The sequence below is a fragment of the Nonomuraea mesophila genome (genome assembly GCF_004352805.1).
Lineage (GTDB): Bacteria > Actinomycetota > Actinomycetes > Streptosporangiales > Streptosporangiaceae > Nonomuraea > Nonomuraea longispora.
The window spans coordinates 1-112,218 of record NZ_SMLD01000003.1 but is presented as its reverse complement, the minus strand read 5'-3'; the positions used below and the strand labels follow the sequence as shown (position 1 = coordinate 112,218).

Below are 112,218 nucleotides of genomic sequence, written 5' to 3'. Positions count from 1 at the left end.
GACGGGCAGGTTGCCCAGCAGGAACTCGCCGATCAACGGCGACAACAGGAAGAGCCCGAGCGCGGGCGCGATACGTCCAGCCATGCCTCCAGCCTCGCCAGGCCAGAGCGTGGCCGGTAGTGACGTTCGTCAGAGCCCGTCCTCGAAGCGGTCGTCAGGGCCGGTCGTCAGGGCCGGTCGTCAGGGCCGGTCCTGGGAGTCGCTCTCAGAGCCAGCCCTTCGACTCGGCGGTGCGCGCCGCCTCCGCCCGGTTGCGTGCGCCGAGCTTGCCGATGGCCGACGACAGGTAGTTGCGTACGGTGCCGTCGGACAGGTAGAGACGGCGGGCGATGTCGGCGATGGTGCCGCCCTCGTTGGCGGCACGCAGGACGTCGCGTTCGCGGCCCGTGAGCGGGTTCGACCCGGCGGAGAGGCTGGCGGCGGAGAGCTTGCGGTCGAACACCCGCTCCCCGGCGTGCACCCGCCGGACGGCGTCCGCCAGTTCCCCGGCCCGGGCGTCCTTGACCACGTATCCGGAGACGCCGGCGTCCATGGCCCGCCGCAGATATCCGGGGCGGCCGAAGGTGGTCAGGATGATCACGCGTACGCCGGTGAGCCCGGCCGCGGCGCTGAGACCGTCGAGGCCCGGCATCTCGATGTCGAGCAGTACGACGTCCGGACGGAACCGGGCGACGGCGCCCGCCACCTCGTCGCCGCGGCCGACCTGGCCGACGACCTCGAGGTCGGGCTCCAGGCCGAGCAGCGCCGCCAGCGCCTCGCGTACGAGATGCTGATCGTCGGCCAGCAGAACCCGGATCATGTCACCTCCGCCACACCCGCCCGCCGGCCGCGCTCGGAGCGATCACCATACTCACCGCGGTCACCGTGTCCGTCGCTTCCGCCGTGTCCGTCGTTTCGGCCGTGTCCGCCGTGGTCATCGTGGCCATCGTGTCCGTCGAATATGGGCAGCCGGGCGGTCAGCAGGAAGCCGCCGCCCTCCGCGGGGCCGCAGTGAAGGGCGCCACCCGCCACGTGGACGCGTTCGGCGAGCCCGCGCAGCCCGTTGCCGCAGGCGTCCGGGGTGCCAGGGGTGTCCGCGGGTCCGCGGCCGTCGTCGTACACCTCCGCGTACGCCTGCCCGTCCTCGACGCCGAGGCGGATGCGGCAGTGGCGGGCGCCGCTGTGGCGGACGACGTTGGTCGTGGCCTCCCTGACCACCCACGCCAGGACCGGCTCGGCGTCGGCGGGGACTGGGCCGGCCCCCACGTCCAGCCGCACGCCCGCGGTGCCGAGCGCGCGGCGGGCGCCGTCCAGTTCTCCGGGCAGGGACGGCTCCCGGTAGCCCCCGATCGCTTCACGCACGTCGGACAACGCCTGCCGGGAGAGCTCCTCGACCTCCTCCATCTCCGCTCTGGCCCGTTCGGGGTCGGCCGTGGCGAGCCTGGCCGCGAGCTGGCTCTTCACCGTCATCACGGCCAGTCTGTGACCGAGGAGGTCGTGCATGTCGCGGGCGAAGCGCAGGCGCTCGTTGTCCACGGCCAGCCGCTCGACCTCGACGTTGGCCTCGCTCAGCGCCTTGTTCGCGGCGTTGAGCTGGAGGAAGGCGCGCATGGCCACGGTGAACACGACGGTCTGCAACGGCATCCACCAGAACTCGGCCGGCGACTTCCCGAGCAGCAGCAGGGCCGGCACGATGGCCACGACCACCGCCCCGCCCACCGCCGGCAGGGCCCGCACGGGCAGCGCCGTGGCCGCCGCGGTGATGAGGAAGTACGACGTCGCGAACACCCACATCTCGCCCAATACCGGCACCATCGCGGCCGCGACCAGGAAGAGCAGGATCAGGCTGTACGGCGTCGCGTTGCGGTGGGGGTGGTCCAGCGCCGTCCACACGACCCTCAGATAGAGGGCGGCGAAAGACGCCAGACCGGCGACCATCAGCCCGGCCGTGACGCCCGACGGGCCGGAGCCCAGGAACCCGGGCACCGGCCACAGCAGGACGACGAGATAGACGGAGGTCCACAGCCGGCCCTTCATGCGCCCCACCCTAGCCAGGTGCTCCTCCCACCGAATCCTGACGAATGTCACAATGTCGGCGCCTGGTCGCTCGCCCAGGACGGCCGGCGCCACTGTGCTCTGCTCGGGCGCAGACCCCTCTCCTGCGCAGTGGCCGGTCGCAGCCGACAGCGTCTTCCGGGATGAGCCGGGGGCGCCGGCGGGGAAGGGCGCCCCAGGGGTCAACCGGCCGTACTCACCTCATCCGAACGACTGCCAGGTGCCGGCGAGGCCCTGCTGCTCGATCCCTCGCGCCTTCCAGTCGCAGACCCCGCCGGGGAAGATCTTCCGCAGCCGGTCGAGCTGGGGCTCCGTCAGAGGAGTCCCGTACGCGGCGGGATCGACCGGCCGGAGCCGGCACTTGACGACGTCGCCCGCCATCGAGGCGCCCGCGACGAGCCGCGGCGAGGTCCACACCGGGTACAGCGTGTTGCAGGTGGTCGTGCCGTTGCCGGCGACCTGGCGTTCGGTGATCTTGCGGGGTTCGGGGTCGCGGGTCCAGCAGGCGTCCGTGAGCTCGCGTGGCTTGTTCCGCACCACCTTGTCGAGCGGGCGGCCGGGACGGTGGTCGGCGCCGATCGCGGTGAGCCACCGGTCCATCTGGGTCAGCGCGTCGAGCAGGACGGGGCTGTTGAGCGAGAACCCGCCGTACCGGTTGTCCTCGACGAGCATGACCTGGTTGGCGTGGGTGCCGTTCGCCTTCTGCAGCCGCTCCCGGGTGGAGAACGAGTGGAAGCGCATGTGGATGTCCCCGCCCTGCGCGTCGTCGGTGTAGGCGCGGTAGTCGATCATCGGCATGCGCGCCAGGCCGGCGCCGGCGTTGAGCAGCCGCCCGCTCCGGTACGCCGCCCGCGTCGCTGCCAGGTCGGCCTCCGTGCGCCCCGGCACATGGTTCGCGTCGGCGTCGAAACCGCCGATCCCCTCGTTGAGGTCGAGGAACTGCTCGACCGTGATCGCCTTGTCACGCAGGGCGCCGAGGCCGTACTGGATGCCGGTGTTGTCCAGCGGACGGCGGGCGAACCCGGTCTGCGGATCGCGGCCGTAGACGTTGACGGTGTGGTCGTACACGTCGCACCGGGCGCCGCCCGGGTTGTCGTCCGGGTGGTAGCGCGACGACTCGGGCAACTGGCCCGGGCAGAAGATCCGCGGGTCGATCCGGCCGCCGCCCCCGGCGAGGTTCGCGATGCTCTCCCACCGTCCGAAACCGGAGACGGCCTGCTGCTGCTCCTGGCTGAAGGCGCCGGGCGCGACCTCGCGGAAGTAGTGGTCGAGCAGGCGCGCGTCGGTGATGGTGTTGACCGTGGCGAAGCCGACCTCGGGGAAGCTGCAGCCGGAGACGATGCCGTCGAGCAGGCCGGGATAGTTGTCGCCGATCTGGTGCGTCTGGTACGACCCGCCCGAGCAGCCCCAGCCGATGGTGAACCTGGGAGCGCCGTACGCCTCGATGAAGCGTTCCTTGACCATGCTCATCGTCTCGGCGGCGAGGAGATCGTTGCAGTTGTTGCCGAAGACGTTGAGCGAGGAAGACGCCACGGCGTACCCCTGGCGCAACATCCTGTCGTCCATCACGGAGCCGGTGTTGCGCCCCTGGATGTACCAGCCGCTGGAGCAGCCGCCGCCGAAGGTGTAGATCAGCCGGCCGTTCCAGCCGGGCGAGCGCCGCCACGGATCCGGCTCGGCGGCCTCGGGGTCGGCCAGCATCGACATCTCGTAGACGGCCCGGTTGACGGTGCCGGTCTCCACCCGCACGATGTACGGCACCCGGCGGCCGTCGCTCGTCGTCGTCCAGGCCAGATCGGCCGGGCGCGTCCGGTCCGCGGGCAACGGCGCGAACTTCCCGGCCGTGGTGCGGTACACGTGGTCGACGCGGGTGGCGATCGAGCAGTTCTCGTCCGCCGGCGGGCCGAGCTTGTCCCCGGTCACCGTGGTGAACGCCTCGGTGTCGCAGACGAACGGCTGCTCGTGCGGTCCCGAGAACACCGGCCCGGTGACCGGATGGTCGTCGAGAACGATGTGCGCCGCCCGGACGCCACGCGCCGTCGCCGTGAGGACGTTGCGCCCGGTCCGCAGGTCGGTCACCAGTCCTTCCAGTGCGCGGCCCCGGTCGACGGCACGGAAGCTCGCGGTCACGTCCTTCCCGTCGCGCTTCACCCGTACCTTCTTGGCGGCGACGTCGTCGGGGATGTCGAGGCGGACCAGGGCGTTCCCCGCCGACACGACCTGCGGGCGCGACGAGAGCACGGTGAAGGCGAGCCCGTCGCCCCCCTTCGGGTCCGCGGCGGTCGCCGGGGCCGAGGCGAGGGCGGTCGCGACGACGACGGCAGCCGGCAGTGAGGATAACCGGCGTACAAACGATCTCATATGGGCTTTTTACGTCATAAACGATCAATGCGCCATAGATCCCGTCGGTCGGTCCCGACGAAGCTTCGGCTGAAGGGGGTCAGCGCCGGGGATCGATGTGGATCTTCGGGCCGGGACCGGCGCCGGAGGGACGGCGGCCCGCCAGGACGCCGGCGGTGCCGGCCAGGCCCACCGTGGCGGCCACGAGCGGGCGGGCGTCCACCGCGCCACGGGCGTAGGCGGCGATGGCGCCCTCCAGCCCGGCGGAGCCGCCCAGGATGCCGACGGCGGTGACGTCCTTGAGGACCAGCTCGCGCGTGTCGATCGTGGACGGAACGCCGGCCAGCCCGATGCAGACCACGCGCCGGGCGGGCTCCACGAGCCGCGCCGCGAGAGCGGGCAGCCCGGCCGCGTTGGAGGCGTCGACGACGGCGTCCCAGCGCAGTGGCGGAAGCGACGTACGGGTCCAGACGTGCTCGAAGCCCAGCCGGCGGACCGGCGACAGGCTCTCCTGGTCGCGGCCCATCAGATGGACCTCGATCCCCTGCGCGTCCGCGAACAGCGCCACGAGCAGGCCGATCGTGCCCGTCCCGAGGACCAGCAGCCGCTCACCGGGGTCGAGCACGGCGGCGCGGACCGCCCGCAGCGCGTTGCCTCCGGGCTCGACGAGCGCGCCGAGCGCGGGGTCCACGGTGTCCGGCAGGGGATGCAGGGCCGTGGCGGGCACCGCGAGCTGCTCGGCCAGCGCGCCGTGGCGGCCCCGGCTGATGCCGATCTCGGCCAGGCCGGCGCAGACGTGATGGCGGCCGTCGCGGCAGCGCTCGCAACTCCCGCAGCCCAGCATCGTGTCACCCGTGACGCGGCGGCCGAGCCAGCCGCCGTCCACCCCCGGTCCGACGGCGGAGACCCGGCCGCACCACTCGTGGCCGGGGCGCAGCGGGTACCAGGAGCGGCCGGTGCGCAGGTAGCTCATCTCTCCGGTGAACAGCTCGACGTCCGTCCCGCACACGCCGGCCCGCTCGACGTCCACGACCACTTCCCCGGGCGCGGCGGCCGGCGGCTCCACCTCGTGCACGGCGGTCTCACCCGGACCGGTCAGAACCAGCGCGCGCATCGGCGCAGCCCCGGGACGGTGACGTACGGCTGAAAGCTGTCGGAGCCGCGCGGGTGACGTGCGGGGCGAACGTGCGCACCCCGCGTCGCCGGTCTGGTGCCCACCATCTCCTCCAACCCGGTCGAGCGGGGACGCCGGGCGCCTGCGGGACCCGGCCACGTTCCGGACATTAGACCATCGTCCGGAACGCCGCGCCTCGGTTCCGGCGGCGCTGCGGCCCCGCAGGCCTGTCACTACGGCTGGTCGCCGGGCTTGTCGACGACCTCGGTCTCCATGCGTGCGCTCCACGTCAGAGGGGTGCCGGCGGTGACGGTACGCGGCGGGATTCCGGCAAGATGGAGGTCGTACGTGCGATCGGCGACGCTTTCGCGGTATGTGCCCAGGAGCCGGTAGTCCTGAGCGCTCACGATGATCTCGGAGCGCACCCACGTTCCCGTGTAGACGAATGCGATTCCGTGGCGGCCCGCCGCGTCGACCGCGTCCTGCTTGACGCTGGTTCCCTCAATCGTGGGCAGCGCCCGGAACAACGCGGCCCGCACGCCGGGGACCAGCGGCTGCTCGGCCAGTAGCTCGGAGATCCGCTGGAAGATCCGCTCCGCTCTGGTCGCGCTGATGTCGTCGAACTCGGTGACGGGGGTCGCGTCGACCACCGCCCCGACCCTGGCGATCATCTCCTCGGGAGTGACCGGTGCCCGGGCCAGGTCCTCGGCCGTCACGCCGGCGCCGGCCTTCTCGATGACGATCTTGCCGGTGCCGTCGTCGAGCGCGGTCTGCTTGCCGTCCAGGCTGTGCCACGTCTCCAGAGTCATCCGCTTGTCGCGATCCACCTCGGGGTCCGGTTCCTTGACGGGAGCGATGATCTGCTTCACATAGAGCCACCGGCCCGACGAAGGAGTGGTCGTGTACGGGTCGGTCTCGGCACGTTCGGCGGCCTTGTCGCCGAGATCCCGGACACTGGCGACCGGGGCCGTCGCAGGGGGTTCGCCCGCGCGGGTCAAGAGGACACCGGAGGCGACGGCCACCGCGACCGATGCGGCCAGCGCCAGCCGCCAGGCCAGGCGCGGCCTGCGCCGCGGCGGCGGGGAAACCGAACCGCGCGCGTCCGGCTCGCGCATCGCCACCTGCAACCGAGCGCGCGCCGACTCTCTCGCCTCGCTGGTGATCGGCGGGGTGGCGTGGAGGAACTGTCCGAACTCGTTCATCATGTGTCCTGTCTCGTCTCATGGCCGGTGCCGAGGGCGGCTTTCGCCTTCTTGCGGGCCCGGTGCAGGCGCGAGCGCACGGTCCCGACCGGGATGCCGAGTGCCTCGGCCACCTCCTCGTAGGCCAGTTCTCCCAACGCCACCAGCAGCAGCACGTCGCGATCACCCCTGGACAGGCCCGTCAGCGCCCCTGCCAGCCGGCGGTCCTCCTTCTGCGCGGCGACGCGGCCGATCACCGCGTCGGCCATCGGTTCCGCCGGCGGCTCCGCTCCGGTACGTGACAGCGCCCGCAGGAAGCGCTCCTCGTCGCGCCGATGCCGGGCGATGAGGTTGGTCGCGATGCCGTACAACCACGGCCGGGCCAGCGGCTGCGCGTGGTCGTAGGCCGCGCGGCAGCGGAAGGCGGTCAGGAACGTCTCCGCCACGACGTCGTCGGCCGCCTGCACGCCCAGCCGCCGGGCGACATAGCGGTGGATCTGCTCGACGTAGCGGTCGAACAGCCCGGCGAACTGCTCGGGATCGTCGATCGACCGGCGAATGAGGTCGGCGTCGTCCGCCTCGACCATCTCCTCCGGTGGTGTTCGTGTCATGCCTGCTGTTTCCCGATGGGGTGAATCGAGTTCTCGGCGGCCTCAACCTTGCCGTATGACCAGGCCGTCTGCTTCCTGACGTGCTGGGCATGAGACCTGTGAAGCCTGTCCTAGGTCGTGGGGCGAGGGGTCGTGAGGTGAGGGGAGCACGGGTCCACGGGGCGACGGGGTGACCGGCAGGTCGAGGAGGAGTCATGGGCATCGATGAGCTGAGGGCGCGACAGGTGATGAGCCGCGTCCTGGTGGCCGTCCGTCCCGGCGAGTCGCCGCTGATGGCCTGGGAGCTGATGCGCCGCGCCGGCGTGCATCACCTCCCCGTCGTGGAGAAGGACGACGTATGGGGCGTCCTGTCGCGTGAGGACCTGGCTGCGTCCTGGTCGTGCAGCTTGCAGGAGCAGTCGGAGCGGCACGTGGGCGACCTGCTGGCGCGGGACCGCAGGCCCCGCGTCTGCCCTGACACGCCGCTGACGCGGGTCGCCGCCGTCATGCTGGACGCGGGGTGCGATGCCGTCCCGGTGGTGTCCACCGGCGGCCTGGCCGGGCTCATCACCGCCAGGGACATGCTGAGGGCCGTGGCGGGCCGGGTCCATCAGGACGAGCCCCAGCCCGGCGAGGTGGTCACGGGCACGTTCCGCCTGGAGCCCGTGTCGCCGGCCCGGGGCTGAGCCCGGCGGGTGCGGACGGGACCGGAGTGACGTGCGACGAAAGGAGCACAGATCATGATCATCGTAGGAGTGGACGGATCCATGGCCTCACGAGCCGCCGTGGAATGGGCGGCCGACGACGCCTTCCGCATGCGGGTGCCGCTGCGGATCGTGCACGCGGTGGATCCGGGGCCGTACGCGATCGGCAGGTACTCGAAGATCGCCCTGCCCGAGCTGCTGTGGAGCGAGGGCCGCAGCATCTTGACCGAGGCGGAGGCGCTCGTCCGCGAGCGCCGGCCCGCCGTCGAGGTCACCACCCGGGTCGTCGAGGGCGGACCCGCCGTGGTCCTGCGCGAGCAGGCCGAGGACGCCACCGAGGTCGTGATGGGCAGCCGCGGCCTCGGCGGGTTCGCCGGCGCCCTGCTCGGCTCGGTCAGCACGCACGTGGCCGGGCATGCCCGCTGCCCCGTCGTGGTCCTGCGCGGCGAGAGCCGCCCGGCACGCGGGGAGGTCGTCGTGGGGGTGGACGACGCACCCCAGAACGAGCCCGCGCTCGCCTACGCCTTCCGGCAGGCGGAGCTGCGCGACGCCGCCCTCCGCGCGGTGCACGCCTGGCAACTGCCGGTGCACGCGTACGCACCGGTGATCGACTACGACATGGACCAGATCCGTACGGCGCAACACCAGGTCGTACGCGACCGGCTGGCGGCCCTCGCCCAAAGTCATCCCGAGGTGAAGATCATCGAGGACACCCGGTCCACGCACCCCGTGGACGCGCTCACCGGCGCGTCAGAGAACGCGGACCTGCTGGTGGTCGGCTCGCACGGACGCGGCATCCTGGGCTCGATGCTGCTCGGCTCCGTCAGCCGGGGCGTCCTGCACCACGCCCGGTGCCCGGTGGCGGTGGTACGCGCCTGACCAGCGCGAGTGCCGCATCACCCGGGCTCCCGCGTCCCCGAAGCGCCGTCCCCGTGGTCCATCACGAACCGGGCGCGCAGGCTCGCCGCCGCACCGGGGAGGAGGTCAACCGCCGGCGACCTCGCGTACGACCCGTACGAACTCGCCCAGCAGCGGGTTGACCGTGCCCTTCGGCCACGCCGGCGCGATCCGGAGCGGGTGGGCCACGATCGCGCCGTACAACGCGAGCAAGCACGCCGTCGCGTCGCTGACCAAGGCGGCGGCCCTGGAGTACGCGGCCGACGGCATCCGGGTGAACGCGCTGGCGCCGGGCGCCGTGGACACGCCCATGTTGCGGCGTGCGGCCGAGGCGTTCGGGGTGACGTACGAGCAGATAGCCCAGGACTATCCGATCAGGCGGATCGTCGCCGCCGAGGAGATTGCCAGAGTCGTCATGTTCCTCGCCTCGGACGATGCGAGCCCGGTCGTGGGCCACGACGTCGACGCCACCGGCGGTTATCTCGCCGGCTAGGACGAACGCCTCCCCGCGGTGGCACATGCCCTCTTGCGGCATGGTACCTCCCCGCATATCGTCCCGATGTATCAGGTCGATATATCAGTTCGATGGACAGCACGGGAGTCGCTGTGAGACGGATCGACTACGATAAGGAGCAGTACCAGGACTACGCGCGCGGCCGGGCGCTGTCCGGGCCGGAGCTGCGTACCTGGATCGCGGCCTTCGCGGCGGCGCTGCCCGCACGGCGTCCGCTGACGGGACTCGACGTCGGCTCAGGCACCGGCAGGTTCACCCCCGCGCTGGCGCGGACGTTCGGCCCGGTCACCGGCGTCGAGCCGGCGGACCGCATGCGCGAGATCGCGCAGGCGCGGTCCCCGCATCCCGAGGTGCGCTATCTGGCCGGCTCCGCCGAGGACCTGCCGGTGCCGTCAAGCAGCGCCGACTACGCTCTGCTGTTCCTGTCCTGGCACCACGTCCAGGACAAGCCGCGGGCGGTCGTGGAGCTGGGCCGGGTGATCAGGCCGGGCGGGCGGCTGCTCCTGCGCGCCAATTTCAGCGACCACCATCCCAGGCCGTGGTGGCTGGAGCACTTCCCCCGCGGTTTCGAGGTGGACGCCGCGCTGTTCCAGCCGCTGCACGAGGTCATCGAGATGTTCACCTCGGACGGATGGCGCGTCGCCGGCTTCCGTACGGTGACCGTGCCGTCCCACGGCACCTGCGGTGACATGCTCGAACGGCTGCGCCTGCGCACCCTGTCGTTCTTCGCCCAGCTCAGCCCCGACGAGCTGGAGGAGGGTTTTCGCCGCCTGGAGCGGTTCGTCGCCGCGGATCCCGGCGCGCCGGCACCCGAGCTCTCCGAGCCACTGCTCACGCTCGAACGGCCGTAGCCCGGCGCTGCCCGTCCCCGGACGGGGGCGGCCCGGCGCGGTGCCCGTCCCCGGACGGGGGCGGCCCGGTGCTCGCGGTTCTGGGTTATTTCTTCCGACTTATTGACGTAATTCACGTGTCTTCGGCAGACTTCCCGCATGCTGCACATCGGCGGCCCTCCCGCGCGGCCACGGCACGAAGGGACCGCGTCCCCGGGCCGCCACGCGGCGACCGGCCGCCGGGCAGAGGCCGACGTGAGAGGACATGACCGATGACCGACGCCGACGACGCATCGCACGTGGACCGGAGGTTCCTGCTGGCCGGAGCCGCGGGCGTACTGGGGACGGCTGCACTGCCCGCGAGCGCGGAGGCCGCCTCCACGCGCAGGCACCCGCCCAACTGGCCCGACCTCGAGCCCTACGGCCTCGCCGACACCCGCCAGGACCTGTGGCCGCGCCCGGACAACTCCTTCCTGCTCCCCCTCGAACTGCGCCCCCGCGACAGGGAGCTCGGACGGGTCTGGATGCGGGACACCTACGTGAACTGCTTCGTCGTCGACGGCCGTCCGGTCTACGTCGCCACCGGCACCACCCGGGCGGCCGGTGAGCAGGGGCCGGCCCCATGGAACGACGGCATCTTCGTCTGGGTGGCCTCCGACCTGCGGGGGCCGTGGAGGCTGGCCGACACCACGCGCGTCCGGCCCGGCGCCGAGAAGGGCAAGGTGTGGTCGCCCGAGTTCGCCGGAGAGAACCGGCCGGGACGCATGGTGGTCGCCCCGTGGCAGGAGTACTGGCACGACGAGCGGTTCGGCAAGCGCTCCGCGGCCTGGGCCCCGGAGGTGCACCACGTCCGCGGCAGGTGGTACATCGTGGCGTGCATGGGCGACCACTCCCGCAAGGTCGGCTCGTTCCTGCTCGTGAGCGAGGGCGGGGTCGAGGGGCCGTACCGGCTGGTGGAGGGCAACCACGACAAGCCCTTCGGCGACTCCTTCACCGGCGGGCCCGACTTCATCGAGCCGGGCGCGTACCACCACATCGACGGAAGCATCTACACCGAGGGCCGCGACGCCTGGCTGGTGCTGCACAACCACCTGTACGCCAAGTTCAGGGACGACATGGAGGACATCGTCCCGGTGACCGGCCTGCCGCAATTCCGGCAGACGCCGTACACGCCCGAGCCGTACCTCGAAGGCGCGTACGTGTTCAAGCACGCGGGGAAGTACTTCCTGCTGCACGCCGCCTGGAACCGCAGGTCGGCCAACCCCGACGGCAGCACCCGCCACGCCTACGAGCCGGCCGGCGAGGGCCGCGAACAGTACCACTACGACGCGGTCGTCGCCGTCTCCGACCGCTTCGAGGGTCCCTATTCGCGACGGTGGACCATGGGCGTCGGCGCCGGCCACAACAACATCTTCAAGGACCATCGCGGAGGGCTCTGGGCGACGTTCTTCCGCAACCCGCGTTTCGGCTACTGGGCCGACCCCGCCCGCAGGGACGAGGCCGCCGTGGCCGGGGTCGTCCGGCTGGAATGGACCGGCCCGCGTGGCCACCGCCTGTACGTCCAGCGCCGCGGCCACCGCTGACCCGGCCGCCGGGCGTGATCCGGCGGCTCGTTGATCACGCGCGCGTATCAGGTGTGCCCGCGCTCTTGCCCCGGTCCCACCGGGCCACCGATGGTGTGATGGTCGGGGAAGGAGAGCAGGCATGCGAGGGCCGCTGGTCGTCAAGCGGGCGCTCGGCGAACCGCTGCTCCTCCTGGCCGCGTTCTGCTCGATCCTGCTGACGACGACCGCGCTGGTGGCGCTGACGATGTACGCCTCCGCCATCGCCGGCGCGGGCGTGCGCAGAGCGATGGAGACGGCCTCGTACGGGCAGACGACCACCACGATCAGCGCCCAGGTCGACGCCGAGACCTTCCCGCGCTACGACCGGACGGTGCGCGGCGAGCTGGCCGCGGCCTACGGAGCGCCTCCGGCCGTCACCACCAGCCTGCGCTCGGACTCGTACGTCATGCCGGGACAGGACGGCGAGGAACTGCCGGAGCTGCTGCGGTTCGGCAGTCATGACGGGCTCGACCGGCACGCCAGGCCGGTCGAGGGCAGGTGGCCGAGGAGCGGCGGGCAGGTCGTCGAGGCGGCGATCTCGGAGCAGGCGGCCGAAGCCACCGGGTTCGAGCCGGGCGGGGAGTTCGTCACGAAGGAGCGGCTCGACGGCGACCCGGTGCGGGTCCGCGTCGTGGGCGTCTTCCGGCTCGACGACCCCGTGGCAGAGCGCTGGGCCGGCGAGGAGCTGCTGAGCCGGGGCGTGGAGCGCGGCGAGTACACCACGTACGGGCCGCTGATGGTGGCCAAGGAGACGTTCGTCGCGCGCTTCGCCACCGGGGTGCGGGCGCTGTGGACGGCCGAGCCGGAGCTCGGCGCGTTGACGCCCGAGCGGCTGCGCCCGCTGGCCGAGGCCGTGAGCCGGGTGGGGGAGCGGCTGGCGGAGGCCGGCTGCGCGAACTGCCTGACCGCCGGAGACCTGCCCGAGCTGCTCACCCAGCTCGCCACCGCGTCCCTGGTGGCCCGCTCCACGATGCTGATCCCGGTGCTGCAGCTGCTGCTGCTGGCCGGGTACGCGCTGATGCTGACCGCGCGGCTGCTCGCCGACCACCGGCGCATGGAGGTGGCACTGCTGCGCTCGCGTGGGGCCGGCACGGCGCGGCTGGCGGCGCTGGCGGGCGGTGAGGCGCTGCTGGTGGCGGTGCCGTGCGCGATCATCGCGCCGTTCCTGGGCCCGCCGCTGCTCGCGCTGATCGGCATGCTGCCCTGGATCCGTGACTCGGGAGTACGGCTGGCGCCGCAGGCCGACGCGGCCGCGTTCCTCGTCTCGTCCGGGGTCGCGCTGGCCGCGGCCGTGCTGCTGGCGCTGCCGGCGGTGGCGGGGGCGCGGCGCACGTACGTGGAGGAGCAGTCGGCGCGCGGGCGCGGCCGCCGGCGCGGACTGATCCAGGGCGCGGGCGCGGACCTGGCGCTGCTGGCGGTGGCCGCGCTGGCGATCTGGCAGCTCCAGCGCTACGGCGCCCCGGTCACCGCGACGGCGGCGGGCGGGCTCGGCATCGACCCGCTGATCATCTCCGGTCCGGCCCTGGCCCTGCTCGCGGGCGGCCTGCTGGGGCTGCGGCTGGTGCCGCGCGTGTCCCGGCAGGCCGAGCGGCTGACCTCGCGCCTGCCCGGTCTCGCCCCCGCGCTGGGCGCCTGGCAGGTCAGCAGGCGGCCGCTCACGTACGCCGGCCCCGCGCTGCTGCTGACCCTGGCGATCGCGATCGGCGTCGTCTCCATGGCCACCACCTCCACCTGGCAGGCCAGCCAACGCGACCAGGCCGATCACCAGGCGTCCGCCGACCTGCGCCTGTCGGGGCCGCCCGAGGGGCCCGAGCTGGGGGTGCTCGGCCGTGGCACGGCGTTCACGGCGCTGCCCGGCGTCACCGCCGCCTCTCCCGCCTTCCGCGCGCCGACCGGGGTGGGCGGCGAGAGCGCGCTGCTGCTCGCCCTGGACGCGGACCGGTTCGGCGAGGTGTTCCGCCTGCGTCCCGACCTGTCGGCGCGGACGCTCACGCAGTTGTCCGCCGACCTCCGCGGGGACCGGACCGGCGCGCTGGAACTGCCGGGACGGCCGCGCGCCCTCACCGTGCGGGTCGAGTCGCGCGCCGCCGGGCCGGCCCGGCTGGTGCTCTCCGACGGGCTGGGCGTGTGGCACGACCTGCCGCTCGGGGACCTGCGGAAGGGCGGCAACCGGATCGAGCTCGACCTGGCCCCGACGACCGGGCGCACCGGCACGATCACCTATCCGCTGTCGGTACGCGGCCTCGTGGCCGGGGACCAGGCAGGGGAACAGCCGGGGGACCAGGCTGGGGAGCAGGCCGATGAGCAGGCCGATGAGCAGGACGGTTTGCGGCTGACCGGGCTCAGCGCGGACGGCCGGGAGGTGTCCGTGACCGGGGCAGCCGAAGGCCCGCGAGGCGTGATCGCCTTCCGGCCGCCGGGAGAGCCCGGGCCGCCAGGAGAGCCCGGATCGCCGGGAGAGCCCGCGTCGCCGGGGGAGCCAGGGGCGCCGGGGGAGCGCAGGGCGTCCGGCGCGCCAGGGCCGCTGCCCGTGGTGCTCACGCCGGGCCTGGCCGCCACGCTCAAGCTGGACGCCGGGGAGAGCGGCACGGTCCGCATCTCCGGGCACGTCACGCGGATCCGGGTGGCCGGCATCGTGACGAGCATGCCGACGAGCGATCCCGGCGGGCAGGCCGTGCTCGCCGACTGGGAGACGCTGCAGGCGTACGAGCTGGCCGCGGCGCGACCGTCCAGGCCCGCCACGGAATGGTGGCTCGCCGCCGCCGACACCGCGCCCGCGCGCGAGATCCTGCGCCGCAACCCCCAATGGGACGTGACCGCGGTCGACCGGCGGGAGCTGGCGGCCAAGCTGCGTGACGATCCGCTGGCCGGCGCGCTACAGGGGGCTCTGACCCTGGCGTTCGCCGCGGCGCTGGGCTTCGCGGTGCTCGGGTTCCTGGTGAACGCCGTGGTCGCCGCGCGGCAGCGGAGGGCCGAGTTCGCCGTGCTGCGGGCGCTGGGCACCGGCCCGCGCCAGGTGTTCGGGATGCTGGCGACGGAGCAGGCGTTCGTCATCGGCCTGTCGCTCGTGGCCGGCACCGGGCTCGCCGTGGTCGTCGGGAACCTCGTGGTCCCGCGCGTCGTGCTGACCGGGCAGGCGTCGGCGGTCACGCCCGGCGTGCTGTTCCATATCCCGTGGGCGGCCGTCGCGGCGATGCTGGCCTCGGTGGCGGCGGTGCTCGTCGCGATCGTCGCCGTGCTGGCCCGGCGCATGTGGCGGGGACAGATCGTGGAGGAGCGGTGAGGATCCCCCTGAACGTCCGGGCGCACGCGGGCACGTCGGCGCTGCTCGTCGTGCTGACGGCGGTCGCCTGCCTGCTCGTCGCCGGGCTGCCGAGGACGATGCAGGCGTCGTTCGACGAGGCGCTGCGCCGGTCGCTGGCGGGGACCGTCGCGGTGCGTACCGACCTGACCGTCACCGCGGCTCCCGCCAGGCCCGCCGGTGAGCTGCACTCACGCGCGGAGTTCGAGGACGCGGGCGGACAGTGGCGCCGGCTCCTCCCGGCGGCGCTGCGGCCCCTGGCCGGGCGGGGCGGCCACATCAGCGCCAAGACCTCCCGCACGCCCGTCGACGAGGCGGTCGGGCCGCGCCGCACCTTCGTCAACCTCGGCTGGCTGTCCGACGCCGGCCGGCGCGTGGACTGGGTACGGGGACGCCCGCCCGGCAAGCCCTCCACCATGCGCTACCGCGGCGCGACCATCCCGGTCATCGAGGTGGGCGTCGTGGAGGAGGCCGTGACCAGGATGGGCCTGGACGTCGGCCAGGCCAGGATGCTGGGGGAGAGCGTGCACACCGCCGCGAGGATCGTCGGCGTGTTCCGGCCGAAGGACCCGGCCGACCGCTCCTGGAGCCACGACGCCGACGTCCTGCACGTCAGCCGGGTCGTGCCGGCGGACGGGCCGGAGGAGTTCCACACCACGACGCTGATGTCGGACGACGGGCTGAGCGCGCTCACCGGCAAGGCGCGCACCCTGGCCTACCGCTGGGTCCTTCCCCTCGACGGGAGGGCCGCGAGCGCTGTCGGCGCGCCACGCGCCGAAGCCGCGGTCGCCGAGTTCCGGCGGCAGGTCGACGTCCAGGGGACGGGCGACATCAGCTACCGCGTGGTCACCGGGCTGCCCCAGCTGCTCGCCGGCTTCCTGACCAAGCTGTCGGCCGCGCGGACCGTCATGTACCTCGTGCTCGGCGGCCTGCTGTCGGTGGCGCTCGGCGTAATCGTGCTCGGTGTGCGGCTGATGACCGACCGGCTGGAGCGCACGATCGCCCTGGCCCGGGCGCGCGGTGCCGCGCTGTGGCAGGTGGCGGCGGCCGGCGCCACCGTGACCGCGTTCACGGTAGGGCCCGCGGCCCTGGCCGGGTACGCCCTGTCGTTCCTGCTGCCGGGTCCCGTGCCGCCGATCGTGCACCTCGGGCCGGCGGTCGTGGTCGTCACCGCCGTGTCCTTCGCCGTGGCACGCCTGGTGCTCGTCCACCGTGCGCCGCTGCGGGAGCGGCGGAGCGACCTGGTCAGGCCGTCCGCGCGGCGGTTGACGGCGGAGGCGCTGGTCGTCGTGCTCGCGCTGACGGGGGCGTACCTGTCGCGGACCCGTGGGCCGGCCGGCACCGCCGCGCAGGATCCGTTCCTGCTGGTGATCCCGGTCGCGCTGGCGATGGCGGCCGCGCTGATCACGTTGCGGTGCTACCCGTACCTGCTGCGGCTGCTGGTCCGGCTGGCCGCGCGGAGGCGAGCGGCCGTGCCGTTCCTGGGGCTGGCCGGGGCGGCCAGAGGGCGGTCGGCGGCCGCGCTCGCGATGCTGGTCCTGCTGCCCGCGCTGAGCCTGTCGGTGTTCGCCGCGGTCGTCCACGACGGGATCACCACCACGCAGCGGCTCGCGTCCTGGCAGGAGGTGGGCGCGCCGATCAAGCTGACGTCGGCCGCGGACATCCCGCCAGACCTCGTCGAGCGGGTACGCCGGGCGCCCGGCGTCGAGCAGGTGGCGCCCGCGCTGACGGGCCGGGTGCAGATCAGGACCACGGGGGAGCAGCCGTACGCCGTCGCCGTCGACCTTGGTCAGTGGCGGCGGGTCAACGAGGACGCGCCCATCGGCCTGCCCGCGCCGTCCGGGGACACGTCCGCGCTGCTCTCGCCCGCCCTGGGTGACCGGGGCGCCTTCGAGATCATGTGGCTGTCGCCGGTACGGCTCACCACCCAGGGGATCATCGACGCGGTGCCCGGCTTCCACTCCGGCGGGCAGTTCCTCCTCGTGCCGCGCGCGGTGCTGCCCTGGCCCGCCGCCAACACGTTGCTGATCAAGGGCGACATCACGCCCGCCGAGCTGGCGCGGCTGGTGCCGTCGGCCACCGTGGAGACGCAGGAGGCCGCGCTGGCCGCCGTCCAGGCCGACCCGCTCACCGGCACGGTCCGCACGACGATGGTCGTCGTGACCGTGGCGCTGGGGGCGTACGCGCTGGTGGCGATCGTCCTGGCGCTGGTCGCCGGGGCCGACGGGAGGGCGAGGGCGGTCTCGCTCCTGCGTACGCTCGGGCTCTCCGACCGGCAGGTCCGGCGGCTGACCCTGCTCGAACTGTTGCCCGTCATCGCCGTCACGGCGCCGGTGGGCCTGGCCCTGGGCCTCGTCCTGCCCGCCGCGCTCGGGCCCGGCGTGGACGTGGCCACGTTCGCCGGTGGCCTGCCGGTGTCCGGCAGCGCGCCGGGGCTGCTCACTCCCGTGGCGCTGGCGGCGGGGCTGGGGGTGTGCGCCGCGCTCGGGGCGTACGTGCACACCGCCATGAGCCGCCGCCGCGAGCCCGGCGCCGTCCTCCGCGTGGACGACCCCTGATCCCGGCACCCGCGCGCGGTCAGGTCGGGGCGGTCACCGGGCGGGCCTTCGCTCGCGCGATGCGTGCCTTGACGTCGCGGAAGTGCAGCCGCATCGCCTCCCTGGCGGCCTCGGGGTCACGGGCGCGCAGGGCCGCGACGATCCGGCGGTGGTTGACGACGATCTCCGCGGTCCGCTCCTCCGGCGGCCCGAGCGTCGGCTCGACCTCGTGGTAGACGTCCCAGAACAGCCCGATGAGCTGCAGCACCAGCTCGTTGCCGCACGACTCGTACAGCAGCGCGTGGAACGCCCGATCGGCTTCGCGGTCGCGGTCCATGCCGGTGACCAGGGCGTCCAGCGCGGCGAGCCGGGTGGGGCTGGTGTCGAGGGCCACCTGGCCGATCAGCCCCGTCTCCAGCAGCTCGCGCACCTCGACCAGGTCGTGCAGCGCGCGGATCCCGCCGCCGTGGCCCGCACGCACCTGGAAGGCGAGCGACGGGCTCAGGACGTCGAGCGACGCGTGCCCGACGAACGTCCCATGTCCGTGCCGGATCTCGACGATGCCCAGCGCCTTCAGCGCGCGTACGGCCTCCCGCACGCTGTTGCGGCTCGCCCCGAGCAGGTCCATCAGCTGCACTTCCGTGGGCATCGGCGCCCCCGGAGCCAGTCCGCGCTCGTGGATCAGGGCGACGATGCGCTCCTGAAGCGACGCGCCGTCACGCGTGGGCATGCTGCCTCCAGGCTCGTCGAAGACCTCGTGTCGAACATCCCACCTCTCGGTCCCCGTGGGCCAGGCGGTGCGGCAGATTTTACGCGCATTACACGGCGCGGCCACCGGGCGCCCGCCGCTCGTTCGCTGCTCGTTCGCGGGCGCCGCCGGGCCGCAGACATAGGATGTCCACGGCGGCGGCGCCCACGATGAGCATGATCAGCCGACGCGGTCGAACAGCAGCCGCAGCCCGAGCTTCCCGCCGATCGGGAGGTTCCGCTCGCGGATCAGGTCCAGCTCGGCGCCGGAGAGCGCGCGCCGGTAGACGCGCACCTCGTCCATCGTCCCGCGGAAGCGGTCCGCGCCGTCGAGCCGCTGCCCGACGTGGATGCCCTCGACCCCGAACTCCTTGCCGAGGGTCACGGAACCGGCCGGCGCCGCCGCCGACGAGACCTCCTCGCCGTCCACCAGGAGCCGCAGCCGGTCGCCCGCCCGCTGGAGCACCACGAAGTGCCACCGCCCGTCGTTGTACGCGCTCGCCGACTGCACGGTCACGTCGTACCGGTCGACGGCGAGGATCGCCCGGATGCGGTTGCTCGCCGGTTCCGCGCGCAACCACACCGCCGGCGGGTTCGTGCCCCTGTCGACCCGGTGGAACCAGAGGATCGTGTGCGCGCCGGTCGTCTCCGAGTACCTGATCCAGGACGTCAGCGTGAAGTCCTTCCCGCCCACGTCGATGGAGTCGTCGAAGGGCACCTCCACCCGGTCGTCCACCCGGTCCAGGGCCAGCCCCTCGCCGAAGCGCCCGTCGGTGGTCTGCGCGCCGCCGCGGACGAACGCCTGGTTGCGGTACGGCGACGTGTCAGGCGTCGTCGGGCCGGGCGCCGGAGGCCCGGGGACGCCGGGCGGGTCCCCGTTCGGCGTCTCCAGGTACGACTCGTTGAAGCGCGCGAACCGGATCTGCTCGTACGGCGAGACGTCGCCGGCCTCGTACATCAGGGCGGCCTCGGCGCCGTCGAGTCGCACCATGTCCGAGTACGCCGACGGCCCCCAGTGGAAGACCTTGCCCTCGTCCCATGTCTCGAAGCGACGGCCCTCGTCGTAGGACGACCGGATCCCCATGGCCTCCCTGGCGCCCGGGTGCATCGGCGAGGAGAAGAGGACGCGCCCCTCGTCGTAGCGCAGCAGCGAGCCCTGGACGTCGGTCGTCGCGAGTTTCGGCATGGTGCGGAACGGCGCGTCCCAGGACTCGCCGCCGTCGCTGCTGGTCGCGTACGCCCTGCTGCCCTCGTCGGTGCCGCGCTCGCGGGCCGAGGCGTAGATCCGCCCGTCGGTGAGCTCGACGACGGTGACCTCCTGGGCGATCATCGTGCCGTCGTCGGAGGACGTCTCGGCGCCGATGTTCCACGTGGCCCCGCTGTCGTCGCTGTAGAGCAGGTGCGTGCCGTAGGCGTGCTCGCCGACCCGGTCCCAGCTCTCGTAACTCGCCCCGACGACCAGCCGGCCGGCGTGCGGGCCGTGTTCGAGCTGGATGCCGTGCATCGGGCCGGTGGCGTACCAGTGGTTCCACTCGGGGCGTTTGCCCTCGGTCATCTCCCTGGCGGCCGACCAGGTCTCCCCGTGGTCGTCGCTGACCTGCACCCAGGGGTCGCGGTCGCAGCCGTCCGGGCACGGCTCGGCGCCGTTGTGGGTGCTCACGAGCACGACCCGCCCGGTGCGCTCGTCCACGATCGGCACCGGGTTGCCGTGGGTCGTGCCGTTCCCCTCCGAGACCACCTGCAGCGGTCCCCAGGTCCGCCCGCCGTCGGCGGACCGGCGCAGCACGAGGTCGATGTCCTCGTCGTCGCCGCAGTCCTTGACCCGCCCCTCGGCGAAGGCCAGGACCGTGCCGTTCGCGGCACGGACGACGGCGGGGATCCGGAAGCAGGCGTATCCGAAGTCGCCCTGCTTGTAGAGCACCTGCTCGTCCACGAACGGTGCGGTGTCGCCGGTCGCGCCGGCTCCGGAGGCGCCCGAGCCGGCCCCTGGGCCGGCCCCTGGGCCGGCCTCCGTCGTCGCTGTCGCCGTCGCCGGTGTGCCGAGCACGGTGGCGAGTAAGCCCGCGAGCACCATGACGGCGCCCGCGCGGCGGCGCCGGGAGCGCCTGGTGCGGCCCTCCGGGAGATAACCATCCTGCATGTCTTGGCCCTTCCTGGCAGGAGAAGGTCTCATTTGAGAGGACATCCTACGTCGGACGTTGGACGTTGAAGAGAGGGTGAACGCAGAATGTTCACCTTCTGAAGGGAAGTCCCTGCCGGATGAGCCCTGACCCGGGCCTCGACGTGCCTCTGATGCGTGCGGACGGCCGGGCCGTGACGATGCGGCCGTGCTCAGCCGAAAGCCGCCTGGGCCAGGGCCATGCAGGCGCTGGCGACCAGCACCGCCAGCACGATCTTCTTGAAGCGTCGCGGGTCCGTCCGCGCGAAGAGCCGATCTCCCAGCCACCAGCCCACGACCATGCCGGGCAGGCCGGCCGCGGTGAGCAGCAGGCTGTCCGCGGTCAGCCGGCCCACGGCCAGGAAACCCAGGAGGGCCAGCGCGTCGCACGCGCAGAACGCCACCTGGAGCGTCGCGCGGAACTCGCGGGGTTCCAGCCCCATCGCCTGGAAGCCCGCCACCAGCGGAGGGCCGTTCATGCCGGTCGAGGTCAGCAGCGCCCCGCTGACGAAACCCGCGGCCGCCGCCGGGCCGGCCCCGCGCCTGACCGTCGCCCCGCGCGCGAGGACGAAGGCGAACGCCAGGACCACGCAGGCGATGAACACCGACAGCGAGCGTGCGCTCATCGCCGTGACCGCGAGCAGGCCGACCGGCATGCCCGCGAGCCCCGCCCCCGTCACCAGGGCCACGGTCCGTCCCACCACGTGGCGCCTCTCCTGGACGCCCATGGCGAGCGCGAGCAGGCATCCCAGGGCCGTCACCACCGTGACGGCGGTCTGGGGTCCCGTCAGAAGCGTCACGAGCGGTACGGCCACGAGGGCGAAGCCGAAGCCGCTCAGGGCCTGGGCGAAGGCCGCCAGTGTCGCGATCAGCGCCACCCCCGCGACGAGCGTCGTCATCGTGCTCCCGCCATCAGGGGCGGCCGGCGGCGGCCAGGGCGTTCGTCTCGTCGAGCGCCGCGCCGAACCCGGCCATGAGAGCGCCGTGCTCCATCGTGAGGACGAGCTGGTCGGCTCCGTTCTCGAGCGCGAACGCCTTCTCCGAGGCGGACCAGGCGGGCAGCACCCAGGGCTTGCCGGCGGCGCGGGCCGTGTTCGCCACGTGCCTGAGGTCGGTGAAGTCGCTCTCGGAGCGGGTGTAGGCGCCCCGCCCGCGCCGCATGGACAGGTCGCTGGGCCCGACGAAGACGCCGTCGACCGTGGGGAGCGCCAGGATGTCGACGATCTGCTCGATGGCTCCGGCGTCCTCGATCATCGGGTACACGCGGGTCTCGCGGTCCTGCCGTGCGATCCAGTCGTCGTCGTGGCCGCCGTACCGCGTGGTCCTGCCCCCGACGAAGCTCCTGTCGCCCAGCGGCGGGAACTTGCCGTACGCGCAGACGGCGGCCGCGTGCGCGGCGTTCTCGACGTGCGGTACGACGACGGCGGTGGCGCCGAAGTCGAGAGCCTGCTGGATCGGCCCCCTCTCCGGCCCCAGCACCTTCGCCAGGACCTCGAGGTTCAGCCCCCGGAGGAACGGGATGAACCGGTCGAGGGCGGCGAGATCGAACACGCCGTGTTCGATGTCGAGGACCACGGCGCCGTAGCCCAGTCCGGCGACGATCTCGGCCGTGGCGAAACCAGGGCTGGACAACCAGGCGGCGTACCTTCTGTCCTGCGTCATGGGACCTCCTTCGCAAGGTTTGGTATACACTGTGTATACATAGGGTGAGGGGGTGGCATGGATCAGTCACTCGGCCAGAGCCGGGCGATCACGGCCGGCGAGCGTGCCTACCAGTGGACGCGGGAGGCGATCCTCAGCGGGCGGATCCCGGAGGGGACGTTCCTCGAGGAGAAGCTCGTCTGTGACGAGGCAGGGGTGTCACGGACCCCCGTCCGTGAGGCGTTCCACCGGCTGGCCGCGGAGAAGTTCATCGACCTGCTCCCCAGGAGGGGCGCCCAGGTGCGGCGCGTGACGGCCGGAGAGCTCTTCGAGACCTACGAGATGCGGCTGCTGCTGGAGCTCCACGGCTTCAGGATCCTCTGCGACAAGAACATCGACATCCCCGACTGGCTGTCGGAGCACCTTGACCGGATGGAGGACCCCGAGCGGGTGGCGCGGGTGCGCGCCGGTGACCGCGACGCCATCGCCGAACACGCGAAGATGGACTTCTTCTTCCACTTCTCCTTCGTCAAGGCGACCGGCAACAGCATCCTGATCGACCTCTACACGAGCCTCCAGCCGCGGCACCAGCGCATCGCGGTCAGCGCCGTGTCCCTGCGCCCCAAACGCCTGGAGGTCATCGCTCCCGAGCACCGCACCCTGCTGAAGGCGCTGACCGACCACGACTTCGACACCGCCGAGCGCACCCTGCGGCACCACCTGCGCCCCGACGAGACGGTCGTCTCCCACCTGAGGTGACCGGCGCGGCCCCCGGGCCACCGGGGCCCTCACCCCGCCATCTCCCGCCAGAGCCTGCGGCGCTCGGCCTGCTCGACCGGATCGGGCACCGGCGCCGCCGCGATCAGCCTCCTGGTGTAGTCCGTCCCCGGGTCGCGCAGCACGTCGCGGGCGGGGCCGCTCTCCACCAGCCGCCCGTGCTGCAGCACGGCCACGTCGTGGGAGAGCAGTTCGACCACGCCCAGGTCGTGGCTGATGAACAGGCAGGAGAAGCCGAGCCTGTCCTGCAGGTCCTGGAACAACCGCAGGACGGTGGCCTGGACCGAGACGTCGAGCGCCGACGTCGGCTCGTCGGCGATGAGCAGCTCCGGATCGAGCGCCAGCGCGCGGGCGATGCCGACGCGCTGCCGCTGACCGCCCGACAACTCGTGCGGGAACCGGTCGGCCCAGCTCGTGGGCAGTTCCACCTGGTCGAGCAGGTCCAGCACCCGCTGCTGGACGGCACGGCGGTCCGCGTAGCGGTTGACGATCATGGGGGCCGCGATCGAGTCCCCGATCGACAGGCGCGGGTTCAGCGACGACCCCGGGTCCTGGAAGACCATCGAGTATTTCCTGCGCAGGCCGCGCAGCTCCTTGGGCTTGAGGCTCGTCACGTCCTGCCCGCAGATCTCGATGGAACCGGCCGACGCCCGCACCAGGCCGACGATCGCCCGGCCGATGGTGGACTTGCCCGAGCCGGACTCGCCCACGAGGCCGAGGACCTTGCCCTTCTCGATGCTGACACTGACTCCGTGTACGGCCTTGAAGCCCTTCCGGCCCATCCGCCCCGGGTATTCGACCTCGAGATCGGCGACCCGGAGCGTCGTGCTCCCACCGGCGTCGCCCGCGTCCGCCTCCGGCTCCTCGTCCGGCTTCTGCCGCGGCACCGCGGACAGCAGTTCCCTGGTGTAGTCATGCCGCGGGTCGGAGAAGAGCCGGGTGACCGGCGCCTCCTCCACGACCTGCCCCTGTCGCATGACCACCACCCGGTCGGCGAGGTCGGCGACCACCCCCATGTCGTGGGTGATGATGACGACCGCTGAGCCGAGGTCCTCCCGCAGGCGGCGCAGCAGTTCGAGGATCTCCGCCTGGACCGTGACGTCGAGCGCCGTGGTCGGCTCGTCAGCGATGATCACCTCTGGTGAGCCGGAGACGGCCATGGCGATCATGGCGCGCTGACGCTGGCCGCCGGAGAGCTGGTGCGGGTAGCTGTGGATGCGGCGCTCCGGCTCCGGGATCCCGACCTTCTTCAGCAGCTCCAGCGTGCGCGTACGGGCCTCGGCCGCCGGTACGGGCTCGTGGCACTGGATCGCCTCGATGATCTGCTCGCCGATGGAGTAGACGGGGTTGAGCGCCGTCATCGGCTCCTGGAAGATCATCGCGATCCGCCTGCCGCGGATGGCGCGCAGGGCCTCCTCGTCGAGGTCGAGCAGCTCGGTGCCGCCGAACCGGATGCTGCCGCGGCGACGCGCGTTCGGCCCCAGCAGCCCGAGTACGGACATCGAGCTCACGGACTTGCCGGAGCCCGACTCGCCCACCAGGGCCACCACCTCGCCCTTGGCGACCGAGAAGCTGACGTCCTTCACGGCCGGTGTCCACTCGCCGGCGATCTGGAAGTCCACCGAGAGCCGCTCGACCGCGAGGATCGGGTCGGAAGGGGTCGTGCCGGTGTTCTTGCCGGTGCTCTTGCCGGTCGTCCTGCCGGTCGTCATGGCCTCTCCTCAGGTGCTCGTACAGGAAGGGAGCGGCAGCTACTTCGCCGAGGTGTTGCGGTCGTACTCCTGGATGTACGCCGAGCAGAAGCCGATGACCCGCTCGATCCAGATCTCGCCGGTCTTCGCGCTGCCCAGGCTCACGTCGCCCGTGCATCCCGTGGAGCTGACCTCGGAGAAGTCCCAGAAGACGGTCCCGCGGACGTCGTAGCCGGGGATCGCCGCCTCCGTGTAGCTCGTCGGGGTCCAGCCGCTGGAGGACTCCAGGCCGCCGGCCACGGCGAGGTCGCCCTGCACCTGCTCGGGGAACATCGCCAGCATCGCCGAGTGCTCGGGCTCCGCCCCGTGCCCGTACGCGGTGGCCGGGTCGTCGTACACGTCCCGCATGAGCGCGTAGCCCAGCTGCCACGGATACAGGTGCCCGATGAGGACCCCGAAGTCGCGCCGCGCGTCGAGGCCGGCGCCGGTGACCGGCCCGACGTTCCCGCCGTTGTTGTCGATGATGACGATGCGCCGGAAACCGGACCGGACCAGGGCCTCGATGAGCTCGTACGTGACGTTGCGCAGCGTGGTCTGGCTCAGCGAGAGGTTGCCGTTGTAGCCGCGGAAGGTGCCGGAGTGCCCGTAGTTGAGGGCGGGCGCGACATAGCAGCCGTTCTCCTTCGCCAGCTTGTCCGCGACCCACTCGGCCACGATGGAGTCCTCGTGGATCGGCAGGTGGGGCCCGTGCTGTTCGACGGCTCCGATGGGCAGAAGGATGATCGGATCCTGCTCCGCCAACTCCTTGACCTGGGTCCAGGAGAGCTCGCCGAGCCTGTGCGTGGCGGGAAGGGCCATGGTGATGATGTTCCTCTCTGAGGGATCTGAGGGAGCTGTCAGGAGTTCTTGCCGCGGTGCCGCGGGTCGAGAAGGTCGCGCATGCCGTCCCCGAACACGTTGAGCGCGAGGACGACGAGAATGATAAGAACGGACGGGTAGATCAGCAGCGTCGGCTGCACCTCCAGGAAGTCGCGTCCCGCGCCGACCATCGTGCCCAGCGACGGCAGCGGCGGCTGCGCGCCGAGGCCGAGGAAGCTCAGGCCCGCCTCCATCTGGATGGCGAAGCTCACCGAGAGGCTGAGCTGGACGATGATCGGCGCGGACACGTTCGGCAGGATCGTCTTGGCGAGGATGTCGGCCGGTCTCGTCCCCATGATCTTCGAGGCTTCGACGTACTCCATGCTCCTGATCGAGAGCACCTGGCTGTAGACGATCCGCGTGAACCTCGGGATGTAGAGCACGCCGATGACGAGCACGACGTTGACCAGCGCCGGGCCCAGGATCGCCACCACCGCGATCGCCAGCACGATCGGGGGGAAGCTGAGCAGCACGTCGATGCCGCGCATGATGATCGTCGACACCCACCGGCCGACGTAACCGGCCACCAGGCCCAGCGCGACCCCGATGACCCCCGCCACCAGGACCGCCGACACGGCCACGCCGAGTGAGGTACGCAGCCCGATGATCAGCCGGGACAGGACGTCGCGGCCGAAGTCGTCGATGCCGAGCGGCCCGCCGGAGGTCAGCGGTTTGCCGACGATGTCGCGGTAGTCGTGGGGGGCGATGAGCGGCGCGAACACCGCGACGACGACGACCAGCAGGAGGAAGGCGCCCGCGACGGACGTCCTGCGGTTGGCCAGCATGCGCTTGAGGAAGGGCTTCCTGCCGCCGTTCGTGCGCGGTGGCGTGTCAGGAAGGGCCTGCGCCAGTGACTCCGGAGCGGTTGCCATGATCAGTTGTCCTCCGCCCGAGGATCGAGGACCCTGACAGCCAGGTCTCCGACCAGGTTGACCAGGATGACGATGGTGGCCGCGGCGAGAACGACGGCCTGGATGACGGGATAGTCGCGCTGCCCCACGGCGTTCATGAGCAGGGAGCTCATCCCCGGCCAGCCGAAGATGGTCTCGACCAGGACCGTGCTGCCGATGAGCGTCGTCAGCTCGACGGTCGTCATGGAGACCACCGGCAACATGGCGGTCCGCAGCGCGTGACGCCTGATGACCCGCTTCTCGGCGAGCCCCTTGGCCCGTGCCGTACGGACGTAGTCGGCGTTGAGCGTCTCGAGCATCGCCGCCCTGGTCATCCGGGTGACCACGGCGCATGAGGCCGCCGCCAGCGTGACCACCGGGAGGACGAGGATCTGCAGGTGCGCGACCGGATCCTCCCATGGGGAGGTGAACCGGCGGGGCGGCAGGATCGGGAACAGGACCGCGAACACCAGCAGGAGCAGGGTTCCGACGACGAAGACGGGAAGGGAGATCCCGAAGATCGACCCGGCGACCAGCGCGTGGTCCGCCGGCTTGTCGGCCCGGGTGGCGGCGATGCGGCCGAGCACGATGCCGATCACCAGGGAGACGGCCAGGGCGAGCAGGACCAGTTCGAGGGAGTTGCCGATGCGGGAGGGGAGGTCCTGCATCACCTCGCGCCCACTGATCATGGAGGTGCCGAGGTCGCCCTGGAAGAGCCGCCCCCAGAATCCGAGGAACTGCCCGAGGAAGGGCTCGTCGAGGTGCATCGCGGCCCTGGTCAGGGCCACCTGCTCCTCCGTGGCGGCGTCCCCCAGGGCGGCCCTCGCGGGGTCGCCGGGAATGAGCCGGGCGAGGAAGAACACGATGCTCCCGACGAGGAGCAGCTGGACGATCGCCTGGGCGAGTCGTCTGACAAGGAAACGCCTCACGCTGTCTTCTCCATCCAGGTCCGGCGGAGAGCCGTGGCGGTCCACGCGCCTTTCGGCGGGTGCTCGTAACCCCTGACGTAGGTGTAGTGAGCCTCGCCCTGCTCGCGGCGGACGGTGTAGGTCATCGGGACGAGCTCCAGCGCCCGTTTCTCGGCCTCGAGGTAGATCTCGTTCCGCAGGCTCGGGTCGGTCGTCCTCCGCCCCTGGGCGAGCAGGTCGTCGATCTTGTCGTCGCGGAAGCCGAGGTTCTCCGCGAAGGTGCCGGTGCTGCCGATGAAGTCGCTCAGCGACGCCGGATCGCCGTACTTCGGCGCCGTGCCCCACGAGTGGACCGGGAACGTCTTGCCGGCCACGCTGGCCCGGAAGGTCAGCCACTCCTGCTGGGTGAGGTTGACGTTCATGCCGGCCGCGCGCAGGCCCGGCAGCATGGCCTGCGCGGGCCGGGCGATGACCGAGTAGGAGCTGGTGGTGACCACCGGCAGCGTCAGCCCCTCCTGGCCCGCCTGCTTGAGCAGGAACTTGGCCTGCTCGGGGTCGTACGGCATGGTGCCGTCGAGGCGGCTCGCGTAGGGGGCGAACGTCTCGGGCATGAGAGCCCCGTCCATGGGACGCCCGTTGCCGAGCAGCGCGGTGTCGAGGACCGAGGGCCTGTTGATCGACAGGGCGATCGCCTTGCGGACCCGTACGTCGTCGAACGGCGGCTGCGTGGTGACGAACCCGACGAACCCGAAGCCGAACGTCTTGTCGGACGCGAACCGCAGCCGCGGGTTGCGGGTGATGACCCCCACATGGGTCGCCGGGACGTAGTCGATCATGTCGACGGTGGCGGTGCGGAGCGCCGTCACCCGCGCGTAGTCGTCGCCCATCGGCTGGAACACGATGCCGTTGAGGTAGGGCAGTTCGGGCTCGAAGTAGTCGTCGAACCGGACGAACGTGGTGCTGACACCGGGGATGCGCTCGACGAACCGGAACGGGCCGGTGCCCATCATCTGGGTCTTGCTGTTCGCGCCCGACTCGATCCACTTCCTGGAGACGATGTTGGAGGTGGGCGCCGCGAGGGCGAACGGGAAGGCCACGTCGGGCTGCTTGAAGCGGAAGGCCACCGCGGTGGCGTCGACGGCCTCGACGGACTCGACCTGGTCGAGCAGCGGCCCCGACGTCGCCGCTGTCTCCTTGTCCATCATGCGGCGGAAGGAGAAGACCACGTCCTCCGCCGTCAGGGTGGACCCGTCGTGGAACCTCACGCCCGGGCGCAGCTTCACCTTGTACGTCAGCTTGTCGCTCCAGCCGAACTCGCTCGCGAGATCGGCGATGATCTCGCCGGAGCCGTCGTACTGGACCAGGCCGTTGTACGCGAGCTGCCGCAGGTAGTCCGACGCGCTGCCCGTGGAGACGTGCGGATCCAGGTTGGCCGGATCGGTGGACAGACCGAAGTAGAGAGCTCCGCCGCGGCTGGGACCGTTGGCTTGGGGCTGGACGGCCTCCATGGACTCCGGCAGGGTCACCGGGTTGCCGCAGGCCGCCAGCGTCGTGGTCCCCAACGCGGCGGCACTCCCCGCGAGGAAGCTTCGCCTGCTCATTATCGCCATGACATCTCCAGGTCGCCGGGCCTGACACTGAGCCGTCTGGGGTTGGATCCAGCGTGTATGGCGCATGTATACACGGCGTTCACAAGAAGGGTCAACGGCTAACCGAAAACCGGCCCCCTACCGGCCCGGAACATGGGCGTGGCGCGGGGCGTACGACGTCCCCCTGCCCTGGCGGAACCGGGCGTCACACCAGGACGCCTTCCGACTCCTCGGACCCCGTGCGTGTCGAGGTCGGCGAGCACCGGCGCACCGGGTCACCGCACGCGAAGGCCCCCTGTGCCTCACGGCACAGGGGGCCTTGCGCGAGCACGGGCGACGGGGCCCTCGCGGAGCCCGGCCTCTTCGGCGCTCCTAGACCGGGCAGGCCGCGCCGATCCGCTCCCAGGACGAGCACATGTGGCAGCACTTCCTCCTGTAATAGCCCGTCAAGGAGCACCTGTACTGCCACGCGCAGGGCTGGGCGGACGCCTTCACCTCGGGAAGTACCAGGGCCAGCGCCTTGTCGATGAGCACACTCACGTGCTGCCTCCTTGTGTCACTGACTGCTGACGGTCGCGGCGATTCTCGGACCGGGCGCTGGCGGGCCATTAGCGCCGCGCTAGCGCGGCCCGTCCGGCGGTGCGTACGTCCTAGACCGGGCAGATCGGGCTGATCCGCTCCCAGGGCGAGCAGTTGTCACCGGACGACGAGCAGCACACCCTCTTGAAATAGCCGGCCGGGGCGCACTTGTAGAGGGTCTTGCACACCGCGGACGCCTTCACCTCGGGAAGTACCAGCGCCAGCGCCTTGTCGATGAGCACGCTCACGTCCTGCCTCCTTATGCATTGCCTGCTACGGTCGCGGCGATTGTGGAACGCGGCTCTGGCGGGCGATTAGCGCGGCGATAGCGCGGCCCGTCAAAGGCACTCCTCGTAGCGGGCGGCGATCGCCGTGGCGCGCTCGTGCAGCGAGGCGCGCAACCACTGCGGGGCCAGGGCCTCCGCGTACGCGCCGAGCTGCCACAACGCCCATTCGGCGTGCCGGCGGTCCTGGAAGGTCACCTCCAGCCGCAGCGGGCCGTCCGGGTCGGCGCTCTCGGCGAGGACGGCCAGCGCGGTGCCCACCAGGTCCTCCCGCCGCGCCGGATCCACCCGTGCCAGCACGGTGACCTGGTCGCCGCCGGTACGGAAGCGGGTGCTGCGTTCCTGCCAGGCCCGGTCCAGATCGACCCGGTCCGGCCGCTGCGCCGGTTCGGCCAGCACCTCGGCGGCCAGGATCCGGGACAGCCGGTAGGTGCGGTCCTCGCCGGACCGCGCGGCCAGCAGGTAGCCCCGGTCGCGTACGGTGACCAGGCCGATCGGGTCCACCGTGCGCCACTTCGGGCTCTGGTTCACCGCCGCGTAGAGGATGTGCAGTTTGTGCCCGGCGAACACCGCCCGCAGGACCTCCGCCGTGACGGTGTCCGGCGGCTCCTCGGTGACCAGCCGGCGCGAGAGGAGGTCGGTCTCCGGGTCGATGAGCAGCCGCTCGGCCGCCCCGGCCGCGGTGTCGCGATAGCTCTCGGGCAGCGCGTCGACCACCTTGAGCATCGCCGAGGCCAGCGCGGAGCCGAGGCCGAAGGCCTGCGCGCCGCGCCGCGACCCGGCGACCAGAAGGGCAAGGGCCTCGTCGTGGTTGAGGCCGGTGAGCTCGGTGCGGAAGCCGGGCAACAACGCGAAACCGCCGTGCCGGCCGCGCTCGGCGTAGACCGGGACGCCGGCCGCGGACAGCGCCTCGATGTCGCGCAGCACGGTGCGGGTCGACACCTCCAGCTCGCCGGCCAGCGTGGTCGCCGACAGCCTGCCGTGCCGGCGCAGCAGCAGGACCAGCTTGACCAACCGGTCAGCACGCATGCGACAAATCTAGCGAAATATACGACAAAAGATGTCGTGATTCGCTGGGAGGCTGATCACCACTGACCGGCGGCCACCGAGCCGACGACGTGAAAGGAACCGACATGGCAGTGGAGCGAACGGCCGTCAACCCGTGGGAGTGGTCGCTGAAGCTGGGCTACAACCAGGGAGAGGTCGTCTCCGGGCACACCCGGACTCTGTACTGCGCCGGGCAGGCCGCGATGGGTGCCGAGGGCGAGCCCCGGCATACTGGTGACATGGCGGCGCAGCTGGCGCTGAGCCTCGACAACCTGCAGGCCGTGCTGGGCGAGGCCGGCATGTCCCTCGCGAACCTCGTCCGGCTCAACGTCTACACCACCGACGTCGACCGGCTCTTCGAGCACTACGGCGTGCTGGCGTCGCGGCTGGGCGCCGCGGGGGTGGCGCCGTCCACCACGATGCTCGGGGTGAGCCGGCTGGCGATCCCCGAGCTGATGGTCGAGCTCGAAGGGACCGCCGTCGCCTGACGCCGGTCCGAACCCGGTACGAGCCGCAGGAAGGTGGATGATCTCCGGTGCCCAGGATGGTGACGATCGGCGTGCACGGGTTCGGCGGCGAGTCCTTCCTGCGACGACTGCGGCAGGCGGACGTCCGGCTGCTGCTGGACGTACGCCAGCGCCGCGGGGTCCGCGGGCCCGAGTACGCCTGGGCGAACGCACACCGGCTGCAGGCGGCCCTCGCCGAGGCCGGCATCGCCTATGAGCACCACCGTGAGCTCGCCCCGACCACCGAGCTGCGCCGGCTCCAGTACGCCGAGGACGACCGCCAGGGGGTCGGCAAACGCTCGCGCCGCGAACTCGCCGCCGCGTACGCCCGCCGCTACACCGGCGAGGTCCTCGACCGCGCCGACCTGACGCCGATCGTGTCGGCGCTGCCGGGCAGCGGGACCGCGGCGCTGCTCTGCGTCGAGCGCGATCCCGAGGCGTGCCACCGCTCGCTGGTCGCCCAGCGGCTGGCCGAGCGGCACCACGTCACGATCGAGCACCTGCGCCCGTCGTGACGCGCGATGGGAGAGCCTCACCCCACGCCGCTCAGGCGCGCCGGCGTTCCTCCTGCCGCCGCATCAGCTCTTCGACGGCGGTCGGCATGGTCGTCTCGAAGTCGATCAGTTTCGCCCACGTCGGCGTCACGACGATCCGGACCATGCCGTCGTAGAGCGCGTGCACCTGCTCCTCCCAGACGGTCCGTTGCTCGGGGGTCATCTGGTAGGAGCCGTTCATCCGGAGGTACTCCTCCGGGATGCCGTCCACGACGTCCAGCTCGGCCCGGCCCCGGATGAGCAGGATCTTCGGCGGGTGCACCTCGGTGTCGATCGTCAGGGCGACCTGCGGGTTGCGGCGCAGGGACGGGAGCTTCGGGGCGTTCTTCGTCGTGCACATGACGATCTGCGAGCCGTTCCAGGTGAACCCGATCGGTATGTTGCGCGGGGTGCCGTCCTTGGCGACGTAGGCCAGGCGGGTCAGGTCGCGGGCCAGCAGTTCCTGGCTGAGCGGGCGGTTCAGGACTTCGGTGACCTCGTTCGGTTCCACGGTCGTGCCTTTCGTCGTCTCGTCGTGGCCGGCGGCCCCGTCGTGGCCGCCGGTGTACCCAGGACGGAGCCGGCGCCACGTTCTCGACATCGCGGCCGCCGGTTTTTCGACGCGGCGGTCGTCAGGCCTCCCCACCCTCTCCGGCGTTGTCTCGCTCGATCAACGTGATTCCGACGAGAATGCCACGGTACGTGTCGCCCGCCGCGCGGGCCTCGATCTCGCCGGCCGCCGCGTTGCTCTGGACCTGCCTGACGCACGCCGCGCGGTGCAGGACGCCGGTGATCCGCCGACGCCACGCGCGTTCCGGCTCCCGGCTGAACGTGTGGTGGCGGATCCAGTGGTACAGGCCCCGATCGAAGACACGGAGGAGAGCGCGGCTCCTTTGCTCCCTCCGCTGCTGGGTTGGGAAGCACTGGAGCCGCTGCCGGTCCCGTATTCGAAACCGTCCACCAGAACCCGCCACTTGACGCGGCCCGCGGGAAAGCGATAGCGCAGCCGCCACCGGGTGACCCGGGGGCTTGCCGGGATCGTCTCTCAAGGTCGTGGCCCGGCCGTTGAGGGTGTAGGTCAGTGAGATGAGCCTGACGTCGCCGGTGACGTAGAACTCCAGCTCGCGGGTCGCCGGTGACGTACGCGCGTCCGGCGTGGCGCCCGCCGCCGTGGTCGGGGTAGCCGGTGTGGCCGTGGTGGTCGTGGTGCTCGGGCTACGAGCGGCGGCGGCCAGGTCCGGGCAGCGCACCTGCCCGATTGCCTACTCCCCGCCGTCGCCGTCGTTCCCGTCGCCGTCGGAGCCGCCCGGCCAGCCCGGAGAGGGCTCGGCGTCTGCGCCGCTGTCAGGCCAGCCGTCCTCGACGGTGTAGCGTGTCTCCTCCTCCACGACCAGGTCGCCGTTCCGCGTCGCGAACGCCCAGACCACACCTCCGTGGCCGGGGCGCAACCGTGCCGGGCCACGTACGGACGGGCCGTCGAACAGGTCGATCCGCACCGGGCCCGGCGGCAGCCGCGCCGCGTCGCCGGCTCGTGCGAACGCCAGCCGGACGAAGCGCGCCCGCCCGTCCACGTGGGCGATGACCGTGCGCACCGGACAGCCCGCCACCGTGCGGCCCTCCCGCAGGGCCACACCGGTGAGAGCCTGCACCACCTCTCCGCGCTCCGCGCGCCGCCATGCCCGCCGCATCCGGAGCCTGGCGGAGGTCTCGCGCACTCCCGTGGTCCCCGTGACGGCGGCGAGCGCCAGCGGGAAAAGGATGAAGAACACCGTGTCGGAGGTGAGAAAGCCGAGGCCCTGTTCCGGCAGCGCCTGTGAGGCGAAGTACACCAGCAGCCCGATGGCCATGGCCGCGATGCCGAGGGCCGAGGTGGGATCGGGCGCTCCGCGCATGCCGGCGCGGCGGGCCGCCCGGAAGGCGCCGGCGGCGTCCCGTACGTCGTGAGCTCGCTCGTCCGTCATGCCGGGCCGGAAACAGGTCCGGCGGCGCAGGAACGTGTCGCACTGATCACGGGACGTTAGACGCCGGCGCGTTTCGTTTTGTTCTCGGCCCGCTCCCGGCCCATGGACAGCCGCCGGGGCTCGAAGGTATAACTAGGTGTCATCTCTAGTAATCAACTCTAGAAACGAGGTCGCATGGATCTGGAGCGCGCGGCATGGCTGCACATCAGCCGGGGGAGGGAGGACGGCCCCGGGCAGGAGGCCGCCGTCAAGGAGATGTTGCAGGCCTACTACGCATCCGGCAGGCCGCCGTGGGACACCGGCGTACCGGCTCCCGAGCTCGTCGACACGGTGGAGGGGCCGCGGGCGTTGCCGCCCGGCCGGGCGCTCGACCTGGGCTGCGGCACCGGCACCAACGCCGTCTACCTCGCCGGCCACGGGTGGGACGTGGTGGGCGTGGACCTGGTCGACCGGGCCGTCGAGCAGGCAGGGGTCAAGGCCGAGGCCGCCGGCCGGCGGGTGAGGCTGCTGCGCGGCGACGTGACCCGGCTGGACGATCTCGACGTCGGCGACGGGTTCGGCCTGTTCTTCGACCTGAGCTGCTACTGCGGCATCCCCCGCCACCGCCGGGACGCCTACGCCGCCGGGGTCACCCGCCGGGCCCTGCCGGGCGCCCGGCTGCTCATGTTCGGCTACGGTCCTGGGGCCTTCGACGACGGCTGGAGCGGCGTCACCGCCGACGAGCTGCGTACCCGTTTCACCGGCTGGGACCTCAGCGAGGTCACCTCCGGCACCAACGACGTGCCGACGTACTGGTTCACCCTGCACCGCCGCTGACCTGCGGTGGCGCCGCCCCTACGAGAGGTCGAAGGGGGCGGGGGAGTGGCCTTCCCAGATCCGGCGGGATGCCTGTTCGGGGTAGGGCAGAGTCTTCGACTCGGTGTCCAGGACGCGGGTGAGGTGCCCGCCGGGCCGGTGGGCGGACCAGCCCGCGTCGCCGGTGGTGACGAAGCGGACCCATGCCTCCTGGAGTTCGCGGGAGAGCGCGACGGCCTCGGGAGTGGGGTCCTCGCCGATGAGCTGGGTGCCGACGGGGCTGTCCAGCGTGCCGAACGCCAGGGGCACGTCGAGGCTGTGGCAGGCGCCCAGGATGCCGCCGAGGACGGGGGCGCTCCAGCACAGTTCGAACAGGTACGACGTGCCGCCGGCGGCGGCGTTCGCCTCGGCCAGCTTCTGTGACGGCATGCGGAAGAGGGCGTCGGAGTAGACCGTCTCCACCAGCTCCTCCGGGCCTGCCTGCGGGAACGCGGCACGGTAGGCCCGCGCGCCGTCCGGCTGCGGGGCGAGCAGCTCCAGGGCCGCGTGGGCGTCCTCCTCGGTGAAGGTGCCGTACCGTCCGCTCATGACGCTGAAGTACCGGAATTCGTCCCGGGCGTGGCCGACGAGCAGTTCGGTCCCGCTCGCGCGCGCGCCGGCCAGCGCGGGCCAGGGCGTTTCCGGGAGGACCTCGCCGTCGACGACGGGACACAGGGCGGTGCCGCTCTCCACGAGGCGTCCCCAGCTCTCCCGGTGCGCGTGGAGGCCGGCGTTGAAGGAGGTGAGCTCGGCGGCCAGGTGCCATGGGTCGATGTCGCGCAGGGCCTCGGCGGTGGGGGCCGCTGCGCCGAGCCGGTCCGCGAACGCGGCGGTGATCTCCCGCGCCAGCGCGGGGGTGCTGTGCAGCCCCGGCACCGAGTGGGCGATGGCCCGCCGGAACAGGCCGCGCGCCGCCTTCATCGTCAGCAGGGCGGCGACCGACCCCGCCCCGGCAGACACCCCGGCCACGGTGACCTGGCCGGGGTCGCCCCCGAAGGAGGCGATGTTGCGCTGCACCCACTCCAGCGCCGCGATCTGGTCGAGGAAACCGCGGTTGGGCGGCGCGTCGTCGAGGAACGCGAAACCCTCCGCGCCCACGCGGCAGTTGATGGTCACCACGACGAGTCCCGCCTCGGCCAGCGCTGCCGGGTCGAACATCGGGTCGCTCGACGCCGCCGAGAGGTAGCCGCCCACGGGGATCCACACCAGCACCGGCAGTCCCGCCGCGCCGGGATCCGGCGTGCCGACGTTGAGCGTCAGCCAGTCGCTGCCCTGCGGGGGCACGTCGATCGGCAGGGACAGCGGCACCACGGGGCCGAACTCGACCGCCTGCCTCGTCCCCTCCCAGTGGTGCGGCGGCGCGGGCGCGGCGAAGCGGAGCGCTCCGACCGGTGGCCGGGCGTAGGGGATGCCGCGGAACACCGCGTGCCCCTTCCGCCCGCGCCCCTGCACCACACCTTCGGTGGTGCGCACCCTTGGCCGCTCCGGCAGTGCTCCGGGCATGACGCTTCCTTCCTCGAGTGGACCCCAAGCTTATAAGTCACTTGTATTATGTCAACTGTATGGAAACGGCTGCGGGGTACGAGGGAGAGCCGGCGATGCCGAAACAGGTGGATCACCGCGAACGCCGTGAAACGATCGCCCGAGCGCTGTGGCGGGTGGTGGAGCGGCGCGGCGTCACGCAGCTGACGATGCGGGTGGTGGCGCGGGAGGCGGGCATCTCCCTCGGCCAGTTGCAACACTATTTCGCCTCCCGGGCCGCCATGCTCTCCTTCGCCATGGACTTCGCCTCCGAGCAGACCTCGCACCGCGTCGAGCGGGGGCTGCGCGAGCTCGGTGACCGTCCGCACCCCCGTGACGTGCTGCGGCTGACGCTCGCGGAAATGCTCCCCCTGCACGCCGACGCCCGCGCGACCAGCCGGATGAGCGCCGCCTACGTCCTGGAGGCCCTGCACGACGAGGTCGTGCACGAGCAGGCGCGCCGCGGCCTCGTCGAAGGGCGGGGCCACGTCGAGCGGCTGGTCCGCCAGGCGATCGCCGACGGGCACATCGACTCCGGCCGCGACCCGGCGACCGAGACCGACCTGCTGCTCGCCCTCACCGGCTTCACCTCCCTGATCGAGCTGGGCGTGGTCCGGCCCCGCGACGCGCTCACCGCGATCGACGTGCACCTCGACAGGCTGTTCAGCGGGAACGACCGGAGCAGGTGACCCGCGCCCCGAGCGCGGGGCGGCGGGCGTCCAAGCGCACCGCGGCCTGAGGTCGATCGCTGGGGCCGAGGTGCGTCCCTGGCGGTTTGCAAATCGATTGGCTACAGTCCCCTGCGGATCCTCAACCAAGGAGAAGCATGGACAGCGGGCACAAGCGCAGGGCCCTGATCGTCCGGGGCGGCTGGGAGGGGCACAGCCCGGTCGAGGCGACCGAGCGGTTCATCCCGTTCCTGAAGGAGCACGGCTACGCCGTCGAGGTGCTCGAAAGCCCCGAGGTCTACGCCGACGCCGACAAGCTCGCCGCGGCCGACCTCGTCGTGCAGTGCTACACACAGGGCAGCGCCACCGGCGAGCAGGTGCGCGGGCTGTCCGCCGCGGTCGCCGGCGGCACCGGCCTCGCCGGCTGGCACGGGGGGATCTGCGACTCCTTCCGGGCCTCGCCCGACTATCTCCACCTCACGGGCGGCCAGTGGGCCGCGCACCCCGGCGGCTTCGTCGAGCACGAGGTGGCCGTCGTGCCGGACCGGCGCGGGCACGAGATCGTCGAGGGCCTCGACCGCTGGAAGCTGAACACCGAGCAGTACTGGGTGCTCACCGACGAGCTGAACGACGTGCTCGCCACGACCACGTTCGGCGTGGGTGACGACACGCCGTGGCGTGAGGAGCTGACCTGCCCCGCCGTCTGGACCCGCCAGTGGGGGAAGGGCAGGGTCTTCGTCTCGACGATCGGCCACACGCCGGAGGACCTCGACCACCCCGATGTGCGGACGCTGACCGAGCGGGGCCTGCTGTGGGCGAGCCGCTGACCCGGGAGCCGGTCCGGATCATCCTCGACACGGACCTGGCCATGGGGGCACCGGGGGCGGACGTCGACGACGGCTTCGCGCTGGCGCTGGCCCTGGCCGACCCCGGCCTCCATGTCGAGATGGTGACGACGGTCGGCGGCAACGGCGACGTCGTGAGCTCGACCCGGCTGACCCGTGAGCTGCTCGGGGTGCTCGGACGCGGCGACGTACCCGTGGTGCGGGGCGCCCCGGCCGACGCCGGCGCGGCCGGGGAGATCGCGCGCCGGGTGCTGGCCGAGCCGGGGCGGCTGACCGTCGTCGCGATCGGGCCGCTGACCAACGTCGCGCGTGCGCTCGCGATCGCGCCCGGGGTCGCCCGTGCGGTCCGCGAGATCGTCGTCATGGGCGGGGTGTTCCTCGAGCAGACGAACGTCGCGGCGATGCCGGGCGAGTACAACTTCTGGTGCGACCCGGAGGCGGCCCAGGCCGTCTGCGAGAGCGGCGCCCGCCTGCGCTTCGTCGGACTGGACGTGACCCGCCGGGTGCGGCTGAGCCGCGAGGACGCCCGCGCGCTGGCGTCCGGAGGGGAGTTCGGCCGGATCGCGGCCCGCCACGCCGAGGCCTGGATCGACCACCAGGAGCGGGTCAAACCGCGGGAGGAGATCGAGCAGGGCAGCTGCGCGCTGCACGACCCACTCGCCGTCGCGGTGGTCACCCGTCCCGATCTGGTGACCTGGAGCGAGGCGCACGTCGCCGTCGAGACGGCGGGCCGGGTCACGCGCGGGGTCGCGGTGGCCGACCTGCTCATGTGGGAGAACCCGCCCGAGCCCAACTGCCGGATCGCCACAGCGGTGGACGCGCCGGCCTTCCTGGACCTGTTCCACGAGCGGATGAGGGCTCTGCCCTGAGCCGCCCGGCCCGGTGCGGGGAGGTCCTGACCCGGCAGGAGCGTCGCACCGGCCGTTGACCGGAGGGTACGCGGCACTTTACCGTGGCCGGGAAGCAAACCGATTTGCATAGCCAACGGAGAGAGCATCAGCGCGCATCGGCCCGGCGGCACAACCTCCTCCGGCGGCTGACCGGTCGCCCTTCCGGACCACCCACCACCGAAAGGCACAGATTTGAGCAAGCTGCGCGTCGGCGTCATCGGACTGGGCGAGGTCGCCCAGATCATCCACCTGCCCGTCATCGAGTCCTTGGGCGACCGCTACGAGCTCGCGGCGATCTGCGACATCTCACCGGGCCTGCTGGACCGGCTGGGCGACCGCCACCGGGTCGAGCGCCGCCACACCGACGTCCGGGAGATGCTGGCCGCCGGCGGCCTGGACTGCGTGCTCGTGCTCAACAGCGACGAGTACCACGCGGAGGCCACGATCGCGGCGCTCGACGCCGGGCTCGACGTGCTCGTCGAGAAGCCGATGTGCCTCAGCCCGCGCGAGGCGCAGGAGATCATCGCGGCGCGCGACCGGTCGGGCAGGACCGTGATGGTCGCCTACATGCGGCGTTTCGCGCCGGCCTTCACCGAAGCGGTCGAGCGGCTGCCCGAGCTCGGCCCGATCCGCTACGCGCGCGTCCACGACGTGATCGGCCAGAACCGGCTGATCATCGACCAGACCTCGTACGTCGAGCGGCCTGGCGACGTCCCCCAGCACGTGATCGACGAGAAGTGGGCACGCCGCTCGGCGCTGGTGAAGGAGGCGCTGGGCGACGTTCCCCAGGAGCTGGAGTGGACCTACGGGCTGCTCTGCGGCCTCGGCAGCCACGACCTGTCCGCCATGCGGGAACTGCTCGGCCGCCCGAAGGAGGTCTCCGCGGCCAAGATGTGGCGCGGCGGCGGTTACGTCGTCGCCCTCCTCGACTACGGCGACTTCGTCGTCACCTATGAGACAGGCGTGGACGACCAGCTGCGTTACGACACCTACATCGAGGTGTACGGCGCGGCCGGCACGATGAAGGTGCAGTACGACACGCCGTACGTGCGGCACTTCCCGACGACGCTGCATCTGGAGCTCACCGACGGCGACTCCTACGAGCGTTCCGTGCGGCGGCCGCACCTCAAGGACCCCTACACCTACGAGCTCGAACACTTCCACGATGCGGTCACCACAGGCGCGGCGCCCAAGACGACCCCGGAGGACTACGTGCAGGACATGGAGCTCTTCGCCGACATCATCCGCGCCCTGGACAAGAGGTGACGCGCCCCGGACGACGTGGCGCGGCGCGGCCCCCGAAGACAAGCCGAGCCCAGCCGAAGACAGGCGTCGTGGCCCAGGTCACGGCGACGTAGCGTCGTCCTCGCCCGGTTCCCGGATTCCCTCCTGCCTGGAAAGGTGGCACTGCGATGACCGAGACCCTGACCGACGCGGACGTGGCGTTCTTCCGCGAGAACGGCTATCTGCTGCCCGGCCGCCCGCTGCTTCCCGAGGACCGGCTCTCACACCTGGAGCTGATCTTCAACGAGCATCTCAGGGACAAGGGCGACAAGCTCTCCGACGAGCTCGACACGCCGCACTACCGCGACGAGCGGCTGCTGGACCTCCTGCTGTCCGACGAGGTCCTCGACTGGATCGAGCCGCTGATCGGCCCCGACATCGCCCTCTGGTCGAGCCACTTCATCTCCAAGGACCCCTTCACCGGCCGGGCGACCCCGTGGCACGAGGACAGCGCCTTCTGGGAGGGGCGCTTCGACGCCTACGACAACATCGTCACGATCTGGCTCGCTCTGGAGGACGGCTCGTACAAGGAGAACGGCTGCATGAGGGTCATCCCCGGCTCGCACCTGAACGGCGGGTTCTCGGACGGCTACCGGCCGACCGACATGACCGAGCAGACGTTCCACGCCGAACTCGCCGGTGTGGACGAGTCGAAGGCCGTCTACTTCGAGCTGAAGCGCGGCGAGTTCTCGATGCACGACGGCCGGATCGTCCACGGCGCCCGGGCCAACACCAGCGCCACCCGCCGCACCGGCTACACCATGCGCTACTTCCCGAGCTCGGTGAAGATGCAGGACGTCCCGCAGAACGAGGGCTGGAAGATCTGGCTGGCCCGCGGGGCCGACCGCGCCGGCAACGACTACGCCAACGTGTGAGGCCCGGCTCATGAGACTGGGTCTGCTGACCGCCTGCCTGCCCGGCGAGTCCCTCGAGGACATCGCCCGGTGGGCCGGCGACCACGGATACGCCGCACTGGAGGTCGCGGCCTGGCCCGACCGGCCCGGCCGCGACTGGGAGGCCGCGCACCTGCACGTCGAGGCGTTCGGGCAGGCCGACGCCGACCGGGTCACCTCGATCCTCGACCGGCACGGCCTGAGCATCTCGGCGGTCGCGTACTACGAGAACAACCTGCACGCGGACCCCGCGGTCCGCGAGGCGACGCACGCGCACCTGCGCCGGTGCGTCGACGCCGCCCGGCTGCTCGGCGTGGGCCTCGTCGGCACCTTCGTCGGGCGGGACGTGACGCTGACGACGGCCGAGAACCTCCGGCTGGCCGAACGGGTGCTGCCGCCGCTGGTCGAGTACGCCGCGGCCCGCGACGTACGCCTCGTGATCGAGAACTGCCCGATGGAGGGCTGGCACCCCGACGGCTACCCGGCCAACCTCGCCTACTCGCCCGAGCTCTGGGGCTGGATGGCCGGCCTCGGGCTGTGGCTCAACTACGACCCCTCGCACCTGGTGTGGCTCGGCATCGACCCGCTGGCCGCGCTGGAGGCGCACGCCGGCCGGATCCTGCACGTCCAGGCCAAGGACGTCGAGGTGCACGCCGCCGCCCGCGACCGGTACGGCGTGTTCGGGCAGGTGCTCGGCAGGCGGCCGTGGGAGAGCGGATGGTGGCGCTACCGCGTCCCCGGCCTCGGCGAGGTCGACTGGCGGCGCCTGATCGACGCGCTCCACCAGCACGGCTACGAGGGTGTCGTCTCCGTCGAGCACGAGGACCCGGTCTGGAGCGGTGACCCCGGCCGCGTCCGCCAGGGCCTGACCATCGCCCACCGCACCCTCGCCCCGCACGTCCACATCTGATCGTCCGCCCAGGAGGGCCGTCCATGCACCGCGGTGTCTACTTCGATGCCTGGTTTCCCCGTCAGCACTGCTACCACCCGAGTCTTCCGCCCCGCCGTCTGCGCATGGTCGACGATCTTGTCGACTACCGCGCCACCGTGCTGGTGTGGGCGTCCATGGGCGGCGGCTCGCTGGCCCTGCCGTACCTGGAGCAGGAGGCGTTCGGCCCGGTCGACGCCCGCTCGCGCTTCTACGGCTTCGTCAACGACAGCGAGTTCATCGCCGCCTGCCACGAGCGGGGCATCAAGGTGCTGGGCATCGTCTTCGAGGCTCAGGGCTGGGAGTTCCCGGTCGAGCTGAACGAGCAGGAGGACGCGGTGCTCGCCCTCAACGAGCTGCGCGGCGCGGGTAAGCGCGACTGGATGGGGCTGCGCGAGTTCTCGTCCAACCGGTACCCGAAGCTCTGGAAGCCGCTCGAACACTACTTCCCCGGCGGGCTGGTGAACTCCGAGGGTGAGCGGGTCACCGACCTGATCGAGGAGTGCGTGGCCCGCGACATCCACGGCCGGCCCTGCCACGCGCACTGGGTGGAGTGCCCGGATCGCGAGCACCAGTGCTTCTACATGGACCGCAACAACCCGGTCTGGCGCGAGTACCTCAAGGCCGTGATCAGGATCCAGATCGACGCCGGCGTGGACGGCATCCAGCTCGACGAGGCCGAGCTGCCGATGGGCGCCTTCCAGTACGGCGCCTGCTTCTGCAAGGACTGCGTGAAGGGTTTCCGCGCCCACCTCCAGGGGCTTCCGGCGGTGGACCCCGTGCTCGACGGGACCGACCTGGACACCTTCCACTACGGCGAGTGGCTGCTCGCCCGGGGCTACGACTTCAAGGCCGGCCGCGGGTCGACGCCACTGTTCGGCGACTACTACGCCTTCCAGTGCCTGTCGATCAAGAAGTACTTCGCCGAACTGGCCGGCTACGCCCGTGAGTACGCCCGCTCGCAGGGCCGCGAGATCATCGTCTCCGGCAACTTCTTCAACTGCGAGCCGATGTACCTCGCCCTCGCCGACGACGTCGACCTGGTCATCACGGAGATGCGCAACACGACGTACCGACAGCCCGAGTGGTACCGCTACGTCGCGGCCTTCGCCGGCGACAAGGACGTCGTGGTGGTCGAGAACCCGTACGGCGGGGTCGTTCCCGAGCTGATCGGCCTGCTCGGGAAGGGCAAGGGGTACGACCTGTTCCGGTTGTCGTTGTTCGAGGCGTCGGCGATGGGCGTGAACATGTCGGTGCCCTACGGCTCGTGGATGGGCAGCGTCATCGAGGACTCCTTCTACGCGCCCCACGAACTGGCGGGCGAGATCCAGACGTTCCTGGCCGGCCATGAGCGGCTGTTCGCGCGCCGGACGGCCAACGAGGTCGCGGTCGTCTTCAGCGTCGAGAGCACCCGCGAGCTCATCGGCAAGGCGGACGTCAGCGACAACACCGCCAACGCGCGCGACGAGTCGGTGGTGGTGCCGTATCGCGTCGTGACCAGGACGCTGTCGGAGGCCGCGGTGCCGTACGACGTGGTGATCTGGCCGGACGGCGTCACCGCGCCCGACCGCTCGGACGCCGAGGCGCTGCTGCGGTACTCGACCGTGATCCTGCCGGACGTCTTCGCCCTGACCGAGGGCCAGGCCGCCGCCGTCGAGGGCTACCTCGCGGCCGGCGGGACGGTCGTCGTCACCGACCGGGTGGCGCGCTCGCTGCCGCGGCACGAGAACGTCCGCACCGCGCACCGTGCCGTGGCCGGCGAGCTGCTCCCGCACGGGCGGCAGGTCGAGACCGCGGCGCAGGTCGCGTCGAACGTCCAGCACCTGGCCGACGGCTCCTACGCGCTGCACCTGGTCAACTACGACTACGACCGCGACGCCGACGCGGTGCGCGTGCTCACCGAGGTTCCGCTCCGGGTGCGGCTGCCCGAGGCCCGCGAGCGCGCGACCATGGTGGCGAGCGACGGGACACGCACGCCGCTGGAAGTGGCCCGCGAGGACGGCGCGCACGTCGTACGCCTCGGCTCGCTCGGCGTCTACACGATCGTCGTCTTCCACGACGGGGAGCTGCCGTGAGGATCGCGGCCCTGCGCGGGCGCGAGACCTTCGAGGTCGAGCAGGCTCCGATCCCGCCGATCGGGCCGGACGAGGTGCTGGTCCGCGTCGTGGCCTCGGGCGTGTGCGCGTCGGAGCTGGAGCAGTGGCTGACCGGTCCGCCGGCGGGGGAGGCCCGCTACCTGGGCCACGAGGTCAGCGGCGTGGTCGCCGACACCGGCGCCGAGGTGACGGCTCCGGCGGCCGGGGACCGGGTCGGCGTCTGGGTCACCGAACGCGGCTTCGCCGAGTACGTCGCCGTCCGCGCGGACCGCTGCTTCGCGGCGGGCGACGGCCCGCTGGACGAGGCGCTCGCCGAGCCGATCGCCTGCGCCGTCAACGCCGTCGAGGCGGCGAGCCCTCGCCTGGGCGACGACGTGGTCGTCATCGGGGCCGGATTCATGGGGAACCTGGTGCAGAAGCTCGCCGCGCTGCGCGGGCCGCGGCACCTGATCGTGGCCGACGCGCGCGCCGACGCCCTGGAGCGCGCCGCGCGGCTCGGCGCGACCCGGACCGTCGACGTGACGAAGGAGTCGCTGCCCGGGGTCGTACGGTCCCTCACCGGCGGGCGCGGCGCCGACGTCACCTTTGAGTGCACCGGCACCCAGAGCGCGCTCACGGCGTGCGGTGACACCACCCGGATGAGCGGCACCATCGCGATCGTCGGCTTCCACCAGGGCGCCGACCGCAGACTCCCGCTGGCGTACTGGAACTGGATGGCCTTCACGATCGTCAACGCCCACTTCCGCGACCTCGAGGTGATCATGCACGGCATGTCGGCCGGCATGCGCCTCCTCGCCGGCGGCCGGTTGCCGATGGACGGCCTGGTCAGTCACCGCTTCCCGCTCGAGGAGATCAACGCCGCCTTCGCCACCCTGCGCGACAAGCCCGACGGGTTCGTGAAGGCGGTGGTGACGTTCCCGGACGGGTGACGGCCGACCGGCTGAAGGGCCGGCCGGCTGAAGGGCCGGCCGGTGGGGTCGGCCGGTGGGGGGCGGCGCTCACAAGGTGCCGGCCGGTTGGGGCCGGCCGCTCAGACGGTGTCGACCGGTTGGGGCCGGCCGCTCAGACGGTGCCGCGCTCGATCAGCGGGCAGGGCAGCACGACGGTACGTCCGGCTCCGGTGTAGCGGCCCGACATCCGGCTCATCAGCAGGTCGCCCGCCGTGCCGCCGGCCTCGTAGGCCGGGTTGCGGACCGTGGTCAGGTGCGGGGTCACGATCGTGGCGGCGTCGACGTCGTCGAAGCCGACGACGGCCACGTCGTCGGGGACGGACAACCCCAGCTCGTGGGCCACGTCGAGCGCTCCGATCGCCATCATGTCGTTGGCGCAGAAGACGGCGTCGGGCCGGTCCCTGAGCGCCATGAGCGTCTTCATGGCCTGGTAGCCCCCCTTGCGGGTCCAGTCGCCGCGCACCATGCGTTCGGCGGGCACCTTCCGCTTCGCGGCCTGCATGGCCGAACGGAAGCCCGCGGTGCGCGCCACGCCGTAGTGCGGCGGGCCCTGGATCATCGCGATCCGCTCGTAGCCGCGGACGGCCAGGAAGGAACCGGCGGCGCGCGAACCGGTCTCGTCGTCGGGGATGACCGCGTCGCAGAGGGGGTGGTCGAGCTGGGCACCGATGCAGACGATGGGCATCTGCTGGTCCACCTCCTCCAGCTCGATCTGCGAGGCGGTCTCGCCGGAGGCGAAGACGATGCCGTCCACGCCGCGGTCCATGGCGTCCTGGAAGAACTTGCGCTCCCTGTCGTGCTGGCCGTCGGTGTTGCAGACGTAGGTGCCGTGCCCGGCGGCGTCGACGGCGTCGGCCAGGCCCCGGGTGAGCACGGCGTAGAACGGGTTGGTGATGTCGGGGACGACGACCGCGATCATGTGGGAGCGCCGTGTCCGCAGGTTGCGGGCCACGATGTTCGGCCGGTAGCCGAGCTCGCGGATGGCCTCCATCACGGTGCCCCGGGTGGCGGCCCGGACCGCGCGCTTTCCGGACAACACGTGGGAGACGGTCGTGGGGCTCACCCCGGCGCGGCTGGCGACCTGTGCGATCGTCACACGAGAGTGTTGGCTGGACCCAGCCTCGCTCCTCAACATGGCGGGTATTCTACGGGAACCCCTGCGGCAAAACGATTTGATGAGGCGGGTCTCCATGACCGACCTGGTCACGCGGTTCAGCACCGAATCGCTGCTCCCTCCCGACCGTGGCGCGCGGGTGAGGCGCCCACGGCTGCACACCGTCGACGCGCACTGGCACGACTACCACGAGCTGTGCCTGGTGGTCCCGGGGGAGGCCGAGCCACGGCGGCCGGGCAGCCCCGCTGCCGGGGATCTCGGGGCCGTCACAATGTGAATCGGCGCCCCGTGAATCCATTGACAAGAAGCCCGGCTCTTGGCGAGACTGCCCGCCAGGCGCCAATCGATTTGCATCAGTCGAAGCTCCGATCTTCCACTGAGCGAACAGTAGGGAGCGGTGTGGTGAGAATCCATGGATCTCGGACGGCCCCGGCGATCATCATGCTGGCGCTCGCGACGGTTCTGAGCCTCTCGGCGTGCGGGAGCGAGGCGAAGAACGCCAACACCGACATCGGCAAGGGCACAGGTGCGGTGAAGGACCCGTCCTCGCCGCAGACCGTGACGTTCTTCTCCTGGGTCGGCAACGAACCCCAGATGAAGAAGATGGCCGCCGAGTTCCACAAGAAGCACCCGAACATCACCATCAAGTTCGAGAACGCCCCCGCCGAGCAGGCGCAGCAGGTGCTCAGCACCCGCATCGCCGGCAACACGGCCCCCGACGTCGCCTACATCAACGCCAGCGACACCAGCGACTACGCCGCCAGAGGAGCGCTCGTCGACCTCGGCAACTACATGAACCGCAGCGAGGTCGTGAAGCCGGACGACTACGTCGACGGCTTCAGGACGTTCGTCACCTGGAACGGCAAGATGTGGGGCCTGCCGTTCGACGGCGAGACGACCGGCCTGTTCTACCGGACCGACCGTTTCAAGGAGGCCGGGATCGCCGGCCCGCCGAAGACCTGGGACGAGTTCAGAGCCGCCGCCGAGAAGCTCACCGACGTGCCGAACGGCAAGTACGGCTTCGAGATGTTCGCCTCGGAGGCGGCCTACTACTACTATCCCTGGCTCCACCAGGCCGGAGGCGAACCGCTGACCAAGGACGGCAAGGACATCGCCTTCGACAGCCCGGCGGGCAGGACCGCGGCCGCCTTCTACGTGGACCTCGCGAAGTACTCCCCGCCGGACTATCTCAACTCCAACTCCTACGACGGCCGGGTGGCGTTCGCGAAGGGCGACGTGGCGATGTACGTTGCGGGCGCCTGGTTCGCCGGCACGCTCGCCGACGAATATCCCAAGATCGAGGGCAAGTGGGCCGCGGCCCCGCTTCCCGAAGGGGCCGCCGGGTGCAAGACCACCCTCGCCGGCGACTCGCTGGTGATGTTCAACCAGACGAAGGTCCCGGACGCCGCCTGGTTGTGGATGGAGTTCCTCTCGCAGCCCGACAACCTGGCCGCGTGGACGTACAAGACCGAGGGCACGCTGCTGCCTCCGACGAAGTCGCTGCTCGACGGCGGCGACCTCGCCAAGGAGAAGCCGGTGCTCAAGCCCTTCGCCGACCTGATGGCGTGCGGTGTCGCGAGCACGGTCGCCAACCCCAAGTACCCGCGGGTCGAGACCATCCTCAACGAGGAGCTCAGCAAGGCCATCTACGGCGACCAGACCGCCGCGGAGGCGCTGCGGAACGCCGCCCAGCAGGGCAGGGCGATCCTCGGCCGCGGCTGACCGGGCGCGCGCCCGGCCGGGCCGGCCCGGCCCGGCGGCGTACGGAGAAAGGGAGGAAGTGATGGCGCAGCCGCTGGTGCGGACCGAGACGGACGCGGCGCCCGTGAAGAGCGGAGGGCGATGGCCCCGGCGACGCTCCGGACCCGCGCTCCCGCACCCGGACCGGCGCAGCCTCCCGGCCCGGGTCTGGAAGGAACGGTCGGCGTACGTCTTCCTGATGCCCGGCATGCTGATCTTCTCGGTCTTCACGCTGGCCGCGCTGGTCTTCGCCGTCTACCTGACCTTCCACCGGTGGAGCATCATCGAGCCGGACAAGCCGTTCGTCGGCCTGACCAACTACCGCGACATGATCCACGACGAGCGGTTCATCGAGTCGGTGCTGAACACCATCTACTTCAGCGGCGCCTCCGTGCCGCTGTCGATGGGGACAGGACTGCTGCTGGCCCTGCTGCTCAACCTGCCGCTGCGCATGCGCGGCCTGTTCCGGACGGCGTTCTACCTTCCGGTCGTCACCCCGTTCGTGGTGTCCGCCATCCTCTGGAAGTGGCTCTACAACAGTGACTACGGCCTGTTCAACCACTACCTGCTGCAGACGCGCCTCATCGACGACCCCTTGTTGTGGTTGTCGGACAAGAACCTCGCGATGCCGGCCGTCGTCCTCATGAGCGTGTGGGCAGGGACCGGGTTCTCGATGGTGGTCTACCTGGCCGGGCTGCAGGCGATCCCCCGTGAGCTCTACGAGGCGGCCCGCATCGACGGCGCCGGCGCGTGGCAGCGCCTGCGGTACGTCACGATCCCGTCCCTCCGCCCCACCACCCTGTTCCTGCTCGTCATGGGGATCATCAGCTCGCTGCAGGTCTTCACCCAGATCTTCGTGATGACCAACGGCGGACCGGTCAACAAGACGACGACGATGGTCTATTACATGTATCTCTGGGCGTTCAAGTACTTCGACATGGGCTACGCCAGCACCCTGGCGTTCGCGCTCTTCCTCATGCTGCTCGTGTTCACGGCGCTCCAACTGCGCCTCTCCCGGCGGGAGTCCGGCGCATGGGCGGCGTAGACGGCCCAGTGGACGGCCCAGTGGACGGCCGGGTGGACGGCGGGGTCGCCGTGCGCGAGGCGGCGCCGGAGCGCACCGCGCCGGCCCGCAGGCCGCAGGACGGGAACAACCACTTCGGGCCGCGCCAGAAGGCGGTCACCTACCTGGTGCTCGCCCCGCTCGCCATCCTGTTCGTGGCGCCGTTCGCCTGGCTGATCAGCGCTTCGTTCCAGCCGATGGGCGAGATCTTCTCCACGACGCCGCACTGGATCCCGCAGGACCCGACGGCGGAGGGCTACAAGGGCTTCCTGAACGTCGGTGACCTCACCAAGGCGCAGCAGGGTCAGGGGCACGGTGACTGGCGGTGGTTCGCGAACAGCGCGTTCGTCGCGGTCACCGTCACCGTGCTGCAGACGTTCTTCAACGCGCTGTGCGCCTACGCCTTCGCCAAGCGCCGCTTCCCCGGACGTAACGCCATCTTCGTGTTGTTCCTGGCCACGATGATGGTCCCCGGGCAGGTCACGCTCATCCCGAACTATCTGATCATCCAGCACATCCCGTTCTTCGGCGGCAACGACTGGATGGGGAGCGGCGGGCACGGCTGGCTCGACTCCTACTGGGGTCTGATCATGCCGGGGATCGTGTCGGCGTTCGGCATCTTCCTCCTCCGCCAGTACATGCTCTCGATCCCGGACCAGCTGCTGGAGGCCGCCCGCATCGACGGGGCGGGCGAGTTCCGGATCTTCCGGTCCGTCGTGCTGCCGCTGTGCGGGCCGGCGCTCGCCGCGAACGCGATCTTCACCTTCCAGGGGGCCTGGGAGGACTTCTTCTGGCCCCTGATCATCATGTCCAGCCCCGACAAGATCACCGCGCCCGTGGGGCTCGCCCTGTTCGTGGTGCAGAATCGTACGTCCTGGACCTTGCTGTTCGCCGGGTCGGTGATCGCGACCCTGCCGATGATCATCGTGTTCCTCGTCTTCCAGCGCAGGTTCGTGCAGGGCATCGCACTGACCGGGATCAAGGGGTGACCATGGCGCAGGAGAATCGCGATCTGCTCGACCGGCTGCTCGAAGCCGGGAACGGCGTGCTGAGGTGCGAGCCGGCGTGGGTCGCGCGTGACTTCCTGCCGCCGGGCCGGCGGCTGGGCCTGCCCGAGCACGCCTACGACGCCGGGGAGCGCGGCGCCATCTGCGAGCGATGGCTGGCCTCGACGACGAAGGCGGACAACGCCGTCGGTCCCGAGGACGAAGGGCTCAGCCACGTCGTGGGGGAGCACGGCGAGCGGCTCCTGCTGCGCGACGCCGTGGCCGCCGACCCGGTGGCGATCATGGGTGCGGCGTACGCCGCCGCGCACCCGGCGGGGCTCGGCCGGCTGGCGAAGATCTTCGACTACGCCGACCGGCTGCCGTACCACATCCATCCGCCCCAGGAGTACGCCTCGCTGGTCGGACGCAACGCGAAGGACGAGTCGTACCACTTCCTGCCGGGCGCCGACCTGGGCGCGCATCCGGAGACGTTCCTCGGCGTGCACCCGTGGATCGCGGAGCGGTCCGCGCACGAGGTGCTGCTGCCGTACCTCGTCGACTGGGACAGCGACCTCATCCTCCGGCACGCCCGCGCGGAGCTGCAGGTCGCCGGCGAGGGCTTCCACGTGCCGTCCGGCGTGCTGCACGCGCCCGGCACGGCCCTCACCCTCGAACTGCAGGAGGACTCCGACGTCCTGTCGATGTTCCAGGCGCTGAACGCCGGCCGGATCATCTCCAAGGACCTGCTGTTCAAGGACGTGCGCCCGCGGGACCGTCAGCGGCACGGCGAGCGGTTCCCGCTCGGCTTCGTGGACTGGCAGACCAACGGCGACCCCTGGTTCTACGAGAACCGCCATCTCAGCCCGCAGCCCGTGCCCGGCTCGGACGGCGACGGCGAGGAGACCTGGGTCTTCTACAACACCACCAAGTACGCGGGCAAGCGACTCGTCATCCCGCCGGGCGGCGTGCACCGGCTGCGCGAGCCCGGCGTCTACAGCGTGTTCGCCTGGGAGGGGGAGGGCAGGTTCGCCGGGCACGAGGTGCGCGGCGGCGACCCAGGACGGGACGAGCTGGTGGTCACGCACGAGGCGGCCACCCGCGTGCACGAGGTGGCCGCCACCGGACCCCGGGACCTCGTGGTGTTCCTGTTCTTCGGACCCGACCTGCACCCGGGCACACCGTCCATCGCGGGCCGCGCGCGGTGACGCTCACACGTGCAACACGACCTCGCCGTCCTGCTGGGTGACCCGGTAGGTCTTCAGCCCGACGCGCTTCGGCTCCAGGAGCGAGCGGCCGCTCTCGATGTCGAACTCCCAGCCGTGCCAGGGGCAACGGATCACCCGGCCGGCCTTGCCGTAGACGTACTCGTGCGGGCCGGCGGCGACGAAGGTGCCGCCCAGCGAGTCCTTGCACAACGACGCACCCATGTGGGGGCATCTCTCGCTGATGGCGAAGAACTCCTCGCCGACGCTGATGACGCCGACCGGCCGCCCGTTCACCTCGACGGTCCGGCATCCGTCGCGGCGTACGTCCTCGACGCTGCCGACCCGAACCTCCATGCGCCCACCCACTGACTCTCGACCGCGATGCCAATCGATTTGCTATCAATGACTATGACGGTTCCGCGTCATCTCGGCAACCACTGCCCGGACAGGAGTTCCCATGGCCGACCTGCGTGACCAGCCCCTCGCGGAGACGCACGCGCCGAGCCGCTACCGGCTCGTCGACTGCGACGTCCACCCGGTCACCAAGAGCGGCCTGGGGGAGCTGCGGCCGTTCCTGTCCCAGGCCGAGCAGCGCCGCCTGGGCCTCGACGAGCGCCGCGACCTCACCACGATCGGGCACCGCGAGGCGGTGTCCGTCCCGCGGAACATGCTCTACGTCAACCCGGCCGGGGTGCTCCGCGACGACGCCCGCGCCCCGGACGGGTCCGCGCCGGGAGCCGACCCGGCGTTCACGGCACGGCAGCTGCTCGACGGCCACGGCATCGACCGTGCGGTGCTCATCGGGGGAGAGGTGCTCGGGCTGGGAGCCATGCCCGATCCGGACGCCGCGGCGATGATCGCCTCGGCGTACAACCGGTGGCTCGCGACGACCTGGTTCGACGCCGACGACCGGTACCGCGGTTACCTCGTGGTCGGGGCGCAGGATCCGGTGCTGGCGGCCCGGGAGATCCGGCGCGCGGCCGAGGACGAGCGCTTCGTCGGCGTGCTGCTGCCGCTCACCGACCTGCTGATGGGGCTGCGCCACCATTACCCGATCTACGAGGCCGCGTGCGAGGTCGGCATTCCGGTCGCCGTCCACCCCAACTCGGGCGAGGGCATCTTCCGCACCTCGCCGCCGATGGCGGGCGGGACGCCGACGTACTACGTCGAGTGGCACAGCGGGCTGAGCCAGGTGTTCCAGGCCAACGTGATCAGCCTCGTCTGCCACGGGGTCTTCGAACGTTTCCCGAACCTCAAAGTGATCATCACCGAGGGCGGGCTGGGCTGGATCCCCGACGTGATGTGGCGGCTCGACAAGAACGTCAGGGGCCTGCGCGACGAGGTGCCGTGGGTCAGGCGGCTGCCCAGCGAGTACATCGTGGACCACGTCCGGTTCACGACGCAGCCGCTCCCGGAGCCGAAGCGCCGCCACCACCTGCACGTGCTCTGCGAGATCGCCGGCGCGGACCGCACCCTGATGTTCAGCTCCGACTACCCGCACTGGGACTTCGACGACCCACGGCACGCCCTGACCGCGCTGCCGCCGGCGATCAGGCAGCGGGTGAGCAGCGACAACGCCATCGAGACCTACGGCGCCCGGCTGTGACGCGCCCGTCTCAGGGCCGGGCTCGGGCCCGGCGCGTCCGCACCGGTTCAGAGCCCGGCGGTGCTGATCAGAGCGGTGGACGTGCCGGAGCGTTCTCGAAGGCTCGCAGGATCGCGGTGTACGCGGGCTTCGGCTGGAGGTCCTCGTCGAACGGCAGCGGCCGGCGCGCGGCCCCGTCGGGGCGCGGGTAGTCCTCCTCCAGCCACGTGTAGCGGTCGCTCAGCCCGAAGGTGAGCACGACCTTGACCGCGGGCTCCTGGAGGGCCACGGACAGATAGCGCGCGTACACGTCCGCCACGGCCGCGTCACGGCTCGGGACGTCGGCCTCCAGGCCGTCGTCCTGGACGTCCATCTCGGTGATGAAGATGGACAACCCCCGCGCCGCGACGTCCGACAGGAAGGTCCGGTACGCCGCCGTGTCGAACTTCCGGGCGAACTTGTCCGCGTTCAGGTGTGCCTGGATCCCCAGTCCGTGCACCGGGACGTTCCTGCTCTGGAGATGGTCGATGGCCTTGAGCATCGACGTCCGGCGCGCGGCCGCGTCCGTCCCGGTCTCGAACCCGAACTCGTTGATGAGCAGCAGGGCGTCCGGGTCATGCTGGTGGGCGAGGGTGAACGCCTCCTCGACATAGGACGGCCCGATCGTCTGATACCAGGGTTCGACCGTCCAGAACCCGTTGGCGTCCTTGCGGCGCCCGTCGGTCACCTCGTTGGCCACCACCCAGGCCGTCACCTGCCCGGCATAGTGCGCGACCTCCTGCTGGATCGTCCCGAACAGCAGGTCACGGGCCTCCTGGGTGCCGAGCTCGTACAGGGCGTCCGGCTCCCACCCGTCACCCAGTCCCTCGTCCCAGACCAGATGGGCCGCGAGCACCGGCTGCTCGTTGCCGGCGGCGAACGAGACGATCTGGTCGCCGTGGCCGAAGTCGAGAGGCGAGTCCCGCGTCGGCTTCAGCCGGTACCACAGCAGGTCGTCCTCGGTGAGCAGCATCCCGCTCTCGCGGGCGAACAGCGCCGCGTAGGCGGAGTCCGGCTGGACCTGCCACGTCGCGGCCGACGAGCCGTACCGGATGCCCTTGGCCAGCGCAGCCCGGTGCAGCTCGCCCGCGGGCGCGGCCCATGCCGCACGCGCGGACACGAACGGCGACACGCCACCACCCAGGAGCGCCGCGGCTCCCAGGCCGCCACCGACAAGGAACGATCTTCGAGGGAGACCTCTCTGACCTGCCACCGCATTCCCTTCATCGAGTCGTCCGAAGAACCGCGCGCGATGCAAATCGATTTACACAACAGATACACCCGCCGGCTCGCCGTGGGAAGGCCCAAGGACGGCCGCCCGCATTGTCATGTACGGGTGCCGCGGCCCGCGCGGGGCCTCAGGAGATCGGTACGTCGGCGACGGGCTCGAACCCGGGGATCCGCACGGTGACGCGGGAAACGTCGGCGGGCGGCTTGAACATCGCCCACAGCGTGTACTGCTCGCCCTTCTCCACCGTGTAGTCGTCCAGCCCGAGGCGCTGCAGGTCGGGGCCGATGGCGACGCGGGCCTCCCCGTCTCGCACGGTCCGGTACCGCTGGTCGGCGGAGTCCAGGGTGATCGCTCGCCGCTTTTCCCGCGCCGCAGGCAGGCTCGCCGCCGTCCGGCGAGCCTGCCCCCTGATCGGTTCAGTTGCGGTCAGCGGGCCCCGACGCGGTGGATCCGGTCGCGGCGGATTCGGACGCGGTGGGTTCGGGCGCGGTGGGTTCGGGAGCGGCGGAACGGGGCGTGGTGGATTCGGTCGCGGCCGGTTCGGCGGCCAGGCGGGTGTCGCGCCTGGACTTGAGCAGGCTGGCCACCGTGGTGATGGTGAGCACGGTGACGATGACGGCCAGCGAGGTCCAGTTGCTGATCTCGGGGGCCCAGGTGACGTGCTCGCCGCCGTTGATGAACGGCAGCTCGTTCTTGTGCAAAGCGTGCAGGACGAGCTTCACGCCGATGAAGCCGAGGATGACCGCCAGGCCGTAGGTGAGGTAGACGAGTTTCTCCACCAGCCCGCCGAGCAGGAAGTACAGCTGTCTCAACCCCATCAGCGCGAACGCGTTGGCCGCGAAGACCAGGTAGGCGTCCTGGGTGATGCCGAAGATCGCGGGGATGGAGTCGACCGCGAACACCAGGTCCGCGCCGCCGATGGCGACGATGACGATGAACATCGGGGTCAGCAGGCGGCGGCCGTCCTGTCTGATGGTCAGCCGCGAGCCGTGGTAGTCGTCGGTGACCGGGAACAGCTTGCGTACCAGCCGTACGACGCCGCCGTTGGGGTCGTAGTCCTCGTCGTCGTTGTTGTTGAAGGCGAACTTCCACGCGGTGTAGATGAGGACGCCGCCGAAGAGCCAGAACACCCAGCTGAACCGTTGTACGGCCTGCGCGCCCACGGCGATGAAGACACCGCGCATGACCAGCGCCATCACGATCCCGATGAGCAGCACGCGGTGCTGGTGGATCGCGGGCACGGCGAAGCTCGCCATGATCAGCATGAAGATGAACAGGTTGTCGACGCTCAGCGTGTACTCGGTGATGTAGCCGGTGATGTACGCCGCGGCCTGGTCATCGCCGCCGAAGATCCACACTCCGGTGCCGAAAGCGACGGCACAGGCGATGTAGAAGGCGATCCAGCGCGCCGACTCGGCGATCGTGACCCTGTGGGGCCTCCTGTTGACGATGATCAGGTCGAGGAGGATGAGCGCGAGGAGGGCGGCGATGGTGGCCGCCCACAGCCAGGCGGGCACAGGCATGGGTGGGGGCATGAGAGCTCCTCCGACTTGGCGTTGACACGTCCGTCGGAGGTCTTCTCCGCCCGCGTCGCCGCGGACCGACCGCGCCGGGTCCCGAGGAAGGGTCCGTGATGACGACGTGGCCGCGAAGGAGTACTCCCCTCCACTTCGGTGCGATCATACATACGGAATGCAGTAGACGAAATTCCCTTGGGCAAATCTCTCGCGGGGGCCAAGGACCGAAGTGGGCCGCGGCACTCGTGTGGATTTGTGGGACATCGTCCTACGATCGCTCCGGCCGCGAAGCCTACCATCTGCCGCCACCCGCGAAGACGGCCGGGGTCTGCGCCAAGGTCGGGACGCGGGCCCCGCTTCACACCGGCTCCTCCGGATCGGTGTGGACCCGGACGGTCCGGCAAGACTGGTGGGATGAAGTGGAACGTCTGGGTCGACGACTGGCAGATGGAGTGTTGCGGCGAGCTGTTCGGCCTCGGATCGGCGGTCTCCTGGACCCTCGGCCCGGCCGACCGCGACTGGCTGACGCGCGCCCTCGGTGAGGAGACCGCGGCCACGATCGACTGGGGCCAGGAGCATCACAGCGAGCCCTCACCTGATCAGATCAGCGTCGAAGCCCGCGTCACCCATATCTCCGCGGTCCACGCCCGTTACGAGCTGACCCCTGGCGAGAGCGCGTATCACCCGGTCGAAGGAGTGCTCACTCCGCAGACCTTCGCCGACGGGCGGCCTCCGGCTGAGGGAGATCTGCGGTTCATCGGGTACGTCGTGACCCTCGATGTCTTCGCGTAGACCCCGTCGCCGCGTCGAGCCCTCCCGGCACTCCGGCGGGTGACGAGGGCCCCGTTCTCTCCCGTGATGCGTCAGCGGCCAGGGTCCAGCACCAGCGCCGGGTCCAGCGCCATGGTGGCGACCGTCGAGTTCGATGTCCGCTTCGGTGATGCGTTTCACCCGGCCGAGGCGGACCACGTTCTTGATCGTGCGTAGCTGTTCCAGTTCGGCTTGGGAGACGGTGGCGCAGCGAAACGCCGTCGGCCGGTCATCCGGCGAGAATCCTCAGCAGGGCGCCGACGGCGGCGAGCCGATCGAAGAGGTCCGGCAGGGATTCGGCGCGCATGATGGCGTCGTGCTTGGCGGCGTACTCCTCCGCGATGTCCTCGGCGCGGCGGAGGGGAAGCGGCTGCACGGTGGCCCGGTCGATGAGCCATGGCGCGCGGGGCATGATCCATGTCAGGCGTTCCGGGGCGATGCCCCGCTCCAGCAGCCAGAGGCAGGCGTCGATCCCGGTCTTGCCCGCGCCGACGACGACGTACCGGTCGTAGGGTTCGCGAATGGCCGGCAATTCGTTCGGCGGCACGACGGGAACGCCGGTGGCGATCGGGAACTCCGGCGGTCGCATGGCCGGCACGGTGACGCCTTGGTAGGTGGTGTCCACGATCTTCCGTCGTACGGTCACCTCGTAGTCGTCGCCGGAGGTCGTCAGGTGGAATCGGCCGGCGCCTTCATATTCGGCCATGACGATGGCATGGCTCAGCGCCGGCAGGGGCGGCGAACTCGATCTGCCCGCCGTGCTGGAGGACACCTGACACGCCGTGCCGGCCGGGAACCGGGCGGCACGAGGGCCGGCCCGGCGTCATCGCGTGCTGATCACCGGAAGGCGGCGACGTTGGCGCGGGCCCACTCGGCATAGGTGCGGGGCGCCCGGCCCAGCACCCTCTCGACGTCCGGGCTGACCCTCCGCTCGGCCGGCGTGGGCGCGCCCAGGACGGCCAGGGTCGTCTCCACCACGTCCGCCGGCATGAACGTCATCATCTGCGCCCGTGCCTGGTCCGGGGTCTGCTCCACGAACCGGATCGGCTCGCCCAGCGCGGCGCCGATCGCCTCGGCCTGCTCCCGGGGCTTCACCGGGGCGGGACCGGTCAGCTCGTAGATCCGCCCGGCGTGGCCGTCCTCCCGCAGCGCCGCGGCGGCGACCCCGGCGATGTCGCCCGGGTCGACGGACGGCAGCGCGACGTCGGCGAACGGGGCGGCGACGGTCCGCTCGGCACGTACCGACGCGGCCCAGGCGTAGGTGTTGGAGTCGAAGTTGCCCGGCCGCAGGATCGTCCAGTCCAGGCCCGACTCTCGTACGGCCTCCTCGATGGACAGTCCCAGCACTCCGTGCGAGGCCGACTCCGGCCGGGTCTTCACTCCCAGCGAGGACAGCAGCACCACCCGCTCGACACCACCGGACTTGGCCGCAGCGAGGATGTCGGCCACGTTCAGCGTGTGAGCACTGGCACCGCCGTTCTGCAGGAACAGCGCGTCGGCGCCGTCGAAGACCGGGCGCAGGCTCTCGGCGTCGGCCAGGTCAGCCTGCCGGTGCGTGACGCCTTCCGGCACGTCCCCTTCCGCGATGGCCCGGGACGTGGCCGTCACCTTCTCGCCGGCCGCCGCGAGCATCCGCACCAGCGGGCGGCCGGTGTTTCCTGTGGCTCCCGTTACAACGATCATGGTCGTTCTCCTGTCGTTCATCCGCTCGAACGAGCGGTTCGTACGCAACGCAGGCGACGCTAACATCCTGGGTATAGTAGGTACCTAGAGGAAAGTGACTATCTCCGAGGGAGCATCCGCATGGGCGACACGACATGGCAGGCCGCGACCACGTCGGCCGGCCCGGAGCAGGCCTGCCCGATCGCCCCGGTGGTCGACATCGTGTTCAGCCGGTGGACCACCCCGATCCTGTGGACCCTCAACCACCACGGCCGGCAGCGCTTCGTCGAGCTGCAACGGCGGATCACCACGATCACATCGAAGGTGCTGACCCAGCGCCTGCGGCAACTCGAACGCGACGGCCTGATCGTGCGGACGTACCACCCCGAGATCCCGCCCCGGGTCGAATACGAGATCAGCGACCTCGGCCGCAGCCTCGCCCCGCTGTTCGCCCACCTCGCCGAATGGGCCGCCACCAACCTCGACGCGGTCGATCGGGCCCGCCGCGCCTACGACAGCGCTTCGACTCACTGAGGCCGGCGAAAACGCGCCGGACGGCTGAACCAGGGTTGCGACGGCGTCCGCTCTGACGGCGCCTGACAGTGGCTTCTCGCGCCTTGTCAGGTCGTTGTCAGCGCGGACGCGCATCGTTCAGGGCGTCACAGAACGGACCGCAGCGGCGGTCCTGCCCCGAACGATGCAGGAGAAATCTCATGGCCCATCCACGCCGATGGTGGATCCTCGGCGTTGTCTGCCTGGCGCTGCTGGTGCTCAGCGTCGACAACATGATCCTCACGCTGGCCATCCCCGCGCTCATGCGTGAGCTGGGGGCGAGCCCGGCCGACGTCCAGTGGATCCTCGACGCCTACATCCTGGTGTTCGCGGGCCTGCTGATCACCGCCGGAAGCCTGTCGGACCGCTACGGGCGTCGCCGGCTGCTCATCCTGGGGCTGGGCGTACTCGGCGGGGCGTCCCTGCTGGCGGCGTTCGCCGACCAGTCGTGGCAGCTCGTCGCGTGCCGCGCGCTGATGGGGGCGGGCGCGGCCCTGGCCATGCCCAGCACCATGTCCATCCTCATTGTCGTCTTCGACGCGAGCGAGCGGCGCAAGGCGATGTCCATCTGGGGCATGGTCAGCATGGTCGGCATCGTGGCCGGTCCCACCCTCGGCGGGCTGCTGCTCCAGCACTTCTGGTGGGGGTCGGTCTTCCTGGTCAACGTGCCGCTGGCCGTGCTCGCCGGCATGGGCGCCCGCACCGTCGTGCCGGAGTCGCGGGGGCCGGCACGACGGGCCGACCCGCTGGGCGTGCTGCTGTCCGTCGCCGGGATGGCCGCCCTGGTGTGGGCGATCATCTCCCTGCCGCACGAGGGCTGGTCGGCTCCGGTCGTGATCGCCCTGGGGGCGGCCGTCATCGCGCTGGTCCTCTTCGTGCGGTGGCAGTCCCGTGCGCCGCATCCGCTGCTGCCGCCGGCGATGTTCCGCGAACGCGACTTCAGCGGGGCCGCGGCCTCGGTGGTGCTGCTGGTGTTCTCCACCGCGGCGGTGCAACTGGCGTTGACGCAGTTCCTCCAGCTGGTGCTCGGATACGGCGCGATGAAGGCCGCGCTGGCGTTCGTGCCGCTGGCCGTGGCCGTGGCCGTCTTCAACCTGGTGGGCGCCACGCTGGCCAGGCACGTCCACGACAGGACCCTGATCGTGGCGGGGATGCTGGTGATCGCCGTCTCGCAGGGCCTCTTCGCGCTGATCGGCCCGGGCGACGGATATCCGCTTCTCGCCGCGGGCCTGGTGGTCATGGGCATCGGCACCGGGCTGGCGACACCCAGTGTCTTCGCCACGCTCATGGGCGCCATCCCGCCGCAGCACGCCGGGGTGGGTTCAGCGGTCAGCGACACCATCCAGCAGGCGGGCATGGCGCTGGGCGTGGCCGCGCTGGGCAGCCTGCTGTCGGCCGGCTACCTCGCGGCTCTGCCCGCGGGCACGCCGCACGTGGCCAGGACGTCGCTGGCGGAGGCGCTCGGCACAGCGGCCAGGACGGGGTCGGCCGGCCTGGCGCAGGCCGCGCGGGAGGCCTTCCTGTCGTCCATGTCGCTGGTGAGCACCGCCGCCGCCCTGCTGTCGGTGGCCGGAGCCGTGCTGGCCCTCGCCGTCCTGCGCCGTCGTACTCCCGCGCACGCACACGCTTGAAGAGAGAAGGAGATCCTCGAAGATGAGACAGCTTGATGTGACGGCCTACCAGAGCGCGGAGCAGCTGCTGCCGCACCACCGCGCCGCGCTGGTCCCCGGGGGGCGGGTCAGGCCGGTGTGGGCCGACGGCGGTGCCCGCTTCTGGTACCGCTCGGGCACCCGGTTCGTGCTCGTCGACCCGGCCGCGGGCGTCCGCGTACCGGCCTTCGACCATGAGCGGCTCGCCGCCGCGCTGGCGGCGGCATCCGGGCAGGACGTGGATGCGGCGGCGCTGCCGTTCGAGGCCATCCGGCTGAGCGGCCGGGCTGTCGAGTTCGCCGCGTTCGGCGGGCATTGGCGCTGTGCTCTCGACACGTACGCGCTGGAGAGCTGCGAGCCGCGCCCGGCCGCCTCCTTCGTCGAGGCCGCCTCGCCCGACGAGCGGCACGCGGTCTTCCGCCGCGACCACAACCTGTGGGTCCGCCGGCCGGCCGACGGCACGGAATGGGCGCTGACCTCGGACGGGAATCCGGACCATGAGTACGGGACCGCGCCCGACTGGTGGCAGAACTCCGTCCTGGTCCGCAAGCTCGGATTCCCGACCATGCCGCCGGCCGCGGCCTGGTCGCCGGACGGGACGCGCGTGCTGACCCATCGCACTGATCAGCGCGGCGTACGCCGTAACCACCGGATCGAGGCCCTGCCCGCGGACGGCGGCCCGCCCCGTCTGCACACGCAGCGCTATGCCCACCCGGGTGATGAGCGGGTGCCGCTGGCCGAGCTGGTCGTGCTCGACATCGCCACCGGCGCCGTGGCGCGGGCCTCGGCCGAACCCCTGCCCATGTCCGTGGTCTCGCCGGTGATGACGCGGTGGGCGTGGTGGGCGGCCGACGGCAGCGCGGTGTACTACCTGAGCGGGCCGCGCGACGGACGCAGCCTGTCGTTGCACCGGCTCGACCCGGTCACCGGTCACGTGACCACGCTGCTGACCGAGGCCGGCGACACCCGCGTGGCGCCCAACCAGTGGGCGGAGGGACAGGCGCCGATGGTCGAGGTGATCGGCGGCGGGACCGAGGTGCTGTGGTACTCCCAGCGTGACGGCTGGGGACACCTGTACCTGTACGAGGCCGGCACCGGCGCACTGCTCGGGCAGGTGACCTCCGGCGCCTGGGCGGTCCGGGAGATCCTGCACGTCGACGAGACGGACCGGGTGGTGTACTTCACGGCCGCGGGCCTCGTCCCGGACGACCCGTACCGTCGTACGGTGTGCCGGACCGGGCTGGACGGGCGCGGCTTCGCCCGGCTCACCGGCGACGATCTCGACCACGACGTGACGGTCGCGCCGAACGGGGCGTACTTCGTCGACTCGGCCTCGACCACCGACACCCCGCCCGTGACCACGGTGCGGGGCTGGGACGGGCGCGTGCTCGTCGAGCTGGAACGCGCGGACGTCACGCGCCTGCTCGCGACCGGATGGAGGCCGCCGGAACGCTTCCGGGTCAAGGCCGCCGACGGCGTCACCGACGTCTACGGTGTGCTGTACCGGCCGCACCACTTCGACCCCGCCGGTCGCTACCCGGTCATCGACACGCCGTATCCGGGCCCGCAGACCAACCGCGTCCACCCCACCTTCGACCCCGGCATCCTCGGCCACGAGGCCGAAGCCATGGCCGCGCTCGGCTTCGTCGTGGTCGCCGTCGACGGGCGGGGCTCACCGGGACGCGACAGGGCCTTCGCCGACGCCTCCCACGGCAACCTGGGCGACGCCGGCGACCAGGCCGCCGCGCTGCGGCAACTGGCGCGGACGAGACCCTGGATGGACCTCGAGCGGGTGGGGGTCGTCGGCATCTCCGCCGGCGGGCACCAGGCCGTACGCGCCATGCTCGACCATCCCGGCCTGTACAAGGCCGGCATCTCCAGTTGCGGGACGCACGAGCTGCGGCACCTGCACGCCGGGCACGCGGAGCTGTACCACGGCATGCCCGGCGAGGCCGACTACGACCGGGTGTCCAACGTGGTGAGGGCCGACCGGCTGGCGGGCAAGCTCCTGCTGATCCACGGCGGCATGGACCCCAACGTCCTGCCCGACCACACGATGCGCCTGGCCGAGCGGCTCATCACCCTGGACAAGGACGTCGAGATGCTGATCGTCCCCGGCGCGGAGCACCTGTTCCTCGGTTACGAGCACCACGTGTACCGGCGCAGGTGGGACTTCCTGGTGCGGCACCTGATGGACGCCGAACCACCGGAGCACCGCCTCACGCCGCTCGTCTTCGACGCCGGCTTCCTCGCGGCCTGGTTCTGACGCCTCACCCCGCCAGCAGGCCGAGCGCCTGATCCCTGGACAGCCCCGCGCCCCGGCGGTACGCCTGCTCGTACGCCGGGGCGCCGAGCCGTTCGACCAGGGAGGCCGCCAGCTCGCCCACCTCCGGATCACCCCGGTCGAACACCCCCCGGATCGCCCGGCTCATCCCGAGGGCGTGCGCCGCGCCGGCCGGATCGCCCTCACCGAGCAGCAACCGGGCCAGCAACTGCGCCGCCGCGGCGGCGTCGCGCGCGGCGACCGAGGCTCTGACCGCGTTCGGGAACAAGCGCCGCGCCTCGGCCGCCGCTCCCGCGGCCAGAAGATTGGCCACCCGCGCCGGCGCGACCAGCACCTCGATCGTCTCTTCGGGGACCGACAGCTCTCCGGCCAGCGCCTCCAGCCGATCGAGCGCCTGCTCCGACGATTCCCAGGCGCCACCACGCCGGTGCAACTCGGCGACGCAGCGCTCCAGCTCGAGTTCGGAATGCCGCTGCACCCGGCCGCCGATCGCGCGGCGGGCCGCCGCGACGTCCCGCCAGGCGCCGTCCGGGTCACCGGCCCGCATCCGCGCGGTGGCCAGCCAGGTCCGATACCCGGCCTCTTCCTGCGAGCCCAGTTCCGCGACCAGGGCGACGCCGCGTTCGGCGGCGATCAGCGCCCGCTCGTGCTCGCCCCGCACCGCGTGGGAGTGGGCGGAGCCGATCAGGGCCATCGCCAGCCCATGACGCTCGCCCACCTCCTCATAGCGCCGCAGGGCCTGCGCCAGCGCCGCGGCGCCGCCGGGCCAGTCGCCACGGTCGATGCGCACGTACGCCTCCACCCAGCACGCGCACGCCCGCGCCCACGGATCCCGGTGATCGCGCGCCCGGCGCAACTCACGCTCCGCCAGATCGTCGAGACGCAGGAAGAACGCCGCCGGCACCACCACCGGCACCAGGATCGGATATCGGTCCATCGCCCCCGAGCGGACACAGTCCTCGATCAGCGCGCGGGCCGGCTCTCGATCGGGCAGCGACCCGCTGTTGCCGGCCAGCGCGCGCACCGCGGCGAAGGCCGCCCGCGCGGCGGCGGGCAGGGCGTCGCCGAAGCCGAGCACCGCTTCCACCAGCGACTCGGACCTGGCGTCGAACCGCGCCATGGTCCAGTACCAGCTCAGCGCGGGCAGGATCCGCGATGCCGAGTCCGCGTCCCCGGATGCGACGGCCATCCGCAGCGCGAGCACCAGATTGCCGTACTCGGCATCCAGGACCGCCATCGAGCGCACCTGCTCGCGCGAGCGCAGCAACGGCTCGTGCTCCTCGGCCAGCCCCCGGAAGTGCCGCACGAAACGGGCCTCGACGGCCTCCCGCTCGCCGGCTCGGAGCAACTCCTGCGCCGCGTACGCTCGCATCGTCTCCAACATGCGATATCTGCGGCGGCCCTCACCACTCGCCTCCACGACGGACTTCTCGACCAGCGCGTCCAGCACGTACGCGTCGCCGTCGTCGCCGTCCCCGCCGTTCCCGTCCCCGCCGTCTGGGCCGTCTGCGTTCGGACACACCGCCCGCACCGCGTCCCGCCCGGCCCCGCCCGGGAACACCGACAGGCGCCGCGCCAGCGCCCGCTCGTCCTCCGTCAGGAGCTCCCAGCTCCACTCGACCACCGCGCGCAGCGTGCGCTGGTGAGCGGGCCCTGTCCTGTTGCCCGAGGCGAGCAGCCGGAAGCGGTCATCCAGCCGCCGCGCGATCTCCTCCACGCTCATGGTACGCAGCCGGGCGGCGGCCAGCTCCAGCGCCAGCGGCAGCCCGTCCAGCCGCCCGCAGATCTCCACCACGGGACCGGCCGTGGCCTCATCCAGCACGAAGCCGGGCCGCACACCGGCCGCCCTGTCCAGGAACAGCCGCACCGATGCCGCCCCGGCGGCCTCCTGCGTCGTGGCGGGGACCTCCAACGGCCCGAGCGGACACAGCGCCTCACCGACGATCGCCAGCGACTCCCTGCTGGTGGCGAGAATCGTCACGTAGGGCAGCCGGTCGAGCAACCGGTGGGCCAGTTCCGCGACGTCCGCCACCAGCCGCTCGCAGTTGTCGAGCACCAGCACCGCCTCCCCACCCGCGAGCAGGCCGGCCACCGCGTCAAGGGGTTCCTGCGGGTCGGTGCGCAGCGGCTGCACCGAGCGCGGACCCGAGGCGCTCAGCGCGCCGAGCACGGCGTCCAGCAGCCCGGCGGACGTCTCCACCCCGGCCAGGGGGACGAACCACACCCGTCCGCTGCGGCAGGTGCGGTGCCGGGTTAACGCGTGCACGGCCAGCCGGGTCTTGCCGACTCCGCCCGGGCCGACGACGGTGACCAGCCGGGAGGTCTCCATCAGCTCCAGGACCAGCCTGAGCTCCTCCTGCCTGCCGACGAAGCCGGTCAGCCACCGAGGCAACCGGGATCCGGCGTGGACGGGCGGACCGTCGAGCTCGCCCCGGAGCACCGCCAGCTGTGTCTCCCGCAGTTCCCGGGAGGGATCGACGCCGAGTTGCCCGGCCAGCTCGGCGCGCGTCTCCTCGTACACGGTCAGCGCGTCGGACTGCCGCCCTGCCGCGTAGAGGGCGCGCATGCGCACAACGGTGAGCCGTTCCCGCAAGGGATGCCGCCTGCCGGCCGCCTCCAGGTCGGCCAGCACCTCATCGTGCCTTCCCAGCCGCACCTCCGCGTCGAACCGGTCCTCGGCCGCCGCAACCCGCAGCTCTTCCAGCCGGGCGGCGGCGACGTCGGCGAAGGGCACATCGCTCAGATCGGCCAGCGCGGCGCCGCCCCGCCACAGCCCGAGGGCCTCGCCGAGCGTGACGGAGGCCGCCTGCGGCCTGTCGGCGGCCAGCTCCCTTCTTCCGCGCGCCGCCAGTTCCTCGAACCTGTGCGCGTCCACGTCCTGCGCGCCGGCCACGAGCCGGTAGCCGCCCGGCCGCGACTGCACGCCGCCGGTCCCGCGCAGGGCCTTGCGCAGCCGGGACACCAACGCCTGCAGCGCGTTGGCGGCGTCCGCCGGCGGGCCGTCGCCCCATATCGCGCCGATCAGCGTCTCGGCGGGCACCACGTGTCCCGGCTGCAGCGCGAGCCGGGCCAGCACCATGCGCACGCGAGGGCCTCCGACCTCAACGGGTGTCCCGTCATCGGTGAAGACCCGGATCCGCCCCAGCAACTCGATCCGCACCACTCCACCTTCTCAGAGGACGAACGCCTCCCGGCCGCCTGTGGTGGCATGACGGCGCGTCCACCGGCCCAGGACACCTCTCACACGCGCAGGACGGTGACCTGGCGGCCGGACGGTGTGGTCGCCTGCTCGAAGTCTCCTCGTTCGTTCCACGGTGAGGCTTCGGGACGGCGGTCGAAGATGACCAGGACGCCGGTGGTGAGGGTGAGCCGGTCGAGATAGCGGTCGAGCTGGGCCAGCCCTTCGGGTTTCGGGTCGTTCGCGCTCGCTCGCCAGACCCTGAGCTCCATGGCCTCGCGTTGCATCAGGCGCTCGCCGTCGGGACCGGTGTGAGGCCAGCGGATCAGGACGTCGAGGCGTTTGGTTCCGGCGGCGTATTCGCGGTCGAGGTGGCCGCCGCCGTTGACCAGGCGGTGCAGGAAGGCCATGAGGATGATCTGGCAGGCGGCTTCGTGGTAGCCCTCCTGCTGGATGAGGACCTCGCCGTGCTCACGCCAGAACACGACGAACTCCTCCAGCAGGCGTGCCAGGTCGAAGCGGCCATCGGGAAGCACGAAGCTGTGCGGGTCGGCGCGTACGAACCGCTCGGTGCGGTCGCCCAGCACCCGGAGCAGGACCTCCCGGTAGATGGGGTTGGCGATCACCATGTCCCTGGTCCCCCGGATGAGGCCCAGGTCGTGTACGTAGGAAGCGGCATGGTCGAAGGCGATGTCCGTGCCCGGCGACGTGCCGGCCACGATCGGTTCGATCACTTGCTTGACCCGGGGCTCGTGCAGCCGGGCGGCCAGGGCGTCCAGGTGGGTGGTGCGCGCCCGGATCAGCCGCTCCTTGGCGTCGTCCACCTGGCAGGTGGTGATGGTGCCGGTCACCTGCATGGTGGAGGTGATCTCGTGGGCGAGGGCGTTGACCAGCCAGGGTTGGCCCTGGGTCAGCTCGAAGACCCGGTCGACCGCGTCCTTCGTGAACTGCTGCCCCGTCTTCTGGGTGTGCTGGTCGTACAGTTCGGCGATCTGGCCGGCGGTGAAGTCGCCCAGGCGCAACGAGTCGGCGATGATGTTGAACGGGCTGGCCGAGCTGAATTGTGTGGGGTCGCCGCCGGAGGCGACTTTGTAGTCTCGCAGGTCGCGCAGCCCGCACAGCACCATCGACGCGGGGAACGGATAGCCCTTCGATCGTTTGTTGTGGCCGTCGCGGAGCTGGCTGAGGATGCTGACCAGGCTGTTGCCCTGCAGCGCGTCGATCTCGTCGAGAAAGAGCACCACCCGGCGTGGGCTGCGGCGGCACCACGCGCTCAGCGCCGCACCGAACCGGCTGCCCGGCGTGACCTGCGGCCAGGCACCCGGTGGCAGCAGCTTCTTCGGCCAGCCCGACAGGTCGGCGGCCTCGCGGAGGGAATCCAGCAGCAGCGACTCCGCGGCGGGGTAGTCGTCGCCGGCCGCCTTGGCGCGCTCACAGGAGAACGCGAGGGCGGCGGTGTCGCCTTCGGCGGTCAGTTCGGAGGCCAGAGTGTCCAGAATGGTGGTTTTCCCGGTCTGCCGGGGGGCGTGCAGGACGAAGTAGCGGTCCATCTCGATGAGGGTCCGCGCTTCGGGAAGCCGTGGTGCGGGAGGCAGCATGTAGTGGAGCCGCGGATCGCAGGGGCCGGTGGTGTTGAAGTACTTCGCCTTGGGTGATGACACGATCACATAGTGCCAGCATGGTGAGCTGAGGACTTGAGTGCTTCAGCGTGATCTGGCGTAGTCTCCGGGTGTTGACGTTCACGGCCGAGAAGCTGACGCGGATGGCTGCTGTTCTTGAGATACCTGCTCGCCTACCCCGAACCCTGACGCGGCAGGGCCAGGAGGACGAGCGCGTCGGCCAGGAGGAGGGTCTGCCGCTCGCAGCTCGCCTCGTCCGACGTCTCCGCCAGTTCGAGGACCAGGCCGTCCATCCGGTGGATGAGGAACCGGGCCAGCTCGGGCACCGGCACGGCCGTGCGCAGGCCGTCGCGCTCCGCCGCGGCGGTCAGGGCGGAGGCGATGAGGTCGCCGCCGAACGGGGCGTTGACCTCGGCCCAGACGTCCCGGCCGGGCAAGACCGCCTCCTTGTTGCGAATGGCCCACATGAGCAGTTCCATCAGCGAGAGATGCAGCCCGTGGTGGTCGCGGATCCACCGCCAGTACGTCGCCACGACCTCGCGTACGGTCGCCTCGAACCCGGCCTCGCGGTCGAGCCCCTCAAAGGCGGCCAGCATCGTGGCGTGGCCGCGCCCGAGGATGAGCAGGTTGAGCTCGTCCTTGTTGCGGAAGCAGTAGTGCAGGGTGCCGAGCGGCACCCCCGCCTGCTCCGCGATGCGGCGGGTGGTCGCGCCGGCCAGGCCCTCGGTGGCGATCACGCGGACGGCGGCGTCGACGATGACGCGCCGCCGTTCGTCGGCGGACAGGTACGTCATCGCGGCGCCCCGCCGGACGCGGCCCGGAGGGTGGTCGTGGCGCCTGGCTCATCCGGGCCTGGCCTGCCCGCGCCTGGCTCACCCGCGGTCGCGCGGGTCGTCATGGCGCCTCGATGAAGGCGCGAAGGAGCGCGAAGAACCGTTCGCCCTCCGTGTCGGCGATGAAGTGGCCCGACTCCTCGAAGATCTCCAGCCGTGCCCCTGCGGGCAGGCCGGTCATGATCTCCCGCGCCGAGGCGAGCGGCGTGATCGGGTCGCGCGCGCCCGCCGCCACCAGCACCGGGCAGCGGACGTCGCGGAGCTCGCCCCGCAGGTCGAAACGCTCGCGCGACAGGAAGTTCATCGTCAGCTCCGGGTTGGGGATCATCCGCATCATCGCCTGAATGTCCTCGGGGGAGGGGAAGGCCGGATCCGGGCTGTAGGAGGGGGCGCACAACCGCCCGTACTCCGCGAACGTCTCCGGGGTGCCCTCCGTGAGGAACGCCTTGGCCGCCAGCGCCGCCGCCTCGCCCGCCTCCGCGCGGAACCCCTCGACGACCTGGTCGACGTCCATGCGGGCCATCGTGCTCTGCAGGATCAGCTTGGCGGGATGATCGGGGTGCCTGGCGGCGTAGTGCATGGCGACGATGCCGCCGAACGACCAGCCCAGCACGATCGGCCTGGTGATGCCGAGAGCCTTGCACAGGGTGGGGATGTCGTCGGCCCACTGGTCGAGGTGCCAGGTGGAGGGGTCGGAGTCCTGGCTGCGGCCGTTGCCGCGCTGGTCGACGTAGACGATCTGGACGAGGTCGGCGAGCCGCGCGTACGCCGGTTTGAAGATCGAGTGGTCGTGGCCCGGGCCGCCGTGCAGCAGGAGGAGCGTGGGCTTGTCCCGCATCGTGTCACCGTCGGGCACGAGGGCGGGGCCTTCGACGTCCACGAACAACGACGTGCCGTTCACCGTGACGCGCATAGGGGCTTCCTTTCCGCCAAATTGGTCTCATGACCAAGTCGTGTGACCAACATAGCGGGTCCGGGAGGGATATGTGGTCATGAAGGTGGAAAGGGCTGCGGGTGCTGCGGGCCATGGCCGGCGTTACCACGCCCGAGGTGCCCGCGGTCAGGGCATGCGACCGTCGGCGGACGGACTGCGACCTGAGGTGTATGTCGCCGGCGTGCCTGAGTCCGACTTCGGGTTGTCGTGCGTGAGGAGCGTCGTCCCTAGCGTCGGAGATCGACGAAAGGAAACACCTCACGATGAACGCGCTACGTCAGAGCCGGTGGCCGATCCTGCTGCTCATGGTGCTTTCGCCGCTGCTGGCGGAGGTTTTCAGCGGATCCATGCCGGCCACCGACTTTTTCCAGCCGGGTATGTTCTTCCCCTTCACGATCTTCGTGTACGGCCTGCCGATCCTGGTGCTGCGCGAAGTGGCCACGCGCGCGAAGACGGGACTGCTCGGCCTGTGGTGCTTAGGTATGATCTACGGCCTGTACAACGAGGGCCTCATCTCGGAAACGCTGTTCCACCCGCTCGACCCGGCGAACGACGCGTACGGCACCCTGGGCGTCGTGGCCGGCCTGCGGATCCCCTGGGCGCTGTACATCCTGCCCTGGCACGGCCTGTTCTCGCTCCTCACCCCGGTGCTCCTGACGCACCTGCTGTTCCCCCGGCAGGCATACAGTCCGTGGCTGCCGAAACGGGCCACCTGGATGCTGGCGCTCATCACCGGCGGGCTGGCGGTCGCCCGTTTCGTGTTCTGGGGCGAGAACCGAGGAGTTCAGGACGGCGCCACCTTCCTCCTGCACCTGGCGGCCGTGCTCGGTGCCGCGCTGGTGGCCTATGTGGTTGCGATGCGCCTTCCCCGGGTCCCGCGGGTCCAGGCGGGCGCGGATCGTCCAGGGGCGCGATGGCTGCCGTTCGCGTCGGGAGCCGGGCTCTACGCCATCTGGTTCGTGGGCACCGAGATGCTGGTCTCCGTCGTGAAGGCTCCGTGGCCGGTCGTTGTGCTCTACACCTCGGTGGCGGTGGTGGCGGGCCTCTGGGCGGTGGCCCGCATCGCCGCGACGACCTGGGCCGCCGCGGCGGTGTTCGTCCTCGGTGCGGGAACGACGCAGGCGGCCGTCATCGTCCTGCTGATCGGCCTGCTGACCGGCGACGCCTTCAGGGCCCTGTCCGGGGTTGTGTTCGTCGCCGTCTACCTCGTCACCGTGGCTCTCGCCATCCGGCGGCAGAGTCGAGCGGGGCAGCCGGACGGCACAGTCGACCCGAGGGATCAGCCGCGCAGGTAGCTGAGGACCGCCAGGACCCGTCGGTGACTGATCTCGTCGGCGGGCAGGTCCAGCTTGGTGAAGATGTTGCCGATGTGCTTGGAGACGGTCACCTCGGAGATGACGAGCTCCCTGCCGATGGCGGCGTTGGACCGGCCCTCCGCCATCAGGGCCAGCACCTCGAGCTCGCGGGTGCTGAGCCGCAGCAGCGGGTCGTCCCGGCGCGTGAGCAGCCGCCGCACCACGTCCGGGTCGATCACCGTTGCGCCGCCACCCACCTCCCGCATGGTCGCCACGAACTGGACGCCGTCGGCCACCCGGTCCTTGAGCAGGTAGCCGGTGCCGGCATCGCCGCTGCGCAGCAGCTCGGGGAGCGCGGCGCTGTCGACGTACTGGCTGAGGACCAGCACCGGCAGCGAAGGGCGATCGCGGCGCAGCGCGATCGCGGCCCGCAGGCCGTCGTCGGTGTGGTCGGGCGGCATGCGCACGTCGGTGACGACGATGTCAGGCCGAAAGACCGCGGCCGCGGTGCGGAGCTCACCCGCGGTGGCCGCGGTGGCCACCACCTGATGGTCGAAGTAGGTGATGAGATTGACCAGGCTCTCTCGTAGCAGGCCGGAGTCCTCGGCCAGCACGACTCTCATGCCGTCGCCGTCTGCGGCAGGCAGGGGATCTCCGCGCGCACGATGGTCGGCCCGCCGCCGGGGCTGGTGAACTTCACCTGGCCGCCCACCGCGGCCACCCGGTCTGCCATCCCCTGCACGCCTCCGTCCGCCCGCGAGTCGAGGCCGCCCCTGCCACTGTCGCCCACCTCCAAGATCAGCATGTCACGGACGATCCAGCCACTGACCCAGCAGTCGCTGGCTTCGGCGTGTTTGGCGACGTTCGCCAGAGCCTCGCTCACCATGAAGTACGCGGTACTCTCCACGCTTGGCACGAGCCTGCCCGGTACGTTGATCTTCACCCGGATCCTCATGGGATGGGCTCGTGCCAGCTCGGAGACGGCTTCGGGGAGGCCGCGCTCGGTCAGCACACGCGGATGGATGCCGCGGACGAGCTCGCGCAGCTCTTCCAGCGTCGTGATGGTCTCTCGATGGGCGCGGGACAGCAGGCTGCGCAGCTCGGGCTCTTCCACGTTCATTCGCGCCATGTCCAGCATCACGCCGAGCGCGACGAGCCGCTGCTGGGTGCCGTCGTGCAGGTCACGCTCGATGCGTCGCCGTTCTGCGTCGAAGGCGTCGAGGAGCCGCCCGCTGGAGCCGACCGTCTCCATGTCGGGGACCTCGTACGAGGGAGGCGCGAGCAGCGCCTGGACGATCGGGACGCGCATGCTTGCGACCGCGACGGCCAGATAGGCCGCGGCGACCAGTCCGAGCCCTGCGAATCCCGCCACCAGGAGCGCGTCCGTCAGCGTCGCGAGGTGAGAGCCGAGGACGTCCACCGGGCCGGACACCAGGTAGACGACCGGCGCGGCGAGACAGGCGAGACAGACGAGCGGGACGGCCGCGACGACGTAGTCGAGCAACCACAGTCCAGTGATCAGCGCCATGGTGTAGCCGAACTCGCGCCAAGAGACGTTCTCGCGGAGCCTGGTGCCTGCCCAGGCCACGGGCCCGGTTCGGCGCAGGGTCCTGTGCGGGCTGGGGTGCGCCGGCAAGCCGAGCAACCGCAGCCGCCGGCGTTCGATGGCGCCGACCGGGATCCCCGCCAGCCCGGCCGCCGTCAATGGCACGAACCCGATGGCAAAAGGCGCCAGCGTCGCACCCACCAGGACGAATATCAGCACGATCGCCATGGTGCCGCCACCGAGCAGGGCACCGGTCGCCGCATACGCCCAGGCGCGCAAGGGTGCGGAGGAGATCAGGAGTCTGGACGGACGAGACCTCAGCGCCTCTCGCGGATGCATGCTCTCCACACCGCCGGAGCCTAGAACCTTTTCCCGCCGGTGCCATGACAGCCACCTATACCAAGAAATGTCATACCTGCCGTGATTCGCCCACCTGCCGGTCACCTGTGTGCTGGAGACATCGTCGTCTAGCGCAATGGAGGACACCTCGTGAAGCCGGTTCGCTCCACACCAAGGCGATCGGTCACCTGGCCGATGAAGCCCACCGGGCGCAGGGTGTGGCTGGTGCTGCACGTGAGCCTTTCGATGGGCTGGCTCGGCGGCAGCTACGCCATGCTCGTCATGGGCGTCGTGGCGCTGAGCAGTACGGGGAAGCCACTGCGGCCCGCTGCCTACGAGCTCCTGCACATCAGCGACACAGCGATCATGATCCCCGGGAGCCTGGGGGCCCTGACCACTGGGCTGGTGCTGGCGCTGTACACCAAGTGGCGCGTTCTGCACCACTGGTGGGTCGTCACCAAACTGGTGCTCACCGTCTTTGCGATGATCTTCGGATACGCGTACACCGCCCAAGGGGTGAAGGCCGCGCTCGCGGCGACCCTGGCCGACCCGGGGGCCGACATCGGCTCTTTGGAGCCCGGCTTGCTCGCGGGGTCGGTCGTGATGCTGGTCGTCCTGTTCCTCGCCACGGTGCTGTCCATCATGAAGCCGTGGGGACGCACCGGGTGGGGTCGAGGTTCCAGAAGCCGATCCCGAGCTGTGGCGCGCTGACACGCGGCCCCGGATCCGGTGCTGATCGCTCCAGCCGATGGTGGCCGGCCACGAACAACCACCCCCGCCGTCGCCGGATGACGGCCGTCACGCACAGTCGTGCGAGCGCGGTCACTATCGCCACCACGAGCACGACCCCGGCGCCTGGTTGCCGCGCTCACCTGTCCTGGCCTGGCCGCACGATGCCCGTCTCGTAGGCGTAGACGACGAGCTGCACCCGGTCACGCAGTTGCAGTTTGGTGAGGATTCTGCCGACATGAGTTTTCACCGTCGCCTCCGAGACGGTCAGCGTCTCGGCGATCTCACCGTTGGAGTGACCGCGGACCACCTCTGCCAGCACCTCACGTTCGCGATCGGTGAGCTGATCCAGACGCTGGTCGGCAGGCGAGCAGCCGGTCGCCGAGTCGGGAAGGTGCTGGGCGAAGGTGTCGATCAACCGGCGGGTCACTTGCGGTGCGACCACCGCGTCGCCGGAGGCCACGGCCCGGATACCGGTGAGCAGATCAGGCGGCGGCACCTCCTTGAGCAGGAACCCGCTCGCTCCAGCCCGCAACCCGGAGAAGACATACTCGTCCAGATTGAACGTGGTCAGCAGCAGGACGCGCGCCGGAGATCCGGAGCCGACGATCCGCCGGGTCGCCTCGATGCCATCCATCACCGGCATCCGGACGTCCATCAGCACCACGTCAGGTCTCAATGCGCGGGTCATCGCGACACCCTGCCCGCCGTCGCCGGCCTCCCCGACGACTTCAAGGTCGGGCTGGGTCTCGAACACCATCCGAAAGCCGAGACGCAACATGGGCTGGTCATCCACCAGCAGCAGCCGGATCTTCACACGCTTCCGTCACCGAATCGAAGGCGAGTGTGCACCCGCCAGCCTCGATCGGGCAAAGGACCCGCCTCGATGCGGCCGCCGTATGCCGCCGCCCGCTCGGCCATGCCGGCCAGCCCGTGACCGCTAGGCCACGGCCCCGCGCCGGCCGTGACAGGCGCGCCGCGGCCGTCGTCGGTGATCTCGAGGTCGGCTCCGGAGCTCGTGTAGCTCAGCCGGATCCGGGCGGCGGCATCCGGGCCGGCATGCTTGATCGTGTTGGTCAGAGCCTCCTGCACGATCCGGTAGATCGTCAGCCCGGGGCCCGGCCCCCAGCCGCCCGGCACGCCTTCACGGATCAGGGTGACCCGCACGCCCGCCTCCCTCACCTGGTCGAGGAGTAGATCGAGATCGTTCACGCCGGGCTGCGGGGCCGGCTTGCCCATCTCGCCGGTGTCCGGCCCGCCGTCGCGCAGCAGTCCCAGCAGCCGGCGCATGTCCGCGAGCGCCTCCCTGCCCGCAGCCGACACCTTCCCCATCGTGTCGGCGGCCCGCTCGGGAGCGGTCGTCGCGGTGAACGCCGCCCCGTCGGACAGCGCCACCATGACCGCCAGGTTGTGGGTCACGATGTCGTGCACCTCCCGGGCGATCCGGGTCCGCTCGGCCGCTACCGCGAGACGCGCCTGCTGGTCACGCTCGCGTTCCACCCGCTCGGCCCGCTCCTTCAGCCCTGCGAGATAGGCCAGTCTGGTCTGGAGCGTCACCCCGAGCAGGACGGCAGCCGTCACGACCGAGGTGAGAGTCACCACATCGTCCCACCGCAGCCCCGCCACCAGCGTGCCGTAGAGAAAGGCCGTTCCGAGCGCCACCACCGGCGGCAGCACACGCCGCCACGGGCGGTGCCGGCCGACCGTGTACGCCGCCACCGCGATGGCGGTCACCGGGTGGACCTCCTGGACCCCTGCCGCGTAGGACGCCAGGCTGAGGCCGACCGTCACGTACAGGACGAGGACCGGAGCCGTCCGCCGCCAGACCAGCGGAAGGCAGACCGCGAACAGCCATCCCCACCCGGCCGACCCTGCGTGACCGGCGGCCAGCACGGGCACGTTGGCCAGCACCACCAGCACAGCCCATGCGGCGTCCACCACTCGCGGGTGCTCTCGGGCGCGGGCAACGATACGTCTGACCACGCGAGCGACGCTACAGACCGCCGCCGGCCGCCGCACCCACCGCAGGTCCCATCCTCGCCACCGCCCCGTACGACTCAAGTCGTACGGGGCGGACCGGCGCGCGCTCACGCCGCAGAGTTCGTCCCCGCGGGCAACGGCGATCAGATCAACCGGTCTACGGGTTCGGCATCGCCCGACTTCGTAGGTCTCCCGCGCCGGGCCGGCGGCGGGAGGGCGGCGAGTTGGATGAGGGCTCGCCTGGATCGAGACGGACGCCGGCCTGGCCGGGGAACGGCCAATGACCGGCCTTACGTCCTGCTCCTGCGCATCTGACCAAGAAGAACCGGAGAACCACGGCCCATACTGCAATGTAACGACGACGGCTGGCTGGAAAGGATCTCCTCGTAACACCATCAGTACGCCGAAACATTTGGAAATTAAAATTTTATGAGAATGGCGAGGAAAAGGCCAGGTCGCATGCCCGCCTCGTGGATTGATAAAACTTCAACCCTTGAATTCGCAACGAACGGGATGACAATGGTCCCTGGAAGATGTCAAGTTCCCTCGCCTTAGGTTTCTGGAGGTTCTGTGAGATCAATCCGACGTGTCGTCAGGATGCTGCTGGGCGTCACCGCCGGCGTGGCGCTGACGCTGTCCGGTACCTTACCGGCCTCGGCCGCCACGGCCGGGGCCACGTGGGAGCTGCGCGACATCGGGCAGCGCATGTGCGCGCCCGGCGGCCATCCCAGTACGTACTTCGTCGCGTACGTCTACGGAAAGTGGAAAGACAAGATCACCCTAGGCATACGGAACCTGCCGCCCGGATCGTACAGCAACGGCGGCGCCGTCTGGCCCGGAGAGAATTACGGCAACACCATCCTCGGATTCGTCCACGTATCCATCGCACCGGCCTCACCCGCCGTCTACGTCGCCGAACTGTGGGCCTCGGACGGAACCGTGGAGCAGACCAACCCCATCCGCATCAACATGCGGGAGGACTGCTGGTCACAGGGGAACCCGGATATCTGGCCCTGACGCTCAGCCATGTACATCAGCAGGTTGTCCCAAGCCACGACGAGCAGCGTCAGCAGGTAGAAGACGGTGAGGACGCCGACGATCAGCGGAGCGCGGTGGGCGAACAGCCCGGGGCGGCTGCGTCCGTCGTCACCGGAGGGCCTCGGCGAGCCAGCGTCGCGCCGTGCGGGGATCGTCGCTGGTCGTCCCGTCCACGCCGAGCTCGATCCAGTGCCGCAGGTCGTCCTCGTCGCGGGTGGGCCAGCCGTGCACCGGGAAGCCGTCGTCGTGCAGCTGCCGGACGACGTCGGCGGTCAGCCCTTCCGCGCCGCTGTGGATCCGGCAGGACCCGGTCTGCTCGATCAGTTTCCGGTATCCGCCCGGGTGGGCCTCGGCACGGGTCCACGCGGACACGATGATGCCCCGAGGGATCTCCGGCAGCTTCTCGGCCACGGCGGCCATCGCCTCGACCGAGAAACCGGTCAGGATCGTCCGCTCGGCGTAACCGGGATGGCGGGGGAAGAAGCCGGCCAGACCGTCGATGGCGGCCGGGTCCTTGATCTCCAGCTGGACGAACCGCGTCGTCGCCTCGTACATCTGCTCCAGCGTGGGCACCCGCTCGCCCCCGCCCACGTCGACCGAGCTGATCTCCGTCCAGGTCAGCTCCGCGACGGGGCCCAGCTCCTTGCCCTCCGGCCCGGCCGCCACCCGGTCCAGCGTGGCGTCGTGGAGCAGGAAGAGCTGCCCGTCGGAACTGATCCGTACGTCGGTCTCCAGCTCGTCGACGCCGACCTCTTCCGCCACGCGGTAGGACGCGATGGTGTTCTCGGGTGCTTCGGCCATGGCGCCGCGGTGCCCGACGATGGCAAATGCCACGATCTTCCTTTCTCGCTGATTTCTACTTGCCGGTGAGGTGTCGTACGGGCGGCCGGGGGAGCGGCGGCACGAAAGGTGCAGGGATCAGGACGCCACCAGTCGCCGATACTTCGGCAGCACCCGCTGCATGGCCGGGTCGAGATTCCGGTTCGCCTCGCGCAGCACCTCTGCCGGGTCGGCGTTGGAGGCGTACACCTTCTGCAGCACGATCAGCATCTCGGAGATCGTCTCGTTGACGTACCGGCGCATCACATCAGCCTGGCGGGCGCGGCCCAGCTGATCCTGGGCGACCTGGTACGCGGGGGTCGCGGTGTTGCGCTCCTTGATCTTCGGTGACTCGAGGGAACTGGTGGTCACCGGGAGATAGCCGGTGTTGAGGCTCCACTCGGGAGCGCCCTTCTCGGCGAGGTATTTGATCAGTTCCCAGGTCGCCTGCTTGCGCGTCCTGGTCGAGTTACGCATGACCGCCAGCCCGCTGCCTCCGGTCGGCACGCCGGGCGCGTCCTGCTCGGGCAGGAAGGCCGTGCCGAACTCGAACGTGGCCGCCTTGAGCAGCGAGGTGAGCGCGCCGGTGGAGTTGCAGATGGTCGCCGTCACGCCGGCCGCGAAGTCGGCGTTGATGTCGTCGGCCAGGTAGGCCATCCGGTCGTCGTGGATGAACGCCCGGTCGAACTCCAGGGCGGCGACGGTCTGCTCGGAATCCAGCCTCGACTCCATGCCCTCGGAGTAGCTGCCGTCGAAGGCCCAGCTCGAACCCTGGAAGTACCAGTCGTCCTTGCCGGTGTAGCCGCGCATCTTGACCGGTGCGCCGCGGTACTTGAAGCCCTTGAGCTGTTGTCCCCATTCCCGCAACTCGGTGAACGTCTTCGGCCCGCGGTCGGGCAGCCCGGCGCCGGCGAAGATCTCCTTGTTGTAGTAGAACAGGGGCGTCGAACGGGCCCAGGGCAGCCAGTAGACCTGGGCCCGGATGGTGCCCTCGGCCAGGAACCTCGGGTGGAACGCGTCGGGGCCGAAACCGGCGTCGAAGTAGCCGGTCAGCGGTTCCAGCGTCTCGGCGAGGAAATAGCGGTTCCAGTTCACGTCGCTGAGCGTGACGAGGTCGGGAACCTGCGCCACGGCGAAGCTGGCGGCCAGCTTTGAATCAAGCGCCGGATACCCGGGGAACAGCTGGATCTCGCAGAAGATGTCCTGTTGCGAGGCGTTGAACCCGTCGATGATCGACTGCAGGACCGTGGCGTTGTGGGAGGTGAACGCACTCCACAGCACGACCCGCTGCCGGCGGGCGAACCGTTCCGGCACCTGCCCGCTCACCTGGGCGTAGTCGCCGTCCCTGCGGCCGACGCAGCCGGTCAGCGCCGCACTGGCCAGGGCCGCGGTGGCACCGGTCAGGAGCCGGCGTCGGCTGAAACTCGTCCCGGTCACGCTGGGTCCTTTCTGATCGAACCGGATCGCAGGGTGATCACCGGCGAACCGCGCTGCCGGCCAGACCGGCGACGATGTAGCGCTGTGCCAGCAGGAAGACGATCACCACCGGCAGGACGACGAACAGGGTTCCGGCCATGAGCGCGCCCCAGTCGTTGATGCCGTCGTTCTCCTTGAGGTAGAGCAGCCCGATCGGCAGCGTCCGCATGTTGACCGAGTTGGTCACGATCAGCGGCCAGACGAAGTTGTTCCACTCGTCGATCAGGGCGATCAGCCCGACCGTGATGATCGCTGGCCGGGCCATCGGCACGATGATCGAGATGATCCTGCGCAGGTGCCCGGCGCCGTCCAGCTGCGCCGCCTCCAGCACCTCGTACGGGAGCGACCGGAAGAACTGGTGGAGCAGGAAGGTGCCGAACGCCGACGCCACGCCCGGCAGGATCAGGCCGGCGTAGGTGTTCAGCAGGTTCAGCTGGCCGATGGTGATGTAGTTCACCAGCAGCGTCACGTGCCCGGGAACCATCAGCGCGCCGAGCATGAAGATGAACAGGTAGCGCTTGCCCGGGAACGGCAGGAAGGCGAAGGCGTAGGCGGTGGAGATCGCCAGCAGCACCTTGAGCACCGTCCCGACCGCCGCCACCACGATCGAGTTGACCAGGAACTGGCCGAACGGGGCCAGCGTCCAGGCGTTGACGAAGTTCTCCAGGGTCAGCGATCGCGGGATCAGCCGCAGCGGCCAGCTGTTGATGTCGGCGTTGGTCTTGAACGCCGTGCTGACGAAGAGGTAGAGCGGGATCAGGAAGACCAGGGCCGTGATCACCAGGGCGAGTACGCCCCACCAGCGCGTACGGCGGGAGCCGGGCGACCTCCGCGAGGCGGGCTCGGTCGCCGCCGCGGTCGGCATGACCGTCATCAGTAGTGAACCCTCCGCTCGACGAATCGGAACTGCAACACGGTGATCGCCATCAGCACCACGAACATGATCATGGAAGCCGCGCTGGAGACGCCGACGTTGGTGCGGTTGAACGCCTCGTCGTAGATGAACCAGCTCAACGTGGTGGTGGATCGGGCGGGCCCGCCGTTGGTCATCATGGCGATCACGTCGAAGGCCTGGAAGGCGGAGATCGTCTGGGTGATCACCAGGAAGAAGGTGGTGGGGGCGAGCAGCGGGAAGATCATTCGCCGGAGCTGCGTCCACCGGCCGGCACCGTCGATCCTGGCCGCTTCCAGCACCTCGGCCGGGATCTGCTGAATGCCCACCAGGTAGACGATCGCGACGAAGCCGAGCCCCTTCCAGATGGAGACGATGATCAACGCCCACAGTGCCCAGGAGTCGTCGGTCGTCCAGGCCGGCGAGCTCGCGCCGAACGCCTCGAACACCAGCCGGCTGAGGCCGTGATTCGGATCGAAGATGAACAGCCAGATGGTCGCGATCGCCGCCCCGGACAACACGTGCGGGGCGAAGGCGAGCGTCTGCACCGCGGTGGTGCCCCGGAGGCGCTGCGCGAACAACAGCGCCAGCGCCAGGCCCAGCACCAGGGTCACGACCACGACGACGACCACCCACACCAGGGTGCGCAACAGGACCTGGGGGAAGGACCAGCTGCTGAACAGGGCCTGGTAGTTGAGCAGGCCGACCACCTCGGCCTTGAGCGAGATGAAGTCCCAGGTGGTGAAGCTCAGATAGACGTTCTCGACGATCGGCCAGTAGGCGAACACCGCGATCAACGCCAGGTTGGGCAGGGCGAAGGCGGCGAACAGGAGATACCCGTGCAGGCGTCGGCGTGCCGCGACGCGCCGCCCTTCGGACGTCGTTCTCCTGGCATCGGCCGTTCGGCGGGCGCCGTCGGAGAGTGCCGATCTCGCGTCGAGATCGCTTGCTCCACTGCTCACGGGCTACCACCCATCCGCATCGAGGACGAATAGGTGGAGACTTTACTGGCGGTTACGTGCTCAAATCTGTTCATATGGCGGCAAATCTGTGACCATTGCGCGAACGTTTCGTCCACATGTGCAAGGGTGTAAGCAGGGATGTCAAGCTCGTTTCACGGCCGTGCCTTCGATCGTCAGCAGCGGATCCTCAGCTACGTCCGGAGCGAGGGCCGCGCGGTCGTCTCCGACATCGCCGACCTGTTCTCGATCTCGCCCGCGACGCTGCGCCGCGACCTGCGGGCGCTGGAGGCGCAGCGGCTGATCGCCCGGTCCTACGGCGTCTTCTACCCCACGGACATCGGCCGTTACGAGACGCCCGTGGAGCACCGGCGCAAGGCCAAGACCGAGGAACGGTTGGCGATCGCCGAAGCCGCGGTCGCCATGATGGTCGACGTCGACACCGTGTTCCTCGACGAGGGAGCGCTGCCGGAGGATCTCGTCGGGCCGATGCGCCGGCTCCATCGGATGACCGTCGTCACCCGATCGCTGACCATCGCCGCGGAACTCAACCGTCAGACCGACCACGACGTCATCATGGTCGGCGGCCGGCTACGAGCGAAAACCATGGGCACCGTCGACCGATGGGCGACCGCGATGCTCGCGGAACTGAACGTCGACCTCGCCTTCATGGGCACCAACGGCCTGTCGCTCGAGCGGGGGCTGACGACTCCGGACCCGGCCGTGGCCCAGGCCAAGACGGCGGCGCTGCAGGCGGCCCGCCAGACCGTGCTGGTGTGCGAGCACACCAAATTCGGGGTGGCCAGCTTCGCCAAGTTCGCCGACATCGAGCAGCTGACCTATGTCATCACCGGCAAACAGCTGTCCCGAGCCACCGCACAGCGCTACAGCGCGTCCGGCCCCAGAGTGCTGCGCGTCTAGCCGGTCGCTCCGCCCGCCGCCGCCTCATCGCAGGCGGCGAGCGAGTTCGCCCAGTACGTCCGGCCACGCGCCGGCGAAGTCGTCACGAATCTCCGCCGTTGGAAAACCCTGCTGGACCAGACGGATCCGCTGCCCGTCCGACGCGGTGCCGATCGTGATCTCCACTGTGGTGGCGAAGCGGGGGGCATCCTCGTAGATCGCGGTCATGTCGTAGGCCAGCCGGTGTGGCCGCTCGACAGCCGTGATGACACGCTCCTCCCGGAACGCCGGCCCGTCCGGTACCTGGAAGCCCACCGACCAGCGCCCGCTCGGTCTCAGATCGAGCTCGGAGTCGGTCACCCAATCCGGCCGTCGGCTGTCGTACAACGCGATGAAGGCGTCGAAGATCGACTCTGCCGGCGCGTCGATCACGCGCGCAACGTCGAGGGTGTACTGCCCCTTCGGTGGCTGTTGGCTGCCGTTCACGATGTCCTCCTGACTGCTCGGCGTCCGACGGATGGGACCATGCGCGACGGGAAAACTCATCGCCGCCAACGGCCGGCGGCCCGGCACCCGTCCCGAGCCACCGCGCAGCCGGTCCCGTAGCGGATCGTTCCTGACGCCGGGAGCGGGCAGCGTGAGGACGCCGCCATCGGCCGGGGAACCGGACGCGCCCTGACGCAACGGTCCGACGTCTCACGCGTTCGCCAGCCGTTCCCTCACCCGCTCGCTGTCGGCCCGGCGATGCTGGCAGTCGTACAGGCTCAGCGCATCACGCCAGGCGGCCCGCGCCTCGGTGTCCTCGCCGAGTGCCTGATGCGCGTCGCCCAGGCACACCAGCGTGTCGGCGCTCTGGAACGCATTGCCGGTGCCCTTACGCAGGTCGAGGCACTGCCCGTAGTACTCCAGCGCGCGCTCGTGGTCGCCCCGGTGGAAGGCGAGCTTGCCGAGGCTGTCGAGCGTGGCGGCCTCGCCGTCGCGGTCACGGTGCCGGCGGAAGATCGTCAGGGCCTGCTCGCAGGCGTCGCGGGCCGCCTCGTGCTCGCCGAGTTGCAGGCGGATCCAGCCCACGGCGCCGAGGGCACTGGCCTCCCAGATGGGGTCACCGGCCGCGCGCTGGAGCCGCAGCGCGCATTCCGCGTGGCCGAGGCCCCGCCGCGGCTGCCCGCGTACGCTCCACATCCAGCCCATCGTGTGGTGCACCTGGGCGAGCAGAGGCCGGTCACCGGCCTGTTCGAACAGCTCCAGCGCCCGCTCCAGTGACTCGACCGCCTCGTCGATCCGGCCGCGCGTCGCGTACGCGTACCCCGTGTGCCAGAGGACGACGGCGGTGGTGTGCGGGTCGTCCAGGCGTTCGGCCGCCGTCAGCGCGAGCCGCCAGGCGGCGAGCCGCTCGCGGGTGTGGAAGCGGCGCAGCAGAAAGGTGTTCATGCCCCAGGCCAGGTGCCAGGCCGCCACGTTCAGGCCCAGTTCCAGGGCCAGCGGCTGCGCGGCCAGCAGGCACGGCAGCTCGGCCTCGAACCAGCCCAGCGCCGCGGCGGCGTCCTCGAAGGCCGGCACGTCCGCCGCCGCCTGAGGAACCGCGATCACCGGACGGTACGGGGAGAGCACCCGGTCCGCGGCACGGGTCATGGCCGTGTAGGTCTCGACCAGGCGCACCAGGGCCTGATCCCGCGTCTCCGGCGGCAGGCCGGCGGCGGCCCGCTCGGCGGCGTAGAGCCGGACGAGGTCGTGCATCCAGTACCGGCCGGGGGAGAGCTGCCGGACCAGGTTGGCCGTCTCCAGCATGGACAGCAGCGCGCGGGTCTCGGCGTTCGGCAGCCCGGCGAGCGCGGCCGCCCCCGGCACGCCGATGTCCGGGCCGGGGGCCGTCCCCAGCAGCAGGAACAGCCGGGCGGCCCGCGCGTCCAGTGCCGCGTACGAGGAGGCGAACACCGCGCGCAGGCCCGCGCCCAGGTCGTCGGTCTGCAGCGCGTCGAGCCTGGTGGCCGGATCGCGCAGTTCCTGGGCGAGCACGGCCAGGGGGAAGGCGGGCTGCGCGCTGGCGCGGGCGGCCAGTACGCCCAACGCCAGCGGCAGGCCACCGCTGTGCTCCAGCAGCGCGGCGGTCGAGGCGGGGTCGTCGGCCAGCGTCTGCGGGCCGACGTGGTGGGACAGCATCCGGTGCGCCTCCTCGTCGGAGAAGGCGCCCACCTCCAGCAGGCGGGCCGAGTGCGTGGCGTGCAGGCTCACGAGCCGGTTGCGGCTGGTCACCAGTACCGTGCAGCCCGGCCTGCCCGGAATGAGCGGTGTCACCTGGGCGCTGTCCGCGGCGTTGTCCAGGACGACCAGCAGCCGGCGTTCGGCCAGTACCGACCGGTACAGCGCGGCCCGCGCCTCCTGGTCCGCGGGGATCACCGTGGGCGGCACGCCCAACGCCGTCAGGAAATGGCGCAGTACGGCGCTCGGGGACAGTTGCTCCTCGGCGTTGTCGAAACCGCGCAGGTTCACGTACAGCTGACCATCGGGGTAGCGGTCACGACGGGTGTGCGCCCAGTGCAGCGCGAGCCAGGTCTTGCCGATGCCCCCGGGCCCGCTGATCACCGCTACGCCCACGTTGCCGGCGCCGCAGGCGAGGTGCAGGTCCAGCTCACGCAGCTCGCCGCTCCTGTTGGTGAAGGCGGCGGGCGCCGCTGGAAGCTGGCCGGGCACGGGCAGGAAAGTCTGCGGCGCAGGCTCGTCCTGTTGCCGTGGCGGGGCCGGGTCGGAGCGCAGGATCTGCCGCTGCATCTGCTGCAACCGGTCGGTGGGCTCCAGGCCCAGCTCCTCGACCAGCCGGGCGCGGAACTGCCGGTAGACCTCCAGCGCCTCGCCGCGCCGCCCACCGTGGTGCAGCGCCTCCATGAGCTGCCCGTGCAGGCGTTCCCTGAGCGGGGCCTCGGCGGCCAGCGCGCGCGCCTCGGCGACGACCTCGGTGTCCCTGCCGAGCTCCAGCAGCACCGACTGCCGCTCCTCCAGCGCGTCGAGCCGCAGCCCGTCCAGCCACTCGGCCTGCGCCTCGGCGAACGAGCCGCTGATCCCACCCAGCGGCGGGCCCTGCCACCAGCCCAGAGCCTCGTCATAGTGGACGAGCGCCTCCTCACACCGGCCTCCGGCCATCGCCTCCCTGGCCAGCGAGACCTGTGACTGGAAGCAGGCGAGGTCGAGCCGGCCGTCGCCCAGCCGTAACGTGTAGCCCGGCCGCTGCGTACCGATCACATCGGCGCCCAAGGCGGCGCAGGCGCGGCGTACCTCGGAGATCAACATCCTGACCCGCGAGTCCGGGTTGCGGGGCAGCGTCTGGTCCCAGACCGCCTCCGCCAGGCGCTGCGTCGAGATCACCCGATCGGCCTGCAGCAGCAGCGCCGTGAGCAGGGCCGCCTGCTTGCCGCGGAAGGCGACCCGCCCGGCGCCCGCCTCCAGCTCGACGGGCCCGAGGAGGCGGAAGAGGAACTCCGGCACCCTGCTGTCTTGCCTTCCCGCCAGTGGCTCCTGGCCCTCCCCGCCTCCGGACATCGTACGAGTCTATGGCCGAGGCCCCGATGCCTGACGATCAACCGGCCGGTCGGGCGGCGGGCGGAAAACAGGCGGAAATCAGGCACGCGCTTCATACGATCAGACCGAAATTCCGTGATGAGAGCCGCAGGAATTGGCGCTTTTCTTTCGGGAGAAGCTCCAGGAATCGAAAGGATCGCCGTATGAGAAGTGTCGTCAAGCGTGTCTCGCTGGGCATGTCGGCCGCCGTCGCCGCCGCCGCGATGGTGACCATCCTCGCTCCGGGGCCGGCCTCCGCGGAGGTGATCGTCCGGTGGTACCCGTACACCACCGCAGGGGCGAAGTCCTGCAACACCGCCGCCAACGCCGCAGGCCCCGAGTACTACTGCACGGTGGTCACCATCGGTGGCACGAGGGTGTACGCACTCGCGCGGCCGTGACCCCGGGGCCACTTCCTCCGGGAAGTGGCCTCGCCACCCGCTTCCTGGGCCGGGCCGGCCAGCCCTCGGCTCCGCATGCGACCGACTGCGCCGGTCGTACAAGAACGTCCATGGACATACCGATGATGGTCACGATCCGCAGCCATGGCCCGGCACGCCACCGCACGCCGGCGAGATGTCTGACGGCAGCATCCGGGTGGGCCGCGTGATCGTGCTGGTGCGGGGCTAGGACGAGGCCGGGCGAGCGGTGGTCAAGCGGCTCCGGTCCATGGTTTCACCCTGACCGCCGTCACGCTCACCCCGGCAACGTCCGTGGATTCAGGCTGGGCCCAGCTCCTCGCGGGCGAGCACCGGACGCTTCCGGACGACGCGCCGCCACCACACCCCTCGCCGCATATCGCGCAGATCGAGGTCGATCGTGTGGCCGTACGTCGCCGGAAGCCGCTGCGCGCCGATGCCCAGCGCAACCGTGAGGCCCTGCTCGCCAAGGCTCGGGAAGTCATCGACGCCGGAACCTTCCTCGACCTGCGCCACGACGATTTCGCCCGCCTGGCCGGTGTGGGTGTCGGCACGCTCTACCGCCGCTTCCCCACCCGGGAGGCGCTGGTCGCGGCGGTCTGCCGCGAGGAGGTCGCCGCGCTGTGCGACCGCGCCCGCCGGCTGCGGGCCACGATGCCGGCAGAGGAGGCACTGACGGCCTTCCTGCGTGGCAGGGTCGACCAGTGGGTGCCGGTGCCGTCATGATGGCACTGCACGGCATCGGCGCAGCCCATGACCGCCCCGGCCGGCGGGCCGAGGCCGACGGTGTCATCACCCTCGTGCTGGACGGACTGCGCCGTTCACGTTCGATGGAGCATGGGCGGATGCCGTCGAAGTGGCGCCCGACGCCCACTGATCGTCGCCTCTCGAACCTGAGCGACCGACAGTGGAGCTGATCGGGGTTTCGCTGCCCGAGCCGGACCCCGGCGGCCGTCCCGGGAAACACTCACGCGATTTCAGGCGTGCCTGCCAGACATGGTTCTGAGGGAGTGGGAGAAGTGGAAGGCGAAGGGGACGGCCGGCGGCCCGACCGCCAGCCATCCCCGGGCCTTTGCTAGATCGCGGCCTTGTCCAGAATGGCGGCCACCTCATCGGCCCGGAACACGAACCCCGCGTGTGAGGTGTCCAGGGTGTGCACCTCGTACGGGTTGCCGGGTGTCAGGGCGTCCGCTTCGGCGATCAGCCTGTCCTGCATGGCCACCGGGAGAGTCCGGTCGCCGGTCAGGCGGATGTAGGTGCGGGCGACGGTGCCCCATGAGGCGGCGTCGACGCGGGCGTCGGCCGTCATCACCGCGATCGATTCGTCCGGCTGCAGGATGGTGAGGAACGCACGGAACTGCTCGTCGCTGACGTCTGCCATGGTGGCGGCCTTGAGCGCGTCGAGCAGTTCCACGTCCGCGGTGCGGTAGTTGGCCCGGCCGACACCGAGCTGAGCGGGGTCGCCGACGTTGAACGCGGCCAGCGGGCCCATCAGGCTGTCGGCGAACTCGGGCTCCTGCATGTACTCGATCGGGTTGGCGCGCTGCACGCACGACCAGGCGGAGATGTAGACGAGCCGATCCACCAGTTCGGGGATCGCGTTGCCCACGCCGCTGATGGTCAGGCCGCCGAGGCTGGCCGCCACCAGCACCACGGGCCCGTGCCCGGCCACGCGGCGAACCACGTCGGTGACCGCGTCGACGTTGTGCTGCAGGGTGACGCCGGCCAGCGTGGACGGCTCCACCGCCCATGCCTCGAGGTCCTGGGGGGCCTGGTAGGCGACCGGGTACTGCGCGTCGAGGCCGTGGCCCGGCAGGTCGACGGCGTAGCTGCGGTGGCCGAGCAAGGTCAGCTCACGCTGGACGGAAGCCCACATGAAAGAACTCGTGCCGGAACCGTGGACCAGCACGAACGTAGGCGAGGACGAGCGGTTGAAGGTGGATCGCATGAAGAACAGTCCGTTTCGTTGGAAGGCATGGCGAACATGCCTGCGTTGCCGGGAACGGCATGCGGCTGCCGGATGAGAACGCGACAGGACAGGCCGTGAGATGAAACCGGCGGTCGGCTGCGGGCGGAACCCCTGTGGTGCGCGGCCTCTGTGCCCAGCACCTATCTGCGGGATCGCCTCAAAGGCGCTGGTCGCTGAACGACCGGCGGGCAGACCGCCTCAGGCGTTACGAAGACGGATGAACTTCTCGATCATGCCTGAAAGCGTATCAGCGGTGGGTGCCGCGCATGCCAACGGGCTGCTGCGCATCATCCGGCGCGGCGCGGTGGGCAGCCTGATCCGTCCCTGCATCGCCTGGCGACACTTGTGCGCGGCGCCGGCCCCTGCGGTGGGCAGCGGGCAGGGCGGTCACTCGTGGCAGGGGATGCCGGAGACTTCGTGGTCGGCGTGGAAGAGAGCCTCCCCGATCAGGGCTCGAACGTGTGCGTCGCGGGCCCGGTAGAGCACGCGGCGGCCTTCTCGCCGGGTCTGTACGAGCCCGGCCAGCCGGAGCTTGGCCAGGTGCTGGGAGACCGAGGGTCTGGCCACGCCGATGGTGCCGGCCAGTGAACCGACGTCGAACTCGTCGACCGACAGCAGCCACATCAGCCGCAGCCGGGTGGCGTCACTGAGCATACGGTTGCCGGGACCGCGTTCTCGGTCGGCCGGCTGGCGGTGATGATGTATCTGCCGCTGGCTCTTCTGGAACGGGACGCGCCGGAGTGGTTGCCGGGTTTGGCTCTGGCGGGCGCGGCCGTGCTGGCGCCGCTCGGTTTGTGGGCGTTCGGGCGACTGCTGGCCGGGCGCTCGCATCAGGTGACCCTCGGCGCGGGAACACTGCTTCTGGGCGTGCTGGCGCTCGTCATGGCCGTGGCCACCACTCCCTCGCTCACCATCGCCGCCTATCTCGCCTGCACCATGGTCAATGGCGTGATGCCCGGCCGCTGGCAGTCGGCGGTCGCCGATGCCGCGCCGGAAGCCGATCGGCCGCGCTGGTTCGCCTTCCAGGGATCGTCATGGGGCGTGGCACAGCCGGCCGTGCCGCCGCTGGCCGCCGTGGCCGGCGCGGTAACAGGGGCCATGGGGGCCGGGGCGTTCCTGGCCGCGGGCGCGGCGTTCCTGCTGGTGCCGTTCATCCTGCGCCGTACTCCGGCCTGAGGTGGATCAGGGCTGCGCCGGCAGCGCCTGACTCCGACCGCGAGCGCGACGTGGTCGCCCTGCTCGGCGCGGGCCTGTCCAACGCCGAGCTCGGCCGCGGACCGCATCTCAGTCGAGGGCGCCGTCAAGGTCCACGTGGACAGGCTCGGCGTCCGGAACCGGGTGGAGGCGGTGGTGCCGGCCTATGAGGCGGGCCTGGTGGACCGCTCGTAGATTCGGCACCGGCGCCATGCCCGAGATCGGCATGCTTTTCCGCGTGCTACAGCAGGCGATCGTTCAGGGCGGCCGCTTGCTGTCGGGTCGCCGTGAGGAAAGCGTGCCGGAGTCGCTGGTGGTGTGGGTTCTCGCTGCTTGCGGGGGTGTGGTGCTGGTAGAGGTGCCAGCAGGTGTGGATGCCGTGGTGGCCACGGCAGGGCCGATCAGCTGATGGAGTTGCTGCTGCACGCGTACCACACCAAGGGGCGCAACGTGGCCGACGCGCAGGTCCTGCGGCGCCTGGGCGGCGAGGGCGGGCTGGACGGCGGGCAGGTGCGCGCTGTTCTGGACGGCGACGACTACGCCGCCGAGGTACGCGCCGATCGGCGCCGGGCGGCGGAGCTCGACGTCACTGGGGTGCCCAGCCTCGTGATCGACGGCCGCCGCCCGGTCTCCGGAGTGCAGCCCGTGGCCGAACTGCGAGCGCTCCTGCGCAACCAGCCGCCGGTCCACCCGGCGTTCTGACCAGCCTCACCTTCCGGGGTGTTGCGTATGCGGCTCGTCCAGAAGGGCCTCTGGGCCGGCGGGGTCCCAGGTCACATGAGGCGAACCCGTCAGCGCAGTGGTGTCGAGGTACCTGGGATCGAGGACGCGCTCGGTGAACTTCCAGCCGTCCGGGGTGCGCTGGTAGTGGTCGTGGAACATGCCGTACATGACGACCGGCCTGCCGTCGCGTTGGCGACCGAGCTCGAAGACGGATTCCCGGCCGGTCGCGGTGTCACCATCGAGCTGGATCGAGCCCGGGTGCACGTTCTGCACCCAGAACTCCCACGCGCCCTGCAGCCGTTCGATACCGGCGCGGATCTCCTCCCGCCCGATGAACTCGACGCCCGCCGGGGGGATCCGCCACACCGCGTGCCTGGTGAACAGCGCCGCGAAACGGTCGTAGTCGCCCATCATTGCCGCGTCGGCGTGTTCGCCCCGCAGTGTCTCGATCTCGACGCGGTCGGCGATGGTCTGCAGATCTCTCATCGTTTTCCTCTCTTCTGCGAACGTGACGGATGACGCTTTCGGGCGCCTGCCGGGGGGTGCTGCAGGGTTCAGATCATCGACGAACGAGTCCGGTACGTCGGGACAGCCGGCGAACATGACGCGGGTCACACCGCAGTGGCGCATTGGCGTGTCGGCTCCGTCGAAGTCTCAGTCAACGGGCTTGTCGAGCCAGGAGCCGTCGAGCATGAGGGTGCGGCCGCTGAACTCCGCCAGAGAATTCCACGCGAGGATCCGCTTGGGGCGCAGGCGGATGTACAGGAACACGTCCGGGGAACTGCGGGGGTCTGTCGATACCTCCGCGTACGCCTCCGCTGAGGCGACGTCGATGTCGGGCACGTCGACCAGAACCGCGTCGGCATCGATCAGGACGACGTCAGCGGTGTCTCCGATCGCCAACCGCGCCGTTGGCCTCGCCCGCAGGTTCGAGACCGTGCGACTGCGGCGGAAGGTCGCGGTGGTCAAGGTCGAGCCGTCCCAGACGTAGGCGACCGGGATCAGATGTGCCCCGCGACCGTCGCTCCCGGTGGCCAGCCACATCTGGAATCCGCTGCTCAGACGGCCAAGGGTGTCGGCTCGTCGCCGTGGGAGGTCGCGCGCCGGCGGCGGGGTTGCTGAGGACATGGTTACTCCTTCATGACGTTGACATTCTGAAGACGAACGACGAGGGACGGATTCGACGTCGCCCACGAGAAGTCCTGCCTGCGAGGGGAACAACTCCCACGGACACCCATCAGTCGTTGAGCATCGCCGGATCGCGGCTGTGGAGGTGCTCGGAGTCCGCGATCAGATCGAGCTCGTGCTCGTTCACGGGTCACATTCCTCCGGCGCGGCAGGTCATTGTCTATGACTCGCGAAAACGTCGCGGGGTGACCAGCAGAGTGACGACCACGCTGGACGGTGAGCCCGTGCGGCCGGCGTCGTCGTCTCCACCAAGGGGAGGAATCATGTCCGCACGCATCCCGTCTTGGCTGCGCACCGCCTTTTACTGGGTTCTGGCCGCAGAGTTCTAGGTCGGCTTCGTCACCAAGTTCTGGCCCGGCCCGACATTCTTCGGCCCGGCCTACGCGGTGAAGTTCGCCGATTGGGGGTTTCCCCCCTGGTTCAGATTCATCGTCGGCGCGATCGAGCTGATTTGCGCGATCTTGCTGGTCACCCCATCCGAACGGTTCAGATTCATCGGCGCGGCAGGGCTGGTCTTCCTCCTTACCGGCGCGGTCACGACGCACCTCATCGACGACGCGCCCCTGTACGAAGAGGTCTCGGCCCCCATCCACCTGGTGCTCACGGCCATGGCCGCCCTGGCGAACTGGCCGGCTGACTGGAAAGACCTCATACGCCCGCGACGGAATGGAGATGCCGCGCCGTCCCGCGTACGGGGAGTACAGCCCAGCAACCGATGATCGGCGCCGTCGACTCCCTCAACCCGCGTATGGCGATCCGGTCGCGGGCCTGCGATGACGCGAGCGCGGACTATCGGGTGAGGCTGGTCGGCTGCCTGAGCCGCGTCAGCTTCCGCGGGTTCGCCACCGCGTGGATCCGGCTCACCCGCCCCTCCTCCACGACCAGACTCACCGCGGCCACCTGGCCGTCGGTCTCGACCCGCCCGGCGGGCGCGCCGTTGAGCCAGACGGCCGACACCGTCCGGTTGGGAAGCGCGAGCGACTCCGCGACGAGTGCGGCCCCATGGATCGGAGCCCGGGCCGCGGACGGGAGCCCGCCGCCGTCGACGATCAGGACCACGTCCGGCGCCAGGACCTCCATCAGCTCCTTGACCTGCCCGGTGCGCACCGCGGCCAGGAACCGTTCCACCACGATCTGCTGCTCCGACCGGCTCACCCGTACCCGGGGCTGCCGGGCCGCGACCCGGTCGCGGGCGCGCCGGGCGATCTGCCGCACCGTGGCCGGTGACTTCTCGACGGCCTCGGCGATCTGTCCATAGGGCAGCTCGAAGACCTCGCGGAGTACGAACACCGCACGTTCCGTCGGCGCGAGCGTCTCCAGCACGGTCAGCATCGCGATCGAGACGTTCTCCACGAGGTCGAGGTCGTCGGCGACGTCGGGACTGGTCAGCAGCGGTTCAGGCAGCCACTCGCCGACGTAGTCCTCGCGGATGCGCGACAGCGTGCGCAGGCGGTTGAGCGCCTGCCGGGTGACGATCCGGACGAGGTAGGCCCGCGGGGCGCTCACCTGCGCGCGGTCGACACCGGCCCACCGCAGCCAGGACTCCTGCAGGACGTCCTCCGCGTCGACCGCCGACCCGAGCAGCTCGTAGGCGACGGTGAACAGCAGGCTGCGGTGGGTGAGAAACGGGTCCTCGGTCATCGTGTCCCTGGTCACGCCGCCGGCGCCGCGCCGGACTTCTCGGGGGCCTTGGCCAGCGGAATCTCACAAGCTTCGGAGAATCCCTGAGAGGTGACCCCGTTCGCCACGTTGGCCCTGGTCGCAAGGTTGGCGTAGGCGATGTACGTGGTCAGTTCGACCATCGCCGCAGGGCCGAGCCGCTCCAGCAGGCTCGCGTACTGCTCGTCGGTGACGGTCAGCGGTGTGGCGGACATGGCCTCGGCGTACGCCATCACGTCCCGCTCCAGCGGGGTGAACACGTCCGAGGTCCGCCAGCGCGGCACCTGGCTGGCCTTGACCAGATCCAGGTCGTCGTTCTGGGCCTGGAAGTAGCCGACGTCGAGGCACCAGCTGCACCCGATCTGTGCCGCGACGGCCATGTGCGCGAACGACTTGAGGCTCGCGTCGGCCGCCTCCCACGCGCCGGCCTTGGCGCCGAACTCCAGGTTGTCACGGGCCAGTGCGGGGCTGTTCCACAGCACCTCGACGTTCTCGGGCACGCTGCCGAACTGCCTGATCATGTTGTCCCTGAGGTCGGCGGGAAGCTCGGCCCTGGGAACGCGAAGCGCCATGACGTTCTCCTGTAGGTGTGCGTTCTGGCTGTACGACATGAAGACACCGCCGGGTCCCCGAATGTGACAGCGGAGCCGAGGTGACACCCTTTCACTGCTGGTCGGGCCGGCTCCTGTCGATCGAGGTCAGGCGGGCGGCGGCATCGGGGTCCGCTTCACGGATGCGGTCCAGCAGGCGGTGCAGCAGGGCGCGGAGAGTCTCGAAGTCCTCGGGGCTGGTCAGTTCGGCCCACCGTTGCTCGATCAGGTCTCCCGCGCCGGCCGCCAGCGGCTGGACCGCTTTTCCCCGTTCGGTGAGCACGACCAGCCGCGACCTGGCGTCGTGGGGATTCGGGTGGCGTTCCAGGTAGCCCGCCCGTTCCAGCTGGTCGACCGATTGCGCCATGGTCTGTTTGCGCACACCGGCGCGGAGAGCCAGGTCACGGACCTGGATTCCCTCCGGCGGGACGAACGGGAACACCTTGGCGTCCCCGGAGCGGATGTCGCCGAAGCCCGCCTCGGCAAGGGCCGCCTCGATGCCGGCGGCGTACTCGCGGTGGAGCAGGCGCAGCAGCAGCGAAAGTCGCAGCCGCTTCGCGGAGGGGTCTCCGTTCATATTGACAGGCACCTGTCTAAATCTCATAGTGGTCAGATACCTGTCCAGTATCCCGTCTCTCAGGGGAGCCAGTCATGCCCACCGCACCTGTCCTCAATTCGACGATCTTCTACCGGGAGGTCGGCGCCGGGCCGGCCACGACGGTCTTCCTGCACGGAAATCCCACGTCGTCGTATCTGTGGCGGCACATCCTGCCCGTCACCGGAGCGTTCAGCCGATGCCTCGCGCCCGATCTGATCGGCATGGGGGAGTCCGGCAAACCCGACATCGCCTACAGCTTCGCCGACCATGCCGACTATCTCGACGCCTGGTTCGATGCGCTCGGCCTCGACCGGGTCGTGCTGGTCGGCCATGACTGGGGCGGCGCGCTCGCCTTGGACTGGGCCGCCCGCCACCCCGGCCGGGTGAGCGGCATCGCGTTCACCGAGACGATCGTGAAACCGATGTCGTGGGAGGAGTTCCCCGCCGACGCCCGCCCGCTGTTCGCATCGATGCGCACACCAGGGGTCGGCGAGCAACTGGTGCTGGACCAGAACGCCTTCATCGAGCAGGCGTTGCCGCGTACCGTCCCCGGGCTGAGCGAGGAGGACCTGGCGGTCTACGGCCGGCCGTACCCGACCCGGCAGTCCCGGGTTCCGTTACTGCAATGGCCGCGGGCGATGCCGCTGGACGGGGAGCCCGCCGAGGTCGTCGCCAGAATCGACGCCTACGGCCAGTGGCTGGCGGCCAGCGCGGACGTACCCAAACTCCTGCTCGCCTTCGAGCCCGGCCCTGGCCAGATGATGAGCTGGCAGATCATCGACTGGTGCGCCGCCCACATGTCCGCTCTGCAGATCGAGACGCACGGAACGGCCGGTCACCACACCCCCGAGGACCAGCCCGAGGCCATCGCCGCCTCGCTCGTCGCATGGCTGGACAAGCACGTGCTGCGGGCCGGCGGGGAGGGCCGAGGGTGATGCGGGCAATCCGGCAACATGCGTTCGGCGGCCCCGAGGAACTCCGGCTGGAGGAGCTGTCCGACCCCCACCCGGCCGGTGACCAGGTGCGGATCCGGGTCGAGTCGGCAGGTGTCCACCTGCTGGACACCGTCATCCGCCAAGGCGGAGGCGGGCCGCGGGTCGCGCCGCGCCTGCCCATGACACCGGGCCGGGAGGTCGCCGGAACGGTCGACGAGGTCGGCGCCGTCGCCGACGCGGCTCTCCTCGGGCGGCGCGTCGTGGCCGATCTCGGTCCGGCCGGCGGCGGATACGCCGAACTGGCGCTGGCTCCCGCGGCGGCCGTCCACGTCCTGCCGGACGGCGTCGACGCCGACTGCGCCGTGGCGATGGTCGGCACCGGCCGGACGACCATGGCGATCCTCGAACTCGCGGCACCGACCGCCGCCGACGTCGTCCTGGTCACCGCGGCCGCCGGGGGAATCGGGACCCTGCTGGTCCAGGCCTGCCGTTCGGCCGGCGCGACGGTCGTCGGTGTCGCGGGAGGTCCCGGCAAGGTCGCGCTCGCCCGCCGGACCGGCGCGGACCACGCCATCGACTACACCCGGCCCGGCTGGCCCGACGAGGTACGCCGAGCGGTGGCGGGCCGCCCGGTGACGCTCGCCCTCGACGGGGTCGGCGGCCGGATCGGCCGAAGCGCCCTGGAACTGCTCGGCGTCACCGGACGCCTGGTGATGTTCGGCTCGTCCTCGGGATCCCTGACGGAACTGTCCACCGGCGACCTGTTCAGCCGCGGCATCAGCGCCGCCTCTGCCATCGGCGCCCGCATCCTCCAGCGCCCGGGCGGCATCCGGACACTCGAGCGCGATGCCCTCGAAGCGCTCACCCAGGGACGACTCGCCCCCGTGATCGGTCAGCGGTTCGCCCTCACCGACGCGCCCGCCGCCCACATCGCCCTGCAATCCCGCGCCACCACCGGAAAAACGGTCCTGCGCCCATGACACCCGACGGCCGGGACCGGACGTTCCGGGGCGTCGTAGGAAGGATCAGGATGGAACAACGTCGCCCGCTGGGCTATTGGCTGAAGCTCCTCGACCAGCTCATCGAGGAGAACCTCAATCGAGTACTCGCGGCGCAGGGGCTGCACCGGCGCCACTGGCAGACGATGAACCTGCTCGCCCCAGGGCCCGACTTCGACCGCGCGGGCCGGCGCGGGCCGGCTACGAAAGAGGCGATCGCACAGGGGCTCCGGCCGTTCTGGTCCGGGAGCTCGGTCGACCTGGACCAGGCGATCGACGATCTGCGGCAGCGTGGCTGGATCACCGAGCGGGAGCCCCACAGCCTCACCCCCGAGGGCGAGACCGCGCACGCCGCCCTGGCGCGCGAGGTCGAGCGGGCGGGCCGTCGGATCAGGGACGGGGTGACGGCGGAAAGGTACGCCGACACCATCGAGGTGCTCCGTCACCTGGTGCTGAACGCCGAGCAGATGCGGCGGACCACGATCTGAACCTAAGGCCCGGTTGTTGACGGGAGGGCCGCGGCGATGCAGTCGAGGACGCGCTGGAGCCCGTACCGGAACTGGTCGGCGCGGCTCAAATGCGGCTGGCGCGCCTCCGTCACGATCTTCATGAGGATCGGGTACTCCCCGCTCTTCACCAGCCGGTCGATGTACGGGTGGCTGCGCGCCATCCACTGCGACTCGCTGAGCCCGCTGCGGTGGAGCTCCCTGGCCGAGTTGATGTCCTCGCGGACGGTGCCCTCGATGTAGCCGCTCAGTATGGCGATGAGGCCGAGGTTCTCGTCGATGGAGACGAAGGCGTCGAGCACTCCCATCAGCCGTTCGACCACGAGGAGCTGGTTGGGGCCGAAGCTGGGGAGCGAGCGCTGCACGGTGGCGATCCACGGGTGCCTCAGCCACATGGCCCGCAGTTCCTCGGCGTAGCGGGTGAGGTCGGCTCGCCAGTCGCCCGAGGGCATGCCGGCGATGTCGATCTCGCCCATCACCCGGTCGGCCATGAGCTCGACCAGGTCGTCGCGGCTCGGCACGTAGCGGTAGAGGGACATGGCGCCGGCGCCGATGTCGGTGGCGATCCGCCGCATGGTGGCGGCCTCCAGGCCCTCGGCGTCGGCGATCCGGACGGCCGCCTCGGCGATCTGCGCGCGGCTGTAGACCGGCTTCGGCCCGCGGGCCGGCCGTTCGGGCCGCATCCAGATGTTCACGTACTCGGCGTCGGTCACCGTGCCACCTCCTTGTTGCGTACATAGTACCCAGTGCTTTAGGGTGACGCCGTAACCGCGTACACAGTACTCAGTGGAGGGGTCATGGCTGATCCGATCGTGGTCGCCGAAGGGCTGCACAAGTCCTTCGGCGACACCCACGCCCTGCGGGGCCTGGACCTGAGCATCCCGAGAGGAACGGTCTGCGGCGTGCTGGGTCCCAACGGCGCGGGCAAGACGACCGCGGTGCGCATCCTGGCGACCCTGTCCGACCCCGATGCCGGGCACGCCCGCGTCGCCGGATACGACGTCGTACGCGAGGCCGGCAAGGTGCGCGCCAGGATCGGGCTCGCGGGCCAGTACGCCGCCGTGGACGAGAAGCTCACCGGCCGTGGCAACCTGCGCATGTTCGGGCGCCTGTCCCACCTGTCCCGGCGCGAGGCGCATCGGCGGGCCGACGAGCTGCTCGAACGTTTCGGCCTGACGGACGCCGCCGATCGGCAGGTCGCCGGCTACTCCGGCGGCATGCGGCGCCGCCTCGACCTGATCACCAGCCTCATCCTGCGCCCCGAGGTGCTCTTCCTGGACGAGCCGACCACCGGCCTCGACCCGCGGAGCCGCGGCGAGATCTGGGACAACGTCCGCGAGCTGGTGGCGGACGGCACCACCGTGCTGCTCACCACGCAGTACCTGGACGAGGCCGACCAGCTGGCCGACGGCATCGCCGTCGTCGACCACGGGCGGGTGATCGCCACGGGCACACCCGACGAGCTGAAGGCCACGATCGGCGACCGCCTCGACGTCGTCCTCGACGATCCCGCCGCCCTGGGGCCGGCGGTGACCGTACTGAAGAACCTGGCCGGAACCGAACCCACTCTGAGCGGCGCCGACCGGCTCGGCGTCGCCCTGCCGAGCGGCGGCTTCCGGCTCGCCGACATCGTGCGCGAGCTCGACCGCGCCGGGATCGCCGCGGCGGACGTGCGGCTGGGCCGCCCCACCTTGGACGAGGTGTTCCTGCGCCTCACCGACCGGAAGGAGCTCGTCTGATGACCGGCCTCGCACCGCCGCTGGACCATCGCCTGCGGTGGACGTTCACCGACGGGCTGACCCTGGTCGGCCGCGAGCTGGAACGGCTGAGGCGCGCCCCCGGCGAACTCGTCGCGGCGCTGCTCTTCCCCGCCGTCATGGTGGTGCTGTTCGGGTACGTCTTCGGCAGCGCGATCGGGGTGCCGGGCGGCGGCGACTACCGCGAGTACCTGATGCCGGGCCTGTTCGCGATGGTGACCTTCTCCGCGTGGCCGGCGGTCATGACCCGGATGGCCGCCGACGTCTCCCGCGGGGTGATGGACCGGTTCCGCTCCATGCCGATGGCGCGCTTGGCCGTGCCGTTCGGGCAGACGGGCGCCGACCTGCTGACCGGCCTGCTCATGCTGGCCATCATGGTGGGCGCGGGCCTGCTGGTGGGCTGGCAGCCGCACCTCGGCGTGGTCCCCACGGCCCAGGCGTTCCTGCTCATGATCGTGCTGCGGTACGCGCTGAGCTGGGTGGGCGTCTACGTGGGCCTGGCGGTGAAGAACGACCAGGTCGCCGACGCGATGGTGCCGCTGGGCCTGCCGTTCACGATGGTGTCGAACGCCTTCGTCCCCACCGACGGCATGCCGGGCTGGCTGCGCTTCCTGGCCGACTGGAACCCGGTGAGCGCGCTCACCGCCGCCACCCGGGAGCTGTTCGGCAACCCGGGCGTCGCGTCCGGAGACGTCGCGTGGCCACTCGCCCATCCGGTGATCGCCGTCCTGCTCTGGTCGGCCGCGCTACTGGCGATCTTCGTCCCGCTGTCGCTGCGCGCCTACATGCGCAGAGGACGCTGAACGCGCCCGCCGGACGCGGCACCACCCTCGGCGTACCGAAGTGATGCGCACCACTGCCGGCGGGTTGTCCCCTGACTTCCCACTTCTTCGTCATCCAGGTGTCACAGCCGACCCAACAAGGAGATCCTCATGGAGAGCCGCTTCAACTACGCCGAGAACCCGGTCGGGGCCAAGGCCGCCAAGCACCTGGTCTCGGCGAGCAAGGTCGTCATGGACTCGTCCGTGCCGGAGGCGACGAAGGAACTGATGTCGCTGCGCATCAGCCAGATCAACGGCTGCGCGCCCTGCGTGGAGATCCACACCAAGGAGCTCGAGCACGCGGGAGAGCCCTCGCTACGGATCAACCTGGTCCCGGTCTGGCGGGAGGCACCCGTCTACACGGACGCCGAGCGAGCCGCCCTGGCGCTCGCGGAAGAGGGCACCCGGGTCGCCGACACAGCCGAGGGCGTCAGCGACGAGACCTGGGCCGCGGCGGCCGAGCACTACGACGCGGACCAGCTCGCCGCCCTGGTGGCGCTCATCGCCGTGATGAACGCCTTCAACCGCATGAACATCATCACCGCGCAGCCCGCCCCCACTTCCTACCGGCCCGGCCAGTGGTAGCCGGCGGCGGCTCCGTGCAGCCAGTTTCTCCTTCGGAAGGACACCATGAGTTCAGCGTTTGCACCTCCTCGCCGTGACTTCGGCGGGGACATCATCGAACCGGGTTCGGCCGCCTACGAACCGGCCGCCCGCTCGATGCTGGTCCCGGGCAGCCCCGCCGTCGTCCTGCGGCCGGACAGCGTCGCGGACGTCCAGGCAGGTGTCAGGTTCGCCGCCGGCACGGGGCTCGTGCTGTCCGTACGAGGCGGCGGCCACGGCTTCGCCGGTTTCGGCACCAACGACGGCGGCATCGTCCTCGACCTCGGCAGGCTCGCGAGCGTGGAGATCATCGACAAGGAACGTCGCATCGTGCGGATCGGCGGCGGCGCCACCTGGGGTCAGGTCACCGCCGCGCTGGCCCCGCACGGCCTGGCGATCTCCGCGGGCGACACCAGGACCGTCGGTGTCGGTGGACTGACGTTGACCGGCGGCATCGGATGGAAGGTCCGCAAGTACGGCCTGGCCCTGGACAACGTGGTCGCCGCGGACGTGGTCACCGCCGACGGCGAGTTGCTGCGGTCGAGCGCGACGGAGAACCCGGAGCTGTTCTGGGCGCTTCGCGGCGGGGGCGGCAACTTCGGGATCGTGACCGCCTTCGATTTCGTCGCGCACCCGACCACGGATGTCTTCTTCGGCACGATCACCTTTCCAGCCTCGGAGGCGGCCACCGTACTCCAGGGGTGGGCGGACCACCTGCGCACCGCGCCCGATGAGCTCACCTCGATCGTGGACTTCGCCAACCCCTTCACCGGCGGACCGGACGCACCCGTCGAGATCCAGGTCGCCTATGACGACGACGACCCCGAACGCGCCGCCCGGGCCCTCGATCCGATCCGCCGGCTCGGCACGATGATCGGCGACGATGTCACGCTCAAGCCGTACGCGGATGTGCTCGTGGACTTCGCGTCTCCACCGCCCGGCATCCAGCTGGTCACCCGGAGCGCGTTCGTCGACACCGCGTCGGTGCCGGCGGCTCTGCGGATCCTCACCGAGGCCGGGGCATCGGATTCCGCACCGAAGATCTCCGTCCGCAGCGTGGGCGGTGCGGTGTCCCGGCTTCCCGGGGACGCCACGGCCTACGCTCACCGCCAGGCGGAGCTGATGGTCGTGACCACCACCGTGGGCCCGCCTCCGGCCATCGAGGCCGCCCGTCCGAACCTGGAAGCCATCTGGGCCAGGCTCACGCCACATACCAGTGGCGCCTACGCCAACTTCCTCGCCTCTGCCACCGGCGACGACGTCGCCGCGATCTATCCGCCGCCCACCTACCGGCGGCTCGCGGCGGTCAAACGCCGGTACGACCCCGGCAACCTGTTCTCCCGCAACCACAACATCCGCCCGCAGTAAGCCCTCGGCGGCACCTCGATCGATCAGCCACCACGGCGGTCGTCGACCGTGACGGCGGATCAGTCCGTACCTTCACGGTGCACTCGTTCCCCTGCTTCCCCATCCGCATCACGACGCGCGGCTTGGTGCCGAGCTGCCCCGTGCTCGCCCGTCAGCGGCTCGTGCAGCACCAGGCCCCGCAGCCACGTCGGCAGCTGCGCCTGGCGCCCGGGCTGCGGCGCTACGGCAGGCGCGGCGGCTCGCACCGGAGGATCTCGCCGTGCTCACCACCCTCCAACGCGAACCGTCCGCCGGACCGAAGATTCAGCCCGGCAGGAGGTGTGCCACGAGGGTGCGTGCCCATTCGGGCGAAGGGGGCTGCTCGGTGAAGACGGCCCGGTAGTAGAGGGGGGCGAGCAGGGCATCCACGGCGCGTTCGACCGCCGGGGTTTCGTTGCCCCGTGTCTGTTCCCGTTCGATGATGGCTTCGAGCTGTCGCTGGCGTTCCATGCGGCACACGCCGGCGTTTTCCCCGCCCGTGCCGACGATGGCGCGTACCAGCGCGAGAGTGTCCGGGTCATTGAGGTCCTTGGCGAGGTCGTACGCGTAGCGTTCCAGATCCTCGCGGAGGCTTCCGGTGTCGGGGACCACGACATCGCCGGAGAAGCGGCTGGTCGCGACGTCGGCGAGCAGTTCGCCGACGGAGCCCCAGCGGCGATAGACGGTCGTGGCGTGCACGCCCGCCCGCGCGGCGATGACCGGGATCGTCAGCGCATCGCGGGCCTCGACGGTGAGCAGTTCCTTGACGGCCTGGTGGACGGCCGCGCGGATCCGGGCTGAGCGGCCTCCGGGCCGGCTGTCCGTGCGTGGCGGGGGGCTCTGAGCTGGCATGTCTCCATTATCGCATCGATCACTGCTTTATTTTAGCAGTGATCACTGCATTTGTGGTACGTTCGCAGCTACTAACGCAACGATCGCTGCGAGGTTTCCGTGTCTGGTGATTCTCCCGATACCGCGTCCTCTGGCGCCGCACCGCCCGTCGCCGGTCCGCGCCGCCGGCCGTGGAGGGGTGCCTTCTCGTCCGTGGGCGCCGTCCTGGTGCTCTTCCTGGCCGCCTCCAGCGCGCCGTCCCCGATCTACGTGATCTACCAGGAGCAGTGGCGGTTCACGGCGTGGGTGCTGACCGTGGTCTTCGCTCTCTACGTGTTCGGCCTGCTGGGCTCGTTGCTCGTCGTGGGAGCGCTGTCGGATCATCTCGGCCGGCGGCCGGTGCTCGCCGCGGCGATCGGGCTGGAGGCGGTCGCGATGGTGTTGTTCCTGGTCGCGGGGGACGTGTTGGTGCTGGCCGTCGCGCGGGTGCTGCAGGGCGTCGCGACCGGGGCGGCGACAACGGCGCTGAGTGCCACTCTGGTCGATCTCGAACCGCGGAGAGCGGGCGTGGTCACGTCGGTGGCGCCGTTGACCGGGCTGGCTCTGGGTGCTGTCGGCAGTGGTGTGCTGGTGGAGTTCGGTCCGGCGCCGACCCGGCTGGTCTACGCGCTCATGCTCGGCGGCATGGTGCTGGCGGCGGTGATCGTCGCCCTCCTGCCGGAGACGTCGCTGCGCCGGCCGGGAGCGCTGGCCTCCCTTCGCCCGCGCGTGGCGATGCCCGCACATCTGCGCGCGGACATCGTCCCGCTGGTGCCGGCGATGATCGCCACCTGGGCGCTGGCCGGCATGTACCTCTCCCTCGGCCCGTCGGTCGCCGCGGAGCTGCTGGGGCTGCGCAGTCACCTCATCGGCGGTGTCGTCGTGACGCTGCTGGCGGGCACCGGAGCGCTCGCGGTCGCCCTGCTCCGCTCCCGCCCGGCGTCCGCGCTGCTCGCCCCCGCCGCGGCGACGCTCGGGCTCGGCACCCTGGTCTCGCTGGCCGGGGTGGAGGACAAGCTCGCCTGGCTCGCCGCGGCCGGCACCGTCGTCGCGGGCATCGGGTTCGGCGCGTCGGTGCTGGCCACGTTCGGCACCTTCGCCAGGATCGCCAGGCCGCACGAACGCGGCGCGGTCTTCGCCCTGGCGAACGTCATCAACTACCTGGGCAACAGCGTGCCCGCCGTGCTCGGCGGCATCGCCGTCACCGCCCTGGGATTGAGATCCGCCACCGTGATCTACGCGCTGGCGATCACGCTGATCACCTTCTCCGCCTTCATCCTGCGCCTGAACCAGCTACGGCTCCAGCGCCACATTGCCACGGTCCCCTGCGACTGAGGCTCCGACGAAGACATCCCTACAATTCCGTCATAAGGACGAATCATGACAAACATCCCCAAGGTCAGGCAGAACCGGGAAATCCAGCGACCCGGCGGCACGACCCTCCGCTACACGGCCGGCGGACCGGCGGGAGGGCGGACCCTGGCTCTCATCCATGGCTGGGCGTGCGATCGCGGCGACTTCGACGCGGTGACCGACCATCTGCCCGGCGACCACCGCGTGCTGGCGATCGACCTCGCCGAGCACGGCGAGTCGCGGTCGTCGCGGGAGGTCTGGACGATGGAGGAATTCGCCCGCGACGTGGCCGCGGTGCTGGAGGCCGAGTCGGTGGACGACGTGGTCGTGGCCGGGCATTCCCTCGGCGGGGCGGTCGCCGTCGAGGTGGGCCGGCTGCTGCCCGACAAGGTCTCGCACGTGGTCGCGCTCGACGCCTTGCACTATCTGTCCCTGTTCCCGGCGATGAGCGAGGAGCAGGCCGAGGCGGTGCTGCGCGTGTTCGAGGAGGACTTCGCCGCGGGGGTGCGGGGCCTCGTGGAGGGAGGCTCGCCGGTCGGGACCGACCCGGCTCTCAAGGACGCGTACTTCGAGAAGATGGTCGCCGTACGTCAGCCTGCCGGACTGCGTTCCATCGAGGGCCTGGTGCGCTGGGACATGGACGCGGCGCTGCGCGAGACGAAGCAGCCGATCACCGTGTTCGCGATCCGTGACCTCATCACGCAGGAAGCGATCGACCGTTACGGTGACCGGCTCGACATCGTGCTCGTCGACCTGGGCAGCCACCACTTCCCGGTGGAGTCGCCGGAGGGTACGGCGAAGCTCCTGGCCGGCGTGACCGGCGGGTAAGGAGCCTGCCGGGCGCGGCCGCGGAGAAGCCCGAGCACATCAGGCTGGCCAGCTCGGGTCACCGGGGACCGCGCGTCGGAACGCGGCCGATCGCCGCACCGCTCTCCCGGAAACTGCGGCCGGCGGCCGTCGTATCACCGTCTGGTCAGGGCGCCGACATTGAGTACGAAGCCGGAGTCCAGGCCGGCCTGGCGCACGACGCCGTTCATGATCGACGCTTGTAGTCTCCCGTCGCCCGCCACCTGCCAGAAGCCCATGGTGATGGTCTTGCCGGAGCGCTTGCAGGTCTGTCCGGGCGGGTTCAGTTCGGCTGTGTTCCCCCATGCGGTCATGGTCCACTCGCAACCGTCCGCCGTCCGGGCGACCCCCGTACGATCCGGTTTCACCGTCATCTCGACGAGGCCGCGCTGCGGCGTGAGCTTCGGCGTGGCGTCCGGCCGGCCCGGCAGGTACGTGGCGAAGTTGACCAGTTGCGAGGGATCGGCAGGGGCGTACTTCCACTGGCCGGCGAATCGCTTCGCCACCTTGGCCGGCGGCTCCTGCTCGGCCTTGGTACGGGCCCCTCGCTCCAGGACGAAGTCGAACTCGCCGCGCCGATTGTGGCTCACGCCTTTGATGGTCTCCCTTTCGTGCCGGCCCGAGACGGTCACCGACCAGCTGGTGATGGTGTAGCCGGATTTGATCACCTGGTTCTCACAGGACTGGCGGGGCGGATCGAGCTCAAGGGAGCCCCGCCGGGCCGTGAACCGCCACGTGCAGCCCCGGTCCGTCCGTCCCACGACCCTTCCGCGGGACTCCGTCGAGAACACGATCCGGCCGATCTGCGGGATCTGCCACGTCGAGCCGGCAGGCGCCAGCGGATTGGCGCTGTCACAGCCCGGCCGCGTGTCCGGACACTTGAGTTCCGCAACGTTCCTCATGCTGCCGCGGTCCGGCTGGTCGTAGTTCCACGTGCCCAGGTACTTGTCCACACTCGGTCCGCCGCTCGCGGGGGCGGCGGCCGCCGGGCCCGGGACACCGGCTGCGGTCACAGCCAGGGCGGCGGCCAGGACCACGGCCGCCGGCCATCGCCGACGCGCGGGCCTCGTCGTCCGGAGCGGGAAACGGGATGACATGATCCTCCTGAAGTGAATACGGCGTATGCACGCCGAGATCGATACGGGTGTTCGGCGCATTCCAGCGCGACCTCGCGCCTCGGCCGTCCCGGGCCGTACGTCGGTGACCCGCACGTTCAGCGGTGCGAGTTCCTGCCGGAAATGCCGGGACAGATGGCTGACGGCCGCCTTGGTCGCCGCGTACACGGCGGCGCCGAACTCCACCTGGCCGGCCGCGGCCGATGAGATGTTGACGATGTCGGCAGCGCCTCCGGTGGAGGCCGCTTCGAGCAGATCCGGCATGAGCGCATGGATGAAGCGGAGCAGTCCGGTGAGGTTCAGCTCCATCTGGCGCTCCCATTCGCCCGGCGAACCGTCCGACAGCAGGCCAGGGAGCAGGATTCCGGCATTCCCGGACCGCCCCGACGCCACGTGGGGGTGCGCGTGGTCGGCTACACCCGCTCACGCAGGCGCATGTTCGGCGTTCTAGGAAGACCCTCGCGACGGCGCAGGCCATCGCCGCGGCGGTGACCATCGTGGCGGCCGGCGCGCCCGCTGCCGGCGCAACGGCCGATGGCCTTGCGTGCGGGGCCGCCGACCGCGTGGCTCGCCGGAGGAGGGCCGGACGCCGGGCGCGACGCTTGCGCCAAGGTCTCAGTTCTGGAAGGCGCCGGCGTGGTCGGTCACCCAGTCGGCCCAGGTGCGTGCCGGTCGGCCGAGGATCGACTCCACCTCGCCGGTGACGCGCGCCGGCCGACCGGCACCGCGGGCGTACCTGGCCAGCAGGGCGACGACGAACGGCTCCGCCAGACCTTGCCCGACCATGGCGTGCCGGACGGCCTCCGCCGGGATCTCCTGAAAGCGCAGCGGTTTCCCGAGCACCTCGCCGACGACGGTGATCAGCTCGGCGTGGGTGAGCGATTGCGGGCCGGTCAGGTCCAGCTTGCGGCCCACCAGGTCATCGGACAGCAGCGCGCGGGCGCCGACCGCGGCAAGGTCCTGCTCGTGGATCGGAGCCTCGGAGAAGCTCGCGTACGGCCCGCGAACGACGTCACCGGCGCGGATCTGACCGCCCCAGGCCAGGAGCGTGTTGACCGCGAAGGCGCCGGCCCGCAGGCTCACCCATTCCAGCCCGCTGGCGATGGCGGCGTCCTCGACCTCCTTGTTACGGTCGCCGTTGACTCGCGACGGCTGCTCCTCGAAGGGGTCGTCGACGTTGATGGCCGACAGCACCACGACTCGCCGCACTCCGCGTTCCTTGGCGAGGGCCAGCACCTGCGCGGCGGCCAGGCCGACGGCGCGCGGGTGCAGGAACACCTGACTGACGCCCTCCAGGGCGGGGGCGAGCGTGCTCGGCCGGCCAGGGTCGCCCGCGACCACCTCGACACCGCCGGGCAGGCCGGCGGCGTCCGGGTCGCGGGTGACGGCGCGGACCTTGACGCCCTCGGCGGCGAGCAGGCCGGCCAAGGGACGTCCGATGGTGCCTGTAGCGCCGGTGACCAGAATCACTTGTCCACCTTTCAGTGCATTGATGTCCCGGGTGGGAACGAGTGGGGATCTAGTTGATGCGGGAGAGTTTGTCGGGGTTGGTCACGGCGTAGATGTCGCGCACCCGATCACCGTCCGATGTCAGATCGAGGACGAAGACGGCGAAGGGCGAGTCCGCCACGAACAACACCCCCGACGGTTCCCCGTTGACCAGCCGATACTGGATGTCCAGGCCGGCGGACCGGCGTGGGGCCCGAGCCATGAGGAGCCGGGCGACCTTGTCACGGCCGTGAATCGGCAGCGGGCCCGCCGCTGTCGCCTTGCCGCCCCCGTCGGTCCACAGGGTGACCTCCGGCGCCAGGAGATCCAGCAGGGAGTTCAGATCGCCGCCGAACGCCGCCGCCATGAACCGCTCGGTCGCCTGCCGCTGTGTACGCGGATCCACCGGGTAGCGGGGACGCCGGGCTTGCACGTGCTCACGGGCACGATGGGCGATCTGGCGTACCGCGGCCGGGGTCCGGTCGATCATGCCCGCGATCTCGGCCTGCGAGTAGCCGAACACCTCGAACAAGATGAACACCGCGCGTTCCAGCGGTGTGAGCGTTTCCAGGACCACCAGCAGTGCCATCGACAGCGACTCGTTGCCCACGGCGTCCTCGGCGGAGTCGACCCCGGCCGAACTGACGAGCGGCTCCGGCAACCACTGCCCGAAGTAGGTCTCGCGCAGCCGTCGAAGTGCGCTCTGGCGAGCGAGGGCCTTGTTCACCGCGATGCGGATCAGATAGGCGCGCTGGTTGTCGATGGTGTCCAGGTCTCTGGCGACCCAGGCCAGCCACGTCTCCTGCAGGACGTCCTCGGTGTCGGAGACGCTGCCGAGCATGTTGTAGACGATGGAGAAGACCAGCTCGCGGTGGTCGGTGAACATCTGCGTGGCGGAATCTTCCGAGCCGTCGGGCATCGGGGCCTCCCCTCCTGTCGGTCATCGCCTTCAAGAGTCATGCGAGGGGCCGGGATGTGACACGCCGGGCAGGATGTGACCCGGATCTCACCTCTCAGGCGGGCCTGCCCCTGACTCATTCGGCAACGCCGGCCACGCCCCGCCTGCCGATCGCAGTGGTCCGCCGGCGGTAGCCCGCGATGGGCCGGCCTGTGCCGGTGGTGATCAGCTGCGGCAGGCTCTCGGTGATGAAGAAGGTCCAGGCGGGCGAGCACGCTTCGAAGCAGGCGGATTCGGCCGCGGTGAGGCCTTCGTGCGTGAAGTGCACCGTCGTGCCCTTGGCGTTGGTGGTGATGTCGAAGATGACGTTGGTGCCGGTCCACTCGTCAGGTTCGTTGATGAAGTCGGAGTCCACGACGTGCCAGACCACCCGTCGGCCGGGCACGAACTCGGTGATCTGGAACCGGGCGAACCGGAGGCCCTCCTTGGCTCGGATGGTCTCACCGGCGTATTCGCTGTCGTCGGTGAAGACGAACTCGTCGTGCAGGGCGGCGGAGTGGCCGATGAGGTTCTCGCTCCACCAGCCGCGGACGTTGGCAATGGCCTCGAAGACCTGCTCCGGCGTCCGGTCGACGGTCATGGTGGCGGTCAGGTACTCGGTGTTCGACATGGTCTTCGCCTCTCTTGGGTGGTTTCGCCCCACCGACGAAGGAGACAGCCCGGGATCGACACCAACGGGGAAGAAACGTCGAAAATTCTGCCGCGATGGCCATCGTGCTGGTCAGAGCTCGGAAAGACGACCCTCCAGATAACGGCGTTCGGCCTCGGTCGGCGCCAGTCTCAGCGCCTCCTCGTAGAACGTCGCGGCCTCGGCGACGCGGCCCGTCCGGCGGAGCAGATCAGCTCTTGTCGCCGGCAACAGGTAGTAGCCGTCGAGCTCGCCGGATTCGGCGAGTTCGTCGACGAGGGCAAGTCCGGCGGGGATGCCGTCGGCCATCGCGACCGCCACGGCGCGGTTGAGCTCCACCACGGGAGAGGGGGCCATCCGCGTGAGCTCCGCATAGAGGGCGGCGATCTGCGGCCAGTCGGTAGCCGCGGCGTCGGGCGCTGTCGCGTGACAGGCGGCGATCGCGGCCTGCACCTGATACGGCCCGCAGCGCCGTACGGCCAACGCCTCGTCAAGCGTTGCAAGGCCTTCGGCGATCAGCGCGCGATCCCACCGGGATCGGTCCTGGTCCTCCAACGGGACCAGCACGCCGTCGTCGATGCGGTTCGCGCGGCGGGCCTCGAGCAGCAACATCAACGCCAACAGGCCTCGCGCCTCAGGCTCGCCCGGCATCAGGCGGACCAGCGTCCGGGCCAGATGGATCCCCTCGGCGGCCAGTGCCCTGCGCCCGTCTTCTTCGTCGTAGCCCTCGTTGAAGATCAGGTACAGCACCGCGAGGACAGCTGCCAGCCGCTGCGGCAGGAGCTCCGCCGGTGGCACCCGGTACGGTATCCCGGCCTCGACGATCTTGCGCTTGGCGCGCACCAGGCGTTGCGCCATCGTCGGCTCGGCAGTCAGGAACGCCTTGGCGATCTCAGCCGTGCTCAGTCCCGCCAGCGTCCGTAGCGTCAGGGCGACCCGAGCAGGGAACGGAAGCGCGGGATGGCAGCACGTGAAAATGAGCCGCAACCGCTCGTCAGGAATCCCCTCAGCCGACGACTCGATCGGAGCCCGCTCCAGTACGGCAAGCTGCCGCACCTTCGCCGCCCCCGTCGCATCCCGCCGCAGCCGATCGGTCGCCCGGTGACGTGCCGTCGTCGTCAGCCACGCACCGGGACGAGCCGGAACGCCGTCGCGTCCCCACGTCGCCAGCGCAGCGGCGAACGCGTCCTGTGCGCAGTCCTCCGCCAGGTCCCAGTTCCCGGTCAGACCGATCAGCGTGGCGACCACTTGGCCCCACTCATCCCGGAAGGCCGCATCGACCGCGGCACGGACCGCCTCCGGCGCGTTCATTCCCACACGGGGCGGACCTCGACACAACCCCGGCTCGCGTAGGGGTGCCGTGCCGCGATCGCGATCGCCTCGTCCAGATCGACGCATTCGATGATGTCGATACCGCCGATGAAGTCCTTCGTCTCCGCGAACGGGCCATCGGACACCAGCGTCTCCCCATCACGGACCCGGACCGTCGTCGCATCCGCCACCGGACGCAACCGCGCACCGCCGAGAATGGCTCCTCGCCGATCCACCTCCGCCCCGTACGCTCGATACGCCGGGTCCGCCGCGATCTCCTCCATGGACGGCGACACCTTCTCATCGTCACAGATCAGCAACACGTACTTCATAAGGCCACTATGCCCGCCACCGCCTCCGGCACCGCACGCGTTCCCGAGCCCTGACAGTCCGGCGCCGTGTGGTCGCTTGAGGCCGGACGCCTGCTCCCTCCGGTGCAGTGCGTACAGCGAACGGTGCAAGGTCAGTCGACGATCACCGGACACTGCGGCGGTGGCGACCCTCCTGGTCACTCACGTCTGATCCGGGCTGGTGAACAGATCCAGAGCTTCCGCGGTCCCCGAGTCCGCCGGTCCGCGCGGTCGCGGAAGCCGAGCCTGCCGACGGCGTCGCCCAGGTGACCACCCGGGCGACGCGGCCGGCATGCCCCGGCCCGGCGTTACGGGTGACGCCGTCAGGTCACTCGACGACGATCTGGTGGGCGGCCTTGGCCGGCCCGGCACCGGCCGTCCCCGACCACAACGCGAGGTAGTGGTATCTGCCGGCGGTGGCGGGCGTGTCGGTGAACGTGTACGTGCCGTCGGCGTCCACGCTCACCGGCGGGAGCTTGACGGTTCCGTCGCTGACGTTGTCGACGTACACGCTGCGCTGCACGGTGAGCGTGGCCCCCGGCGAGGGCGGTTTGCCGCCCTCGGTCAGCACGCCGGTCAGCTCCATGGCCGTGCCGACGACGCCGGACCGCGGCCCGTCCAGGGTGAGGGCGGATCTGTGCCTGACCAGCACGGTGACGGAGGCACTGCTCCGGCGGTAGCGGTCATCGCCGTCCCAGAACACCCAGTAGGTCACCTCACCGACGTCCGGCGGCGTGTCCTGGAAAGTGAACGTGCCATTCCTCTGCGTCGTCACGCCGGCGATCGGCTTTTTCGTCCCGTCGATCAGGCGGCGGGTCACCGCGAGCGGCTTGGGCCCGAGCGCCTTACCGTCGGCGCGGGTGAGCCTCCCCTCGACGGTGACCGGCGAGCCGGCATACGTGCGCGCCGGGGCCGTCACCGTCAGATCGGATGCCGGCAGCGCGACACCCGTCACCCGCCACAGCAGCAGCCGATCCGCGGAGTTCCGTAGCAGGACGAGGACATCCGTCCCGGAGAACGCGACGCCGTCCGGGAGAATTTCGGCGTCCGGCTGGTCGGCCGCGAACATGGCCGCGCCGGTCGCGGCATCGTAGAGCGTGAGGTCGGTGCTTCCCCACTGGCGTCCCGCGGCGAGGTAGGCGCCGTCCGAGCTGAGCGCCACGGCCGACGGATAGCCGTCCCAGCCGTCGCCGTAGGTGCCCGTCGCTGTCAGGGTTTCGGTGTCGTACCTGGTGAAGTGACCGGGAGTGTCGGCCGCGGAGAACAGGGTGGTGCCGTCGGAGGTCAGGGCGAGGTCGCGTAGATGGTCCATGCGCCACTCCTCGCCGTCGATGGTGCCGCGTAGCTCCGTGGTGCCGTCGCCGACGTCGTAGACCAGCATGTCGGCGTGGTGCAGACTGCTCCGGCCGACCACGAGCGTGTCGCCGGCAGCCGCGAGTTCGGGCGCGCGCAGATGTTCGCCCCCGACCGTCACCGGCGCCGGTGCGGCCGCGCTCAGATCCAGGCCGACGACGCCGCCACCGCCCGTGTCGCATCCGTGGCCCACCCACAACCGCTCGCCCAGCAAGGCCAGGGTGGACGGGCACGGGTGGGCCGACAGGTCGATTCGCCGGACGATGGTGAGGCTCGCGGTGTCGATCTCGGCCACCTCGTTCGAGCCGGTGAGCGCTGCGTACAGGCGGGTGTCGTCCGGGTTCACGGCCAGCTCACGGACGCCGGACAGACCGGTGACGACGTCGCCGGTGAGGTTGCCGCCGGTGTCGGCCACGATGATCCGGTCGTCGGCGGAGACGAACACCCGGCCGCCGCCAACGGCCAGGTCGGCGGTGGAGGAATCGAAGCTCACCCCGAGGTCGGTCGTGGTGCCGGCCGCCGATGCGGCGGGGGCCACGACAGTGACCAGGCCGATGATCAGCCCGGCGGCACCGCAGTGAGCGGCTAATCGGCGAACCAGCGGATGGCGCACGAGGACCTCCTGATGCGTGGGAACATATGTTCTAATGACGTCTTATGGCTGCGCCCACGTCAAGATCGGGCGGTCGCGCGACACCGAACCGTGATCAAGCCCGCCCCGGGACCGGGCGAGCGCGCAGGGCCAGAACTTCACGGTGAGGTCACCAAGGCCTCCATGCATGCGGCTCGGTTTCGTGACCCTCCAAGCTGGGGCACCCCGACACGGCTTGGACGATGTTGTGAGTCACGCGGCCCGCAGTTGGGTCAGGCGTTCTGCTGGTGCCAGCGGTTCAACAGGGCGGGGAGTTCGCCGAGCAGGAATGCGTAGAAGGCGCGCATCTGGGTCAGTCGATGATGGGCGGGGTCGCCGGTTTCGGTGGCGGCGATGCCGGCGGATGCGGCCTGCAGCATGGACTGAACGACGGTGTTCTGGCTGGTGAACAGGGTGGCCCAGGCGTCGTCGCGGAGCCGGTAGTGCTCACGGCGGCTGCCCGGCGCGGGCAGGCGTTCGATCAGGCCGACCGTCAGCAGGGATTTGATCGCGCCGGAGACGGAGCCCGCGCTGGCCTCCAACCGCTCGGCGATCTCCCCGGCAGTGACGCTTTCCTGGTCGGTGAACAGGAAGACCGCCAGAGTGCGCGCGGGCATGCGTTGCAGCCCGCCTTCGATCAGAGTCAGGGCCAGCCGTTCGGCCGCCTGCCACTGCTCATGCCTGTCGTTCACGTATGCCTCCTTGGGTAAGCAGCATAGCGAACGTACTGAGTCTTCAGAATTTTCTGAAAAGTCGATATAGTCTTTCGTGCCGGCTCTCGCGAGAGGTTCGGTGGTGTGCCGGGAAGCCTGGTCGGCGATGTGACATTCAGCTCCACGTTGATAGGAAGTTGACCGGCTATGACCCTGCTCAGCCGCCGCACCCGGGTGCAGGTCTCCAGCGGCGCCCACCCGCGCTCCGGCCGGAGCCCCGGCACCGGCGAGCCGCTCGCGTACCGGGACGGGTTTGCGCGCGTCCGAGCACGAGATCTCGTTCTCGGCGGCTCCCACCACGTGGGCCGCGCCGTCGTGGAGGCCGCGCTGGAGCGCGGCGACGATGTGAGCACGCTCAACCGAGGTCTCAGCCGCGCCCCCGCGCCCGGCGTGCACCTCTGGCCCTGGCCCGCGGGCGCCGATGAGCGGGCGCCCCTGGTCGACGGCGACCCAGGCAGCACCATCCCGTGGTGGCTGCGCCGCCTCAGCAAGGGTGGCAGGGTCCTGGCACCCGCCCCTGCCCGCACGTCCCTGCAACACATCGACGTCCGGGATCTGGCCGTCTGCCTGCTGCGCTCGGCCGGGCGAGGTCTGAGCGGCGCTTTCACCACGGCCGGCCCACCGGGGGCGATCACATCCGGCGACCTGCTCAGCACAGCCCTTGAGGTCATCGGTTGCGACGCCGAACTGGTGTGGGCCGAGCCGGAGTTGCTCCTGCGGCACGGCCTGCCGCTCGGCATGGAGTTCGGGCTGAGGGCACCCCGCTCGGACGCCCCTTCACCGGACACCTGGCTGGACGTCGCCGCCGAACAGCGGCTACTCGACCACCTCACCAGCTAAGGAAGCACACCTTTCATGCGCGCCATCATCATCGGAGCCGGCATCGCCGGCCTGGCCACCGCCCTGCGTCTGCACCAGATCGGCTGGGACGCCCTCATCGTCGAAC

Annotated in this window: 111 protein-coding genes (1 of these 111 only partly in view); 50 read left to right on the top strand and 61 right to left on the bottom strand. The window is 70.8% G+C overall.

The window, feature by feature from the left end:
- From E1295_RS48450 to E1295_RS02275, 7 genes are all read right to left on the bottom strand, one after another.
- Positions 1-84, bottom strand: partial view of a hypothetical protein gene (locus E1295_RS48450; RefSeq protein WP_166427038.1) — the 5' portion only. It extends 888 nt beyond the left edge of the window; the window shows 84 of its 972 coding nt (coding positions 1-84); the start codon lies at positions 82-84; the stop codon falls past the left edge of the window.
- Between the two features lie 121 nt (positions 85-205).
- Positions 206-799: a response regulator transcription factor gene (locus E1295_RS02300; protein WP_132627958.1), complete on the bottom strand. Its 594-nt coding sequence runs from the start codon at positions 797-799 to the stop codon at positions 206-208.
- Positions 796-2,016, bottom strand: a complete 1,221-nt coding sequence (locus E1295_RS02295) for a sensor histidine kinase (RefSeq protein WP_132627957.1) — start codon at positions 2,014-2,016, stop codon at positions 796-798. The genes E1295_RS02300 and E1295_RS02295 overlap by 4 nt, the downstream gene beginning before the upstream one ends.
- Positions 2,017-2,235: 219 nt before the next feature.
- The gene (locus E1295_RS02290; RefSeq protein WP_132627956.1) at positions 2,236-4,395 is read right to left on the bottom strand and encodes a DUF6351 family protein; all 2,160 of its coding nucleotides are present in this window, start codon (positions 4,393-4,395) and stop codon (positions 2,236-2,238) included.
- 79 nt (positions 4,396-4,474) lie between these two features.
- Positions 4,475-5,488, bottom strand: coding sequence for a zinc-dependent alcohol dehydrogenase (locus E1295_RS02285; protein WP_132627955.1), 1,014 nt, complete (start codon positions 5,486-5,488; stop codon positions 4,475-4,477).
- A 233-nt stretch (positions 5,489-5,721) separates the two neighbouring features.
- Positions 5,722-6,693, bottom strand: coding sequence for a CU044_5270 family protein (locus E1295_RS02280; protein WP_132627954.1), 972 nt, complete (start codon positions 6,691-6,693; stop codon positions 5,722-5,724).
- Complete coding sequence (locus E1295_RS02275) at positions 6,690-7,280, bottom strand: RNA polymerase sigma factor (RefSeq protein WP_132627953.1); 591 nt, start codon at positions 7,278-7,280, stop codon at positions 6,690-6,692. The genes E1295_RS02280 and E1295_RS02275 overlap by 4 nt, the downstream gene beginning before the upstream one ends.
- Positions 7,281-7,474: 194 nt before the next feature.
- On the opposite strand from E1295_RS02275, the gene E1295_RS02270 reads away from it, so the two are divergent.
- From E1295_RS02270 to E1295_RS02240, 7 genes are all read left to right on the top strand, one after another.
- A complete protein-coding gene (locus E1295_RS02270) occupies positions 7,475-7,945 on the top strand; it encodes a CBS domain-containing protein (RefSeq protein WP_132627952.1) in 471 nt (156 codons plus the stop codon).
- Positions 7,946-7,999: 54 nt separating this feature from the next.
- Complete coding sequence (locus tag E1295_RS02265) at positions 8,000-8,842, top strand: universal stress protein (RefSeq protein WP_132627951.1); 843 nt, start codon at positions 8,000-8,002, stop codon at positions 8,840-8,842.
- Between the two features lie 163 nt (positions 8,843-9,005).
- Positions 9,006-9,353, top strand: a complete 348-nt coding sequence (locus tag E1295_RS02260) for an SDR family NAD(P)-dependent oxidoreductase (RefSeq protein ID WP_246079791.1) — start codon at positions 9,006-9,008, stop codon at positions 9,351-9,353.
- Between the two features lie 113 nt (positions 9,354-9,466).
- Positions 9,467-10,225, top strand: coding sequence for a class I SAM-dependent methyltransferase (locus E1295_RS02255; RefSeq protein WP_132627949.1), 759 nt, complete (start codon positions 9,467-9,469; stop codon positions 10,223-10,225).
- 251 nt (positions 10,226-10,476) lie between these two features.
- Complete coding sequence (locus E1295_RS02250) at positions 10,477-11,787, top strand: family 43 glycosylhydrolase (RefSeq protein ID WP_132627948.1); 1,311 nt, start codon at positions 10,477-10,479, stop codon at positions 11,785-11,787.
- Between the two features lie 121 nt (positions 11,788-11,908).
- Positions 11,909-15,091, top strand: coding sequence for an ABC transporter permease (locus tag E1295_RS02245; protein WP_132627947.1), 3,183 nt, complete (start codon positions 11,909-11,911; stop codon positions 15,089-15,091).
- Positions 15,088-17,667 carry an FtsX-like permease family protein gene (locus E1295_RS02240; RefSeq protein WP_132627946.1) on the top strand — a complete coding sequence of 860 codons (2,580 nt, stop codon included), beginning with the start codon at positions 15,088-15,090 and terminating at the stop codon, positions 17,665-17,667. Before E1295_RS02245 ends, E1295_RS02240 begins: the two co-directional genes overlap by 4 nt.
- Before the next feature lie 19 nt (positions 17,668-17,686).
- On the opposite strand, the gene E1295_RS02235 is transcribed toward E1295_RS02240, so the two are convergent.
- The 4 genes from E1295_RS02235 to E1295_RS02220 form a co-directional block, all read right to left on the bottom strand.
- On the bottom strand, positions 17,687-18,376 hold the full coding sequence (locus tag E1295_RS02235; RefSeq protein ID WP_132627945.1) for a FadR/GntR family transcriptional regulator: 690 nt from the start codon (positions 18,374-18,376) through the stop codon (positions 17,687-17,689).
- A 198-nt stretch (positions 18,377-18,574) separates the two neighbouring features.
- The gene (locus E1295_RS02230; protein ID WP_220448506.1) at positions 18,575-20,533 is read right to left on the bottom strand and encodes a sialidase family protein; all 1,959 of its coding nucleotides are present in this window, start codon (positions 20,531-20,533) and stop codon (positions 18,575-18,577) included.
- Between the two features lie 191 nt (positions 20,534-20,724).
- The gene (locus E1295_RS02225) at positions 20,725-21,450 is read right to left on the bottom strand and encodes a sulfite exporter TauE/SafE family protein (RefSeq protein ID WP_132627944.1); all 726 of its coding nucleotides are present in this window, start codon (positions 21,448-21,450) and stop codon (positions 20,725-20,727) included.
- Between the two features lie 13 nt (positions 21,451-21,463).
- Positions 21,464-22,213 (bottom strand): HpcH/HpaI aldolase family protein, encoded by a 750-nt coding sequence (locus E1295_RS02220; RefSeq protein WP_132627943.1) that lies wholly within the window; start codon positions 22,211-22,213, stop codon positions 21,464-21,466.
- A 57-nt stretch (positions 22,214-22,270) separates the two neighbouring features.
- Here E1295_RS02220 and E1295_RS02215 point away from each other — a divergent pair, with 57 nt between their 5' ends.
- On the top strand, positions 22,271-22,951 hold the full coding sequence (locus E1295_RS02215) for a GntR family transcriptional regulator (RefSeq protein ID WP_132627942.1): 681 nt from the start codon (positions 22,271-22,273) through the stop codon (positions 22,949-22,951).
- A gap of 29 nt (positions 22,952-22,980) precedes the next feature.
- Here the strand turns inward: E1295_RS02215 and E1295_RS02210 are convergent, their stop codons facing one another.
- The 8 genes from E1295_RS02210 to E1295_RS02185 form a co-directional block, all read right to left on the bottom strand.
- The gene (locus E1295_RS02210; RefSeq protein WP_132627941.1) at positions 22,981-24,681 is read right to left on the bottom strand and encodes an ABC transporter ATP-binding protein; all 1,701 of its coding nucleotides are present in this window, start codon (positions 24,679-24,681) and stop codon (positions 22,981-22,983) included.
- A 39-nt stretch (positions 24,682-24,720) separates the two neighbouring features.
- Positions 24,721-25,518 carry a creatininase family protein gene (locus E1295_RS02205; protein ID WP_220448505.1) on the bottom strand — a complete coding sequence of 266 codons (798 nt, stop codon included), beginning with the start codon at positions 25,516-25,518 and terminating at the stop codon, positions 24,721-24,723.
- Between the two features lie 38 nt (positions 25,519-25,556).
- On the bottom strand, positions 25,557-26,450 hold the full coding sequence (locus E1295_RS02200) for an ABC transporter permease (protein ID WP_132627940.1): 894 nt from the start codon (positions 26,448-26,450) through the stop codon (positions 25,557-25,559).
- Between the two features lie 2 nt (positions 26,451-26,452).
- Positions 26,453-27,397, bottom strand: a complete 945-nt coding sequence (locus E1295_RS02195) for an ABC transporter permease (RefSeq protein WP_132627939.1) — start codon at positions 27,395-27,397, stop codon at positions 26,453-26,455.
- Entirely contained in the window at positions 27,394-28,977 is a 1,584-nt protein-coding gene (locus tag E1295_RS02190; protein ID WP_220448504.1) for an ABC transporter substrate-binding protein, read from the bottom strand. The genes E1295_RS02195 and E1295_RS02190 overlap by 4 nt, the downstream gene beginning before the upstream one ends.
- Positions 28,978-29,337: 360 nt before the next feature.
- The gene (locus tag E1295_RS48445; protein ID WP_166427036.1) at positions 29,338-29,505 is read right to left on the bottom strand and encodes a hypothetical protein; all 168 of its coding nucleotides are present in this window, start codon (positions 29,503-29,505) and stop codon (positions 29,338-29,340) included.
- Between the two features lie 110 nt (positions 29,506-29,615).
- A complete protein-coding gene (locus tag E1295_RS48440) occupies positions 29,616-29,792 on the bottom strand; it encodes a hypothetical protein (RefSeq protein ID WP_166427035.1) in 177 nt (58 codons plus the stop codon).
- Between the two features lie 90 nt (positions 29,793-29,882).
- A complete protein-coding gene (locus E1295_RS02185) occupies positions 29,883-30,857 on the bottom strand; it encodes a helix-turn-helix transcriptional regulator (RefSeq protein ID WP_132627937.1) in 975 nt (324 codons plus the stop codon).
- Positions 30,858-30,967: 110 nt separating this feature from the next.
- Here E1295_RS02185 and E1295_RS02180 point away from each other — a divergent pair, with 110 nt between their 5' ends.
- Both E1295_RS02180 and E1295_RS02175 read left to right on the top strand, forming a co-directional pair.
- Positions 30,968-31,363 carry a RidA family protein gene (locus tag E1295_RS02180; RefSeq protein WP_220448513.1) on the top strand — a complete coding sequence of 132 codons (396 nt, stop codon included), beginning with the start codon at positions 30,968-30,970 and terminating at the stop codon, positions 31,361-31,363.
- Between the two features lie 56 nt (positions 31,364-31,419).
- On the top strand, positions 31,420-31,896 hold the full coding sequence (locus E1295_RS02175; RefSeq protein WP_246079790.1) for a DUF488 domain-containing protein: 477 nt from the start codon (positions 31,420-31,422) through the stop codon (positions 31,894-31,896).
- Positions 31,897-31,927: 31 nt separating this feature from the next.
- On the opposite strand, the gene E1295_RS02170 is transcribed toward E1295_RS02175, so the two are convergent.
- From E1295_RS02170 to E1295_RS02160, 3 genes are read right to left on the bottom strand one after another with little or no spacing between them, the layout of a single operon-like run.
- On the bottom strand, positions 31,928-32,515 hold the full coding sequence (locus E1295_RS02170; RefSeq protein WP_246079786.1) for a pyridoxamine 5'-phosphate oxidase family protein: 588 nt from the start codon (positions 32,513-32,515) through the stop codon (positions 31,928-31,930).
- Between the two features lie 31 nt (positions 32,516-32,546).
- Entirely contained in the window at positions 32,547-33,164 is a 618-nt protein-coding gene (locus tag E1295_RS02165; RefSeq protein WP_132627934.1) for a hypothetical protein, read from the bottom strand.
- 12 nt (positions 33,165-33,176) lie between these two features.
- On the bottom strand, positions 33,177-33,875 hold the full coding sequence (locus E1295_RS02160) for a hypothetical protein (protein ID WP_132627933.1): 699 nt from the start codon (positions 33,873-33,875) through the stop codon (positions 33,177-33,179).
- Between the two features lie 174 nt (positions 33,876-34,049).
- Between E1295_RS02160 and E1295_RS02155 the strand changes: the two genes are divergently transcribed.
- Entirely contained in the window at positions 34,050-34,691 is a 642-nt protein-coding gene (locus E1295_RS02155; RefSeq protein ID WP_132627932.1) for a class I SAM-dependent methyltransferase, read from the top strand.
- 18 nt (positions 34,692-34,709) lie between these two features.
- On the opposite strand, the gene E1295_RS02150 is transcribed toward E1295_RS02155, so the two are convergent.
- Entirely contained in the window at positions 34,710-36,212 is a 1,503-nt protein-coding gene (locus E1295_RS02150; RefSeq protein WP_220448503.1) for a carboxylesterase/lipase family protein, read from the bottom strand.
- A 95-nt stretch (positions 36,213-36,307) separates the two neighbouring features.
- Here E1295_RS02150 and E1295_RS02145 point away from each other — a divergent pair, with 95 nt between their 5' ends.
- From E1295_RS02145 to E1295_RS02110, 8 genes are all read left to right on the top strand, one after another.
- A complete protein-coding gene (locus tag E1295_RS02145; RefSeq protein WP_132627931.1) occupies positions 36,308-36,919 on the top strand; it encodes a TetR/AcrR family transcriptional regulator in 612 nt (203 codons plus the stop codon).
- Positions 36,920-37,056: 137 nt separating this feature from the next.
- On the top strand, positions 37,057-37,725 hold the full coding sequence (locus E1295_RS02140) for a ThuA domain-containing protein (RefSeq protein WP_132627930.1): 669 nt from the start codon (positions 37,057-37,059) through the stop codon (positions 37,723-37,725).
- Entirely contained in the window at positions 37,710-38,612 is a 903-nt protein-coding gene (locus E1295_RS02135; protein WP_132627929.1) for a nucleoside hydrolase, read from the top strand. The genes E1295_RS02140 and E1295_RS02135 overlap by 16 nt, the downstream gene beginning before the upstream one ends.
- A gap of 213 nt (positions 38,613-38,825) precedes the next feature.
- On the top strand, positions 38,826-39,899 hold the full coding sequence (locus E1295_RS02130; protein ID WP_132627928.1) for a Gfo/Idh/MocA family protein: 1,074 nt from the start codon (positions 38,826-38,828) through the stop codon (positions 39,897-39,899).
- 146 nt (positions 39,900-40,045) lie between these two features.
- Entirely contained in the window at positions 40,046-40,792 is a 747-nt protein-coding gene (locus E1295_RS02125) for a phytanoyl-CoA dioxygenase family protein (RefSeq protein ID WP_132627927.1), read from the top strand.
- A gap of 10 nt (positions 40,793-40,802) precedes the next feature.
- Positions 40,803-41,720, top strand: coding sequence for a sugar phosphate isomerase/epimerase family protein (locus E1295_RS02120; protein WP_132627926.1), 918 nt, complete (start codon positions 40,803-40,805; stop codon positions 41,718-41,720).
- Positions 41,721-41,824: 104 nt separating this feature from the next.
- A complete protein-coding gene (locus tag E1295_RS02115; protein WP_132627925.1) occupies positions 41,825-43,813 on the top strand; it encodes a type 1 glutamine amidotransferase family protein in 1,989 nt (662 codons plus the stop codon).
- Positions 43,810-44,763: a zinc-binding dehydrogenase gene (locus tag E1295_RS02110; protein ID WP_132627924.1), complete on the top strand. Its 954-nt coding sequence runs from the start codon at positions 43,810-43,812 to the stop codon at positions 44,761-44,763. Before E1295_RS02115 ends, E1295_RS02110 begins: the two co-directional genes overlap by 4 nt.
- 133 nt (positions 44,764-44,896) lie before the next feature.
- Here the strand turns inward: E1295_RS02110 and E1295_RS02105 are convergent, their stop codons facing one another.
- Complete coding sequence (locus E1295_RS02105) at positions 44,897-45,880, bottom strand: LacI family DNA-binding transcriptional regulator (protein ID WP_166427034.1); 984 nt, start codon at positions 45,878-45,880, stop codon at positions 44,897-44,899.
- Positions 45,881-45,974: 94 nt separating this feature from the next.
- Here E1295_RS02105 and E1295_RS02100 point away from each other — a divergent pair, with 94 nt between their 5' ends.
- The 5 genes from E1295_RS02100 (at position 45,975) to E1295_RS02080 (ending at position 50,892) form a co-directional block, all read left to right on the top strand.
- Entirely contained in the window at positions 45,975-46,175 is a 201-nt protein-coding gene (locus tag E1295_RS02100; RefSeq protein ID WP_132627922.1) for a hypothetical protein, read from the top strand.
- A 125-nt stretch (positions 46,176-46,300) separates the two neighbouring features.
- The gene (locus tag E1295_RS02095; RefSeq protein ID WP_132627921.1) at positions 46,301-47,620 is read left to right on the top strand and encodes an ABC transporter substrate-binding protein; all 1,320 of its coding nucleotides are present in this window, start codon (positions 46,301-46,303) and stop codon (positions 47,618-47,620) included.
- A 61-nt stretch (positions 47,621-47,681) separates the two neighbouring features.
- Positions 47,682-48,683, top strand: coding sequence for a carbohydrate ABC transporter permease (locus E1295_RS02090; protein ID WP_132627920.1), 1,002 nt, complete (start codon positions 47,682-47,684; stop codon positions 48,681-48,683).
- Positions 48,671-49,690 (top strand): carbohydrate ABC transporter permease, encoded by a 1,020-nt coding sequence (locus E1295_RS02085; protein WP_132627919.1) that lies wholly within the window; start codon positions 48,671-48,673, stop codon positions 49,688-49,690. Before E1295_RS02090 ends, E1295_RS02085 begins: the two co-directional genes overlap by 13 nt.
- Positions 49,691-49,692: 2 nt before the next feature.
- Positions 49,693-50,892, top strand: coding sequence for a cupin domain-containing protein (locus E1295_RS02080; protein WP_132627918.1), 1,200 nt, complete (start codon positions 49,693-49,695; stop codon positions 50,890-50,892).
- A gap of 3 nt (positions 50,893-50,895) precedes the next feature.
- Here the strand turns inward: E1295_RS02080 and E1295_RS02075 are convergent, their stop codons facing one another.
- Positions 50,896-51,246 (bottom strand): Rieske (2Fe-2S) protein, encoded by a 351-nt coding sequence (locus tag E1295_RS02075; RefSeq protein ID WP_132627917.1) that lies wholly within the window; start codon positions 51,244-51,246, stop codon positions 50,896-50,898.
- A 103-nt stretch (positions 51,247-51,349) separates the two neighbouring features.
- Here E1295_RS02075 and E1295_RS02070 point away from each other — a divergent pair, with 103 nt between their 5' ends.
- Positions 51,350-52,498, top strand: coding sequence for an amidohydrolase family protein (locus E1295_RS02070; protein ID WP_132627916.1), 1,149 nt, complete (start codon positions 51,350-51,352; stop codon positions 52,496-52,498).
- A 67-nt stretch (positions 52,499-52,565) separates the two neighbouring features.
- Here E1295_RS02070 and E1295_RS02065 read toward each other — a convergent pair whose 3' ends face one another.
- The 3 genes from E1295_RS02065 to E1295_RS02055 all read right to left on the bottom strand — a co-directional run bounded on the left by E1295_RS02065 (position 52,566) and on the right by E1295_RS02055 (position 55,270).
- The gene (locus E1295_RS02065) at positions 52,566-53,648 is read right to left on the bottom strand and encodes an endo-1,4-beta-xylanase (RefSeq protein WP_166427033.1); all 1,083 of its coding nucleotides are present in this window, start codon (positions 53,646-53,648) and stop codon (positions 52,566-52,568) included.
- A 226-nt stretch (positions 53,649-53,874) separates the two neighbouring features.
- A complete protein-coding gene (locus E1295_RS02060; protein WP_132627914.1) occupies positions 53,875-54,060 on the bottom strand; it encodes a hypothetical protein in 186 nt (61 codons plus the stop codon).
- A 103-nt stretch (positions 54,061-54,163) separates the two neighbouring features.
- Positions 54,164-55,270 (bottom strand): TerC family protein, encoded by a 1,107-nt coding sequence (locus E1295_RS02055; RefSeq protein ID WP_132627984.1) that lies wholly within the window; start codon positions 55,268-55,270, stop codon positions 54,164-54,166.
- A 408-nt stretch (positions 55,271-55,678) separates the two neighbouring features.
- Between E1295_RS02055 and E1295_RS48435 the strand changes: the two genes are divergently transcribed.
- Positions 55,679-56,056 (top strand): DUF6578 domain-containing protein, encoded by a 378-nt coding sequence (locus E1295_RS48435; protein WP_166427027.1) that lies wholly within the window; start codon positions 55,679-55,681, stop codon positions 56,054-56,056.
- 247 nt (positions 56,057-56,303) lie between these two features.
- On the opposite strand, the gene E1295_RS02050 is transcribed toward E1295_RS48435, so the two are convergent.
- Positions 56,304-56,780, bottom strand: coding sequence for a hypothetical protein (locus tag E1295_RS02050; RefSeq protein ID WP_181957943.1), 477 nt, complete (start codon positions 56,778-56,780; stop codon positions 56,304-56,306).
- A 131-nt stretch (positions 56,781-56,911) separates the two neighbouring features.
- A complete protein-coding gene (locus E1295_RS02045) occupies positions 56,912-57,757 on the bottom strand; it encodes an NAD(P)H-binding protein (protein ID WP_132627913.1) in 846 nt (281 codons plus the stop codon).
- Positions 57,758-57,877: 120 nt separating this feature from the next.
- On the opposite strand from E1295_RS02045, the gene E1295_RS02040 reads away from it, so the two are divergent.
- The 3 genes from E1295_RS02040 to E1295_RS02030 all read left to right on the top strand — a co-directional run bounded on the left by E1295_RS02040 (position 57,878) and on the right by E1295_RS02030 (position 62,203).
- Complete coding sequence (locus E1295_RS02040; protein WP_132627912.1) at positions 57,878-58,270, top strand: winged helix-turn-helix transcriptional regulator; 393 nt, start codon at positions 57,878-57,880, stop codon at positions 58,268-58,270.
- Positions 58,271-58,449: 179 nt separating this feature from the next.
- The gene (locus tag E1295_RS02035; protein ID WP_132627911.1) at positions 58,450-59,919 is read left to right on the top strand and encodes an MFS transporter; all 1,470 of its coding nucleotides are present in this window, start codon (positions 58,450-58,452) and stop codon (positions 59,917-59,919) included.
- A 22-nt stretch (positions 59,920-59,941) separates the two neighbouring features.
- Positions 59,942-62,203: a S9 family peptidase gene (locus E1295_RS02030; RefSeq protein ID WP_132627910.1), complete on the top strand. Its 2,262-nt coding sequence runs from the start codon at positions 59,942-59,944 to the stop codon at positions 62,201-62,203.
- 4 nt (positions 62,204-62,207) lie between these two features.
- Here E1295_RS02030 and E1295_RS02025 read toward each other — a convergent pair whose 3' ends face one another.
- The 4 genes from E1295_RS02025 to E1295_RS02010 form a co-directional block, all read right to left on the bottom strand.
- Entirely contained in the window at positions 62,208-65,381 is a 3,174-nt protein-coding gene (locus E1295_RS02025) for an ATP-binding protein (RefSeq protein ID WP_132627909.1), read from the bottom strand.
- An 80-nt stretch (positions 65,382-65,461) separates the two neighbouring features.
- Positions 65,462-67,060, bottom strand: coding sequence for an AAA family ATPase (locus E1295_RS02020; protein WP_220448502.1), 1,599 nt, complete (start codon positions 67,058-67,060; stop codon positions 65,462-65,464).
- Positions 67,061-67,191: 131 nt separating this feature from the next.
- Positions 67,192-67,812: a TetR/AcrR family transcriptional regulator gene (locus E1295_RS02015; RefSeq protein WP_132627908.1), complete on the bottom strand. Its 621-nt coding sequence runs from the start codon at positions 67,810-67,812 to the stop codon at positions 67,192-67,194.
- Between the two features lie 100 nt (positions 67,813-67,912).
- Positions 67,913-68,764: an alpha/beta fold hydrolase gene (locus tag E1295_RS02010; RefSeq protein WP_132627907.1), complete on the bottom strand. Its 852-nt coding sequence runs from the start codon at positions 68,762-68,764 to the stop codon at positions 67,913-67,915.
- Between the two features lie 284 nt (positions 68,765-69,048).
- Between E1295_RS02010 and E1295_RS02005 the strand changes: the two genes are divergently transcribed.
- Positions 69,049-70,080 (top strand): hypothetical protein, encoded by a 1,032-nt coding sequence (locus E1295_RS02005; protein WP_132627906.1) that lies wholly within the window; start codon positions 69,049-69,051, stop codon positions 70,078-70,080.
- Here the strand turns inward: E1295_RS02005 and E1295_RS02000 are convergent.
- On the bottom strand, positions 70,065-70,703 hold the full coding sequence (locus tag E1295_RS02000; protein ID WP_132627905.1) for a response regulator transcription factor: 639 nt from the start codon (positions 70,701-70,703) through the stop codon (positions 70,065-70,067). The genes E1295_RS02005 and E1295_RS02000 overlap by 16 nt on opposite strands.
- Positions 70,700-71,965 (bottom strand): sensor histidine kinase, encoded by a 1,266-nt coding sequence (locus E1295_RS01995; RefSeq protein WP_132627904.1) that lies wholly within the window; start codon positions 71,963-71,965, stop codon positions 70,700-70,702. The genes E1295_RS02000 and E1295_RS01995 overlap by 4 nt, the downstream gene beginning before the upstream one ends.
- A 150-nt stretch (positions 71,966-72,115) precedes the next feature.
- On the opposite strand from E1295_RS01995, the gene E1295_RS01990 reads away from it, so the two are divergent.
- Positions 72,116-72,676, top strand: a complete 561-nt coding sequence (locus tag E1295_RS01990; protein ID WP_132627903.1) for a hypothetical protein — start codon at positions 72,116-72,118, stop codon at positions 72,674-72,676.
- A 157-nt stretch (positions 72,677-72,833) separates the two neighbouring features.
- Here E1295_RS01990 and E1295_RS01985 read toward each other — a convergent pair whose 3' ends face one another.
- Both E1295_RS01985 and E1295_RS01980 read right to left on the bottom strand, forming a co-directional pair.
- Positions 72,834-73,511, bottom strand: a complete 678-nt coding sequence (locus E1295_RS01985; RefSeq protein ID WP_132627902.1) for a response regulator — start codon at positions 73,509-73,511, stop codon at positions 72,834-72,836.
- Positions 73,508-74,677, bottom strand: coding sequence for a sensor histidine kinase (locus E1295_RS01980; RefSeq protein WP_166427031.1), 1,170 nt, complete (start codon positions 74,675-74,677; stop codon positions 73,508-73,510). The genes E1295_RS01985 and E1295_RS01980 overlap by 4 nt, the downstream gene beginning before the upstream one ends.
- Positions 74,678-75,271: 594 nt before the next feature.
- On the opposite strand from E1295_RS01980, the gene E1295_RS01975 reads away from it, so the two are divergent.
- Positions 75,272-75,691, top strand: coding sequence for a DUF5980 family protein (locus E1295_RS01975; protein WP_132627900.1), 420 nt, complete (start codon positions 75,272-75,274; stop codon positions 75,689-75,691).
- A 129-nt stretch (positions 75,692-75,820) separates the two neighbouring features.
- Here the strand turns inward: E1295_RS01975 and E1295_RS01970 are convergent, their stop codons facing one another.
- The 4 genes from E1295_RS01970 to E1295_RS01955 form a co-directional block, all read right to left on the bottom strand.
- Positions 75,821-76,546, bottom strand: a complete 726-nt coding sequence (locus E1295_RS01970) for a glycerophosphodiester phosphodiesterase (protein ID WP_132627899.1) — start codon at positions 76,544-76,546, stop codon at positions 75,821-75,823.
- Between the two features lie 84 nt (positions 76,547-76,630).
- Positions 76,631-77,968, bottom strand: coding sequence for an ABC transporter substrate-binding protein (locus tag E1295_RS01965; RefSeq protein WP_166427030.1), 1,338 nt, complete (start codon positions 77,966-77,968; stop codon positions 76,631-76,633).
- A 37-nt stretch (positions 77,969-78,005) separates the two neighbouring features.
- Complete coding sequence (locus E1295_RS01960; protein ID WP_220448501.1) at positions 78,006-78,881, bottom strand: carbohydrate ABC transporter permease; 876 nt, start codon at positions 78,879-78,881, stop codon at positions 78,006-78,008.
- The gene (locus E1295_RS01955; RefSeq protein WP_132627897.1) at positions 78,881-79,861 is read right to left on the bottom strand and encodes a carbohydrate ABC transporter permease; all 981 of its coding nucleotides are present in this window, start codon (positions 79,859-79,861) and stop codon (positions 78,881-78,883) included. Before E1295_RS01955 ends, E1295_RS01960 begins: the two co-directional genes overlap by 1 nt.
- Positions 79,862-79,999: 138 nt before the next feature.
- On the opposite strand from E1295_RS01955, the gene E1295_RS01950 reads away from it, so the two are divergent.
- On the top strand, positions 80,000-80,779 hold the full coding sequence (locus tag E1295_RS01950; protein ID WP_132627896.1) for a DeoR/GlpR family DNA-binding transcription regulator: 780 nt from the start codon (positions 80,000-80,002) through the stop codon (positions 80,777-80,779).
- Positions 80,780-80,803: 24 nt separating this feature from the next.
- Here E1295_RS01950 and E1295_RS01945 read toward each other — a convergent pair whose 3' ends face one another.
- On the bottom strand, positions 80,804-81,244 hold the full coding sequence (locus E1295_RS01945; RefSeq protein WP_166427029.1) for an SRPBCC family protein: 441 nt from the start codon (positions 81,242-81,244) through the stop codon (positions 80,804-80,806).
- A 210-nt stretch (positions 81,245-81,454) separates the two neighbouring features.
- Positions 81,455-84,292: an AfsR/SARP family transcriptional regulator gene (locus tag E1295_RS01940; protein WP_132627894.1), complete on the bottom strand. Its 2,838-nt coding sequence runs from the start codon at positions 84,290-84,292 to the stop codon at positions 81,455-81,457.
- A 182-nt stretch (positions 84,293-84,474) separates the two neighbouring features.
- Here E1295_RS01940 and E1295_RS01935 point away from each other — a divergent pair, with 182 nt between their 5' ends.
- From E1295_RS01935 to E1295_RS49920, 3 genes are all read left to right on the top strand, one after another.
- Complete coding sequence (locus E1295_RS01935; RefSeq protein ID WP_132627893.1) at positions 84,475-84,711, top strand: hypothetical protein; 237 nt, start codon at positions 84,475-84,477, stop codon at positions 84,709-84,711.
- Between the two features lie 312 nt (positions 84,712-85,023).
- The gene (locus E1295_RS49925) at positions 85,024-85,455 is read left to right on the top strand and encodes a TetR/AcrR family transcriptional regulator (protein WP_246079784.1); all 432 of its coding nucleotides are present in this window, start codon (positions 85,024-85,026) and stop codon (positions 85,453-85,455) included.
- Positions 85,452-85,646: a hypothetical protein gene (locus E1295_RS49920; protein ID WP_220448500.1), complete on the top strand. Its 195-nt coding sequence runs from the start codon at positions 85,452-85,454 to the stop codon at positions 85,644-85,646. Before E1295_RS49925 ends, E1295_RS49920 begins: the two co-directional genes overlap by 4 nt.
- Before the next feature lie 158 nt (positions 85,647-85,804).
- Here the strand turns inward: E1295_RS49920 and E1295_RS01925 are convergent, their stop codons facing one another.
- Both E1295_RS01925 and E1295_RS01920 read right to left on the bottom strand, forming a co-directional pair.
- Positions 85,805-86,677 carry an alpha/beta fold hydrolase gene (locus E1295_RS01925; RefSeq protein WP_132627892.1) on the bottom strand — a complete coding sequence of 291 codons (873 nt, stop codon included), beginning with the start codon at positions 86,675-86,677 and terminating at the stop codon, positions 85,805-85,807.
- 408 nt (positions 86,678-87,085) lie between these two features.
- Entirely contained in the window at positions 87,086-87,352 is a 267-nt protein-coding gene (locus E1295_RS01920; protein WP_132627891.1) for an ArsR/SmtB family transcription factor, read from the bottom strand.
- A 42-nt stretch (positions 87,353-87,394) separates the two neighbouring features.
- On the opposite strand from E1295_RS01920, the gene E1295_RS01915 reads away from it, so the two are divergent.
- From E1295_RS01915 to E1295_RS01905, 3 genes are all read left to right on the top strand, one after another.
- The gene (locus tag E1295_RS01915; RefSeq protein WP_132627890.1) at positions 87,395-87,874 is read left to right on the top strand and encodes a hypothetical protein; all 480 of its coding nucleotides are present in this window, start codon (positions 87,395-87,397) and stop codon (positions 87,872-87,874) included.
- A 229-nt stretch (positions 87,875-88,103) separates the two neighbouring features.
- Complete coding sequence (locus tag E1295_RS48430) at positions 88,104-88,301, top strand: hypothetical protein (RefSeq protein WP_166427026.1); 198 nt, start codon at positions 88,104-88,106, stop codon at positions 88,299-88,301.
- Entirely contained in the window at positions 88,301-88,594 is a 294-nt protein-coding gene (locus E1295_RS01905) for a DsbA family oxidoreductase (protein WP_246079782.1), read from the top strand. The genes E1295_RS48430 and E1295_RS01905 overlap by 1 nt, the downstream gene beginning before the upstream one ends.
- A gap of 6 nt (positions 88,595-88,600) precedes the next feature.
- Here the strand turns inward: E1295_RS01905 and E1295_RS01900 are convergent, their stop codons facing one another.
- Together E1295_RS01900 and E1295_RS01895 are read right to left on the bottom strand one after the other, a co-directional pair.
- The gene (locus tag E1295_RS01900; protein ID WP_132627889.1) at positions 88,601-89,101 is read right to left on the bottom strand and encodes a nuclear transport factor 2 family protein; all 501 of its coding nucleotides are present in this window, start codon (positions 89,099-89,101) and stop codon (positions 88,601-88,603) included.
- Positions 89,102-89,269: 168 nt separating this feature from the next.
- Positions 89,270-89,743 carry a pyridoxamine 5'-phosphate oxidase family protein gene (locus tag E1295_RS01895; RefSeq protein ID WP_132627888.1) on the bottom strand — a complete coding sequence of 158 codons (474 nt, stop codon included), beginning with the start codon at positions 89,741-89,743 and terminating at the stop codon, positions 89,270-89,272.
- Between the two features lie 446 nt (positions 89,744-90,189).
- Here E1295_RS01895 and E1295_RS01890 point away from each other — a divergent pair, with 446 nt between their 5' ends.
- A complete protein-coding gene (locus tag E1295_RS01890; protein WP_220448499.1) occupies positions 90,190-90,522 on the top strand; it encodes a DoxX family protein in 333 nt (110 codons plus the stop codon).
- A 70-nt stretch (positions 90,523-90,592) separates the two neighbouring features.
- On the opposite strand, the gene sigJ (E1295_RS01885) is transcribed toward E1295_RS01890, so the two are convergent.
- The 3 genes from sigJ (E1295_RS01885) to E1295_RS01875 form a co-directional block, all read right to left on the bottom strand.
- Positions 90,593-91,444: an RNA polymerase sigma factor SigJ gene (gene sigJ, locus E1295_RS01885; RefSeq protein WP_132627887.1), complete on the bottom strand. Its 852-nt coding sequence runs from the start codon at positions 91,442-91,444 to the stop codon at positions 90,593-90,595.
- A gap of 11 nt (positions 91,445-91,455) precedes the next feature.
- A complete protein-coding gene (locus tag E1295_RS01880; RefSeq protein ID WP_132627886.1) occupies positions 91,456-92,034 on the bottom strand; it encodes a carboxymuconolactone decarboxylase family protein in 579 nt (192 codons plus the stop codon).
- Between the two features lie 91 nt (positions 92,035-92,125).
- The gene (locus E1295_RS01875) at positions 92,126-92,629 is read right to left on the bottom strand and encodes a MarR family winged helix-turn-helix transcriptional regulator (protein ID WP_132627885.1); all 504 of its coding nucleotides are present in this window, start codon (positions 92,627-92,629) and stop codon (positions 92,126-92,128) included.
- A 74-nt stretch (positions 92,630-92,703) separates the two neighbouring features.
- Here E1295_RS01875 and E1295_RS01870 point away from each other — a divergent pair, with 74 nt between their 5' ends.
- From E1295_RS01870 to E1295_RS01860, 3 genes are read left to right on the top strand one after another with little or no spacing between them, the layout of a single operon-like run.
- Positions 92,704-93,585 carry a haloalkane dehalogenase gene (locus E1295_RS01870; RefSeq protein ID WP_132627884.1) on the top strand — a complete coding sequence of 294 codons (882 nt, stop codon included), beginning with the start codon at positions 92,704-92,706 and terminating at the stop codon, positions 93,583-93,585.
- Positions 93,585-94,565, top strand: a complete 981-nt coding sequence (locus tag E1295_RS01865; RefSeq protein ID WP_132627883.1) for a zinc-binding dehydrogenase — start codon at positions 93,585-93,587, stop codon at positions 94,563-94,565. The genes E1295_RS01870 and E1295_RS01865 overlap by 1 nt, the downstream gene beginning before the upstream one ends.
- A 50-nt stretch (positions 94,566-94,615) precedes the next feature.
- Positions 94,616-95,071 carry a MarR family transcriptional regulator gene (locus E1295_RS01860; RefSeq protein ID WP_132627882.1) on the top strand — a complete coding sequence of 152 codons (456 nt, stop codon included), beginning with the start codon at positions 94,616-94,618 and terminating at the stop codon, positions 95,069-95,071.
- Between the two features lie 2 nt (positions 95,072-95,073).
- On the opposite strand, the gene E1295_RS01855 is transcribed toward E1295_RS01860, so the two are convergent.
- Positions 95,074-95,802, bottom strand: a complete 729-nt coding sequence (locus E1295_RS01855) for a TetR/AcrR family transcriptional regulator (RefSeq protein ID WP_132627881.1) — start codon at positions 95,800-95,802, stop codon at positions 95,074-95,076.
- An 84-nt stretch (positions 95,803-95,886) separates the two neighbouring features.
- Here E1295_RS01855 and E1295_RS01850 point away from each other — a divergent pair, with 84 nt between their 5' ends.
- The 4 genes from E1295_RS01850 (at position 95,887) to E1295_RS01835 (ending at position 99,638) form a co-directional block, all read left to right on the top strand.
- Positions 95,887-96,828: an ATP-binding cassette domain-containing protein gene (locus E1295_RS01850; RefSeq protein WP_132627880.1), complete on the top strand. Its 942-nt coding sequence runs from the start codon at positions 95,887-95,889 to the stop codon at positions 96,826-96,828.
- Positions 96,828-97,649: an ABC transporter permease gene (locus E1295_RS01845; RefSeq protein WP_132627879.1), complete on the top strand. Its 822-nt coding sequence runs from the start codon at positions 96,828-96,830 to the stop codon at positions 97,647-97,649. The genes E1295_RS01850 and E1295_RS01845 overlap by 1 nt, the downstream gene beginning before the upstream one ends.
- Positions 97,650-97,778: 129 nt before the next feature.
- Positions 97,779-98,252 carry a carboxymuconolactone decarboxylase family protein gene (locus E1295_RS01840; protein ID WP_132627878.1) on the top strand — a complete coding sequence of 158 codons (474 nt, stop codon included), beginning with the start codon at positions 97,779-97,781 and terminating at the stop codon, positions 98,250-98,252.
- A gap of 45 nt (positions 98,253-98,297) precedes the next feature.
- Complete coding sequence (locus tag E1295_RS01835; RefSeq protein WP_132627877.1) at positions 98,298-99,638, top strand: FAD-binding oxidoreductase; 1,341 nt, start codon at positions 98,298-98,300, stop codon at positions 99,636-99,638.
- Between the two features lie 303 nt (positions 99,639-99,941).
- On the opposite strand, the gene E1295_RS01825 is transcribed toward E1295_RS01835, so the two are convergent.
- A complete protein-coding gene (locus E1295_RS01825) occupies positions 99,942-100,508 on the bottom strand; it encodes a TetR/AcrR family transcriptional regulator (RefSeq protein ID WP_132627876.1) in 567 nt (188 codons plus the stop codon).
- A 192-nt stretch (positions 100,509-100,700) separates the two neighbouring features.
- Between E1295_RS01825 and E1295_RS01820 the strand changes: the two genes are divergently transcribed.
- Positions 100,701-101,861 (top strand): MFS transporter, encoded by a 1,161-nt coding sequence (locus tag E1295_RS01820; RefSeq protein ID WP_220448498.1) that lies wholly within the window; start codon positions 100,701-100,703, stop codon positions 101,859-101,861.
- A 45-nt stretch (positions 101,862-101,906) separates the two neighbouring features.
- The gene (locus E1295_RS01815; RefSeq protein WP_132627874.1) at positions 101,907-102,707 is read left to right on the top strand and encodes an alpha/beta fold hydrolase; all 801 of its coding nucleotides are present in this window, start codon (positions 101,907-101,909) and stop codon (positions 102,705-102,707) included.
- 134 nt (positions 102,708-102,841) lie between these two features.
- Here E1295_RS01815 and E1295_RS01810 read toward each other — a convergent pair whose 3' ends face one another.
- From E1295_RS01810 to E1295_RS01775, 8 genes are all read right to left on the bottom strand, one after another.
- Positions 102,842-104,233 (bottom strand): SDR family oxidoreductase, encoded by a 1,392-nt coding sequence (locus tag E1295_RS01810; protein WP_132627873.1) that lies wholly within the window; start codon positions 104,231-104,233, stop codon positions 102,842-102,844.
- 222 nt (positions 104,234-104,455) lie between these two features.
- Positions 104,456-105,310 (bottom strand): NAD(P)H-binding protein, encoded by an 855-nt coding sequence (locus tag E1295_RS01805; protein WP_132627872.1) that lies wholly within the window; start codon positions 105,308-105,310, stop codon positions 104,456-104,458.
- 49 nt (positions 105,311-105,359) lie between these two features.
- Entirely contained in the window at positions 105,360-106,247 is an 888-nt protein-coding gene (gene sigJ / locus E1295_RS01800) for an RNA polymerase sigma factor SigJ (RefSeq protein ID WP_132627871.1), read from the bottom strand.
- 115 nt (positions 106,248-106,362) lie between these two features.
- Complete coding sequence (locus tag E1295_RS01795) at positions 106,363-106,896, bottom strand: SRPBCC family protein (protein ID WP_132627870.1); 534 nt, start codon at positions 106,894-106,896, stop codon at positions 106,363-106,365.
- Positions 106,897-107,007: 111 nt separating this feature from the next.
- A complete protein-coding gene (locus E1295_RS01790) occupies positions 107,008-108,225 on the bottom strand; it encodes an RNA polymerase sigma factor (RefSeq protein WP_132627869.1) in 1,218 nt (405 codons plus the stop codon).
- Positions 108,222-108,557, bottom strand: a complete 336-nt coding sequence (locus E1295_RS01785; protein ID WP_132627868.1) for a YciI family protein — start codon at positions 108,555-108,557, stop codon at positions 108,222-108,224. Before E1295_RS01785 ends, E1295_RS01790 begins: the two co-directional genes overlap by 4 nt.
- A gap of 346 nt (positions 108,558-108,903) precedes the next feature.
- A complete protein-coding gene (locus E1295_RS01780; RefSeq protein ID WP_132627867.1) occupies positions 108,904-110,541 on the bottom strand; it encodes a YncE family protein in 1,638 nt (545 codons plus the stop codon).
- A gap of 251 nt (positions 110,542-110,792) precedes the next feature.
- Positions 110,793-111,251: a GbsR/MarR family transcriptional regulator gene (locus E1295_RS01775; RefSeq protein ID WP_132627866.1), complete on the bottom strand. Its 459-nt coding sequence runs from the start codon at positions 111,249-111,251 to the stop codon at positions 110,793-110,795.
- Positions 111,252-111,419: 168 nt separating this feature from the next.
- Here E1295_RS01775 and E1295_RS01770 point away from each other — a divergent pair, with 168 nt between their 5' ends.
- Entirely contained in the window at positions 111,420-112,112 is a 693-nt protein-coding gene (locus tag E1295_RS01770; RefSeq protein ID WP_246079781.1) for a Rossmann-fold NAD(P)-binding domain-containing protein, read from the top strand.
- Positions 112,113-112,218 lie beyond the last annotated feature (106 nt).

What these genes read in the sequence shown, in the direction of transcription:
- E1295_RS02300 (WP_132627958.1), bottom strand. Translation starts at nt 799, where the DNA reads ATGATCCGGGTTCTGCTGGCCGACGATCAGCATCTCGTACGCGAGGCG.
- E1295_RS02295 (WP_132627957.1), bottom strand. Translation starts at nt 2,016, where the DNA reads ATGAAGGGCCGGCTGTGGACCTCCGTCTATCTCGTCGTCCTGCTGTGG.
- E1295_RS02290 (WP_132627956.1), bottom strand. Translation starts at nt 4,395, where the DNA reads ATGAGATCGTTTGTACGCCGGTTATCCTCACTGCCGGCTGCCGTCGTC.
- E1295_RS02285 (WP_132627955.1), bottom strand. Translation starts at nt 5,488, where the DNA reads ATGCGCGCGCTGGTTCTGACCGGTCCGGGTGAGACCGCCGTGCACGAG.
- E1295_RS02280 (WP_132627954.1), bottom strand. Translation starts at nt 6,693, where the DNA reads ATGATGAACGAGTTCGGACAGTTCCTCCACGCCACCCCGCCGATCACC.
- E1295_RS02275 (WP_132627953.1), bottom strand. Translation starts at nt 7,280, where the DNA reads ATGACACGAACACCACCGGAGGAGATGGTCGAGGCGGACGACGCCGAC.
- E1295_RS02270 (WP_132627952.1), top strand. Translation starts at nt 7,475, where the DNA reads ATGGGCATCGATGAGCTGAGGGCGCGACAGGTGATGAGCCGCGTCCTG.
- E1295_RS02265 (WP_132627951.1), top strand. Translation starts at nt 8,000, where the DNA reads ATGATCATCGTAGGAGTGGACGGATCCATGGCCTCACGAGCCGCCGTG.
- E1295_RS02250 (WP_132627948.1), top strand. Translation starts at nt 10,477, where the DNA reads ATGACCGACGCCGACGACGCATCGCACGTGGACCGGAGGTTCCTGCTG.
- E1295_RS02245 (WP_132627947.1), top strand. Translation starts at nt 11,909, where the DNA reads ATGCGAGGGCCGCTGGTCGTCAAGCGGGCGCTCGGCGAACCGCTGCTC.
- E1295_RS02235 (WP_132627945.1), bottom strand. Translation starts at nt 18,376, where the DNA reads ATGCCCACGCGTGACGGCGCGTCGCTTCAGGAGCGCATCGTCGCCCTG.
- E1295_RS02230 (WP_220448506.1), bottom strand. Translation starts at nt 20,533, where the DNA reads ATGCAGGATGGTTATCTCCCGGAGGGCCGCACCAGGCGCTCCCGGCGC.
- E1295_RS02225 (WP_132627944.1), bottom strand. Translation starts at nt 21,450, where the DNA reads ATGACGACGCTCGTCGCGGGGGTGGCGCTGATCGCGACACTGGCGGCC.
- E1295_RS02220 (WP_132627943.1), bottom strand. Translation starts at nt 22,213, where the DNA reads ATGACGCAGGACAGAAGGTACGCCGCCTGGTTGTCCAGCCCTGGTTTC.
- E1295_RS02215 (WP_132627942.1), top strand. Translation starts at nt 22,271, where the DNA reads ATGGATCAGTCACTCGGCCAGAGCCGGGCGATCACGGCCGGCGAGCGT.
- E1295_RS02210 (WP_132627941.1), bottom strand. Translation starts at nt 24,681, where the DNA reads ATGACGACCGGCAGGACGACCGGCAAGAGCACCGGCAAGAACACCGGC.
- E1295_RS02205 (WP_220448505.1), bottom strand. Translation starts at nt 25,518, where the DNA reads ATGGCCCTTCCCGCCACGCACAGGCTCGGCGAGCTCTCCTGGACCCAG.
- E1295_RS02200 (WP_132627940.1), bottom strand. Translation starts at nt 26,450, where the DNA reads ATGGCAACCGCTCCGGAGTCACTGGCGCAGGCCCTTCCTGACACGCCA.
- E1295_RS02190 (WP_220448504.1), bottom strand. Translation starts at nt 28,977, where the DNA reads ATGAGCAGGCGAAGCTTCCTCGCGGGGAGTGCCGCCGCGTTGGGGACC.
- E1295_RS02185 (WP_132627937.1), bottom strand. Translation starts at nt 30,857, where the DNA reads ATGCGTGCTGACCGGTTGGTCAAGCTGGTCCTGCTGCTGCGCCGGCAC.
- E1295_RS02175 (WP_246079790.1), top strand. Translation starts at nt 31,420, where the DNA reads ATGGTGACGATCGGCGTGCACGGGTTCGGCGGCGAGTCCTTCCTGCGA.
- E1295_RS02170 (WP_246079786.1), bottom strand. Translation starts at nt 32,515, where the DNA reads ATGTCGAGAACGTGGCGCCGGCTCCGTCCTGGGTACACCGGCGGCCAC.
- E1295_RS02160 (WP_132627933.1), bottom strand. Translation starts at nt 33,875, where the DNA reads ATGACGGACGAGCGAGCTCACGACGTACGGGACGCCGCCGGCGCCTTC.
- E1295_RS02155 (WP_132627932.1), top strand. Translation starts at nt 34,050, where the DNA reads ATGGATCTGGAGCGCGCGGCATGGCTGCACATCAGCCGGGGGAGGGAG.
- E1295_RS02150 (WP_220448503.1), bottom strand. Translation starts at nt 36,212, where the DNA reads ATGCCCGGAGCACTGCCGGAGCGGCCAAGGGTGCGCACCACCGAAGGT.
- E1295_RS02145 (WP_132627931.1), top strand. Translation starts at nt 36,308, where the DNA reads ATGCCGAAACAGGTGGATCACCGCGAACGCCGTGAAACGATCGCCCGA.
- E1295_RS02140 (WP_132627930.1), top strand. Translation starts at nt 37,057, where the DNA reads ATGGACAGCGGGCACAAGCGCAGGGCCCTGATCGTCCGGGGCGGCTGG.
- E1295_RS02125 (WP_132627927.1), top strand. Translation starts at nt 40,046, where the DNA reads ATGACCGAGACCCTGACCGACGCGGACGTGGCGTTCTTCCGCGAGAAC.
- E1295_RS02120 (WP_132627926.1), top strand. Translation starts at nt 40,803, where the DNA reads ATGAGACTGGGTCTGCTGACCGCCTGCCTGCCCGGCGAGTCCCTCGAG.
- E1295_RS02115 (WP_132627925.1), top strand. Translation starts at nt 41,825, where the DNA reads ATGGTCGACGATCTTGTCGACTACCGCGCCACCGTGCTGGTGTGGGCG.
- E1295_RS02100 (WP_132627922.1), top strand. Translation starts at nt 45,975, where the DNA reads ATGACCGACCTGGTCACGCGGTTCAGCACCGAATCGCTGCTCCCTCCC.
- E1295_RS02090 (WP_132627920.1), top strand. Translation starts at nt 47,682, where the DNA reads ATGGCGCAGCCGCTGGTGCGGACCGAGACGGACGCGGCGCCCGTGAAG.
- E1295_RS02085 (WP_132627919.1), top strand. Translation starts at nt 48,671, where the DNA reads ATGGGCGGCGTAGACGGCCCAGTGGACGGCCCAGTGGACGGCCGGGTG.
- E1295_RS02080 (WP_132627918.1), top strand. Translation starts at nt 49,693, where the DNA reads ATGGCGCAGGAGAATCGCGATCTGCTCGACCGGCTGCTCGAAGCCGGG.
- E1295_RS02075 (WP_132627917.1), bottom strand. Translation starts at nt 51,246, where the DNA reads ATGGAGGTTCGGGTCGGCAGCGTCGAGGACGTACGCCGCGACGGATGC.
- E1295_RS02070 (WP_132627916.1), top strand. Translation starts at nt 51,350, where the DNA reads ATGGCCGACCTGCGTGACCAGCCCCTCGCGGAGACGCACGCGCCGAGC.
- E1295_RS02055 (WP_132627984.1), bottom strand. Translation starts at nt 55,270, where the DNA reads ATGCCTGTGCCCGCCTGGCTGTGGGCGGCCACCATCGCCGCCCTCCTC.
- E1295_RS48435 (WP_166427027.1), top strand. Translation starts at nt 55,679, where the DNA reads ATGAAGTGGAACGTCTGGGTCGACGACTGGCAGATGGAGTGTTGCGGC.
- E1295_RS02050 (WP_181957943.1), bottom strand. Translation starts at nt 56,780, where the DNA reads ATGGCCGAATATGAAGGCGCCGGCCGATTCCACCTGACGACCTCCGGC.
- E1295_RS02045 (WP_132627913.1), bottom strand. Translation starts at nt 57,757, where the DNA reads ATGATCGTTGTAACGGGAGCCACAGGAAACACCGGCCGCCCGCTGGTG.
- E1295_RS02040 (WP_132627912.1), top strand. Translation starts at nt 57,878, where the DNA reads ATGGGCGACACGACATGGCAGGCCGCGACCACGTCGGCCGGCCCGGAG.
- E1295_RS02035 (WP_132627911.1), top strand. Translation starts at nt 58,450, where the DNA reads ATGGCCCATCCACGCCGATGGTGGATCCTCGGCGTTGTCTGCCTGGCG.
- E1295_RS02030 (WP_132627910.1), top strand. Translation starts at nt 59,942, where the DNA reads ATGAGACAGCTTGATGTGACGGCCTACCAGAGCGCGGAGCAGCTGCTG.
- E1295_RS02015 (WP_132627908.1), bottom strand. Translation starts at nt 67,812, where the DNA reads ATGACGTACCTGTCCGCCGACGAACGGCGGCGCGTCATCGTCGACGCC.
- E1295_RS02010 (WP_132627907.1), bottom strand. Translation starts at nt 68,764, where the DNA reads ATGCGCGTCACGGTGAACGGCACGTCGTTGTTCGTGGACGTCGAAGGC.
- E1295_RS02005 (WP_132627906.1), top strand. Translation starts at nt 69,049, where the DNA reads ATGAACGCGCTACGTCAGAGCCGGTGGCCGATCCTGCTGCTCATGGTG.
- E1295_RS02000 (WP_132627905.1), bottom strand. Translation starts at nt 70,703, where the DNA reads ATGAGAGTCGTGCTGGCCGAGGACTCCGGCCTGCTACGAGAGAGCCTG.
- E1295_RS01995 (WP_132627904.1), bottom strand. Translation starts at nt 71,965, where the DNA reads ATGCATCCGCGAGAGGCGCTGAGGTCTCGTCCGTCCAGACTCCTGATC.
- E1295_RS01975 (WP_132627900.1), top strand. Translation starts at nt 75,272, where the DNA reads ATGCTGCTGGGCGTCACCGCCGGCGTGGCGCTGACGCTGTCCGGTACC.
- E1295_RS01960 (WP_220448501.1), bottom strand. Translation starts at nt 78,881, where the DNA reads ATGACGGTCATGCCGACCGCGGCGGCGACCGAGCCCGCCTCGCGGAGG.
- E1295_RS01950 (WP_132627896.1), top strand. Translation starts at nt 80,000, where the DNA reads ATGTCAAGCTCGTTTCACGGCCGTGCCTTCGATCGTCAGCAGCGGATC.
- E1295_RS01940 (WP_132627894.1), bottom strand. Translation starts at nt 84,292, where the DNA reads ATGTCCGGAGGCGGGGAGGGCCAGGAGCCACTGGCGGGAAGGCAAGAC.
- E1295_RS01935 (WP_132627893.1), top strand. Translation starts at nt 84,475, where the DNA reads ATGAGAAGTGTCGTCAAGCGTGTCTCGCTGGGCATGTCGGCCGCCGTC.
- E1295_RS49920 (WP_220448500.1), top strand. Translation starts at nt 85,452, where the DNA reads ATGATGGCACTGCACGGCATCGGCGCAGCCCATGACCGCCCCGGCCGG.
- E1295_RS01925 (WP_132627892.1), bottom strand. Translation starts at nt 86,677, where the DNA reads ATGCGATCCACCTTCAACCGCTCGTCCTCGCCTACGTTCGTGCTGGTC.
- E1295_RS01920 (WP_132627891.1), bottom strand. Translation starts at nt 87,352, where the DNA reads ATGCTCAGTGACGCCACCCGGCTGCGGCTGATGTGGCTGCTGTCGGTC.
- E1295_RS01915 (WP_132627890.1), top strand. Translation starts at nt 87,395, where the DNA reads ATGATGTATCTGCCGCTGGCTCTTCTGGAACGGGACGCGCCGGAGTGG.
- E1295_RS48430 (WP_166427026.1), top strand. Translation starts at nt 88,104, where the DNA reads ATGCCCGAGATCGGCATGCTTTTCCGCGTGCTACAGCAGGCGATCGTT.
- E1295_RS01905 (WP_246079782.1), top strand. Translation starts at nt 88,301, where the DNA reads ATGGAGTTGCTGCTGCACGCGTACCACACCAAGGGGCGCAACGTGGCC.
- E1295_RS01900 (WP_132627889.1), bottom strand. Translation starts at nt 89,101, where the DNA reads ATGAGAGATCTGCAGACCATCGCCGACCGCGTCGAGATCGAGACACTG.
- E1295_RS01895 (WP_132627888.1), bottom strand. Translation starts at nt 89,743, where the DNA reads ATGTCCTCAGCAACCCCGCCGCCGGCGCGCGACCTCCCACGGCGACGA.
- sigJ (WP_132627887.1), bottom strand. Translation starts at nt 91,444, where the DNA reads ATGACCGAGGACCCGTTTCTCACCCACCGCAGCCTGCTGTTCACCGTC.
- E1295_RS01880 (WP_132627886.1), bottom strand. Translation starts at nt 92,034, where the DNA reads ATGGCGCTTCGCGTTCCCAGGGCCGAGCTTCCCGCCGACCTCAGGGAC.
- E1295_RS01875 (WP_132627885.1), bottom strand. Translation starts at nt 92,629, where the DNA reads ATGAACGGAGACCCCTCCGCGAAGCGGCTGCGACTTTCGCTGCTGCTG.
- E1295_RS01870 (WP_132627884.1), top strand. Translation starts at nt 92,704, where the DNA reads ATGCCCACCGCACCTGTCCTCAATTCGACGATCTTCTACCGGGAGGTC.
- E1295_RS01865 (WP_132627883.1), top strand. Translation starts at nt 93,585, where the DNA reads ATGCGGGCAATCCGGCAACATGCGTTCGGCGGCCCCGAGGAACTCCGG.
- E1295_RS01860 (WP_132627882.1), top strand. Translation starts at nt 94,616, where the DNA reads ATGGAACAACGTCGCCCGCTGGGCTATTGGCTGAAGCTCCTCGACCAG.
- E1295_RS01850 (WP_132627880.1), top strand. Translation starts at nt 95,887, where the DNA reads ATGGCTGATCCGATCGTGGTCGCCGAAGGGCTGCACAAGTCCTTCGGC.
- E1295_RS01845 (WP_132627879.1), top strand. Translation starts at nt 96,828, where the DNA reads ATGACCGGCCTCGCACCGCCGCTGGACCATCGCCTGCGGTGGACGTTC.
- E1295_RS01840 (WP_132627878.1), top strand. Translation starts at nt 97,779, where the DNA reads ATGGAGAGCCGCTTCAACTACGCCGAGAACCCGGTCGGGGCCAAGGCC.
- E1295_RS01835 (WP_132627877.1), top strand. Translation starts at nt 98,298, where the DNA reads ATGAGTTCAGCGTTTGCACCTCCTCGCCGTGACTTCGGCGGGGACATC.
- E1295_RS01825 (WP_132627876.1), bottom strand. Translation starts at nt 100,508, where the DNA reads ATGCCAGCTCAGAGCCCCCCGCCACGCACGGACAGCCGGCCCGGAGGC.
- E1295_RS01815 (WP_132627874.1), top strand. Translation starts at nt 101,907, where the DNA reads ATGACAAACATCCCCAAGGTCAGGCAGAACCGGGAAATCCAGCGACCC.
- sigJ (WP_132627871.1), bottom strand. Translation starts at nt 106,247, where the DNA reads ATGCCCGACGGCTCGGAAGATTCCGCCACGCAGATGTTCACCGACCAC.
- E1295_RS01795 (WP_132627870.1), bottom strand. Translation starts at nt 106,896, where the DNA reads ATGTCGAACACCGAGTACCTGACCGCCACCATGACCGTCGACCGGACG.
- E1295_RS01790 (WP_132627869.1), bottom strand. Translation starts at nt 108,225, where the DNA reads ATGAACGCGCCGGAGGCGGTCCGTGCCGCGGTCGATGCGGCCTTCCGG.
- E1295_RS01785 (WP_132627868.1), bottom strand. Translation starts at nt 108,557, where the DNA reads ATGAAGTACGTGTTGCTGATCTGTGACGATGAGAAGGTGTCGCCGTCC.
- E1295_RS01770 (WP_246079781.1), top strand. Translation starts at nt 111,420, where the DNA reads ATGACCCTGCTCAGCCGCCGCACCCGGGTGCAGGTCTCCAGCGGCGCC.